Origin of the sequence: Pseudoalteromonas luteoviolacea S2607 (genome assembly GCF_001625575.1) — a bacterium.
Classification (GTDB): Bacteria; Pseudomonadota; Gammaproteobacteria; order Enterobacterales; family Alteromonadaceae; genus Pseudoalteromonas; species Pseudoalteromonas luteoviolacea_E.
In genome coordinates this window covers 1-113,654 of sequence record NZ_AUXV01000018.1, presented here as the reverse complement: position 1 = coordinate 113,654, position 113,654 = coordinate 1, and the positions used below count along the sequence as shown (strand labels likewise).

The window sequence follows — 113,654 nt, the reverse complement described above, 5'->3', positions numbered from 1 at the left end:
TTCCTAGTTATCGTTACTTTTTAAGTAATAAAACTTCTTATATTTGCTTTAGTTATCTTCTTTTGCAGCTCTTTATCATTAACATGGGTGTAGAGTTGAGTTGTTAAAATACTTTGATGCCCGAGTAGTTTTTGTACATAGCGAATATCAACTCCTGATTCTAGCAATTGACAAGCTGACGAGTGCCTATACATATGTGGCGTGATTCTCTCAATGTTTGCTTTTTCTGCAGTCTGCCGAATTAACTTTCGAATAAAGTGGGGGGATGCCTGCTTGCCTCGACTATTCACAAGTAAATACAAGTGTTCAATGTTTAACCTGTCTCTTAACGCTACATAAGTATTTAGTAACCCGACTACCTCTGCATTCGGCAAAAATACAAAGCGCTCTCTTTGACCTTTTCCTAGCACTTTTACTTTTTGTTCTTTTATCAAAATATGGTTTAGTTCTATATTTACCAATTCACTAACTCGAACACCTGTAGCAAAAAGTAGTTCAAGTGACAGGATACAGGTGACCTTATTTAAGTCTTTTGCTGAGCTCACCAACGCACTTAAGCTAGATAGGTCATAACAGGAACCTTTTACGAGCCCAAGTTCGCTCCTTGCTGTATTGAGCATTTTACGTAAATCTTTTTTAGCAATATTTCGCGGCAGTAAGGTCGGCACCTTTAGCGATGTATCCACTTTAAGCATAGGGTTGGCGTCAATAACCTCCTCTTGCTCCAACCATCTGAACATTGACTTTAAACAGGCAATCCTTCGCTTTATACTTCGAATGCTTAGTCCAGTTTGATGTAGATCGAATAAGTAACCCTTAAAGTGTTGTTTGTTCAGTTTGAGCACATTTTTTTCTTCGACTAACTCAACAAATGTGTCCAAATCCTTTTTGTAGGCTCTAAGCGTGTGTGGCGACAATTTACGAGCATATTGGCAATGTAGTAAAAAATGGCTGCAAGCTTCTTGGGTAAGCATGAAATCTCCATAAGATTTAAAAGCTTACATATTGTCTCCTGAAAAATGCATTAATAACAATAATTATCTTGAAAACACGTTCAATCCCAACTTCAATTGGTTAATTTTTAGTAGATTTGCAAGCGATATTCGGTCGTTACAATTTTAATTTTCTCAACTAAATAGTGTAAAAGTGTGCTTCAAAGCAAGCCATAGCCAGTTTGTTCAATTTTTTCATTACGTCAATTTGTACTATAAAACCTCAATATATTTCCAACAGCAGGTAAACTGATGAATACGAAACTTAAAGACGCGTTTAACTACGAGATAAAGGTCGCTAAGAAGCTATATACCAAAAAGCATTTTACTCTCTGTTTCAAGCACCTTGAGCGAGCACATATTATTGCGCAAAAATACACGATCCCTCATACATTAAGTCACTGGTGGATGTTGAAGGTGGGATTGAAGACTGCTAATAAAAAAGAAATAGCAGGTCAATGTATGCGTATTGTTGCATCGTTACTATTTTCGAGACTATGGGTACCTGTTGGGAATACAGGCGGGAGTAATGTCAGCGCTATCAAACCTATGCCAATTCCTGATGACTTAAAGCATATACTTAAAGGTTGATTATTTAGTAATTTGAGCACCTTCTATTAAAGGTGCTCAAGATAGCTATTCACTTCGGTGCTTGAATGAAAAGCTCACTTCAGGTTCAACGGCACCAGATTTATCTCTTGGTGTTGTGTAAAAACTCACATTTAGACTGTCACTGCGGTTATCTAATTCGATATGTGCAAAACCCCAAATGAAACTTTTAGCCCATACCAAGTCATATTCGCCATAGCGCTTTTCCTGCTGATGTGCAAAAGGAGAATGTGTACCACGCATTTTTGATGCCGCGCCACTGATAATTAAAGGCAATTTGGGTTTAGTATTATTGGGTAATACACGAGTACAATCGTCAGTTAATAACTCTAGATCATGCTCATGACCGGCTATATATGCATCCGCATACTGACATAATTCAGGTAGAATTAAACGCCGCAGTACATGCCCCTCATCGTATTTGGTCCCACCGATCGACCAAAGAATGTGATGTCCATACACAATTTTCCATTTGGCTTTTGAATTTTTCAGACCGTCAGCTAGCCATGCAAGTTGCTTATGATCCTCGCCATTAACTGGTGACTCATGCACTTCAATGTCTTCTACTTCCGCTTGACCACTTGCCAATGCTGATGCCAGCCCTTGCTCACTGCCATCTTCTTTGAGTGGTATTTCATAGTAATGCTGGCCTGATAGCAGCATGTTGGTATCAAGTACAAAAAATTCTACATCGTTTCCAACAGCTCCGATCGTGTAACTATAGTAACCACGCTTGTCCATGTGAAAATTGGGTTGCTTTGCCATCCATTCAGTTTGCAGCTTGACCCCTTTACGAGAAGTTTTCCAATCGTGGTTACCTAATGCAGAATAAACCACAAGGTCTTTGTTATTGCGAAACAAAGGCTTTAAAGGCCCAAGTATAAGGTCATCCATACGTTTTTGGTCGTCTTTGCCATCATTTGCATCTGCACCATCTGGGTAAATATTGTCCCCCAATTGAATACCAAATTGGCATGACTTGCTTTCACACAACTTTGCCATCGCCATCCCTACAGCAGCAGCGCCTGTATCTTCCGTCGCTATTTCTGTGCCAGGATATACAAAAATGGGGGCATGATTAAACTCTTCAATTGGTCTGTTTTCTTCTAACCACTCTGCTTTTTCGGCCGCAATAAATTGTGCTTTATTCTTGGGCTTTTTTATGTGTTTTGTTTTCGGGTAATCAGGGTGATACCCGCCATCGCCGAAAGCAAGAAAAGAAATGGTGTCATTTGCATATACGCTACCTGCGCTCCCTATTAATAGCGCGGTAAATAGTGCATGAGTGGTTTTTAATGTCATAGTTATTTGCTGCCAAGTTACCTTGGCAGCCCTGTTTTATTGCGTAGTAATAATTAGAAAGATGTAAAAGTCATGCCAAGCTCAAATGAGCGTCCATAGCTTTCATATTGATAGTTAAAGCGTTTTTCACCGTGATATACGTAAAATGGTTCATCCGTTAAGTTAACTGCATTGAAGTAAAATTGCGTCTGCTCGTTGAGGTAATATTTAAGACTTAAGTCAACTTGGTTATGCGTATCTTGATAAACACGTGCATCATTCTCAGTCATAATGTACGCCTTACTTTTAAAGCTTGTACTCAATCGTGCACTTACCTTGCTGTTTTCGTAGCCAAACATAATATTAGCGACGGTATCCGATTGATTTGGTAGATTATCGTCTGCATCTATGAAGGTTCCATTGGCCGAAAACATAAAGCCGCTGTCAAAGTTTTTGGAGTACGCAAGTTCCACACCGCTTAACTCTGCTTCACCCCCATTGACCGATTGGATAACCTCTTCAAACCCATCCCAACTACCATTCTCTTGCACTTGTCGTTTGGCGATAAAATTATCGATATTTTTATGGAAGACCCCTGCGCTGATAATCCCGATTTTTCCTGGGTAATATTCAATTGACAGGTCTACATTTGCTGACTCGTATGGGTTGAGGTCAGGGTTGCCAACTTCCCCTTTTCGCTCTACGGTAACGACATCATCTTCAACTGATGTTTCGCTTTCTAGTAACTGAAAAGCAGCTGCATCGCCAAAGCTTGGTCTGGCAATCGTTTGCGTGTATGCAAAGCGGGTGATAAGTGAATCTGAGTGGGCATAGCGTAACGTCAAATTTGGCAGGAGATGATCGTAACCTTTACTTACTTGCCAAGGGGTAATTGCAACCCTCTCACTGTCTTCAATGTCATTCTTTATAAGCTCTACTCGACTGCCCGAGGTTTCATAGTCTGTGTCTTCATAGCGTAAGCCAGTAATAATGTTTAGATTACCGATATCGATACTAAACATCCCATAAAGTGCGCTAACCGTTTCTTGAGAAGTGTAGCTTTTGCCCTTGCTTTCAATATCGCTTTCAAGTTCATTAGCATTGAAGGTCGCGTTATTTGCATCGAAAAAGCCTCGTATACCTTGGCGCGATAAACCTGGACCAAACTGCCCTAATTCAAAACTGGGTTCATTCGATGCAAATTGATTAGCTGTTACATCATCGAAACCACCGTCATAAACGACTGTTTTTACTAAATTGAGCTTTTCTCTATCGTTATACTTCAGTCCGAACTTTATTTGGGCATTATGGCCTTGAAGTATCAGATCCTTGCTTATATCTAGCTTAAAGCTAGTTGCCTCGTCTTCACTCAAATTGTTTTCCGAAACAATTTCATCCATCGCAAAATTAGTAAGGTCGTGAGCTGCATCCGAGCGAGATAAAGCGGGCGTATCGCCCAAACTTGCATAACCCAATAAGAGCTCTTCAGCTACAAAGTCTACATCTAGACGATTCGGCTCCACTTCATCTGATTTTGAGTAGCCTAAGTTGTATTCAACAAACCAACTTTGTATTACGTGCTTGCCACCAGCAACAACAGATAAAATACTTTGCTCTTCATATCGGTCTTTGGTATCTCTGTCCATTTCAGCATCGGTGAAATACGCTGTGGTATCTGTTGACTGCTCACTTAAATACTTACCTTTGTCATATTTGTACTCGTTTCTTAAACGAAATTCATCGTCCGAAAACTCGCTATAGAGTGTACGAAGGTAATATTTATTTAGACCCCCTTGGTGTAAATCGAGGTTTAATGCCGCACCAAGTCTCTCTCGTGTTACTTGGTAATGCCTTTGTTCAATCTCTTCTGCACCAAAAAATGAAACATCCTCAGTGGTATCGCCACTTTCCTGTTCTAGTGCCATCCACCCACCGTCAGTCTCCATATTGTGCGAGCCAAACTCTCTTTCAAACCAAGATACAGCGGTCGCAATGCCCAATTGGGTTTGACCTGAGATGTCGAAAATGTCGCTAAAGCTCGCAGACAGCTTGGGGCTGGTTTTATCCACTTGCTCGTTGTACGACCCCTGCGCAGTAAAACTATAACTTTGTCCTTGCCTATCAAATGCACTGAGGCTTTTAACATTTATACTACCGCCAATGGCACTCGCATCCATATCGGGAGTAACTGTTTTACTCACTTCAAGACTTTGGATAATTTCACTGGGGATAACATCCATAGCAACACTGCGTATACCAGCTTCTGGCGAAGGTACATTTGCGCCATTAATAGACACATTGTTTAGTCCAGGATCAATGCCTCGGATCCCCACAAAACGCCCCTCCCCTTGATCTCGCTGTATAAACATACCAGGCAAACGCTGTAATGCTTCCGCTGCATTTTGATCGGGTAATTGTCCGATGCTGTCAGCACTGACAATCGCCATGATCCCATTAGCATTCTTTTGTCTGTTAAATGCGCCTGCTTGCCCCGCACGCTGACCAACAACAATAATATTGTCTACTTCGCTTTCTATCGGCTTAAGTTGCACCTTAACTTGCGTAGTTTGATTGTCCCGAATTTCCACCAGTTGTTCATTGGGTTGAGCACCAATGTAGCGCACTTTTAGTGTGTAGCTTCCTGCCGGTATTTTGGTAAAGACAAAGCTACCATCGCGATTAGAGCTAGCATGCTTGTTAAGCTCCACAAGCGAAACTTGAGCCCCTTCGAAAAGCGCTTTGTTCTGTGTATCACCTATTTGCCCTTGCAATGTATTGGCTTGTACGCCCGACGCTGTCATGCCCAAAGCTAAAGTCATAGCTGTAAAGGCCTTTGAAAAAGGTAACGGTAGTGTATGTTTCATATTTATCTCGCACAGATTGTGATGGCTGATTACCCTAAAAAATCGGCAAAACCTTATCGGCAAAATATGAATTATTTATTTCAGAAAAAATCAAACCCCATGAAATAACTGGTTTTTTCGAGTTTTTCTTCATCTAATGAGCTATTTTTACCCCCTTTTAATGGCCAAAACTGCCACGCCATTACTAATTTGTTCAGATATTACGAATAAAGTTAAAAAAACTGTCAAAGTCATGAGCTAAATTGACCCTGTTAAAGAAAATTGACTGCAATAACATAGAAAAAAACCTAAACCTAATTGAACAATGAACGCTTCGAAAAATATCAAACATTCAAAGCTTTGGCTTTTGCTTACCGTCACAGTGTCCATAACCATTTCCACGGCCATCACTGTTGGCCAATGGAAGTCACAAGACCAAATAGAAATACTTGACGCCGTAGGAGAAGGCGGATTAGCCATCATGTCTTTAATTTGGCTTGTTGCGACGCTGCTTAGTCGCCCTGCGGGGAGAGTGACAACCGCGTTGTCATGCGGGTTAACACTCATGCACACTTCCCTACTGTTGGACTGCTTAGATGAGTTTTTAACTTTTGATCACATTCATCCGACCTTGAGCAGCTTAGAAGCGTTTCCCGCATTCCTAGGCATGATAGTCATGAGCTTTGCAATGTATTGGTGGTATCAAGAGCAAACCTACTTAAACTTAACCCTACTTAAAAAAGAACGTCACTTTAGGGAACATACTTTCACTGACTATGTCACGGGTTTGTACAGTGCCCGCTACATGGAAAAACAAATAAATAACGAATTTGGGATGTTAGAAAGTAAAGACAAGCCATTTTGCGTCGCCATGTTTGACCTCAATGCATACAGCCAATTTTGTTTTAAATATGGTATTGCTAAAGGTGAAGAGCTATTACGAAATACGGGTCAGCTGATAACACTGCATACTCGAGGGTGTGATCTAACGTGCAGGTACGCCGGAGATAAATTTGTCGTTCTATTTCCCGATACATCATACAAAACCGCACACACGATCACAGCGCGAGTTTGCGAAGCTGCCAAAAAGCATTATCAGTACGATGATGACCTTACAACGATTAATGCAATGACCCTAAGCACTGCTTGTATCGAAATATCCTCACGGACTACAAATTCAGGTGTATTTGAGCAGCTAATTTCTCTGTTACAACAAAACAAGCAGGCCGCATAGTGCCTTACATTGAAATAGGTCATGAAGCCCTCTCTACAAACCAGCTATTACTGCCGTTAATTGAGTTAGTAAAGCAAAGAGGAGTTCATCCTGATAAAGCCCTTAAAGGCACTAAATTGTTTTACGATGATTTAAAAAAACAAGGGCATCGCTCCAGCTTCAAGCAACTTGTTCAAGTACTACAAAATATGACCCATTACCATCTGGGACAAGATCTTAGCTTTGTACTGGGGCAGCATATGCTGCACAATATATCAGCTCAATACGCCCCCTACCTTTTTCACTGTGCAAACCTAAAATCGGTGCTCGTCACATGTAATCAATTACAAAACTGCATATTCCCCTACTTCAATGCACGTATATTTAGAAAAAAGCAGACATTGCATTTTGTGTTGAACCCAGCGATTAGCCAAATCCAACCTTTCGCAAACCAATTTTTGTTAGAAGTATGGCTGAGTATGGTGTGTGGGTTCTTAAAGTGGCGACTGCCTGATACCACAATTTCTTTTCAATTGCCTTTTCCTGAACCTGAATATGCAGAGCAGTTTCGTGCTTTTTGTCATCAACCCCTTACCTTCTCCCAGCACTTCGCTGGTTTTGTAGTACACCACTCAATGATGAACACTCAGCAACATGCCGCGATAGAAGCATTGAAGGCACCATTTTGCCAGCTGCAATCCTTGCCAAGGGCTGGCTTTTTATCCCATATCGAAAGCTACTTGATTGCTCATCCGAAAGCCTCACAAGATGATTTAGCAAATTACTTAAGCATCAGTACCGCAACACTAAAAAGAAAGTTTGCACTTCATAACTGTCAATTCGGCTGTGTTAAGGACCGGTTGTTAAGTCAAAAGGCCGTGTTTTGCATTCAACAACAAGGCTATTCCAACGCACAAGTAGCAAAATTACTGCATTTTAATGATTTACCAAACTTTCGAAGGACATTTAAGCGATGGCTTGGCATAACCCCCTCTGAGCTCAGAAAAGTTTAAAGATCTCTGCCCAATTTAGCTAACCAACAGACTTTAGAGGCTTTATGGATATGTTTGATCCTCTCGACTGTATATGTGTCATCTAAGCTGCTCAACGCGATAGAAATCCAATCAGAATACTCCTCACTGCCAAACCAAAACAAACTTGAACCACACTTTTGGCAAAATTGCCTATAGATGGCGTTTGAGGAATTGTAAGAAGCCAACAAGCCTTTACCTTCATCAATAGATAGCTGCGTTTTAGGGACACTGCCAAATACGGCAAAGGATGCACCGTGATGTTTTTGACACATGCGGCAATGACACGCCGTCACAGCCTTCGGTTCACATAAAATCGTAAATTTAATTGCCGAGCAGAGGCAACTTCCCCTTATCACTTCTTGAGACTCCTCGTTGAAAAATATAAAGCGTGACGATTAAGTTACTAATTATAAAAAGGTTAACTTACAACGTTAAAAAAACGCCAAATTTAGCACCATTAAATAGTCCATAATGGCTCAAACTGGAATGTTACTTGCTGCTCAATTGTCACACAACATCATATGAAGGATTAACAATGATTAACTCAGTAGGAATTAACAGTTACTACCAAGTGACTTCTGCTAGCCAGCAAGCAAATAAGGCGAGTCAAGCTCAATCTCATCAAAGCACGGCAGAAGTATCCAAGGCACCTTCAATGCCCGACCGACAGTTTGATTTTACAAACATGACACTTAAGGAGCAATCAGACGCCGCTCACACACTCTATGATCAGGGGGTGCTCAGCATGGGGGAAATGGCTTTTATGACAGGTAGATATGGATTAATTGAGCATGATGGGCAGCTGGGAGGCACCACACTCGCGCAGGCACAAAGTGAAAAATTTAATGTCATTACGAAAATGAAAGATGACTTGGCGACTGTTAAACAACAAGGAGTGGCGACAGATGATGTTGTCAAAAACTATGAAAGCATGATCAGAAAACTAGAGGTATACCAATATGGTTTAAATACGAGTGCCTAACAAAAAGCACTCGTATCACATTCCTTACTTAGCGAATGTATAAGCGGTCATCTTCTTTGTTATAAGGGAAGTTGATTGAGGTCGCCTGATACGTTGATGTGCCACCAGTAAAACTGGTTTGCGTGTTGTGCCAGTAATTAATGTAACCAATCAATACATTGCTTGCATTTTTGATCGGATCAGAGAGTGCTAAAGATAAAGTCGAGCCGTTGACTTGAAAACGTCGTGAAGACGGAGTCGCATAACCATACTCCACTGTAACGGCATAAAACTCACCGCCATGGTCTTCATTGGTTGAGAATGAAGATGGATTTACGTAATCCCATTGTGGATAAAGTGCTGATAAAACGCCACGGATTTCCAAATAGGTTAATTTGGGTGCTGGTGCCATCGGCACAATTTCGCCTTTGCTCTGCAATGAATCTAAATACAACTGATAGTTTTCGTGCGTACTGATAACTTCCTTTTTAAGCGCTTCTGTATATTCTACAAACGCTGGATCCTGAACCAAAGTATCCAACTTTGGTAGCTCACTTGCCATAACAGAAAACGTGCTAAAAAGAGAAAGTCCCATTAGTAATTTTTTCATTTTGTAACGTCCTTTTGTTTTAGTTAAATTAGATACTGCACGCTCATCCTATGAAAAATAATTACCCAATTACAAATAATTTATTACCCAAATAAAGAACAGAAACAATAAAAATACCATCCATGTGTATACAGTCTGTTAGAAAAAACTCACTGCGTAAATAATTCTTCAGCTTTTTCGTGAGCAAATAACTTGCTGCAAAGATTGAGTGGCCAAAAAATTATTGCAAATTTATGACTTGGATTTTTTACTATCCTAGAATTGGTCGTGACTAATGAATAAAAATCATACAAGTACAATTGTTATACTTTTGGGAAATCGAATGAAAATTGACAAAATAACAGCACTGCACACGCTTCACTCCGTGTTCGCCTTTCAGACTGAGCGCAACAATCAAAATAAGACTAAAGTATAACCCCTTTTTTACCTCTAAAAATCACTGGTTGAGCTTGATTTGCCAATCTATGCAAAATATCGATCAACGAATAGCAGTTTATTTGACAGCTAAACCGTCAATTTATGTCAGCTTCACGGCGCTTACAATAAGGAAACTGTTTAGAGAATATAATACTTTGCTTACTAGTTGATTGGGTTTTGAGGCATGCCAAGTGATTTTGCACGCACAAATCACTAAACAATACGTATCAATTTGAGGCGGGTCATAGAAACAAAAAAGCCGCGGCACACTGCACACGGCTTTAACAACCAGAATGAGTTACAGAGCTTGCTCTAGCTCAGGCAGGACATCAAATAGATCTGCCACTAAACCGTAATCAGCAACTTGGAAAATAGGTGCTTCTGGGTCCTTGTTGATTGCGACAATGACCTTTGAATCTTTCATACCCGCTAGGTGTTGAATTGCACCACTGATACCGACAGCGATATATAAGTCAGGCGCTACGATTTTGCCCGTTTGACCTACTTGCATATCATTTGGTACGAAGCCTGCGTCTACTGCAGCACGTGACGCGCCAATCGCCGCACCAAGTTTATCTGCTACGCCGTTTAGGAGTGCAAAGTTCTCGCCGTTTTGCATACCGCGACCACCAGAAATAATCACAGGTGCAGCGGTAAGTTCTGGACGCTCTGACTCAGTCTGCTCTACACCTACAAAGCTGCTCAATGTATTTGCATTATCATTCGACAGAGATTCAACTGCGACTGGCGCCTGTTCACCTGCAGCGTCGAATGCACTTGCACGTACAGTGACTATTTTTTGAGATTCGAGAGATTTAACTGTCGCTATTGCGTTACCAGCATAGATTGGGCGTTTAAAAGTATCTGCATCGATAACATCGACGATCTCTGAGATTTGCGACTTATCTAGAAGCGCAGCAACGCGAGGTAGAATATTTTTACCTGTCGTCGAAGCACTCGCAAAAATGTGACTGTAACTACCCGCAATTTCTACGATTAAATCTGCACTACTTTCTGCTAACTGATGTTCAAAGCTTACATTATCAACCAGCTTTACAACATTTACACCAGCAATGCTAGCTACCGCATCGGCAGCCCCTGCCACATTATGACCCGCAACTAAAACGTCAACTTGTGAGCCAACTTTAACCGCAGCACTAACTACTTTGGCAGTCTCTGGCTTTAAAACACCATTTTCATGTTCTGCAATTACTAATACGCTCATGAGATCACCTTCGCTTCAGTCTTAAGTTTAGTTACAAGCTCTTCAACACTTTCTACAATCACACCAGCTTCACGCTTGGCTGGCTCTTCAACTTTAACGAGCTCTACGCGAGGAGCTAAATCAACACCTAGGCTGTCTGCTGCTACCACGTCTAGAGGTTTACGTTTAGCTTTCATAATGTTAGGCAATGTTGCATAACGCGGTTCATTTAAACGCAGGTCTGTTGTAACAATCGCAGGAAGGGGTAATGAAACAGTTTGTAGACCACCATCAACTTCGCGAGTTACCACCGCATTTTCGCCTTCAATTACAAGTTTTGAAGCAAATGTACCTTGACCGCGCTTGGTTAACGCACCTAACATTTGGCCTGTTTGGTTGTTATCTGCGTCGATAGACTGTTTACCTAAGATAACCAGCTCAGGGTTTTCTTGTTCAACCAACTTCGCAAGTAATTTTGCTACGTGTAGTGACTCTAGCTTAGCGTCAGTCTCGATATGGATCGCCTTGTCGGCACCAAGAGCAAGCGCAGTACGAAGCTGTTCTTGGCATGCTTTATCGCCAATAGAGACAGCGATAACCTCTGTCGCACTGCCCGCTTCTTTTAGTCTTATAGCTTCTTCTACTGCAATTTCACAAAACGGGTTCATGGCCATTTTTACATTCGTAAGATCAACATCGCTGTTATCTGCCTTGACTCTCGCTTTGACGTTGTAGTCAATCACGCGTTTGATTGGTACAAGTACTTTCATGGTTACTCCATCATCTGGTTATTTGTGTAGCTGACGCGTACGTCAATAAAACAATTTAATGAAACCAGCCTACTTCCTGTTGACGTAAACGTCAACCTAAAATAACCTTAGCTTAACGTAAAAAAAACTTAACTCGAGTTTAAGTTAATCTACCGTCAATGTATACGAGGTAAAAATGGTCGAACGTGAAACCATGGAATTTGATGTCGTTATAGTGGGAGCAGGGCCTGCCGGCCTATCATGTGCTATTCGACTCGCCCAACAAGCACAGCAAAAAGAACAAGAATTGATGATCTGTGTAGTAGAAAAGGGCTCAGAAGTAGGCGCTCATATTTTGTCTGGCGCCGTGTTTGAAACCAAAGCATTAGACGAATTAATCCCCGATTGGGTGGAGAAAGGCGCACCAGTCACTACCAAAGTCACCCATGACGATATCTATTTATTTAAAGATGAGCAGAACGCAACAAACTTACCTCATATTGTTGTACCTAAAACATTTAAAAATGACGGTAACTACATTGTATCTATGGGTAATGTCTGCCGTTGGTTAGCCGAACAAGCTGAGCAACTGGGTGTGGAGATTTTTCCGGGGTTCAGTGCTCACTCGCTGATTATTGAAGAAAACGAAGTAAAAGGCATTATTACTGGTGACATGGGCTTAGATAAAGAAGGCCAACCAAAAGACACCTATATGCCCGGCATGGAGCTAAGAGCAAAATATACCGTTTTTGCAGAAGGTTGTAGAGGCCACCTCGGCAAGCAGCTGATTCGTGAGTTCGAATTAGACAAAGAGGCCTCACCACAGCACTATGGCATAGGCTTCAAAGAGATTTGGCAAATCGATCCTGAAAAACATAAAGAAGGTACAGTCGTACACGGTACCGGTTGGCCGCTCGACAACGAAACCCATGGCGGCTCATTCATGTATCATGCTGAAAACAATCAGGTTGTAGTGGGCCTTATAATCGACTTGAACTACAAAAACCCCTATTTAAGCCCATTTGATGAATTCCAGCGAATGAAGCACCACCCTGTTTTCAAAGCGACGTTAGAAGGTGGCGAACGTGTCGCCTATGGTGCCAGAGCCATTGCTAAAGGTGGTTTACATGCCTTACCCAAAATGCACTTCCCTGGTGGCCTGCTCATAGGGTGTGATGCTGGTACGCTAAACTTTGCAAAAATTAAAGGTAATCACACGGCAATGAAGTCAGGGATAATTGGAGCTGACACCATCATTGAAGCCCTAGCAAGTGAAGAGCCTTCAGCTTCATTAAATAGTTTTGACGAAAAATTCAAAGCTAGCTGGCTACATGAGGAGCTTCATCAATCTCGAAACTTTGGTCCAGCTATGCACAAACTAGGTCGCTATTTAGGCGGCGCATACAACATGATTGATCAAAACTTCTTCTCGGGTTCGCTGCCATTTACAATCAAAGATATCAGCAAAGACTATGAGTCACTCAGGTTGGCAAAAGATTCAACTGAAATTAACTATCCCAAACCTGATGGTAAGTTGAGTTTTGATAAGCTATCTTCGGTGTTCTTGTCCAACACTAATCATGAAGAGGTGCAGCCCTGCCACCTACAGCTCAAAGATGTGACGATCCCAATTAGTGTGAACTTAGAAAAGTTTGCAGAACCTGCTCAGCGCTACTGCCCAGCAGGTGTATACGAAGTGAATGAAAATGAAGAAGGTGAAAAACAATTTGTGATTAATGCGCAAAACTGTATTCACTGTAAGACCTGTGATATCAAAGATCCAAGTCAAAATATCACTTGGGTAACACCAGAGGGTGCTGGCGGTCCAAATTACCCCAATATGTAATAACCAACCAATTATTACTATTTCTCAAATTGCAAGGGGCGAAATGCCCCTTTTTCTCTATACTTAGACCATACTCAGCAACAATTGAGGCGTGTATGGCCAATCAATCAGAAGTCATTTTCAGATTCCTAGCAGAACCTACCGATGTTAACTTTGGCGGAAAAGTACACGGTGGCGTAGTTATGAAATGGATAGATCAAGCTGGCTACGCTTGTGCAGCTGGCTGGAGCGGCGCTTATTGTGTCACCGTGTCGGTTGCGGGTGTAAGATTCCATCGCCCTATTTTAGTCGGTCAAATTGTCGAAGTATCGGCAAAAATTGCACACACCGGCAAAACCAGTATGCAAATTTTTATTCAAGTACGATGTGGAGACCCGCAAAATCAGCATATGGTTGAAACCAATCATTGCATAATCAGTTTTATCGCAATGGACCAAGCGGGTTATCCAATACCTGTGCCCAAGTTTGTAGCAGAAAACCCTGAACAAAAAGCGCTGGAGCAATATGCGATTAAGATGAAAGATATTGCGATTCAAACTGAGTCATTATTGCAAGCTACATTAGATCAAGATGATTGACGCTCAAGCCATTATCTACCCGCTTGACCTATCTGATTAGGGCGATACTTTAAGCAGGTTATCGCCCATTTGATTGTCATCAATTGCTATTGCTTTAGTGTGTGTTCAAGTTCGGACAGCTCAGTCAAAGACTTTACTCGATAAATACTTTTCCCTTGCCCCTTTTGCTGTAAAGCGTTAAAAAAATCGTCATTCCAAAAAGCTCGGGAGCGGCCTAAAAATTTATAAGATTCAATTGTCCCTTTTAAGACAGAGCAGCCCTCGGGCCACCCTTCTGGCTTTTTATAAATGCTCTTAAATAAGCGCTTTGTCACCAACCAATAACTGATACTATACGGTAAGTCGATATAGATTAACGTGTCGGCTAACTCCAGCCTTTGATTAAATGCACTAATTGGCCCAAGCCCGTCACAGATCCAACTTTCTGAACATAGCAAGCGCGAATGCACCTGCTCAAATTGGCTTCGTCCAACAGCCAATCCGTTGGGTTGAGATGCCATCAAATCAATTTGATGTAAAGGCAACCCTAGTTTATTCGCTAGGCGCTTACTCAACGTGGATTTTCCACTCCCCGGTTTGCCGAATACCATTACTTTTTTCATGCTACCTCCTTGATTAAATACTCTCCCTAGAGGCAGAAATAAAAAAACCGCCTACTAGGGCGGGTTTGATATCTACGCACTGCATATCCCCACCATTCCTAAGGAATGATGTTGATAATTCGACGCATAAAGTTGAATCTCATTGGGTTCATTGCTCCACCTTGCCTCCAAAGCACATTGAAGTCAAGGAAAGACCTATCAGGGTTCTAAGCAAGCGACTTTTCCATAAGTATCAGCTTACTGCCCGCGTGCATTGCTTCATCAAATTGACTGTAGCCAAGCTTTGTATAAATATGGATACCGCGAGTATTTTTTTCAAATACATCAAGCCATACATGCGTACGTTTAAGATTCTCAATGCAATATGTTTCCATTAATGCAATTGCTTTTTGGCCAACCCCAGCCCCCTTGTTAGCAATAACAATGCGCCTAAATTCCACACTATTCTTTTGGTCAATTGCCAGAATCATAAAACCAGCTAATTTTTGCTCAGCATAAACGGATAAATAGATAATGTACTCATGCGACATGGCTTCTAAATGTGCTTCTTTCGTGTATGGAATTATATGTGCCAAAGTACTGCTTTCTTGTTCCATTACAACAAAAGCGTCCACCTCTTGAGGGTGGGATTGAAGTAGTTCAATCATATCGGGGTTCTCTGCTGGTCTATTGAGTTCTTACAGCCGTAACTGTCACTTCGATCAACACATCTCCTTCTAAATTCACCCCTAAGCATGCGCGTTGAGGCCAATGTTCGGGGTTAGAGCCTAACCAAGCTTTCCATATTTCGTCCATAACCGGCTTATCATTCATATTAGCAATATACACCTGCGCCGAAACAATTTGGCTTTTGTCTGAGCCAAGCTCAAGCAAATTATCTTGAATTGTATTTAAGGTATGCTGCGTTTGCTGCGCCATATCAACTTGAGTATCAAAAGAGGTAGCAACCGTCCAAACTAAATCTTTATACGCTGAAGACTTATTGCGGCCATCGTATATTCCGCGTTTTCTTTCAATCATCAGACTACTCCTTGATAATTGCGTGTCATAAAATTAATTCGCTGAATTAAAAAAGGAGCTTACGCTCCTTTTTCTAAATTAAAACTACTTGCGTACGGCAATTGCTTCAATTTCAATGTTTACGTCTTTTGGCAAGCGAGCGACTTCAACGCAAGAGCGCGCTGGATAGTTGGCAACATTATGCTCGTCAAAGAACTGTCCATATACTTCGTTCACCGTTCCAAAATCATTGAGATCTTTTACAAATACAGTCAATTTAACGATGTCGCCCACTGTTAAGCCCGATGACTCAACCACAGCTTTCACATTTTCAAGAGACTGTCGTGCTTGATCTTCAATCGCTGCAGGCACATCGCCCGTCACTGGGTTAACTGGGATTTGGCCTGAAGTCAAAACCATATTGCCCAAATCTACGCCTTGTACATATGGACCGATCGCCGCAGGTGCTGACTCTGTATGTAAAACTTTCGTCATGATAATTTCCGTTCTGGTTAATGAATAAAAGTGCGCTTATAGTCTCTGCGTTAGTAAACTTTTTCAAGTGTTTAAGACAGTTGAAGGGAATTAATTTTGGTCGTTAGTTTAGGCGAGTTTAACGACCAAATCTGATAAAGACTCTGGAGTAAAGGGTTTAGATATGTATGCGTTAACACCAAGCTGACTCATTTGCTGCACTTTTTCAGGAGATGTGTCCCCTGTTAGCATAATGATTTTAATGTGACTGTAAGCGGGCTCACGTTTCATCTTTTTTATCAACTCGACGCCGTCTACTTTTGGCATATTCCAATCAGTAACAATCAAGTCATAATGCTTATCAGACAAAGCACTTAATGCTTCCTCACCATTAGCTGCTTGTGTCAATTCTCTGAAACCACGCTCTTGCAAACTTTCACTAATAAGTTCACGCATAAAATAAGTGTCATCAACGATTAAAATCCTCATGTCCTTTCCTTTATACTGCAAGTTGTTTGCCCAACAATGATTTATGCTAGTCACACCCTGCTATAAAAGCAAAGTTCACGGATGCTTTCAGCCGCTTATGTACAGACTTTGACGCAAAAATACGATTTAACCACCTATTTTGAATGCATATATCAAGCCAAATACTCAAGTTCAAACTCCGTCAAACTTCTGAGCTTAAAGTCTGATAAATCAAATTTTTGATGATCGTACTCATTATCTTGGGGAATGGCGAGTATGCGCATATTGGCCGCTTTTGCGGCTAACACCCCAGTACCAGAGTCCTCCACAGCTAAGCAATTCGCCGGGCACACACCTAATGCTTTAGCTGTCGACAAATAAATCGCAGGATGAGGCTTGCCCTCTAGTTCATGCTCTGACGAACAACAAACAGAAAAATAAGCAGCGATTCCCAATTTGTCTAGCACAATGGGAATTAACCGTTGAGGGGCGTTGGTCGCAAGGCCAATCTTAACCTGATGTTTTTCAAGTAATGCGAGTGTGTCAGACACACCTTCAAGAGCCGAACCACGCATTGAAATTAAGTCGCCAACACGAGTCACCACCCTATTTGCTACCTCTTCAATACTCGGCCCGTGCCAAGGATAGTGGTGATACCAAAATTCAGACGCCTCAATAGTCGTCATTGATGCACTTTGTTGCGCTAGTTGTTCAGTGACGTCAACACCTAACTCGCTAAATACGGCCTTTTCTGCTTCTTTCCACATAGGCTCCGAATCGAGCAAGGTCCCATCCATATCGAAAATGACAGCTTCAATCATACATCACCTAACCGATATACTACTTCAAACTCCTCGCAGATGATTGGCATGCTTTTAGTAGGTGAAAAATCAGTGTTTGCCAATTCTCGGTGATAATAATCCCAATGGACGCGCCGCCAATAATCTAAGCTTTTATCTCCTTCACCTTCTAAGGATGCGTAAGTGGCGTCGATCTCATTAAATGGCACTATGTCTACGTTTATAGTCTTAATAATGCAACCAGCCACTCCAGCCCAGTCAGTAACAACGTTGAGATCTCCGACTTTAGGTAATTCAAACTTATTGGCTTGATACCACCAAAGTGAGGGAGAAGTGGCTTTCTTAATGCCCGCCAACACAAGCGACAAGCACTCGTTTGCGTCTTGTTCATTATCACAAAAATGCCAGCTCTCTACGTGGTGAGCTGGCTGGTTATTTCGATTAAAATAGCCTTCGCATATAGCCTTCACTGACGGGTGTCTGTGTCTATCCATTTAAGTCTCTGTTCCTATTGGAGCCATTTTGAATTAAAAAGATGATAGAATTAGTCACGACCGTAAGTAAACAGCAAAATCAATTTTTGCAGTTTAATTCAAATGCTAGGCAAGTTGTTTTGCAAGATCTCGTGCCTTTGTAAATGCAGCCTCTAAAGAAGCTTGATGCCTCAGATCAGCAAACTCTTGATATTCAGATGCTATTTCGAATACCTGCTCACACCCAAGATACTTGGATAAGGTACGTATATGTGGAGCCAAATGGTTCATGCTCTCTCTGATACCACCTGGTTCAAAGCCAAATTCCCCACATGATGTTAGGAGCACGAGCGTTTTCCCAGATAAAGTCGGTGACAATGGAAAATCACCTCGCGCTAGATCAAAACTAAAGGTTTCGTTGACCCTTATAATTTGATCAAACCAAGCTTTCAATTGAGCAGGCATGCCATAGTTATACATTGGCGTTGATATCAGCACAATTTCAGCCCCTTTTAACTCATCAATGAGGGTATCCGATACTTCTAACTGACGCCGCTGTTCTTCGGTACGCTTTTCTTTAGGTGTAAAAACCGCTCCAAGCCAATCCTGATCAGTAAATGGAGGTGGATTTGCACCAACATCTCTATAGACGTAACTTTCTATAGGTGTATTTTCTTTAAGCTGTTTAACAAAACTATGCGCTAACCTTTTGGAAATTGAGTCGTGATTTGGGTTGTCGTTTTTGCGCTTACGAATACTGGCATCTATATGAAGTAATTGAGTCATTTTAATTTTCTCATAACGTTTATGTGTAACTCATTGTGCGTTTAGCGCTCGTAACTGACAAATGAATAGACAACACTTATAAATAAGTTTTACTCATGTATACTGCAATCATTAACTAAGAAGAGGCTGAAGATGGGTAAAGTATCGTTGCAAGCGCTGAAAGTATTTGATGCAGCAGCGCGTCATTGTAGTTTTAAAATGGCAGCACAAGAGCTGAACATCAGCGCTACGGCTGTTTCACATCACATCAGTAACCTTGAGTCTCGGCTGGCTATTGAATTATTTGTGCGCAAAACACGGGAAGTCTCGTTGACTGAATCGGGGGAATTTTTGGCAAGCGCGACATTATCGGGTTTCAGTACGATTGAAAACGCAATACACGCTTTAGAGACACAAAATCACAAAGTAAAAATACAAACTACGTCGTCATTTGCAGCGCAATTTTTAATACCGCAGCTTCGTACCCTTACTAAGAGCCATCCCGAACTGGAAATAGAAATCGCCAGTGGTGAACAATTAAGCCATGATCCTCAAGCCATTTCTATTCGCTTTGGCGATACTCGAAATATTGCCCAACATGCTCGGCTTACTTTGGAGTTATTTAACGTATATGGAACATCCGAAAATTTAAGAAAGTGCGCAAACACAGAGCGCGTTAGAGTCTATATCCCCAAATGGAAGAACCCTAATTTAACGGAGCCGCCTTGGCAGCAATGGTTGCAGAATAACGAGCTTGACGTCAATGCGTTCGAGATTGTGTACTTCGACCAAGAATCCTACTGTATTCACGAGGCCATAGCTGGTTTAGGGCTGGTTTTTTGTTCAAGCACACTGGTTAAGAGCGCAATTTCAAGTCAAGTACTCACTCAATCTAACTATAGTGCGCAACCTTCACAGCTTGGTTACTATTTGGTAAGCGCAGGGGCTTCTCTGACACACAATCAAACACAGTTCATTAATTGGCTAAAAGCGCAATTCGATTAAGTAACATCAGGCAGAAGGCTTCGGCCAAACACACCTGCATGCTCGCTGGTTTTTTGATCTCAAGACTGGAAAATAAGCGACACAATGCGCACAATGGAGGGCTCAATCTACGCAGCTCTTGGTGCGCATATTTAATTAAATTAAAACGGGAATTTTATGTACGAATCATTTAACCCAACACCTCGTACCCTGATGGGGCCTGGTCCTTCAAATGTATCCCCTCGTGTATTAGGGGCCCTTGCAAGACCCACAGTCGGGCATTTAGATCCGCAGTTCATAGGCCTGATGGATGAAATAAAACAGCTTTTGCAATACGCATTTTGCACCAAGAACGAGTTTACGATTGCGTTATCGGCTCCTGGCTCTGCGGGTATGGAAGCGTGTATCGTTAACCTAATAGAGCCGCATGACAAAGTCATTGTGTGTATTAACGGCGTATTTGGAAATCGATTAAAAGAGAACGTAGAGCGAGTCGGTGCTCAACCAATTGTTGTAGAGGATAAATGGGGAGAGCCAATATCCACAGAGAAAGTCGCAGACGCCCTCGCAGCAAACCCAGATGCCAAAGCCCTTGCTTTTGTTCATGCAGAAACCTCCACTGGCGCTCGCAGTGATGCCAAGTCTCTTTGTGAATTGGCACAACAACATGATGTATTAACGATAGTAGATGCCGTGACATCATTGGGCGGCTGTGAGCTAAAGGTTGATGACTGGGGTATCGATGCAATTTATTCGGGTTCTCAAAAGTGCCTGTCCTGTGTACCCGGAATTTCTCCTGTGAGCTTTAGTGACAAAGCAGTTAACGTACTAAAACAAAGAAAAACAAAAGTACCTAGCTGGTTTTTGGATCAGTCGCTTGTTATGGATTATTGGTCCGGTGAGGGCAAGCGCAGCTATCACCACACAGCTCCAATTAACTCGCTTTATGCCCTGCATGAATCATTGTTAATGCTCAGACAAGAAGGCTTAGAAAATGCTTGGCATAGACATGCTCAAATGCATAAAGCTCTGCGTACTGGCCTTAATCGCCTTGGTATTGAATTTTTAGTAGATGAGGCGCATCGCTTGCCTCAGTTAAATTCTGTGATTATTCCTGACGGCGTTGATGATGCCCATGTGCGCGCAACCCTTTTGAATAGGTATAACCTTGAGATTGGTGCAGGACTTGGTCAACTCGCTGGAAAAACATGGCGAATAGGCTTAATGGGCACCACTGCGCAAGAACAGAACATCGCTCTGTTCCTCGCAGCCTTAGAAGATACATTAGGTTAATAGAACCTTATTTAAGGTGTGGGCAATTATCACACCTTTTTTCTTTTGTACTTTAGCAGGCTCATCGGCGCGCGTATATCACGCCTGCAAAATGAAAAGCTATCAGCCACCAAAGTATGGATATCAACTGTAAATGTACATCCAGCAACTTTGAGTAGAGCTGCCCATCACTGTTCACAACATCAGACAATTGAACGCCGAATAATTGTATCGCTACCTCAGCGTTAACTGCCATACCTAGTCCTGTCATGACCAAGCCTGAAAGTACGAGGTAAAAGCATGCATGTACAGATTGCACAAAGAACTGGTGACGTTTGCCGTGAAGAGATTGCCTAGAGAGCTTTGCAATAAAGCTCTTTTCCCAAACAAATCGCGCGAGAATTAAGACAAATACACCTAACGCCATCAATGCATGTGTTTGGATAGCATCCTGACGGTGCAAGATCTGTCCCTTGATTTGATAATTTATAGTATGAATTTGAGCGCTCATGTTCATCAATATAAACAAGATTAAACATGCGGCGAACCAATGCAATGAACGATCGACAACATAGTATTTATTAGCCATTCAATATTCCTTTATATTTTTATTGCTAAAACTATATAGTAGCGTTCAAAAATAAAGTTTCAAATTATTCTGAAAGCACAAAAAAGGCAGCTGGTTGTGCCGCCCTTGGTGCTAACTAGAATTTTGACTAGATTGAGTTGGTGCAATCGTGCAGCTTAACCCAAACTTCAGTATCTTCCTCTGGTGACGCTTGAGTCCACCATTTAGCTTGATAAATGGCATCTTTAAAAGTCACCAAGCTGTCGCTCACATAGGTTTCACCAAGTTGCCAATCAGGCGACTGACATTTAGGTGTAAGTGCACCAAAAAACCCGGTAATGCTATTGAGCTTTAAATTGGACGCTGTGCCATAGTCGACACCTTCTGCAACCGATACTGCGCCACCAAGCGCAGTTATATGCCAGTTGAATCTAATGTTTGCCGAATCAACGCTACCGTGTACTTCGATATTTGACACCAAAGTGGCATCATAAGGCCATAGCCCATAATCGCTCATTTGCCCTTGAAAACCACCTATCCAGTTGCTTACCAGTTGAGCGTTGTTGAGCATGTAACCCGCCGAGCTTGGATCTTGATATACAAAACCCAGATTAGTTGCCTTTTCCAACATACTGACTCGTTCGCCCTCGTCCAAAACATTCCAGGCACTCATATACGTAATGACATTTTGTTTTAATATTTTTACTTCGCTTTCAGTTAACGGCTGTGCGGCACTGTTTGCACTGGCAAAACTTAAACTGGTTAATAAAATTGCTGCTTGAATAGATTTCATAATGACTCCTAGTCCTTGTTGTTATCGTGTTTCCAGTCTCCTAACTACTTGGGTAAAAATATTCCACCTTGATAAAAGAGGATTTTTTTGAATTAATATCGATACCAATCAACTAATTAGCCATTGTCCATTTAACTAAATTGACAGTGCGATTAGTAAATTCGAATAAAACTAGCTAAGAGTAACTTTATTTATGTGGATTGAATTACAAAGGGAGTTTTATTTAGTTTGCTGTGTGCTGACTCTATTTTGTGCAGGTCTCATGTTTAAATATGAGCGAAGCTTTAATGAAAGCGCGCATTATCTCAGTCTCGCAAATCTAGCTCTAATGCTCATTCCACTTATTAGCTATGTGCAATTAAAGTTTTACATTAATGCACCACTCATCTCGCAAATCGCAAATTGCTGCATTTTATTATTCTGTGCATTCACTTACTTATTCTATTGCAGTTCAACCTATCCGAGGGCAAAGGATGTGCTAGTTCATTGCACCCCATTTGTATTCTTTTTAACTGTAAAAGTAATGGATTTTCATACGCAAACTGAATTGATGTACATTATCTACTTTGGTTTGATGTTTAGCTATGTAACATGCATTTGGCAATCTGCGACCAGAACCACAGAAAACTCCCTTAAATGCAGTAAATTGCTCGTACTTACAATCACCTACTTGATAGCCCTGAACGGCTCTGTTGCTATATCATTTTTAAGCCAATCGAGCTGGACTTACCCCTTATGGTCGCTCCTTAATGTCAGTATCTGCTTATACTTAATGACATTTTCTTTTTATGCTGCATATCGTATTAAACAGGGTTCAACTCAAAGCCCCCAGCCCCACCTAAAACACATTGACACTGAAGAATTAGATACCCAAGAACATAGTTTGAAGGAGTTAAAAGCCAAGCAAAGGACCATTCAGCTCAGCGATTCATTGGCACAAGATTGCATAGCAAAATTGGACCATTTACTACAAAATGAACAACTTTTCTTAGACAACCAACTTACACTAGGGCAACTTGCGACTAGGCTTGGAATAACACAACATCAAGCATCTGAGCTGCTCAATGAGCATATGCATACGAGTTTTTATAACCTACTCAACGAGCATCGTGTTCAACACGCTTGCCAACTGCTGAAACACACAAAAAACAAGGCCAGCATTACGCAAATCGCATTAGACAGTGGGTTTAACAACAAAAGTTCGTTTTACAATGAATTTAAAAAGCAGCTGGGGACTACCCCAAGCAAATGGCGTTTAGCCCGTCAGGAAGGCTGATCTCGATCAGCTCATTCATACTCCAGTCATACGCAACATATTAATATATGCACCTTGATGGAGCAGTTTTAAACACGTATGAAAAGATATCTCGTAGGAACAAGTTGTATAGTAGCTAGTGTACTCCTGTTTTCATCGCTTAACACAACTTTCATCTGTGGCCCAATACCCAAAAAAATGTTAGTTGAATCAGATATAGAGCAGCTCGGAAAGGCAATATCACTTTATGAAACTTTACTCGGTAAGCCCCTTAGTCAATTAAAAGACTTATCTTTACTCACATCCACCGACCCCCGTATTATACAAATCTTACCTAAAGACCCATGGGGAGCTCACTATCAATACACGTTTCTCGGTGGAAAAGCGGCAACCTTTATCATTTGGAGCGAGGGTTCGCTAGACACTCAAGAAGGCCTAATACTTTACTCATTTTCCAAACAAGGTGATGAATACATATCCACGCGACTTAATTCAACCCTCAACTAAAAACACACGCTTGAACGCCTTTAGGCCCGCTTTTGAAAAGCTCACCGAACGCGCATCTAAATCTCTTTGAGCCCAACCTTTTTCAAAAATATAATCTAAGACCCACTGCCCAAGGCTGCCTGCTAAATGGTTACGACGCTCACTCCAATCCAAACAAGATTTACAAACAGGACGCTTTTTGGATTGGAGTCGTGCTACATCCACACCCAGCTCTCCGAAATATAGTTTTCCCTTTTCTGTGAGCTGCGTTTGCTCACCCGCATCTATTAGCATACCTTTTGCAACTAACGCATCATAAAGCGTGACGCCCAACTCTCCTGCCAAGTGGTCATAACATACACGAGCATATTGCAGCCGTGTATCGTTAGGGCCTGTCTGCACTCTAGACTGCGCACTTGTGGTCATCACCAAAAGTTGCTCCAGTAATTCAGCTACAGCTAACCCTTTTAATTGAAAGTAACGGTGCCTGCCTTGCTTTCTAAGTTGCAATAAATCACCTTCCACCAGCTTTGATAAGTGACTGCTTGCCGTTTGCGGCGTCACATCTGCTTCTATTGCGAGCTCGGTGGCAGTCAACGCTTTCCCCCCCATTAAGGCGGTCAAGATTTTAGCTCGGGTAGGATCTGCAATTAACCCTGCCACGACTGAGATATTTGGTTCCATATATTTACCAATAGTTCGATGGCCATCGAAGCATTCTATTTTTGGCTTGGTAGACTGCCTCAAAATAATAAAGGAGGCAATCCCTATGTCTATTACATGTTTTATTGAATACGAGATTAACCCATTTAAACACACAGAGTTTGAGCAGTATGCTAAAAACTGGGGGAAAATCATTCCACAGTGTGGCGGCAACCTTATTGGTTATTTCTTACCACATGAAGGAGATAATAAACGTGCATATGGATTAATTACATTCGATAGCCTAGCCGACTATGAACGCTATAGACATAGGCTAAAAAACGATAAAGACGCCGTCGAAAACTTCCAATTTGCACAACAAACGCAAATTATACTGCATGAAAAACGCTACTTTTTAAAAGGCGTACCTGACACGCTAAAGTTCGATTCAGGAGACGTATAATGATAGCGGTTATATTTGAAGTCACCCTCAGGCCGAATGCCACGCCAAAATATTTTGATATTGCTGCTGAACTTAAAGATATTTTAGTCCAACAACGCGGATTTATATCCATTGAGCGCTACCAGAACGTCAATAACCCTGAGCACTACCTTTCCCTATCATTTTGGCAAGACAAGGAGTCCGTTATGCGCTGGCGCAATGAAATAATGCATCAAAATGCGCAGCATATCGGTAAAACCGAATTGTTCAAAGATTACCGATTGCGCGTTGCTGACGTATTCAGGGATTACACCCTGTAATTCCCTTTTCTACTAAACAGGCTGCAACGGTGCCTAACTGCCGTTTGCAGCTCACAAGGTCTTTGCTATGGAACTACTTGATTACCTATACGCCCATTTTTACTCTGAAGCGCAATTAACTAAATATTGTGACGTAACCAAACAGAGATTTACCGAGCTACAAGCGCTAGGTGTTATGCCTAAACCTAGTTACATTTTAAATGCCCATATCGGGTGTCGCTCTTTCTTTGGCAACCACGAGCAAAACGCCGATATTAATTTTTATCCTAAGACGTATAAGCAGTGGTTAAATAAGATGAAGCTCAACAAAAAACGCGAAGACGCCTTTCATTGCTTTAACACTCGCATGCAGCAAACCATACAGGCGTTATCTAATAAAGGCATATCGTCAAATTATAAAAACGGCACGAAAGAGCAAGCAAAGTTTATAGAAATACAGTGGCAACACTTTTTAGAAGGCACCTATGGGCTCTGCACCCGTACTGGCCTGCCAGAAGATATTGCCAAAAAAGAAATCACAATAGACTATATAAATATGTTGCTTGCACAGCAAAAACTAAATGACAAAGAAGAAAAACAATTAATTTGTGCGATGAATATACTGACTTCTTGCAGCCCTAAATTCGCCCCCCATGAAAGAAGTAAGTCGCAATTTCATCAATTGGCTGAAGTAATTGATTCAACCACAGCCTTGAAACAAACACAAAGCAAACATTTATAACTGTCAAAGAGACCTTCTTGGCAAGATCAGGAGCCCTTTAGCAAGACTTTTACGATACCTAAAAAAGTAATGCTGTATCATGTACCTACTTCTATTTCGCAATAAAGCAATCGGTGACACGCAACGACCAAGGTTGAGGCAAACCCAAGCTCTATTTACGCCTCAATCTGAGTCGATTCTTTTTCTTGGTTCTAAATGGTTGAACAAACATAACAACCCCCGTCACTATCATAAAAAGTAGAATAAAGGAGACTGGTAACATCAACCAAAGATTTGCGTTTTTCTCAAAAAAAGTGCCGTCATGCAAACTTTCGATGAATTCATAGTTGCGCTTGGCGACTTGCAACACTTGACCTGTATGACTATCGATTTGAATTTCGATGCTATTGTGACTGCGCACCTTTATGATCCCTTTTGCAGGTCTCACATCCAGTCTATTGATATCATCCCAACTCGATATTTTGGCAGATTCAACTGACTGGGCCACGGCTAAAACTTGCGCAAAAGTAATGGTTGGCTGTGAGGTTTGCCCTTTGGTTGAAGGAGGCTGAATAAAGTCGAATTCCTTTTTGACCAACAACAAAATACCGGAAATCAGAATTACCAACAAAGGTAACGCGATAACGATACTTGCCCACTTGTGAATGTTTCTATTCGTTCTTTTAAAACTCATTGTACCTACTACTGAATTTGCCACTGATAGTCACAAAAATTGCACCTTTGTCACTATTCAGTTCGAAGCAAACATATCGCTCACTGAATCAGGTTCACCTACTTCCTTTTATAAGCGACATATTAAAGATTAGTCTAATCTTGGATAAAGCGGTGCTTGAAAGCCAAGCACCGCTTAACCCTTAGTTTAATTAGTCATTAATGGGGCACCAACAGACCAAGGTCCGCCAGCATCAATCACTGACTGTTGAAGCTTTGGAACTTCATTTTGTTGCAGCGACTTCACTCGCTCACTTACGCTTTCAAGACGCTTGCTTGCATAGTCAAACTGCTCTTTATGTTGCTGTGTCGGGCCATATGTCGACCACGCAGCTGTCATCGCATAGAATAATCTACTCGAGATATTCGCTGGTTTCGTGCCCATACGGTCACGTGACTTAAGTCCATTGAGTTCAAAGTTTATTGCATTGATCTCAGTCTGAATCTCCGCGTAGTTTGCCTCTAATGCAGCTATGTTACCCGGGGTACGGTCAATTGCTGTTCTAAGCGTTTTCATTGACTTGTTAAGTTCAGCAATTACCGCATTTACCGCACTTGCACGTCTTTGTGCATTAGCGATTTTCTTACCAAATTCAAGTACACTCTTGGCCGAAGCCGTTTGCAGCGAATTACCAGTAATAGGCTTTAATTCGAATTCTACAGGCTCTGCGAGTTGTGACACTCTGCTTCCAACACGTTTATAAAGTGTCGCTGAGTAAGTACCCGGAATTGCCATTAGTCCATCACCAAATGGGCTCCAGCCCGACTCCTCTATACCCGTCACTGCTTTTCCGGTCGCGTAAGTCATATCCCAAGTTATACGATGAAGCCCTTTTGTAGTCTTACCCGAAACACGGTTAACAAATTCACCTTTGTCATCCGTTATTTCAAGATACACTGTTGGCTTCGGCTCTTGGTTTTCTTTTTCGACTTTGCCCCACGCAGGATATAGCGGGTAGTTTTCATTTTTAACCATCTCTTTTTCAGCTTTCTGGCGCTGCTCTTTGGCAGTCAGCAGGCTGTCTTTCAAGAAATAGGTTAACGTAGCGCCATGCTCAGGGTTCTTGGCTGCAAAGCGGTCATCTCCATCGGTATCGGTATGGTTACCATCTAAACTGAACCATTTCACAGGACGGCTAGGCGCAAACAGCATGGCTTCTTGCTCCATCGACTTTTCTGTCAATTGTCTTAGTGGTGCATAGTCATCAAGGATGTAGATACCGCGTCCAAAAGTGCCCGCAACTAAGTCATTTTCTCTACGTTGGATCTTGACGTCACGCGTAGAAATTGTTGGCATACCGCCGTTTAGTTCAACCCACTTTTTACCGCCGTCAACGGTAAAGAAAATACCGAATTCAGTACCAATAAACATCAAGTTCTTGTTTACATGATCCTGTACAATTCGCCACACCAAATGCTTTTCTGGCAGATCATCAGCAAGCGACTGCCAAGTTTTACCTAAGTCAGTAGATTTGATTAAGTAAGGTTTAAAGTCACCATATTTATGGTTGTCCAGAGCGACATATACCGTATTCGGTTCAAATAAATCGGCACGAATATCATTAACGTAAGCCATTGCAGGAATACCTTCAATGCTATTCAAGTCAATCTTATTCCAGTTTTTACCACCATCTTTCGTTACTTGGATCAGGCCATCATCGGTGCCTGCCCACAGAATTTTGTCGTCCACTGGGCTTTCGGTGAAATTCGCAATGGTATGGTACTCAGACATCGCATAAATGTCCCAGCCAGCTTCCACTGACCAAGTTCTGCCCATGACTGGCATATGCATACGGTTTTCATTTTTGGTCAAATCGTCAGAAATTGGTGTCCAACTATCACCTCTATCATCAGAGCGCCATACACGCTGAGAAGCAAAATAAAGCCTTTTTGGATCATGTGTAGAGACATTGATTGGTGCATCCCAGTTAAATCGCTCTGCTGGCTCGCCTGGACGAGGCTGTGGCTTGATATATACGCCTTCTCTGGTTTTCAGGTCATGACGAGTCAAGTTACCTTGTTGCCATTGCGAATACATAATATTGGGGTTACCTGGTTCAACAGCTGGTTGGTGACCATCTCCCCCCAGTGTTAAGAACCAATCTTTATTTTTAATCCCTTCTGCTCGGCGAGTACGTGAAGGCCCACCTTGCGTCGAGTTATCTTGTGCACCTGCATAAACCGTATAAAAAGGTTCAGCGTCATCCGGCGCAACTTTATAAAATTGCGTCAGCGGTAAGTTCGCCATAAAGCGCCAATTTGCCATGCGGTCGTGCGACATATAGATCCCGCCATCTGAACCAATCAGCACAAAATCAGGGTCTGTTGGGTGGAACGCAAAAGCATGGTCATCTACGTGTTTGCGTTTTGTGTTGATAGGTATCCAAGTCTTACCGCCATCGTCAGATACTTTACTGTAATTACTGGCAATATAAACACGGTCTAGTTGATGTTTATCTGCAAATATTTCTTGATAGTAGTGAGGGCCCGTACCACCACCAACTTCATCAGACATTCTCGTCCAGCTCGCGCCACGGTTTTCTGAACGGTAAAAACCACCTTTTCGGTTATCAGTCTCAATCGTCGCATAAACAATATCTGGGTTGACTGGCGAGATTGCCATACCAATTTTACCCATATTGCCTGTTGGTAGTCCGGTTTTAAGTTCAGTCCAAGTCTCACCACCATCATCTGAAGTATGAATTCCTGCTCCTGGGCCCGTTCCAACATATGTTGCGACGGTTCGTTGACGAGACCAAGTTGCTGCATACAGCTTTTTAGGGTTTCGTGGGTCAATCAGCAAAGAGGTTACACCCGTCCACTCATCTTGTGGTTTAAGTACTTGTTTCCAAGTTTGGCCACCATCGGTCGTTTTATACAAACCGCGTTCACCGCCACTGCTCCAAAGCGGGCCTTGTGCCGAGACCCATACAGTATTAGAGTCAGTTGGGTGTACAACAATATCAGAAATACGCTCTGACTCTTTTAATCCCATATTTTTCCATGTCTTACCACCATCCACTGACTTATAGACGCCATCACCAAAACTGATATGGCGGCCACCGTTGTTTTCACCAGTGCCAACCCAAATAATATTTGAGTTACTCGGATCGATCGTGACATCACCCGTTGAATAAACGGCTTGTTTATCAAAAATAGGTGTCCAAGTTGTGCCGGCATTGACTGTTTTCCAGACACCACCTGAGCCTACAGCAGTATACCAAGTCGATGGATTCTTTTGATCGACTTCAATATCAGCGATACGCCCTGACATGTAGGCAGGTCCGATATTACGAAGCTTCATCGCTTCAAAAGTTTGACTACTAAAGATTGATTTTTCTTCTTCTGTTCCACTAGCCAGTGCTTGAGAAGTAACCAAAGCAATTGATACTGCGATGGCTGTTTTGAGGAGAGTTTTCATTTTCACACCAAATATTATTTTATTTGCATCCCAACGTTAAACATTAACCTAACATATGATATGGGTGTGTAAATAATCGCTCATACTACAAAAAATAGGGTTAAGTGTTATAGTGTAACAAAGTATGTAATACTTAATTTTTCCACAAAAAGATAAGATATATAAATAAATTCAATTGGTTAATTTAATTTCGGTGTGATTGTACACATTAAAGGGAATGGCACCCAACACTGACGTTTATGCCATCCCCCTATTTGAGGAGTTGCTTATCGCTAAAGTACTAGTTTGGCTAAAACTTCCTCCTCTTCCTCATCAAAGCCGTACTCAACAAAACCAAAACTGGCATAAAATGACTTCGCAGTGACGTTTTTAGGATCGTAGCATATCTCAATGAATTCAATAGAATAGCTGTGCTTAATTTCATCAATCGCAAGCTGTAGTGCCTGCCGCCCTATGCCTTTATTTTGAAACTTTTCGTCCACCATAAAACGCCAAATTGAAACCTTCTCCTTTGACTCGGGTACCCACATAAAAAATCCAACAGGCTCATCGTTGAAGTAGATCCCGCGAGTCTGATAATGATCGTTGTAATGTGACTCAACCAGTGACCACATATTACACGCCACAAAATCCTGCTGTATTTTACTCACATCAAGGTCGCAAATGGCCTCATAGTTTTGTTTTGTCACTGGTTGCAAGCTAATGGTGCTTAACTGTTCCATAGATACTCCTTTACTCTGCAATAGCCAATTTTTGTTTATTGCGCCATGTAAACCCTAGCAGTGCGATAGCAATAATATTCACCGAAACTAAAACTTGCTCAAAGGCGAACGCCACACCAATTACTGAAAATGGATTCAAGCCAATGTTCCACTGCCCCCACTGCAATGTCACTATTTCTAATAAGCTTATCCAAAACAGCGGCTTAATAATAGCGCTAGGCGTCTTTACCCACCGCCAAGTGAGGTAGCTATATAGCGCCACAAAAAAGAACATATAGCCCGATTTTACAAAACTAAAAACATGGTCAAAGTTGCTTGAGTCAGAAACATACAGAACAAACGTTACCAACGAAAACAGCAACGAAACCCATAAACAAACCGAAATCGCTTTATAGCTTTTTGACGTTTTTCGTGTGGCATGTAACGAACTCATAAACCGGCCTCTCTTAACTTTATTAAGTCGCAGCCAACTATTGCATCTAAATTTTCTGTTATTTTGTCTGCAGTCCAATTCCACCAAGCAATATTTAATAGCTCATCGATAACGGGCTGCTCAAATCGCATTCGAATCACTTTTGCAGGGTTACCACCCACAACGCTGTATGGCGGTACATCTTGGGTCACAACCGATTTACTGGCCACTATCGCACCACTGCCAATTTTAACACCTGCCATGACCGTTGACTCGTAACCTATCCACACATCGTGACCAATTTCCGTATCGCCTTTAAATGGCAACTCTCCATCTTTTGGCATTGCCTTTTCCCAACCTTTACCAAAAATGTAAAATGGATAAGTGGAGAACCCGGACATTTTATGGTTGGCGCCATTCATTATAAATTTAACACCCGTGGCAATGGCGCAAAATTTACCGATTATTAATTTATCTCCGATAAAATCGAAATGATAAAGTACATTTTTCTCAAAATTTTCGGGCCCTTGCGGGTCATCGTAATAAGTATAATCCCCAACTAAAATATTGTTTGAAGTGATAAAGTTTTTCAAAAACCCAACTTGCGAAAAGCCTTCAAGCGGTGATTTATCATTCGGATTTGGTCCTTTCAAAGCGGCACCTTAATTCAAGTATCGTTATTCACAATTTTGTCCGCTGGTACATACTCCACCAGCCAAACATCGTTTTTTGTTTTATAAAATTGTGCGCCTTGTTGATGCATCAGCTCAGAATCTATGGTCAGAATTACGGCGCTGCCATAGCGACTGCCAACCATGCGGGCAGTATCTGCTGACTCGGTTAAATGAACATGATGGCGCTCTCCTTTGAGTAAGCCTTTTGCGTGTATTGACTGTAAAAACCGGCTTGCTGTCCCATGATATAAAACTTTAGGTGGCTGTATTGCGGTTAAATCTAAATCAATTTGTATTGAATGCCCTTGGTTAGCTCTAATCTTTTTTCCATCGTCGCTAATTGCAAAACGTTGTTTATCATTGCCCCTAACAAGGTCATATATTAACTCTGGCGTAAGTGTGTATTTTTTAGTATTTAGAATGAGCGTATTTATGTCAGCCCAACCGTGACTGTCTAATTCGAGGTTTATTAATTGTGGTTGATGCCTAAGAATAAGGCTCAAGTACTTTGATATTTTTTTATTTTCCATGGACCCATAATGTAGCCCATATTAATCACTATGTTAAGAAGAAAGTATCTCATCTACTTCAGCGATGTATTGCGTGACGCATATTGTCAGACAATACACGTCATAAATGCTAAAGATTGCTGAGATAGAAATAACTGATTTTAGGTGGTTCGCTAAAATATGCTTTCAGCGTTTCAAGCACGCCATTATTACTGATGAACATCATGTAATTTTGATGAGTATTAATACTTTGCCAATCTTCATCAATCAGCATCTGAGATTGGGTTTCATCAAACAGTATATTGACTCTTTCGCACCCTTCAAAACCTCTTACGTTAGGTAAGTTTTGCGCTAAAAAAGCTTTAAGGGATGGGTAGTTACTCGGCTCCAAACTACAAGTAATTTGTACTCTTACGGGCATATTGCCTCCTTCTTTGTTAGTCGGAAGTCAATTTACGCAATAACCAACAAATAACTCCGCAAAATTCCGAAAAGTACGTTTTTTAAGTCAGCTCTTTAACGCTTGTTGCTTAGGCGTTTCTCCAAATGTGCTTTTATATGCCTTAATGAAATGCGAAACATTATTGTAACCGACTTCAAGCGCAACATTCGTGATACACATTTGCCCTTGCGAAACTAATCTATTGGCATATTCCATGCGCTTTTTGATCAACCATTGCTTAGGCGACTGCGTATAAAGCTGTTTAAAATCTCTTTGAAAACCGGATAGGCTTCTGCCTGAGAGCTTTGCCAAATCGGAGACAGACAGTTTTAACACATGGTCTTGCTCTAAAAGCCGATATAGATTGCGTTTTGCCGGTAGTGCCAATTCTGACATCTGAAGTAAAGCACGCAGCTCTTCACCACATACAGCATATAATACGTGTAGCAACTCTGTTAGCTTGCAGTCGAGCATGTTATCTAGGCGAATTTCGTGATTAAGGTAACTACTTAACTGCCGAAAAAACCCCGAGACAGCTGTATGATCCACTGTCAAAAAACTACCTGTAGGTGTGTTAGGCCTATTCACACTGACTGCAATTGACAACAAAAAACGCTCGATGAGTGCTTTATCAAAAAACACTAGCCAAGCTTTGAGGTCTTGGGTGCTTTTGACAAAATCTGAATGTAAGTTCTGCCCCTGACAGAGTAATATGCCCTGGCCTTCTGTTAATTTTATCTGGTTATTCTGCCAGCCTGTAAGCGTTTCGCTTCCTTCTTCTACAAAAACTAAACACAACTGATTTGTATAAAACTCAACATCTATTAAGTCCTGTTTTAGATCTTTGAAATAGAGTGATGAGCCGTTATAACTGACAACTTTACTCACATCCGACAATGCCCCTAAAGCTTGAGGAATAACTAAAATATGTCGCTGACAATAACTTGCTATTTCCATTTTCCCTACCCTGCAAATTCGCTCTAACACAGCCATGCTTTAAAGTTTAAAAACAAGTTAGCCTAAATTAAAAGGAGATTCCAACAAACGTATTTGTTGAGCTTGACTGTCAATTTCTATCTTCACTCCCTGTGGCATAATCAATTGAGGATCTGTATGTCCAAAATCTAAGTTGCTCACAACAGTGAGCTCGTTACAGCCAAATTCATCTTTTACTACGGACAAAATTACGTCATCGAGCTCTGTTTTTTCATTGTTACTGTAATCGCGAGCCCGGCCAAACAACAATCCTGAAATCTGTTCAAAAACCCCCATAACGCCGTAGTTCCTCATCCAGTACTTAACGTAGTCAATAGACGGTTTTTCTTCAGATGTTTCGAAGAACAAAACTTTCCCCTGCCAAAAATCTGGTTTTGGCCAATACTGCGTACCTTTAAGCATTTCCAGCACTTCAATGCACCCACCAAATAGCTGCCCAGTAACACTCTTTTGCTGCGTTCTTGCTGATTGCAAAAACCTGGGACCATCATTATTTTTACCTGCATGCAAAAGCCCTACATTACTGGCTATAGCCCAATCTGGGTACCCATCGCTGTAGCACTCAAAGGTGGGCAAGGTAAAACTATGCCAAGGCTCAAATAAAAATGACTTTAAATAACGCAGGTACTCAGATTGAAAATTATGTAACTGTGAAAAGCCAGCCATGATGGAAGGACCGTTAAAGGTAACCAAACCCAGCTGATTTACAAACGCTGAAACAGCCGTAAAATCGGAAAACCCCATAAAGAGTTTCGGGTTTGCTTTAATCACGTCAGGATCTAAATACTTAAGTATCCTCGCAGAATCATTGCCGCCAATAGTTGCAATAATGCCATGTATATTGCTATCCGAAAAAGCGCGGTTTATGTCCTGTGCTCTCAGGTGCGGGTTGTTAAATACTTCATTGATATCCATACGTGCAGTAGGGAATTCAACGACATTTAACCCTAGCGCGTTTAAGTTACGAATGCCGGATTCGTAAATATGCGGAAATACAGATGGCAAGCCAGTTGACGGAGACAAAATTGCGATATTGTCTCCCGGCTTCAGTGGCTTTGGCTTTATCAACTTAAAACTCCTTTAATATTTTCTGGTTTTACACTTTAATAAATAACCTTTTCATAGTCACTAATCACAATAAAATTCAGCTAGAAGCGCCTCGTTTTAATTAGCACTTTTAGCTATTCATATAACGTTACAATGATGAAGTAAAAAACCATCTCAGCCACCTTACACCAGCGTTAAAATAACTGTATATTTAAACAAATTTATCAACCTTAAATTATCATTTAAAATTGATAAAAGCCCCAAAGTACATAAAAAAATAAAAACACACGGTTCCAAGGATGAATACCAAAAAAATATATCCTATTGCCATACTACTCTTGGTTATTGCAATGGGAGGAACACTTTACAAGTACTGGGCGAGAGGACTCACCGAGCTTGTCGTATTGTCAATTCCATACCTTTTTGTGCTTACCATGGTAATGGTAGAAAAGTCCAATGGCCAAACTCGCTATATTCGCAGTATTTACACGCCTTTAATCATTGCGTTTTGCTATGCGATCAATTTTAAATTTGAATCAATTCATCTCTATGACGCAGCAGTGCTGGTGCTCATTGCGGGCCAGCTTACTGTGATCAGTATCGGGGAACTTATGATCTTACTTGCAAAGAGGAAGAGGTAGCTTTGAGAAAAAGCCTAGTATAAAATATTAAATTCACCTTTATTCTTATAATAATCAACTGCTCACTAACACCTATCAATTGACCATATTTTTACCCAATTTGCCATTATGCAATAATCTTGTTAGCCTAAATCAGACCTGAAACAACGCATGAACTAACAAAAAAATATGGACTCGGTTGTAAAGCCGAAAAAACAACCATTTAAGGAGTTGTTATGTTTTGGATTATTAATACTTCAGGATTATTTGCATCTTGGTATTTTACAGACCTTCAGTCGCCATCGATGATTGCAGGTATTATGTGCCCTCTTCTCATTCTAATATTTACTTTAAGTATTTTAAGAAAGCTATATTTATTACTCGCAAGGAAAGATAGCGTCAAGGCAGGTGCGAAGACGCGTTCCAACAGTAGTATCTTTTTATTTGGTATCGGAGATAGCCACCATGATGGTAATAGTAGTGGCGGCAGCTTTGGAGGGGACTCTGGCGGTGGTGGAGGCGGTGAATAACGCAACAAAAAGCACACAAACTTAAAAGCCCGAAGGACATACTTCGGGCTTTGTCATAAGTCACTTAAGCTCGACTATTTTGCGGCAATTGCGGCACGTGCTGTGTGAAGCTTTTTGTAGCTTTCGATCAATTTAAGGTGTCTGTCTAGACCTTCAAGCTTAGTGCTTGTTTCGGTCAAACCATAGAATCGCACGTCACCATTGATTGACCCAATTACGTTGTCCATCACTTCTTGTCCAAACATTCTCGTTAGATTATGAATGTAATCCTCGATTTCTAACTCTTCATCTAGAGCAATTTCAAGCACTGTGTGCATAGCTTGGTAGAACATGCCGCGCTCAACAGTGTTGTCATTGTATTGAAGGAACGACTCAACTAAGTCCATTGTCTCTTCCAAATCACCCAGCGCTAAGTAAATCAACAATTTTAGCTCTAAGATCGTCAACTGTCCCCAAACTGTATTATCATCAAACTCGATACCAATCAGCGTAATGATGTCGGTATAGTTGTCTAGCTGACTCTCTTCTAATCGATTAACCAAATCAGCAAGGGCTTCATCGCTTAATCTGTGAAGGTTTAAAATATCTTCGCGATACTGCAACGCCTTATTGGTGTTATCCCAAATCAAGTCTTCTGCTGGGTAAACCTCAGAGTAACCCGGAACCAATATGCGACATGCCACACCCAAGTCAGTAAACTCAGCAATATACGCCTCTTTCCCGAGCGCTTTTAAAATACCAAATAGCTGGTCACATTCTTCTTCATTAGTCCCTGAAAAGTCCCACTCTACAAAGTCGTAATCTTTCTTAGCACTAAAGAAGCGCCAAGAAATTACACCTGTAGAATCAATGAAGTGCTCAACAAAATTTTCTGGCTCAGAAACCGCCATGCTGTTAAAGGTCGGACGTGGTACATCATTCAAGCCTTCAAAACTGCGACCTTGTAGCAACTCAGTCAAGCTGCGCTCTAATGCGACTTCAAAACTTGGATGCGCGCCAAACGAAGCAAATACTCCCCCCGTCTTAGGGTTCATAAGCGTTACGCACATTACCGGAAACTGACCACCCAATGAGGCATCTTTGACAACCACAGGGAAGCCCTGCTCTTCTAAAGCTTTGATACCATCAACAATCCCAGGGTATTTTGCCAAAACCTCTTCAGGTACGTCCGGCAGTACAATTTCTTGCTCGATAATTTGCTTTTTGACAGCTCGCTCAAAAATCTCTGATAAGCACTGAACTTTCGCTTCCGCAAGGTTATTACCTGCGCTCATTCCGTTGCTTAAAAACAAGTTCTCAATCAGGTTTGAAGGGAAGTACACTGTTTCGCCATCAGAGTGTCGCGTATAAGGTATCGAACAAATACCTCGCTCAACATTGCCTGAGTTTGTATCGATTAAATTTGACCCTTTTAACTCGCCTTCAGCATCATAAATTTCGCGCGTATTCTCGTCCAAAATCTCAGCTGGAAGTTCATCGTTTGGCCCAGGTTGGAACCACTTTTCATTTGGATAATGAACAAACTCACTGTTCGCGATTTCTTCGCCAAAAAACTGATCATTGTAAAAGAAGTTACAGTTCAAACGCTCAATAAATTCACCCAGCGCAGAACAAAGTGCACTTTCTTTAGTTGCGCCTTTACCATTGGTAAAGCACATTTGTGACGCAGCATCACGAATATGGAGTGACCAAACATTTGGTACAATATTACGCCAAGAGGCCACTTCGATTTTCATACCAAGATCTGAAAGAATCCCTGTCATATTGGCGATGGTTTGCTCTAGCGGTAAGTCTTTGCCCAAGATAAATGTGTTTGCATCTTGCTCAGGCTTTACCATAAGCATCGCTTGTGCATCATCATCCAAGCTCTCTACATCTTCAATCTGGAAGTCAGGGCCTGTCTGAATTACCTTTTTCACAGTACAACGGTCAATAGAGCGCAAAATACCTTTACGATCTTTTTCAGAAATGCTTTCTGGTAGTTCAACTTGAATTTTAAAGATTTGATTGTATCTATTTTCAGGATCGACAATGTTATTTTGAGAAATGCGGATCCCATCAGTTGAGATGTCACGAGAAACGCAGTAGACCTTAACAAAGTATGCCGCACAAAGTGCAGATGAGGCTAAGAAATAATCAAAGGGGCTAGGTGCCGAACCATCACCTTTGTATCGGATCGGTTGGTCGGCAATAACACTAAAATCATCAAACTTGGCTTCAAGTCTCAGATTATCGAGAAAATTAACTTTAATTTCCATTGAACTCTTCCACAGTTGTGCACAGCTACTCGGCCAAATCAAAGTCTCATTTGATAAAACCCAGCAGCAAAATTATCTTAACTGGGTGATTATCTTATTTTTCGTGTCATTAGTCTTGGGTTAATTGCAAATAAGCGCAAATAAAGTTGCACCTTGATTAAGTGCACTGAAAAGTGGCTAACTTTTAAACATTCCCTTTATAAACCCGTACTGGGCACTGAGTGCCTTTGACCAAATGTGTCGTCTCTTCAAAAAATGGGATATTGAGCTTCTCTATCACCGATTAAGAACGCGTATTTTCAGTCAAATGTACCGCATGAACTACGCGCAGCCCTAAATTTGCCTTGCAATAATCAATGAGCCCTTTCGCTGCCTCAAATGCATAGCCATTTCCCCAAAAAGGCACTCCTAACCAATAACCAAGTGTACCTTCGCCGTTGCCTAGTTGAGGAAAGCTCACCGCACCTATAATACGGTTGTCTCCCTGTAAGGTAATTGCGTAGACCACGGCCGATTTTTGCTCGAACGCGCTTTGATGCGTGCTGATCCACGCTATGGCCATATCGGGTTCGTATGGATGCGGTACACTTGCGGTCATGTCAGCAATAATTTTCTGGCCTGCCAACTCCGCTATACGTGGCGCATCATTATCGCAAAAAGGCCTCAAAATCAGGCGTCTAGTTTCAATGTTAGGTTGTATCATGCAATGACTCTGTTTGGGTTATAAGACAGGGTAACCAAGACGAGGTGACTGAGAGGTAAGATCACAGCCCGCTTTTGACCATTTCTTTTACTTTTTGCGCTTTTTCAAAATGGTCAAGCTGATGGGTTTGTATCCACCAAGTTGCGGCTTCCATCAACACTTCTGGGTCATCATTTTTGTTTGCAAAAAATGCGTAAAACGACAAGCCTACGCCCTCTCCTTTTTTATCGATTTTCTGCTCACACACTTTGATTATTTTTTCTCTAAGGCTCTGTCTCACCTGTACTTCCTTTTAAATATTTTAGCCAAGCTATCTTACTTGGAAAAATTAACTGGCTCAATTTTTACTATCGTTGGCGCATTGTTTTTTATAATCGGTAACGACTTCAACGCCATGAACACCCACTTCGTCACCCCCCTAGGAAAGTTTGAATATCCCACATCTGTTATGTGTAACCCATTTGGCAGTTGCGTTTTAAAATACGAGGTCAGTTGATCACGATTAATGCCCCAAGGCATTTTCGGCGTAGTGTAGTGTGGCGTTTTCTCCCAACCAGTGACTGACGTCGACTTATTTGATAGCCACACAGGAATGGTATCAAACATCAAACGCCAATTATCAAATGTTGCGGCAACATCTTTAATCAACTTAACAACTTCCTGCTCTTTGAAATACATAAATAATCCTTGTGCAGAGATAAATAACGGTTTGTCTTTCGGGACATAATCAAACCACTGCCTATCAAAAGCTGAAAACGCTAAGTGAAGATGGTTTTCATCTGGCTGAATGAACCGCTCTCTTATTTCGATAGACTCAGGTAAATCGACACTGAGCCACAGCGCCTTGTTACTGGATACCCTGAACCGCTGAGTTTCTAGCCCTTCACCCAAGTTAACGATCGTTCCTTCTGGGTATCTCTCAAGAAAAGCACTGATCTCCCGATCAAAATCTAGCGAACGAACTGCATGTGATGGCTCAGCTTTACCAAAGCTCTGCTCAAAGTGATAGTCAATGCTTTGATATATTCGTGTTGCGTGTTCATCCTGAATGATGCCGTCACTGCGCATTGCCTCTACAGCACGGTTATGAAGTGTCCAAAGCATGGTCTCTGGCACTGATGTGAGGTTGGTACTCTGTTTCATTACAAGCTCCTTCTTTAATTGTTGCACCATAACCATAACGCGAAAGCGACAAAAAAATTTAGCTTGCGGACGACGCAAAGTGAGGGCTTTAATGAAAACCCTCACTTGCTCTTAGCAGGCCTGAAATTCGGCTCGCAAATCAAATACGACTATTCAATGCACTGCCTAATTTCTGACACTTGCTCATAGCCAATGCCCCAATTGTCCGTATTAACTTCATCAATCAACACGAAGGTTGTTTTGGGCTCTTTGTTAAGCACCTCGACCACCAGTGCTGTTGCGCCTTGTATAAGAGCACGCTTTTGCTCACTTGTTACATTTTCGTCGGTTACTTTAATGTTGATATAAGGCATAAGACCTCCTTCTATCCAATATCCGCATACATTTTATTCACTATCAGCCACTTGCCCTGTTCTTTTAAAAGCCCTAAATAGTCGATGTAAACACGTCCAAGCAATGGGCAAACGAGCTTAACCACCGCCTGCTCATCTTCAATGTCAATAGACAAGATCCGATAATCAAACGGCTCCCCTTGCTCTTTTGGAGTGGGCCTTGTTGCAACAAGCGTCAACCACTGAGCTAAAGTACGTCGCAAGTTTGGGGCCTTTAATTCTAAACTTTCACAAACAATTGATTTGAGCGTATTGACGTCACCATGATATAGCCCTTCAAAATAACGATGAACAACCGATTTCACCTCATCAACCTCTCGTAAATGGGTGCGATGCATAAAACCTCCCAATATTATGTCGATGACTGTTCAGCCAATAATGCTGCTTTGAATGATTGTCTTGCCATTACGCTCTCTAGCATTTGTTGCACATTTTCAGGGATCTGAATATCAACAAAAAAGTGTGCCCCCCAGCGCGCATAAACAGCTAAAAAAATGTCGGCAGCGCCTGGCGTCCTCCCACCAAGGTATCCACCTTCATTTTCTCGTTGCGCCAATCGCAAACCCACTACTTGCCATAACTTGTTGATTTGTTTTGCAGCTTCTTCTATGAACAATTGGCGGGCCTGTTCATTGGCTATCGCATGTGTCGCGAAAAATAACCTGCCATAGGCGGGATGCATCGATGCGTTGGCAAACATTAGGTCCTCAATTGTTTGCTGTTGTAGTCCTACAGACGATGGCCACAATTCACTCGGATGTGTACGTAGCAAATGCAGCATAATCGCTGCACCTTCGGTATATACTTTGCCATTTTCCACCAGCGCTGGCACCACGTTGGCCGGGTTTACCGCGATAAAGTTCTCCGCGCTCTGCTGATTCACTAGTGTAAATGCTTGATTGAGTTCTCGCAGCATGACTTGAATTGCCAGCGAGCACGCACTCGGTATGAAATAAAGGGTATACATCGTTTTCTCCTACACATTATTAGTACTCGTAATTTCAGAAACTTAGGATTCTGAGCGTTTAACAACATCAGTGTAGAAAAAGTCTTATGTCTAATATATAGTCACAATACGAACTCACTGTTTCCCTCAAGGAAACAGTTATAAAGAGAGACAGATGGATAAATTACGTGCCATTGAGGTATTTATTAACGTTGCCGAGCTAGGCAGCTTCACACGTGTTGCAGAACTTAGGCGCACATCAAAATCAATGATAAGTAAAGAGATCACCAAACTAGAAGAAAGCTTGGGGGCACGTTTAATTCATCGTACTACGCGAAATTTGCAGCTCACTCAAGCAGGAGAAGCCTATTTAGCACACGCACAAGACATTGTTTCTCGACTCGCTCAAGCAGAATTGCAAGTTCAACAAATGCGCCACATGCCAAAAGGCGTGCTCAAAATCAACTTACCAATGGCGCTTGGCCTCACAATACTGACTGATGTTTTTAATCAATTTATGGCTGCGTTTCCAAAGATCCATTTAGATATACATTTAAGTGATGAAGACATTGATCTGGTTGAACACGGCTTTGATCTGGGATTTCGGGCTTCAAGCACACTACTAGACTCAAATTATGTTGGCCGACCACTTGCACAATTTAGCTACCGAATATGCGCTTCACCAGAATATTTAAACAACCACACGCCCATCGTTGAAGCAAAAGATTTGCAAGCTCATAACTGTTTTGAATATACCTATTTTAAAAATAAGCACCTATGGCCTGTCGAAAGTGGGGTCGCGATAAGTGGCTCATTAAAGGTAAATAGCACCCCATTTATGTTGGAAATCATAAAAGCGGGTAAAGGAATAGGTTTTTTACCCGACTTTGTATGCAACAAGGCGATACAAAACGGCGAAGTCATTGAAATACTGAGCCACACAAATAAGCCACAACTAACGCTTTATGCGCTCTACCCAGCGAGACATTTTGTACCAGAAACCGTAATACAATGCATCCAGTTTTTAGAGCAGTACTTTTCTAAGACTATTGACCGTTGTTAACTCACACAAGAACGGGCACTTGAAAAGAAAACGTCACCCCACCTGTATCTGTCATTTCAATATCTCGGATGATTTCAACCAAGTGACCGTGCGTATCTAATTGATACCCCTGAGACTCTATCACGTTAAATAACTGCTCAAGCGCTGCGATGTAAGCCGTATCTGAAACAAGGTAAACATCACAGCAAAAATAATAGCCTTCAGCTAATATTTTTGTGTATTCAGACCCACAAACTTGCCAATCCCCCATGTAAGTTTCAATATCTCGCCAGCTTTTTTCTAATTGATTTACAGGCGTCATACCCATCATACGCGTCGACTTTTCACCAAAAGTCTCAAAGATGGTGTCCCATTCTTCGCTGGCATTCGGTAATAGTTTCATGCCTCTTTGTGGATACCACACCAGCTCACAGGGCAAATCTTTTGCCAATTTGTTTTCTAGCGACCCTGACGCTGTTGGGTGTGCTAACTTGCTCATCAACTCCGCGGTTTGTCTTGGAGTACCCGTTACCCCCAACGCGCGTATCTCCTTGGCAGTGCATCCGAGGGTCTTTTTTAATGCTTTACCAAGCGCCTGAGATGACGAATAGCCACATTCGTGTGCAATATCCGTAATTTTGAATTCATCTTCTGCAAAAATATAATGCACAGCATACTGCAAACGCACTCGGCTCAAGTATTGTCCAGGTGTTTCATGAAAAAGCTCTGAAAACTGACGATGGAAGTGAAATGGCGAAATGGCACTTTGTGTGGCTATTTGCTCCCAACAAAGTCCCGCGGCCAAATCTTGGTGCATTAATGTTAGAGCTTTGATAAAACGCGCTTGAAGGTGCTCGGGTAATGGATCCAATAGTGCATATTCGGGCACCATCACATAGGGTTTTGATTTTTTTTCAGACATAAGCAAGCTAGTTGTGGCCAATGCCACAACTATCGCGCGCTACATCTCTAAAATCAAATACCAGCGTGTAAGTAATTGTAGTTAGGCAGTCTCCCCTTGCAGAAGAGAAATCTGCGGTTTAGGTTGTTTGCGACAAAATATACCGAGCAGTATCGGTATCAAAATCAGCGTGACTACAGTAGCAAATAGTTCACCAAACACGAGAGCAACCGCTGCGGGTTTCAAATATTGAGCCTGCTCTGCTTGTTCGAATAATAACGGTAGCAAGCCACAAACCGTGGTAACTGTAGTTAAAAATATCGCTCTAAACCGGCTCGTCCCTGCTTTTATTAAGGCTTCATTCAACGTCATACCACCGCGATAATACTCGTTAAACCTTGTTATCAAAACCAATGAGTCGTTAATGACAATACCGGTCATTGCCATCATCCCGAACATAGAGAGCAAACTGATTGGCAAATCCATAATGAAGTGACCAAATATGGCACCAGCAAAACCAAATGGGATCACAGCCATAATGATAAGCGGCTGCCAGTATGATTTGAGTGGAATAGCCAACAAAATATAGATAAGAATAAGCGTCATCAACATTGCTGATTTAAACCCTTTTGACACCGCAGTGATCTCTTCAAACTCCCCTCCTGCTTTTATTTTTACACTTGGGTAAGTTCGCGCTAATCGTTCTATATCGCCCTGCAGGTGTGCAAGTACTTCTTCTGGCGATTGTATATCTCTATTTTGCTTCCAGTAGAGATTTACAACCTCGGTTCTATCGCGCCTATGGATAATCTCTGGCACTTGTTCAAAGCTAAATGAGGCGACATCTTCAAGCCTAACACTTTGACCTGCTCCAAAAGTTACAAGACTTGCTTTAAGCTGCTCAATGTTTTGGCGGTCATGCTTTGCGTATCGCACCAGTACTTTTGTTTCTTGTCCTTGGTCGAGTATTCGATGCAGCTCTCTGTGCCCAAACGCCTCACCCGCCAACTTCGCAATGTTGTATTGAGTTAAACCCAATTGTTGACCATATTCATTGAGGGTGATTCGAATTTGTACTTGCCCTCCATCCGCATCATCGTAAATATCCGAAACACCAGCCTGTGCCGCTAAAGACTCGGATAATTGTGCACTAACACGCTTGGCAATCTCTTTCTCCTGTGCTGATATCGAAACAAAGGTCCCGCCAGCTGGCGCATCTGACGCTGAGAATTGCACTGAATATGCCCCTTCAATGGCTCCTGTTTTCTCTCGCCAACTGTCTGCCAACATATAACTCGAAAGCAAACTCAAAGATTCACTGGTTAATTCAGCTGTGACCTCAATGTCCCCATAACCGTCAGACCACGCAAGTAAATTTACAACAGGGTGACTCGCTAGCTGATATTGAGTTTGCAGCTGCTCTCCAACTTGATGTGCCGCATACTCTAACTGCGCCAAGGCCTTACTTTGAAGCGGTAATGGCGCGCCATCTTGCAGGGATACCTTTGCGGTTACATAACGGCCAGGGATCTCTGGAAATACGGCACTGCGAATAGAGCCTGTCGACCACATTCCATAAGCAAGCGTTATAAAGGCAACAAAAAAGAGTAAGCTCGCCACTTTATATTTTATCGCTAAAGAGAGTGTTGGTTGATACACACGAGTTTTAAAAGCATCTAACAAAGACTGGGCAACAGTTTGCACTGAACGAATCACACCACCTTTGTTAGCGCTACTGTACTCTAAAGGCGCAAGGTGTGCTGGTAGAATGAACTTACTCTCAATGAGCGAAAATAAGAGCGCAATGATCACAACCACCGAAAACCCAGCCAGCAACTTTGCTAACTCATTATTTATCCACAACATTGGAGAAAAGGCTGCAATCGTTGTCAGTGCACCAAAAATGGTCGCAACAGACACTGATTGAACCCCTTTGAAAGCAGCTAAACGACCCTGTTTATATTGGCTTCGTTTATCATGAATGGCTTCTCCTACCACCACCGCATCATCCACCAAGATTCCCAGCACAAGAATAAAACCGAATAGCGTGATATCATTTATGCTATGTTCGGTCAGCTGCAACGCCCCTAAGGTGCCAAACAGCGCAACTGGAATACCGGCTGAAACCCAAAAAGCTAACTTTAAGTCCAGAAAAAGACCCAAAAGTATGATCACTATCAACAGTCCTTGCCATGCGTTGTCGCCTAATCTAAATAGTTGCTCCTCTATATACGGAGCCATATCTGCCATCGTATTAAGTTTTACGTCCGCAGGCAGTCGCTCGCTGAGTTGTTCTAGTGTTTCTTTGATGGCTGCACTCACATGAAGCAAGTTGTCTGACCTACTTGTACTTATTAACAAAGCAATGGCATTTTGCCCATTATTACGCACAATTGAGCCACTTTGCTCAAAATCGCGATATACATTTGCAATGTCTCCTACACGTACAGTGCCCGTTGCTTTAACAATAATGGGAATATGCTTGAGCTTTGTGACACTGTCAGCGTAGCCATCTCCTTTTAATAACAAACGGCCACTGTCACTTGTCAGTTCTCCACTTCGAGTCTCTTGAGAAAACTGCTCGATAGCTGAAGACAAGTCCTCTAAAGTCAGACCTAGTTGCGCCAGCTTGACCGGCTCTGGTTCAATAACCAGTTGCGGGCTGCGACTCCCCCAATTATCTACTCTGGAGATATCAGCATGTTTCTTCAGCTCTGCCTCTACTTGCTTAGCGATTAACTGCAAGTGGCTGTCAGTTCTTGGGGCTGATACAACTACAAACGCGGCTAAGTTAGTGAATTCATCTTTGGCTACTATTGGGCGCTCTGCCAATTCAGGAAATCCAACAATTGCATTTACACGATTACGTACTTCATTGAGCAACGTATCAATGTCCGTTTCTGAAGTTTTGCGAATCATGACGGTAGATAGCCCAGCCGTTGACTGACTGACGACTTGCTTAATACCCGCTATACCACTGATAGACTCTTCGACACGCTGTGTGATGCCTTTATCTATTTGCGCAGCTGTACCACCTGGGTATGGCACAGTGATAGAAATACTGGATGGTGCAATTTGCGGAAAAGACTCGACTCTCAATTGCCCAAATGCTAAAACGCCGCTGACAATAATCGCAAACATCAATAAGTTAGCCGCAACCGAATTATCAATAAACCACTTAGTTAACCAGCTCATTGACTCTCCTCCTTACTCGCCAACCTTATTTGCGCTACAACAGGGGAGACTTTGTTGCCTACCAACATGGTTAACAGCGGGTATGACACAACTTTTCGGCTTGTTTTTAGCGCTGAATTGAACCGGATAAATGCGTGTTGATCATTTTTAGATAGCACCTCCACGTGCTCTTTGTGCAAAGTGTCCCTTTCATCAACAAGCCAAATCATGCCACCCCTTGTCAAAGCACTTTGAGGCACTTTAAATGCGTTTGACTCAGCAGCGAGCTGTATGTGTACTTGAACCGGTTGATTTGGCATGAGCGAAACAACAGAACTGTACGGGTTGGCAACTTTTAATACGATTTGTCGCTGGCGGGTGTTTACATCCACGTTGGGGGCAATATACCTAACTTCCGCAGGCCAACTCGTACCAGCGCGGTCAATCACGTGCAACGTTATTTGTTGCGATGCTAACTGTGGCGCAAGCTTTCGCCACGTCGACTCAGATACAGGCATAATTACATCTATACTTGCACTACTCGCAATCTGAAATAAGGTTTCTCCGGCGCTTAACCAGTCACCAGGGCTTACCATTCTAGATAGGATAACAGCGTCAAATGGCGCAATAATTTGTGCTTCCTGAACCAACTTACTGGTGCTCTCAAGCGCAAGTTTTGCATGAGCCAAGTCAGCCTTGGCTGCCGCGACCTGCGGCTCTTTTCTGGCGTACCGACTTTGATTTTTATTTGATAACATTCTGACAGCAACCGACTGTTCATGAAGCTGTTGCTCTAGAGCTAGCTCCGCATGACGAACTCGACTTTGTGCCTGAGCGAGTTCCGACGCAAGGTGCGTCATATCAAGTCTTGCCAAAGGCGTCGATTTTGGCACAAGCGTGCCTGGCTCAGCTTCGGTATCTAACCAACTAAGTTGCCCATTACTAGACACTCTAAGCTGCGTGACATAGCGCGCTTGTGTATTTCCCAACAAGGTTAAGTTTGGAGCATGGCGCTCGGGATGCACGATAACCACAGAAACAGGTTGGGCTTGTGGCTCGCTCTTCTGATAAGCTTGCTCTGCAACAGCCAGTTCATCAACAATCACAAGCGCAGTAAAAATGGCTAACACCCCCGCGCCAATTGCCAAGATATTTTTAAACTTCATAACTGCCTTCCTTAGTTAATTGTGTGTCATTGTCACGGTTTAATCGCTGCGTGATTTCGCTTAGTCGTGAGAGGACTTGTAGCGTTACTGGCAACATAATTGCCGTATCTACAAACTCAAGTGAGTAAGTTAAAATAGAAAACACTTCACCTGTGCTCGGACTCGGTAAAATATTCACTAACCATAAATTGCATAGAACAGATATAAATAGCAGCGCAAAAATAAAGCCGTAAACAAGGGCTTCGGTATCAGACAAGGCTATTTCATGTTTTTTCAACTTTTCGAGGTGGGCGCTAAGTGCCGCGAATGGTTTGCCACTTAGTACCTTAACTTGCTGCTCTGTTTGGTCATTCAATTTTCCATTTAAACGCTTAAAGGTGTTATGACAACAACCATAAACCAGTAACATGCCGCTGCTTGCTACTAATACGCTCAAAGCAAAATAAGTGTGGAAAGTCGCGAGAATTATCACGATAGAGACAAGCTGAATTGCAGCCGTCATCAAAGCTGGCAAGTCATTTTCTAGAAAGTCCACAAGTTCCCTAGACATTGTTAGTCGTGCGCTTTTAGAAGATACATCCGCCTCCCTTAGGTTGTGAGCAACTCTCTCAGCAAGCCTTACACGAATGCCACCATACACGCGCGTATCGTAAAATCTGCGCAAAACACTTACGGCCACCAATCCAAATAGGCTTGCCGCAAACCAAAACAATGGTGTTGTGTCATTAGCCAATACGCCGTCAATTGCGTAACCAATAAACAGTGGCAACAAAATAAGTAGAACATTTTCCAAAATAACCATTGACCAAGTTATGGCAATTTTGGCTGGGCTTAATTTCACAATAGACCACAGTGAAATTGAGGGTTGCGTGAACATATCTAACTCCTAAATACTGCTAGAGCCGAAGTATCACTAATTTCGTTTTATAAAAAGTGTCCTAGATTGCTGTTTTATTCTTTTTGGGATGTTTGAAAGGTCTACGGATACAAGTATAAAGGGTTTTATGATGGAGTGTGCCTAGTCGGTAAACTTAAACCAAGCACACAATAAAATGGGTTATGCTTTTATTTCTGACTTCGCAGTTTCGATCAAATTAAAAGAAGCGCCTTCTTTACCATGAATGTAAACTCGACAACCACGCCACTCCTTTGGAATATTCCATTGTAGTCCCTGTTGAACATCATAGACAGAATATTGGTTTGAGCACCTAACTTCTAGCGACGTTAAATCTCCCTCTATATTAGAAATTGTGAACGCATTTCGTACCAGTTCGTGCTGCCACAAATCTTTATCTGAAATCTGACCTTGTACCCAAATCTGTTTATTATCATCTTCGATAAATGCATGCACTTTATCTATATAAGGCAAGACCTGTTTCGTAACATCCTCTGCGCCCTCTATTTCTGACAAAATATCAAAATATCGAATAGCGTTTTTAAGCCTGTTATGCTTCAAGTTTAGCAGTGTTGCACGCGCCACTGATCCAACATACATTTCTTTATTAAGGTATTTTTTCCCTCTGTGAACGAGATTATCCAGCGCTTCAAGTTCGTCGAATTCGTTCCCTGCTTTTAAATGATACCTAGATACTAGCGCCCAGAAATAGCTGTCTTCGGTGAAATTGCCTAAATTCAACGCTCTTAGCTCTTCGAGCTTCGAAGGCACACCTTCTAGCTCGTTGTTTTCAACTTTAGCGACCAATGATTTATAACGGCTTAAAAATCGGCGGGATACACCTTTTGGGCCATTGTTTAATTGAAAATCCATTTGGATTTGGTTTTTGCATTGTTTGATTGGTTTGCCATTCTGTAAGGCTGGTTTAAATTGCCATTTTTTAATCGCTGATAATGCTGCCTTTTCAAACGATTGAATACCAGATGATTTTTCAACAACAGCAGACTCAACTTCGCCTTTTTCATTTACCACGTAGCTAAGTTGCACCCACCCTTCTTGGCCTCGCTCAGCAGCCCTTCGCGGAAAGGTTGCAGGAGTCCTTTCAATAGGCACCGCATTGATGATGGTTTCTCTTAAAAAGTCTTCGGTCTCAACATCTAGTGCGTTACCCGCTTGAGATGATGCCGCTGTTAAAATCAGCGCAGAAATTAGATTCATGGTCTTCCCTTATTTTAAAAATTCAACGCAATTTCGAAGCGAGTACATTTTCACTCCAAGATTGTTTTGAAGTCCCTTTAATTGCAAAGCTCTTAAATTCGCATCCTCTAAATCTTTGTAATCAAAGGATACAAAACTGACTTAAGTTATTTTCTCACAATATACCACATAAAATGAACCCATTATGACCCATTTCAGGTAAATTTTTGCACATCTCCAAAATGCCATTTAAATCCACTAAACGCCATCAAACACACAAAATAACACGACAACGATACTATTCGGTATAACCCGTTTATCAGGCAGAAGGTCAAGCCGAATAGCTCCCAAAAATGGCGAGCAAACCGACTGGTAACAGCAAACACCACTGAGGCAGCTTAATCAATGCGCGGGCTTGAAAGAAATATCCCCCCACTAACGCAAAAACTATTGTAAACAACACATAAAGTACACCGATTAACAAGGAGACGAGGTAGTATTGGCTGGCAGCGTACCAACCGACTAAGCTAAGTACAACACCGAAAAAAAAACAACATAACAGACACCATATGCCAACATGCTAGCAGCGTCGCCTTGGGGACTTCGTCTAGATTAGATCTCAAAAAAGGCCTAATTGGGTCTACTTGACCCGCTAGAATATGCACGGCAGTGGTGAACAATGCCAAAGTGCCCGCACTCAAAATCCATATATTCATAGCACGCCTTATTACTTCAAATGTTATTACGGAACTAAACCTATTTGCTCACACACACCCTGCAAGTTATTTTCATTTATCCCTGCTGGCATAGAAGCCGGCGGTAGCTTTGTCACAACTTGATTTGCGTTACTTTTTTTATTCATCACACGGTCGATCCATGCGTTAAAATACGAGAGACGAGTGTATATTTCTGTAATCCCATACCTACCAATTCCGGCTCCCTCTAACCGAGAACTAATACCGAGCAAATAAGTGTTCGTTGCGTCTTTATAATAAGCCGGCCCACCACTGTCTCCTCCACCTGATACGCCCTCTAACGGCAAAGCTTGTGCGCCTTCGTTAAACTTGAACTTTAGCAACGGGCCTATGGCCTCCAATACTGTGTTTTGAGCCTTGCGTAATGTTTGTTTATTTTGATAACTATCAATAGTTTGTCCTGTTTTACCAGTGCCAGTTCCCCCGATACCGATAAACCAAATGTTTTTACCTTGCTCATCAGATGATTTATAGCGCAGCGCCGGCTCTACAGCAGTGACAGGGTCAATTAATTCAACAAGTGCAATGTCATGACTTTTACCTGGTTGATAGCTTTTATGGATGTATGTTTGCTTTACTTTGTGTAGTTTACTTCCAATTTTTACAAAACTATTTGGCCGTACACAAAAAGTTGCATGTGCCGCAGTGACAATCCATTTGGGGTTTATCAAAGTGCCATGGGCACCGTCAAAATAAAATGTTGCCAATGGCGAAAAGTCGGTACTTTTAGCTAAGTACTGCGTAGGGTCGACGTCATGTCGAATTACAATTGCATGTGCTGATGCACTGAACACGTATAACAAAGCTATTAGCAATTTAAACATATTACCTTCTTTCCTTAGCACTACTAGATAATTGATTTAGTTATACTTACTATCATGTTGAGGATAAATTTAAAATGATTTATTCATTTTGGCTGGTTGCGCTAGAGCCACAATGACCACAGGGTTCAACTACTCTTGCACACGCCTGTTGCAAATTTTTAGACAAACTTTTTAATGCATTTAAAGCAACAGAAAAAATAAAAACACATCCAAATGTTAATTAAATGATGTTAAAGAGCGTGATTTTTATGAAATATTTAATTGGCAGACTATTACCCTAAGCGATATTGATATATCTACAATAGTATCGCTCATACTCACTCTCCGCATTTAATAAAATAGGCTGCACCTAATTTTTGCTCAAAACATCATCATTAGTTGCAATTTAAGCAACAAAAAATTCTCATGATTGCAATATTACCCCTTGCCTAATTAAATTTAATGTATATTGTATACAATTGTCACGCCGTGATTTGAGCGCATATTTATCAGCTCTTTATGCAAATAAATTCTACTTATAACTTCATAGAATGGTTTTGCATACACACTGGGTGATACAGAAATACAATAATAATTCTGTGGTAAAGAGGGGAATACCATGAGCATCAACAAAAAAACGAAGCGCAATTTAAATCGGAGCTTATTGGCTCTAGCAATCGCTTCAGCAAGCATCACATCTATCGCACATGCGAATGACGAAGATCAGGCAGAAGCACCAGAGCGCATCACCGTAACGGGATCTCGTATAATGCGTGCTAGTTTTGAGGCACCATCACCTACTGTTGTAATTTCGGCAGAAGACATAAAAATTACGGGTGCAAACAATGTCAATGACATACTCACTGGTATGCCACAATTTGCGGATGGATTTGATTCTGCATCAGGCAACTACTCTTTTGGTAACTCGGGCCTCAATATTCTTGATTTGCGTAACATGGGCGAAGAGAGAACACTCGTACTAATCAACGGTAAGCGGCCAGCATTAGTGGCTACAGACTACCAAGGTATGTTTGCTGATGTCGGCACTATTCCGGCCTCATTGATTGAGCGCGTTGAAGTCATGACTGGGGGCGCATCCGCTATTTATGGCTCTGATGCCGTTGCGGGTGTTGTAAACTTTATCTTGAAAAAGGATTTTGAGGGTACGCAAGCGAATGCACACTTTTCGGGCACAGAAGAAGGCGGGCATAGTACAAGAAGTTTTAACTTTACTCATGGCTTTTCTTTTAACGATGATGGCAATGTAACCGTTGCATTTGACTACTTATCAGAGTCAGCTCTCACACAAAATAATCGTGAAAAGTCATATAACTACCAGCGCTCTGTAACGAACCCAAATAAAGGTGAAGGTCAGCCGGATAAAATTTGGAAGACCAATGTGTCACCTATCCCTTGGGGTGTACCTCAGACTATTTTCTCAGTCTATAACAATGAAGATGGGGGCTACGACTGGTATGATTTTGATGAGGCCTCACAGGAAGTCGCGCTTCGCGCACGCTATCGCGATATGTACGACGGTTGGTTGGTCGACGCCGATAAAGGTTACGAAGGGACGGCATGGGGTCACATTGAAGACCCGTTTGAACGCATTAACCTCTTCACTTCATTGAACTATCAATTCGACAGTTTTGACGTTAATTTTGATGTGACTTTAGCACGCACAAAGTCCAATAACGTTATAGATCCACCATTTAAACGTGCTTGGATGCAAGTTAAAGAGGTAAAGGAGCTTTTTGATACACCAGCTTCAATCACCGATAACTTTGACGATGAAGACTGGATTGGCTTCCACCACACCTTTTACGAACGTGGTGGACGTAAACATACTAATACCAGGGACTACTTTTCTTCATCTTTAACTTTTTCAGGTGTTTACGCTGATGATTGGTTTTGGGACGTAAACTTCGTCACTGGTAAGTCAATGGCATCACTAGACCGACATACTGAAATGCGCCAAGACCGCTTCACCAGTAAGATGCAAGTCGCTGGAGAGTGTGTTGAAGCGGGTAACTGCCCTACTTTTTCACCGTTTGAGCGCTCATCTGACGCATTTATGGATTATGTAATTGATTCATTCACATCAACAACAGATACCGTAAACCACGCGTTTACCGCAAACCTGTCTGGCGATCTTTATGAACTTCCTGCGGGTACTATGCAAATGAGTAGCGGTGTAGAAGCGCGCTATGAAAGCATTTATTTTGACCCACATGAATTGTGGGCATCTGGTAAGTTGTCTTCGACAATGCAAATACTTGATGCCAGTCGCAACATCAAAGAGGCATATGTTGAAGTATTAATCCCAGTACTAAGCGATTTACCTTTTGTTGATCAGTTAGACATTGAAGCGGCTTACCGTATCGCGGATTACTCCACCAACGATAGCCTTTTTGAAAGTAGTAAACTCGCTGTGAACTGGATGCTGAACGATCAAGTTCGCCTGCGCTCCATATACTCTCAAGCCGTAAGAGCGCCTCAGCTATACGAGCAATTTAGAAGTGAGTCGATTGGATATGCAAACATTACAGACCCATGTGATGCTGATGAAATTGATGGCGGTCCGGCAGATGGTCGACGCAAAGCTAACTGTGCCTTGCTCGGCATTTCTCCGGGGTGGACATCAAATATCAAAACTCAGCGCGGCCAATCTAGAAGCTCAGGTAACCCTGATTTAAAACAAGAAAAAGCCGACACGCTAACAGTGGGATTAGTGCTAACACCGAAAAGTTTGGTAGAAGATTTAACTATTTCGATCGATTACTTTGACATTAAGCTTAAAGACAAAATCTCTGAGTTTAGAGGCACTGAAGTGTTAAAGAACTGTGTTGACTTGTCTCAAAACTCAATCGACAACATGTTCTGTGATTTGGCTTTCAGAAAAGACAATGGTGACGTGGAATACGTAAAACCACTGAGCCTGAACTTTGACTCCGGTCGTGTAAGGGGTGTTGATTTAGAAGCATATTACACATGGAATTCACTCTCGTTCGACTTTAAAGCTTCTCGCTTGCTTGAAGACTCTGAAACTACCCGTAACTTTGCAACAGGGCTAGATGAAACAGACAATGAAGTGGGTGAGCTAGGTACACCTAAATGGGCGTCTAACTTAGTTACCAAATATCAATTGAATGACCTGACGCTTAGCTGGACATTTAAGTTTAAAATGTCTGGTCGCTATGAAGATGATGACGCGCCCGGTTATCGTGATTCAGACACACCGTCTCATTCACGCATTCATAACCTACGTGCTGATTACCAGTTAACAGACAACGCATCTGTTTATATTGGTATCAACAATGTCACTGACAACAACGGTGGCGATCACTGGACGACGAGCCGAGGCGGATACAACGGCTGGACGATCCTTGGTCGCTCTGGCTACATTGGCATCGACTACGATTTTTAACCCCAGGAGCGCGTGTTGAATCCATGCACGCATAGCTAGTCCAATAGCCCCAAGTGATTGGGGCTATTTATATTTACACTCCAGCGCTAAACAAAATACCTATCTGCACTTTGCGCTTTAAACTCCCAAGAATCTGCACCATCAAAATAGCGAATAGACACCTCATCAAGCAGGCCTTTTTCGAACATACGCAGATTAACAGCCATGCGCTCTGATTGTGCTTTTTCTCTCGGCGTGTAGTGTGTAACGCATCCACAGTGCGCACAGTGATGAAAATCAAGATATTCATCTCCATGTTTATAACTGTCAATACGCCCAGTGTTGCTTTCTATTTTGACCTCATCAAGTTTAAAGTAACCCCATATAGCACCATAACGGTGACATATTGAACAGTTACAACTCGTCACTTGGTCAATTTTTGTCAATAGGTCGATAACGATATTGCCACAATGGCAGCTCCCTATCATATTTCGCCCCTTCCATTTTTGTTTTATTTTGTCTCGTGTTCAACGTAATGATAAACAACGGGACTGTATATTTATACAGTCTTCAATTTAAAAAAGCAAAACATCAAACAAAAGCCATAAACGTGAAGTGAGTTACCCTAAATAGCACCTATGGAATACATGTCATACAGCTTTTGGGCGAGCACACCGATTTCTTCAAGCCCTTCGACTTCTTGAGTAAAGACCTCTAAGCCATCATCACCATTATATGCGCCCCAAATTCCACCAGCCATGGCGCAAATAGTGTCTGTGTCACCACCTAATTGGCAAATACTCGATAGCATTTCTAGGAGCGGTTCATGACGGTATTTAAAAGCAAAGTAAAGCGCGGTAACCACAGAGTCCGTGCTGAGCATTCCGTTGCCAAACAAACGCTTTATTTCAGACTTAGTGAGCGCCTTATTATTCACAATCGCATGATAACAAGCTATAAGCTTCGATTTATATACGGCCAAATCGCTTTCATTACATAACGTTTGAATTACTCCTATTTTATCAACACCACCCATAGCAAGTTGCGTTGTACGCGCAATCAAGAAAGCACCTTCGATTGCTTCTGGGTGGGCATGCGTGATTTCGGCCGTTTTGATGATGTCTTGATGCAACTGTTCGCGACTTACTAAGTTACACATAGCCACCACCGACGCCCTCATAGCAGCGCCATTACCCTTTGACCCATCTTTGAATTTAGCTTTATTGAGTGCGCTATAACTTTGCCCACTTTGTATACCTTTCAATAATTTAGCAGCGCTTGGCCCATACCCTCTTGACCAGTGATAATTTTTAGCAAACTCTTCAGCGAGGTGGTTTTGATCAATCCGTTGATTCGCAAGAAATGAATTGGCCACATCAATCGACATTTGTGTGTCATCTGTAAATCTTTGCTTGCCGTCGGATGTTACGCCTAAAAACCACCAAGCAGCGCGCTCTAGTGGCCCTCCTTCATACGCAGCCCCTCGCGCATCACCAATTGCGACGGCTTTAAAACACCCTATGAATTTAGACCTTTCAATCACTTGTATCTCCTTAAACTCGTATTGCCATCGCTGCGCGAAAAATTATGACAAATCAAATTTATATACAATTTTAGCTTAATATAGAGTGAAAGCCTTGGGTGCACTGTAGTTACTCACAGCAATGTCATTATTCAAGCCTACATTTCGCTTTAAACCCCTTCGTTTGTATTACACGAAAGTTTAACGTTAACAAATTTAAACTTTATGTTAACGTAATTACCGATACAAAAAACAAACCAAACAAGGAATGAATATGAAAATAAAAGCTAAAACGCTGTCGACAATTGTCGCAGCATTGATTGGTACAGCCAGTATAAACGCGTTTAGTGCAGACAAACCTCTGTACAGAGGCTACAAGCATGGTAATCACTTTTACACCACAGATGTTGTTGAAATGCTCAATGCCAAAGCCTCTGGTGGTTATGAGTATCAAGGGGTTACCGTCACCTTGGTTGAATATGGAGACGCCGATGCGCACAAAGCATTTTATCGCTTATATAACAAAGATGCAGGCCCTGCTGGCAACCACTTTTATACCACTGACGTTGTGGAAGCACTGAACATAAAATCACTTGGTTACGTGTATGAGAAGTCTGAGGGCTACACAACCAAGTCAACAGCTAAAACTATTTACCGTGGATATCACAGCGAGCTTGATAATCACTTTTATACCACTGATGTTGTGGAAATGCTCAATGCCACCGCATCTGGCGGTTATATCTATCAAAAAGAAGAAGGCCACGGTAAATAATCCTGCCAGCATCGATACTATGTATCGATGCGCCATCAAGGAAGTTTCATGCTCAGCAACAAAATACGATACCTATTTATATTTTCTATCTTAGCTCTGATCTTAACCAATGTGCTCACGCATATTCAGGTAACAGCCCTTTCTACACGAATTAATTCACTCGAAAACATGCTACAACACGCAGAACTGTTGAGGCCTCCTGCACAAACAAACTTAAATAATGAAGTACAAGCTATACAAACCCGAGTGTCACACATCGAACACCTAGTGAAAAAACTGCAAGTTAATAACTCTGCTGCTAAACCCTCACAAGCCATAACACCTATTAATACACGTATCGAAAAACAAAATAGAGAACACCTAGCATTTTTGGCCGGTCGAACACAGTGGGAGGAAAAGTATTTCTCGACGCTTTACGAAGACGCTGATAAAAAAGCACAATTGATGGTCGACCATGTGTCGCAAAGTCATGATTTGACAAGTACACAACAACAGCGCCTGTTTTCTACGCTCAGGGATAACTTTATCGAAGTAGCGCACGTGATCACCGACCAAGAGACCTACCCGACGTTTGATGATTTAGCTAATAAAATAGCAGAACTCAACCAATTAAAGTCGAAGCAACTTAGCGAGTTTTTAACTGATGCTCAGCTTAAACAACTCAATAACGTAGATTGGGTTAACCGATTTAAACAGCACGCCTTGTAGCTGTTACAAAACCATTAAAAACACAGACTAGCTAGGGGGTTTCAAACCCCCGTCGTTTTATACTCGAAAAACAATATGAGAATCCCACTATAGCGCGACCAAAATTCAAGCTTAAACACAGAAGGGATAAACCAAACCGAATACTTTGACGTCAAAGCGGTCAGTAAACCAGCAATCAGCGCCATCTACACCGCATTGCACGTAAAAACTGTTGCTAAGCCAATATATTAGGGCTACAATGCCGGAAAATAACAACTTTGCTCAAAAGTGTAGTAAAGTTATTATGTACTGAATGAAAGATTTCAGGGGCTGATTAGGATTCGACAGGATTCATGAAGCCTGAGGTGCATGTCGAGGGGCGGTTGGCCTCGTAAAAAAGCCGCATTTAAAGTAATCGCAAACGACGATAACTACGCTCTAGCGGCATAATAGCCCGCTAGCACTCCTCCAAGAAATGCTTGTGGTTCTGGTTCTGGAGTGTCACCCCACACAAGATCGCTACGGAAACCCTGGCCGGGGTTGAAGGGTTAAATTGAAGCGGCCTCGCCTTTATCTATCGTGTTCGTCCGAGAGCTAAAGGTTAACTAATAGACGATACTAAACATGTAGGACCGAGGGTCGACGCTTTCTGGACGGGGGTTCAAATCCCCCCAGCTCCACCACATTAAGTGTTATAAAACAGCCAGTTAGAGAACTTCTTTAACTGGCTTTTTTGTGCCTGCGAAACAGTGTCCACATTCTGACCACATATTTTCAAAACCCTTCCCTCGCGGGGCGGTCACTCGCCGTGACAGGCTGTCGCTAAAACAAAAATACAAGTGGTTTGTCAGAGTGGTAATTATAACAGGGAAAGAAAGTGCAGTTGTTAGCTGCACCTTTAGGTTGGTATTGAACCCAATTTTTACCAAAGCTTTTAGAGATCCAAACTGCCCCCTTTAGCTTTCTGGAATGTTTGCCATGGCTTCGCCATACTACTTTTAAACGCTACACAAAATAAACTGTTTGAACTACCTTTTGTATCCCTAGCAACAATGCAGCACTAGCAAGAATCTTAGGTAGCCAATAATCTGAAAAGTAAGTATTTACAAATAAAAAGTTACGTACAGCCTTGGCCCTACAATAGATAAGTAGCCAAATATTTAATTCAATATGGCTTTCAATAAAAACTCCAGATCTATCAAGGTGTTGCTTTGGTTTATCAATAACCTTCCAACATAACCCTTCATTTTTACCTTTAACAAAACTATATCCTTCTATATTCTTCTCAAATAGTTTGTTTTTACCGTCACCGTATATTTGAGCAATCACAATAATTTTAGATAAAAATAGGTTGCTAATACTATTACCTTTTTCCTTACAACCGCTATAAAGTGAAAGGTTCTCATATCTAGGAAAGATGAAGTTAAAACCATCTACACAGTCTAGAACTAAAAACTTTTTCCGAGCGGCCTTATAAAGGTATTTAAGCTCATACCTTATGATATCTATGTTAAATACGAGTCTTGCACTACCTCTTTTATTTTCCTCATTATCATATTGCCAATATCTAAGTGTTACATATAAATGAATGGCAATCAGAAACATTGGTACAGACTGTGTGTTAACAATTTTTGCAGAGTTGCCTAGTATGCTAATTTTCTCCAACTCTAGTCCGAGGGATAAAAACAACACAACAGCGACAGAAGACAAAATTACGTTTCTTCGTTGCCTTTGCAGGCCATTTGAAAGCTCTCTTTCTCTGGGGGGTTTAATTTCTATCACTATTTACTACTGCCTTCACTATTGCCGGGCTCTTGAACACGAAGGTTTTTACGCAGCCTCTTGTGCTTTAAGTCATATCCAACTATCACTAAATTCAACAGCATGACTGCACCTACTATTATAATTGCAATAGGAAGTACAGTTTTAGAAACTAAATCTACTAAAGTCAAAGGTGAAGGCGAAGACATAGAAGTGGATAAGTATGCATAAAGAGAGAATAGACCAGTAAACATCGCTATAATTAAACTAAAAAGAACTACTAGTTTATCTTTATACACAACATCATTTACAAGCCTTTCATTTTTTTGTTGCTCAGATACTTCCTCCTCTCTAGCCGACTTTGACAGCTCCTTTAAAGCATTACAGTGCTGTATCTTTACTTCTGAAGAAATAAAGCTAGAGTCCATAATCTCCTTTATTAACTCTTCCGAGATACTTTTAATATCATAGAGAAGGTACGACTCTAAATTATATTTCCTTGCTGTTGCATTCCTCAATGAATCTACAACCTCAGAACTCGGCATATGCTTTTCCGAAACCTCTGGACGAAGAGCATACAAGATCTCTCTATTAGCACTTAAAATACTCTGTGCTAATAGTTTTTCATCTCGTTGAGAAAATAGATAGTTTACAATCCAATAAACTATAATCCCGCTAAGTATTCCAGTACTAATCCCTACTAACCAAGAATTATTTAATATATCCATTCTCACTCCTTGCTTTGGAGAATTAATTAGCCACATCTAAATTAGACCCTGCATTTTTAAAAAAAACAACACTGTGTGGCTGCAAATACACTAAATCAGAAATGGATTATTCTCCTAGTACTCTGATGATACCCCCTTTACTTTACATTCCACCCTAATCTCGCGCCCCTTAGATTCATCAAATATTTGCACTGCGCCTTCATCAACACACTTGGTAAAAAACTTAATGTCTGCCATTGTTTTGAATAATTCGACTCCAGCATATAGACATGTCCATAATGAAAAAAACAAAACGAGCGCCACAATGTTTCCTCTCGAAAACTCAATAGCCTTATCCATTGCTAAACTCCTTTCTGTTCTTTATTTGAACCAAAACCGAAGCCCAAATCAAACCCACCCTCTCGGTGTTCCATATTCTCTTTAGGCAAAGGCATCTTGTTGTAATCAATTGGCTTGCAAAAAGCGGTATACACAAAAGACCCTTCGAAATGCGCACCTGAGAGGGCTGTAATAGTTAACGTTGAATCCCATCATTTTTAGATCGAAAGCTGTAAAGCTCACATCACCAAAGTCAGCAAGATAAGAACCTGCCTGCCCTATATTACTCTAGTATTGTTCTGCCGATTTAAATAATAAGATGATGTAAGTGATATGCTGACACATGTAATGTTATGATAGCTTTTGTATCGTTCTAAATGCATGAGGAATCTAATGAAAAAAATAATATTTGATACAGACCCAGGTATTGACGACGCAATGGCACTTCTACTCGCACATGCCTGTCAGGATATTGAAGTAGTTGGAATTACAACAACTTTTGGCAATGCAAGTATAGAAAACACAACCCGCAATGCACTTTATTTAAAACAAAAGTTTGGTATGCTTGCTGAGGTTGCTCAGGGCGTCAATACACCGCTAGATCAAGTTAAAACAGAGCCTGCAACCCTTGTGCATGGAGATAATGGTTTGGGTAATATTGAGATACCAGACCACATAAATACAAACTTATCACCCCTCATCGCACATGATTATATTATTGAAACAGTTAAAAAACACCCGGGAGAAATCACGTTAGTTGCAGTAGGCAGGCTCACGAATTTAGCGCTGGCAATTCAGAAAGCGCCTGAAATCGGAAAGCTAGTAAAAGAGGTCATCATTATGGGTGGTGCCTTTGGACATAATGGCCATACTGGCAATCTGACACCATTTGCAGAAGCGAATGTTTACGGAGACCCTCTTGCGGCAGACATCGTTATCAATGCAGATTGGCCTGTCACCATTGTTGGGTTAGATGTTACTCAACAAACCTTGATGTCAAATGCGTATTTAGAGAAAGTTAGAACTCACAGTCCAACATACGGCCAATTTATTTATGACATTACACGTTTTTATGCAAAGTTTTACTATGATGACCTTGGCCTAGATGGATTTTACGTACATGACTCCTCGGCAATCATGTACTTAGTCACACCCGAAATTTTTACGACAAAGCAAGGACACATACGAGTCATAACTGAAGGACCCGCAAAAGGTCACACTTTATATAAAAGTTCAGAGCGAGTTTTTCCAATTGATGAATGGGCTACAAAACCAAAACAAACAATCGCAATCAACGTGAAACCTGAAGTATTCAATCAACATTACTTCGATATCATTTGTAGCAATTAGGTTTGTTTAGCCAGACCATAAAGAAGCTGGTTTTGGTTGCCAGCTTTAGTAGAGTTCATTAGTAGAGTTATGCTGCCTCAAGATAGCCCATTGGAGTTTACTCTCCTAACGCATCGTGAGGCCGTTCAAATTATAAATATCTAACCATTTATCTGTAATGTCACGAACCTGCCGAAGTGACTCAAACAGATATAAACCAATACTTGTTCTCGATAGCTGCAATTAAATCGCTCAACAAAACCGTTCTGATAAGGACTCCCTAGCTTAATAAGCTCAAGCTTTATGCTCTTTTTAGCAGCCCAAACTTCCAAAACAAAATTGAACAAAACTGTGCCTGTCCCATATATTTCCTAGTTTGCACGGTTCCCATGTAATCAAATCCGGTAAGACGTACAAAGTCACTTTCGTAAACACCAAAGGCAAAAAGAATCGCAGCGTACCAATCAGTCAATCACTATACGAAGTGATACCCAAAAAGACAGGCCGACTATTCATCGACTCTAGAAAGGCATTCGAGCGAGCTATCAACAGAGCTGGTAACCAACTACCAAATGGCCAATGCACTCATGTCATGCGACATACATTTGCAAGCCATTGTGAAGATGCAGTGATATTAAATCAGTTGACGGCATATCAATATTGATTTGTAATGAAAAAAAATATAATCCAACTAAGTTACTCATGATAGGTTTTCAGCCTTTTAATTCAGTGATTTTTTTAAAGTTTAGCGAAAAATAACAGTTATCATTTTATAAATCTCACAAGGTCTCGATAATTATCAGCTAGGTATAAGAATGATTAATGTTACGATTCGAAGAATGGATTGGTTTTTTACCCGGTATGTAGTAGAGGATAATGTAGGCCTGAACTACTCAATTAAAGATTCAATAGAAACCACACTTGAAAGAGGCAAAAAATCAATCTTTGAAGGCGATGTATTAAAAAAGACCTACTTTGAAGGTTGCGAAGTGGAAGTAAGTCGACGCTATGCACCTAAAACTTTCAAATTTAAAGATGACTCTGATATAGATTATTGTAGAGCGACAAAAACTAACGGCACTCTGACTAGAAAGATTTTATATAAAGGCAAGTTCTTAGCTGAAGTAAGTTATCGTTACAACTGGTTAAAGTTACATGACTCATGGAATATAAAAATATTCTCTGATGACAAAGAAATCGCCGACAAAGTAATGTTTTCATTCATGCACGATTATAATTTTGAAAAAATATAAACCACAATAAAACCATTTTTACAACTTAAAAATCAACAGACTAAAAATGATAAAAATAAAGGTTAGAAAAGCAAATTGGCTACTATTTCATACAAGATATAAAATCAATGATAGTGCAGGATTAGACTACTCAATAAAAAAATCACTTCAAATACAACTCAAGAGAAATAAAAAAACAATATTCTCTGGGGATGTATTTAAAAAAACCTACTACGACAACCATGAAATTGAAGTCAGTAGAATTTCAGCACCGAAATCATTCAAGTTCAAGGATGGCTCAGAAATATATTACAATAAAACTACACAAACCAGAGGGAAGCCTATTACAAACATCATATATAATGGTGATTTTTTAGCAGAAGTACATTATCACAACAACCACTTTAAATTGTCTAAATATTGCGTTATAAATATATTTTCTGATGACAAAGAGATAATTGATAGAATCATGTTTACATTTATGCATGATTATAATTTCAACCAGATTTATTTCGAAATCTAAAAATTACGTCAGAAATACTCTCACACACTTGTTCATTTTTCGATGCCCACTAGTATTAGTCAACCAACTCTAAAACGGTCGAATTAAACACAATTTCCACTGTCAGATTTAATTGATGAACGAATACAACATAAGCCTACCAACAGAGCGTAAGAGCCCATCCATTTACTTTTTTAAGTAAAGCGAAAACATCCAACTTCCAAAAAAACAGTCCCCTTTTAGACACTCGCTTGCTGTCACAAACAGCCTCACAACAAAATACACACGATTTATTACAGTAGTAAATAAAGTACAGTTACGTTTGCTGTACTTTGTTTGGTAAAGAACCGAATATGGTCATGAAATGATTTTTGGAGATATATAAAAACTAGAACAGGCACATTTATAGAAACCTAGTTAGAGTACAACTATATACATTCCCTATAACCCAACTAAATTCAAAATATTAACTCTAATGCAGCTTCCTATCAGAAGGACTTTCGAGTTAGGAATATCTTCATAATCATTAAGCATCTAAAAAATCCAAATGGAGATATATAAAAACTAGGACAGGCACATTTATAGAAACCTAGTTAGAGTACAACTATATACGTTCTCTATAACCTAACTAAATTCGAAGTATTAACTCTAATTCAGCTCTCTACCAGAAGGACTTTCGAGTTAGGAATATCCTCATAATCATTAAGCATCTAAAAAATCCAAATGGTAGAAAGCTAAGCTAAGATCAAACCTAGCCAACCCCCTTGTACCAACTCACATCATTTTTGGCTGCATGTGCTTTCAATACTGACTGAGAGCCTACAAAATTCGCATACCGTTTTGCGTAATTTTGTATCCTATCTAACCAGATTATCTCTTCAATATTGAGTAACGCAAGTATATTGGGTGTCTCTTTCGGTATATACCCTTTCTTTTTGGGATGAACATGTCGGCCCGTCCAATCAACCAGTTCAAGGTAATCTAGTAACGAAAATGGTAATGCATACTCATGCACCCTGCCACCAAATGGCTTTAGCCACTTAGATAGCGCAGTTTGGTGCTCTTCCCCATTTAGTTTTGACTCTTCCTTAACTATATCGGTATATTGAAAGTGCTTTATTCGCGCTTGAATCGACGTGAAGTCGCTGCCTTCAAGCGTGTTTGCCATCTCCGCTCGTATCGGATTTAAATCCACGTACGCCATACAACTGAGTAAACCCGTTTCATCTAATAAAGCTTGCGATTTATATCGCCCCTCCCAATATTTACCCGTGCAATTATCTTCTTTGTTGGCCTCTTTCGCGATATATTCATTGAGGTTCTTCATAAACCAACTGATGTCATAGAGCCTTGCTCGCCATTTTTCTATTAACTCAACCACTAACTCTCTACTTGCGTCGCTGAGCGGCTCTCCTCTCAAGTACCCATCTATGACAGGGCTTCCATTGTATAGCTGATACCATCGTGATATCACTTCATCACCTGACCAATCCAGTGCTTGTCGTCTATTCACCTTCACGACCAAATGATAGTGATTACTCATGATGGCATACGCAGCAATTTCTATCGCAAATACTTCACTTAGCTGTTTTATGCGTTCAACTAACCATGTACGCCTATGGTCAAGGTTTTTACCTGAGTACTTATCGTCGCCACACAAAAAAGCACGGCGTACACACCGTGCTATTAAGTGATAATAAGGTGTCGACGACAAATCTATCTGAGCTTTCCTTGCTCGTGCCATTCTTTTCTAACCCCGCCAAAAACTGGATATTTAAACAGTAGTAAAAGAGTCTAGTTTAGGCAATAAAAATGTTCCTGTCCCATATGTTTTCTGTTAAAAGCGACATCAGCACTAGTACTAAAAAATTGAAGTCAATTTCAATATTTCCAACGAAAAAAAGGAATGTGAAAGTCGAAGGGTTCAATAGAGCACTCCGACTTTCATTACCCAATTTAACTACTAAAACTTATACAAGTATGTGAACATGTAAAGGAGTGACCGTTTATCTGTCCCTTGTGTTCAAATGCCCTCATTGCGCTGAAATCTTTGATATCAACTTCTTTTAATGAAGTAAACTCCACATCAGAATCAAAATCTCCACTACTTAAAGAAGATATATATTCTTTATATTTTTCATAAAAACTCAAAAAGAATCGATCAGATTTGTTAAAGTAAACAACAATGTGAACATTCGAAAGTCTCAAGCTATTATAGTTATCAATTAGCTTATTATAATGTTCAATAATGTTATTTTTATCAACACTAGCTAGACGCAACGACTCTATAATTGAAACAGGAGAGTTATTGCTCATAACCTGTAAATCTAAACTTCCCATCCCCTTCCTTGACGACGAAAACCCAGACCTCGTTTGATCCTTTATAATATATCCTTTAAAATCCAATAAACTCCTCAAGTAATCATTATGTTCATTTTCTAGTTTACTAGCACGATTGCAACTTACCATCGAAAGGGCATGAATTAGGTCTATGTAAAACTTACTAGGTTTAAAGGCAATAACCCTAGTCTCATCCTCTGCTGAATTGGATATATTGAAATCCGACAAAAGATCCACACCATTTTCCTTTAGTTTGCTTATATCCTTCTTGTAGTCATCATTATGATTTGTAACAATATACTTCCTTGATGTAATGGGAGCATCTAGAGTTAGCTCAGTCAAAAATTCTGGCGATACACTGCCAACTGAACCCACTCTTGAATAAAGTATTTTATTTTTCTTTGTGTTTAATAGTGTTCTCCACGTCTTCAAATTTGTGTAAGCAACTACGTCATCACTAACCCTTCTCGTATACTCTGCCCAAAGCTCCTCGTTAATATCCACAATCACGTGATGTGATGAATTAATTGTATTTGGAATCAAGGTTAAGTGAAAAAACTCTGAATCAGAGAACCTTTCTTCAATTATTTTAGGGCAAAAGCAATATGAATTAAAATCAAACACTCTGTTCACCTCTAACCTTCATAATTCTTTTAACTTTAAGCTCCTGAAGTTTAATTGCATCTGAAATCTCCATATCCATAAAGTCTTGAGGCCACTCAATATCACCATACTCAGTAAAAGGCACATTCTTTATAGTGGTTTTTCCACCCCTAACCCTTTCAAAGTGATATATATTCAAATGATCTAAACTAAAATCGACCTCTTCATCAAGCATAAGTATTTGAAGTCGTTTAACTATCGTTTCGCTATGAGTTTCGATAATAAACTTTTTATTTTCCTTCATTGAGATGAAAACTAAGGCTGATGCAAGCCATGCCTGCATTTTTGGATGCAAATGTATTTCGGGCTGTTCAATTATAGTTATGGACTCTTCAGGTGATAGGTAGGCTTGAACTAAAATAGGAAGAACTTGTGATATACCAAAACCAACATCCGTTAACTCGAGAGTTACGGGCCCCTGCTTTACCGTAATCCTATGTATTATGTCATTTGTTTTAGATGTTGATACCTTTATATCAAAATCTTTTAAAAGAACATTGATTTTATCTAATATCTGTTTATTATTCTTTAATATCTCAGCCAACTGAGAACCATCATCACTACTTAATGTGGTGTGATGTGCTGACTTTTCAAGTAAATAATAACGCTGAGGAAAAGCCCTTAAGGGCGTTACATGGTTTATGTTTGTTTCAGACAGGTATGAAGCAAACATTGTTAATATTGCACTAATTTGGTCCCTAATGAATTGAGCAAAAGGATTTGGGCAGTTAATAGTAAAGTCATCATTAAACAAAGTTATATCTTTTAAATTAATACCCCTAATAATATCAAGCCTAGACCTATCAAGAACAGACTTGTCTATGATATCACTTTCCAAGTCAATCTTATTAGATTTAGATATGGATATCCCATAGATAACCTTTCCTTTGGCATTAAATATTGAAACCCCTTTTAACTCACATTCCAACCTTGTTGAGTTGTAACCTATTTTATAAACTACTTTTTTAGGTGTGGTTTCTATTAATCCTGCACCAAAAGCAAATTCAATGAACTCAGAAGCTCTTTTTGTTGACACTTGGGAAACGTCATATTTATCGCTCAGTTTTTTGTCTAACTTCAAGTATCTGTTCACTGGGGAGATAACCTTCGAAACAATTGACTTTACTGAATTCAACTCATTTCTTCTAAGTCTATCCCCATCCATTTTTGAATGAACTTCATACATTTTATCTAGAAGTTTTGCTATTTCTATATAACCTTTTCTCGCCCACTCACCACTTTCTTTTCTCTTTATATAGTTACCTCTTCTTGTGTAGTGCTCTAATTCTTGAATTAGTTCAAATATGCTATATCTCCGAACGTGGGAAGTAATAGATTTACTCGTCAGGCTAAACCCAATTTCAATCACTTCATTTTCATTCTTGTTTGGAAATATATTAATTGATTCACCTAAGCTACTTTTCCCACCGTTGAGCTTCAGGATACTATCATAAGTAGTATAAGATTCAGCAGTTTGAGACATCATTAACAGGAGATTAATTATCGAACTCTTACCGCAACTATTTGAACCTAAAAATACATTTATATTCTTTACATCAACATCAACAAAATCAAATGATTTATAATTTTTTGCACTTATTGACTCAATCATTAAAACCACCAAAAAAAACAATTAAAATAAATTTATAGAAAAATATTTGATTAACATATAAAATTAAAAGCTCACATTAAAAGCATAAAAAACCAAAACACCATCAATTAGCTGTCACTTTACAAGCTGTATGCTAAAATCAGAATACTTAACGCCCGCAGCATCTAACCTTACGCTATAAACCTTAAAACGCCCTTTCCACCTCTCCATCGCTTCTACTCTTGAGCTAACAGGCAATTTTAATATACCTCTATAATCTGCAAGCAGCATCATGGCCAATTCTTCTAAAGGAATATCCTCATCACACTTCTCATTACACGCTTTGTAAAGCACATAAATAGAGAAGAAAAGGAAGACAACAACAATCATGACTTCAAACTGCATAAGACTCTCATTCGAATAGTATCTATATTGATTATTAAAGATATTGCTATCAGTACAGCAGTGACATTAATACCAGTGGAGTATATTGGGTAAAACCAGTGAGACGGGTATCGCATTTCGAAGGCCAAATAATGCATTGTTAAATAACTCAACATATTCATTATGCTAAGTGTGTAAGCCACTTTCACCGCACCCGAGTGTCGAACCTTTAAGTTAGTGTGCAAAAAGTAGATGGCTAGTACTGTGGCTGAATCATACAAAGACCAATTCAAGTAGTATGCGTCCAAAACAAAATAGCTTACACCATCAAAATCAACACTACCTGTTGCACTGCTTAGGCCATGAGAGACAGTGAATACAGCCAAGGCTATTTGAGAAGATTTAGACGCACCAACCTTGAATGATATTAGCCAAGCTGACACAAATAAAACAAATATGTACCAGCCAATATCTAGCGATAAATCCCAATCATTAAAATGGAATACTTCGACCATAACTAATTAAGGTTTTCGGGTTTTATTAATAGGATATTCTGGAACAGCTTGTGTTTTAGGGATGACAACTAACCCCCCATCACGACCCGCTGAAACCATATTAAAATATTTGTTTTCGAGCTTTTGGATTGATTTTTTATTAGACATCGCTATAACCTCCTTATGTATGCGATGAAAACATATTAATTTTTTGTAACTTTTTGTCAACAGGATTGAATTGTATGCCTATTAAAAAAATAGATGGCGGTTACTTTTTAGACGAGAGACCATGGGGTTCCAAGGGAAAAAGGATACAAAAAAAGTTTGTGACTAAAGCAGAAGCTCAAAGATATTTAAATTACGTTGTCACTAATGGCGAGCAAAAACCTTGGACCAAACAAAAAGAAGATAAAAGACGTCTAAATGACTTGATTGACAAATGGTATGAAGTACATGGACAGACCTACACAGATCCAGAGTCGAGCAAGCGAAAATTAGATGCTATAGCCGTTGCACTCAACAACCCTATTGCATCGCAGTTAACCCCAAAAGCATACAGTGAGTACCGAGGTAAAAGGTTAGAATCAGGTGTTAAACCAAAAACAGCTAATAACGATTTAACGCTGTTGAAAGGCGTATACAACAAACTGATTAGCCTAAAAGATATCGGATACCCCAACCCAATAGCCAATGTCGAAAAGATAAAAGTACAGGAGCAAGAGCTAGCGTTCCTAACTCATGAAGACATAACAAAGCTATTCAAAGCGATTGAAGGCGCGAGACACCCTAACTTAGATATCGTCACAAAAATCTGTTTAAGCACTGGCGCGAGAATATCAGAGGTATGTGGTTTACACGGCTCTCATGTAATTAAATCAGGTAATACGTACAAAGTAACTTTCGTAAACACCAAAGGCAAAAAGAACCGCAGCGTACCAATCAGTCAATCGCTCTACGAAGAGATACCCAAAAAGACAGGCCCACTTTTCACCGACTGTAGAAAAGCATTCGAACGAGCAATTAACAGAGCCGGTATCCAACTACCAGACGGCCAATGCACTCATGTAATGAGGCACACATTTGCAAGTCACTTTATGATGAACGGCGGTAATATCTTGGTACTTCAGAAGGTCTTGGGCCACGCTAAAATCGAACAGACGATGATATATGCACACTTCGCACCAAGCCACTATGAGGATGCTGTTAGGTTGAATCCGCTGGTTTACATCTCATAGAGTATATAGACTAGACAACTAACCTTTTAAATACTCTTCCTAAACAATAACGAGTTGCTTGATTTAGATCATCAAATCAAAGCTCTCATACACACAACCACCACAGAAAGGAATTATTTAATTGTACTTAATGCGAAATTGAGAATATATTGCCATGTTAATTAGGTTAAATATAAGTAAAAGGAACATTTAAATGGCAATTAGATTAGAGAGCTTCACAGTGAAGAACTATCGCTCTATAGGTGAAGAGGCCGTAACAATTGAGCTTGACGACATTGTTATTTTGGTGGGTGGGAATAACTTCGGAAAGAGTACAATCCTAAAAGCATATAATGACGCGATTAACTCGGAAAGGTTGAAAATTGAGGACTTTCACAACTGCAATAAAGAGAATATTCCTCAAATTGAAATTACATACATATGTTCAGGTGAAGACTTGCCAGGCAAACACTTCAAGTTTGAAGTGGATTCAATAATAGATGACCAAGGTAATGAGCAAAAACAGTATAGGGTATATGAAAAATACACTTGGCTGAAACCGGGTGAGCAACCACAAAGAGTCGGAAAGAGAAACGATACAGAGGACTGGGCAACGGAAAATGACACTCCTAGAATGCCTTGGTCAAATCCAAATGTCGCTCGTAGTAAAAAGCCAAAAGGTCATTTAGTTGGAACATTTGCTGACCCAAGTGAACAATCAAATAGCATCAAACAAATCATTCTTGAGGTTTTCCTAGAAGAAAAAATAAAACATTATAAGAATGATGCTGACAATAATTTTACCAACTACGATACACTGCTGGACAGTTTGAAAACACTTAAGCAGCAATTCTCTAACAATACTAAAGACGATTTGACTGAAATAGCTAAAGACATTTCATCGTATAGTGCTGATATTATTCCAGAACATAAACTTAATATCTCTGTGAATACAGAAGAAGACACAGACCTTCCACCATTTAAGTTTTTTTCAGACAAAGAGGTTAATATCACATTTGGAAGACAAAATAGCCAATTCCCTCTTGAAAATCACGGAAGTGGAGCAAGAAGAACACTATTATGGTCTGTACTCAAAAAAATCGCTGACCTAGGCTATGAAGCTAAATCTTCCGGAAAAAAGTTCGCACCAATTAAAGGAGCCAACTCTCACGTTTTGTTACTTGATGAGCCCGAATTGAGTTTACACCCCGCTGCGAGTCGTTCAGCTAGAGATATGCTATATAGCCTTGCAGACACAAACCCTAATTGGCAAGTAATGGTTACTACACACTCACCAACTTTCATTGACTTAACTCGCAATCACACCAAAATCATTCGCGTTGAGCAAATAGGTGAAAGCATTAAAGCAACTACAATTTTTAAGCCCGAGAAAATTAATTTTTCCGATGACGAAGTCGAATCTCTAAAACTATTGAACCTATTAAACCCAGATGTTCTTGAGTTCTTCTTTGGAAATAAGGTACTACTTATTGAAGGTGATACAGAGTTTACCGCATTCGGTAAAATTATCTCCGATGCCAAAGCTAAAGGAGAAACTAAATACGATAAAATATTTCTCTTAAGGTGTAACGGCAAAACGCAAATTGTTATGTTTATGAAAATACTGAACCACTTCCAAAAAGACTATATGGTTCTGCATGACATTGATACAAAACAGATTATAAAAGGCGTTAGCAGAATGGAGACTAATGAGGAAACAAAGGAAAGAAAAAGAGTAACGAGAAAACAAATAACCAAAAATCCTGCTTGGACAGTAAATGAAAATATATTTGCAGAAAAAACTGAATTTTCTCGAGTGTATTCATCAAAAATAGATTTTGAATCAGCCTATTTTGGTGAAAGGGTTTCTAGCGGAAAACCTGAAAATGCTCATGAAAAGCTTAAAGACCCCAACATTTATCAAACAGTAAAAAATTTGCTTAATGCAATTGTTTTAGACAACGACGACAGCCTGCCGGATGGAGCAATAAGAGCGAATAATATTGAAGAGATATCAGACGCATTTGACACATATGCAGCAATACACCCTGAAGTGATACCTACAGATGAATAAAGCGTGAATAGCATTTTAGGCGGGTTTGTAACTGCAACTACATATTTCTGTTAGTCAGATAAAACTGGAAACATCCAATTTCCATCCACTTTAGCTAGTAATTGCTAGTAATAGATGGAACCGATAAGATTCTAACTTATTGAAAAATAGGTAAGTCATTGTTTCTATTATGGGTGTTCGATTATCAACGCTTTCTGGACGGGGGTTCAACCCCCCCAGCCCCACCAAATTAAGTGTTATAAAACAGCCAGTTAGAGAACTTCTTTAACTGGCTTTTTTGTGTCTGTAAAACCCTTTTTATTGCGGCACGGTCACTGGCCGTAGCTGGTTACCGTTAAAATGAAATGGCGATAATGGTAAGTTTGTTCAAAGGCAATGCCCTATTTGATTAACAAGGCCATCGTAGAACGAAAAAAGAAAGCAACAGCATATATACTTTCTTTGGTAAGACTTATCTGGGCATATACGTCAAGTGACTTTATCTGATAACGTCTTTTAATGCGGACAATAACAAGGCTATATTTTGCTCATTGGCTGTTGCACCCATCAACCCAACTCTCCAAGTGGTGCCTGCTAACTTTCCTAAACCCGCACCAATTTCCAAGTTATAGGTGTCTAGTAGGTATTTTCTGGTCTTTACATCGTCAATTCCCTGCGGAATAACCAATGAATTAAGTTGGGGCAATCGATGTGGTTCATCCACTAGAAAGTCAATTCCCAATTCCTCTATGCCACTTTTGAGGCGTTGATGTAATCTCTTATGTCGTGACCACGCATTGCGTAACCCCTCCCCTTTAAGCATGAGCAATGCTTCGTGTAATGCATATAAAGAGTTTATAGGTGCGGTATGGTGGTAGCTTCGTTTACCATCGCCAGACCAGTAACCCATAACTAAAGATTGATCTAAAAACCAACTCTGTACTTTTGACTTTCGTGTCTTGATGACCTCAACGGCGGTTTGACTAAAGCTAACTGGAGACAAACCAGGCACACATGACAGACATTTTTGCGAGCCAGAGTAAACGGCATCAATACCCCATTCATCGACCTTTAATTCGCTCCCGCCTAACGACGTTACAGCATCTACAATGGTTAATGCGCCATAGTTTTTAGCCACTTCGCACAGTGCTTTTGCATCGGAGCAAACACCGGTTGACGTTTCGGCATGCACAAAAGCAAGCGCTTTAATATTTGAGTTTGAAGAAAAGGCAGACCCGACCTTTTCTACCGAGACAGGGTCACCCCAATTGTCTTCTATAACAATCGCTTGTGCACCTACCCTCTCAATGTTTTCTTTTAATCTGCCACCAAAAACGCCGTTTATACATACAACGATCTTATCACCTGGTTCAATTAAATTGACAATACACGCTTCCATCCCTGCCGAGCCCGGAGCAGATAAAGCGATGGTAAACTCATTCTTTGTTGCAAAGGCATACTGCAATAATGTCTTTATTTCATCCATCAGTTGAATAAACTGCGGATCTAAATGGCCAATCGTAGGCTTAGCCAAAGCCCCCAGCACTCTTGGTGAAACATTTGATGGTCCGGGGCCCATTAAAACACGTGAAGTTGGGTTAAACGTGTCTAGCATCGACACTCTCCTTTATTGTATTTATTAATTTAAACTTCTAATAGTGGCGCAGTTTGTTCTATCAACTTGCTATGAATGGTCTGTGCGCAATTGTTCGCGTGCCTAACAATAATATCTAGTGCACTAGTGAATAGAAAACAGCCATGAGTAACCTCCCCAATTGCATACACTGAAGGGCTAATGACTTCATCTTTATTTAATAAAGCATAGGTTTCAGTACATACGTCTATCCCGCCAAATTTATGAGGCTTTGCAAGTCCACTATCCACCATATGACGCAGCAGTTCAGAGTCTGATAAATATATGTCTCTTGGGCTACCCACTGCATAAATTATAGAGTCCACAGAAGACGTGCCCGACAGAGATGTTACAGATAAAGTATTGTCAATACAGGTATTTATTTGCGTTTCGCCACCAATGTATTCCAGTTGGCCATTATCTAAATAGCTTTTGATTTTCAAAGCATTTTCACGAGGTATTGAAACTCGCATAGACATGGCTGCTGACATCATACTTGAGATAAATAGCTCTTTATCTTCAATTACAAGCATTTCCCATACTAATGCTAAAATTGCATTCGTATCATATAAAACGGCTTGCCAGCCTCTATTCATATCAGCTTTGCTCATTTCTTTTGATAGAAACTCACCGAGGTCTTTAATGGGGGGCGGCGGAAATACGATACTTTCTTTGCTTTCACCAGGGTTCTTTTGATGATACAAATTAATTTCTTTGTTAAATAATTCGGCCAGATCTGCGAGTGTCAAAGATGTATAACGCTCTCTTATATATTTCGCTGACAAGAATGTATTTTTATATCGCCCTTGAGTTCCACGCACAAATGGGAAAAGGTGGCTTCTAGAGTACAGGGTAATTTTTCCTGTGTGGCCACTTTCTATTAAACCGACCACAGCATCAATTGCGCTTAACCTCGCACCAATTATGGCTACGTTATCGTCTTTTTCGACCTTATTGCATAAGGTTGAAATTGGATAAGGCGTATGATGCACTTTTGAACTTATTGGTGGCGAGAATGGCGACTTAGACAGCGTACCGCAGGCGATAACCACACTATCAAATTCGTAATTTTTTTGCGTTGCCGTTTTTAATGTTACAGATAGTTGATCGGTTTTCTCTTTTAATTGAATAACTTCACTTCTTATCACTTTTACTATGATATTTTTCATGAATGCTTTTTTGACAATGCGGTCAAACGCATTGGCCATATACATACCGAATAAAGGTCGCGGTGCATATGTGTGCTCACTGATCTCTAAATTAGGATACAGAGGTTGCCAACGATATCTATACAAGTTTAACCATTCAAAAAAATCTCCGGGTTTATCTTTAAAAACGGTAATATAGCCAGCTTTGGTATTTAGTAAATTTGACTGAGCGTCACCTTGATATGCATTTCCAGGCCCCAAGTCCTTGGATTTTTCAAACACCGTTATTTTTATTAAATCCGATGAATTTGATTGATGCTTTTCAATAAATGCATCAATAAATGCAATGCTTGATGCTCCGCCGCCGATGATTGCTAGTGTAGAGTTCATGGTATCCCTGCTAAGTATTTATTGTTGTGAGTGATGAGTTGCTATAGATTGGGTATTCGATGTAGCTTTGTATATCTTGCTCACTAAATCCGTTTGCTTTTTCAACAAGCTCAAGGTGATTATTTTTAAAGGAGAAAACCGCTCTTTCTGTAATGACTAAAATCTCCTTATTGCAATACACTGGGTGTGTTAAATCTATTGTTATTTGCTGTGCTTTTTTTACAAACTTTTTTATCGTCCCTTCATTTAAAATACATAGTTGATTGTTATTTATTTCTACATTTAAAGAGCCCGTTGTAAGTGTTCCACAAAACACTAATTTCTTTGCTGATTGCGCAATATTAATGAAACCACCGACGCCATTTATTTTCTCGCCTAATAAGCTTGCATTTACACAGCCTTTAGAATCAATTTCAGCAAAACCGAGAAAAGCAATATCCACCCCGCCTCCATCGTAGAATGCAAACAAGTCAGACTGACCAATTATTGCATCTGGATCTATCGCTGCGCCAAATGACAAATCGTATTTTGGTTCGCCGTTAAAAACGCCTGATTCAACACTAATGCTGCTTTCTCTATTTATTTCATTAATATGTTTGCCGAGTAAAGCAGGGATACCAATGCCTAAATTCACACATGATTTTTGCTTTGGCAGTTCGGCTAAAGCTCTAGATACAATGCGCTCTTTTGCTTTGCTGATTGTTTTTATCTCTGGCTGTGTAGTCAACTCACCATAGCTCGAAGGATGTGTCCCTGCGTCTTCATTGAGCGTGACAAAATCAACTAAGTGAGCCGGAATTTGCACATCTCTACAGGGTAGCTTTTCGACAATTTCTTTAACTTGAACCGCAACTTTCCCGCCACTATTTTTTGCGGCCATGGCTTGTTGTAAAGCGTCGTGATAAGCCACTTCTTCACTCATGCAAATATTGCCTTTTTTATCAGCTTTGGTGCCGCGTAAAAGCGCAAAATCAATCGATAAAGCAGGGTAAAAAAGTAACTCTTGCCCCCTAAGCTCGACTTTCGAAACCAACGAATCCTTACTTTTATGAATTCCACCGCCTTCGATACACGGATCAATATAGCTGCCCAGACCTATATGGGTTGTGTGGCCAGCAGCGCCTCTTGCTATATCCCTAAAAAGGTGGCTAATGACACCCATTGGCCAATTGTGCCCTTCAATGTCGCCGGTTTTAGCTTTTTTCGCCAACGCAGGACAAAACCCCCAAAATCCGCCAATAGCCTTTTTCACTAACCCATTGGCCGATAATTTATCTAGGCCTTTACCGTTTTTATCACCTGCACCTGAAGCAAAAAATAAGGTAAGATCTCTAGGAAGAGATTCGTTTTCATATCTTCGATACAAAGCTTCAGTATATAAGTCGGGGTGCCCACAGCATCCAAACCCACCCGGTATCACCGTGCTATTACTTTCGATTAGACTTGCAACATAATTCGCCGTGACGATTTCCATGCTATGTACTCTCCGTCAACTGCTTAACCGGCTTATATCTAGAGGCTAAGATCAAACAACCATTTTCTGATGCCATGCTGTGGCAGGTTCCTGGCGCACGGACAATAAAAGAACCGGGTGTAAAAGTTTGACCATTTTCAATATAGTCACCCTGTAGTACAAGTACCGTTTCATACCCCATATGCACGTGCCCTGGTACATACGCACCAGCTTCGTATCGCAAAAATGCGCAATCTGCTCCGGTCGGGTTTGCTTTGGTTTCATCAAATAATACAGCGATATCGACCCCCTCTCTTAGCCCTCGTTGATACGGACTAAATTCAATCTCATCAGAGATTTCAATATCAGATGAAAAACCGAGTTTTACGATGCGGTCATTTGTCTCAGGTGGTGAATTAAACTTCATTTTATTCTCCTTGTTTGTTCAGCCTTGATGCTTGTGATTGTCCGTTGTATCCCCAATTAATTGCGGGTTGCTCTTCAATACTGATGTAATTGGGGAGGTTATTTACATTTATAAAAATTTCTTCAAATAAGAGCCAAGTGTGTCTGAGCCATGCTGCTTTTTGCGATTCGGAATTTGCCCCCTCTGTAATGACAATCTGTAAGTAAAATTGAAAGTCTTCGCTTGGCTTGCCATGACTGTACCAATCTCCGTTATTTTCATAGATAACGACATTGATCAACTCTGGACGTTTTTCGAGATAAGTTTGCGTCAGCGCACTCAAAGATATTGCGAGCTTTTCTTTAATCGCTGGTAATAATGTTTGATTGGTAGTAACAGTTAAAATTGGCATTTCGATTATTTCCTTATAAGAGGTTTGCTTACTGCTGCTTGCTTGAAGATCCATACCAATAAATAGGCCACTTCTTCCCAATTCCTATGTTGTTTATCAGTGAAGCAATTCCCACTAAAAACAAACTGCCAAACAAAACAGGAAAAATCAGAAAGTCAAAGTGATAACTTCCGGCAAGAATAATCACTATTGGGTTTGCACCTGCTGGTGGATGAACAACCCTAAAAAACTGCATCGCAGAAATAGCCAAACCAACTGAAACAGCCATTACCCAAGGCGCATCTCCAAATACCAAAAATGCTACAAGCCCTATTAGCGCAGAAATAAAGTGACCACCAATGACATTGCGAGGCTGTGCTAAGGGTGAGGCTGACGCAGCAAATAAAATTACACAGGTGGCGCCGAACGGTGCCATTAATAATGGGTATTGCGTTAAGCTAGAAATAAAGAAAAGCCCCCAAATTCCAACAACCCCTCCAGTAAATCCCCTTAGTAACTCAATGAACTTAACCTTGGGCGGTAAAGCTCCTCCTCCAGAAAATTTCCTCATAGCGTTTCTCCTACACCTCATGCGTCACGAGGCGTTATAGTTCATCGTTAATGTGCTATCATTAATGTACAGATCTGTACACATCACGAAAGGTACAGATCTGTACACTTTCGCGCAAGCAATTTTTTAGGATATTAGATGAAAGTAGAACAACACATTTTGGACGTAGCTGAAGACCTATTTAATCGAAATGGATACACCGCTGTGGGAGTTGATTTGATTAGAGATGAAGCAAAAGTTTCAAAAACAACGATTTACAGACATTTTGGTGATAAGAACGGCCTAGTTGAGGCAGTACTAAATAGACGACACTTAAGATTTCAAGACTCGCTTGAACTCGCCATAAGTGAGATCGAAACACGACAAGAAAAATTAAGCGCCATTCTAGATTGGCACTTCGAGTGGTTTTCAACGTCGCATTTTGAAGGGTGCATGTTTATGAACGCCCTAGCCGAGTTTAAAAATCGAGATGAAAGCATCAGCCGAATCGCTTTAGATCACAAACGTTGGTTACTCAATTTAGTGTCCCGAGCAATGGGGCAAGAGCCAGATCAAACACAAGACAAACCCGAGGTGATAATGACATTCATAGAAGGGCTTATTATTCGCGCAAAATTTGAAAACATTTTAGATAATAAAGCACTGTACAAGTCCGCACTACTTAAGCTACTGGCGTGATTACTATCTCTTAAAACCCCTGCCACGCCTTGTTACATCAATGTACAGTTAATTAATCATAAGCTGTACGTCGATGTAATTGCATCTGTGAAAACCAACACCAAACATTAATTGCAGCTTGTTTTTCTCTATTATTTTTCATAGTAAGAAAGTCCAGAGTAAAGCATACAAAACCCACATTGATGGCGAAAACACTAAAAAACGAACGCCGCTTTTCAGTGTCATGAATGGCCCAAGTGCAGCTAGTAGCTGCACTTTTTGTTTGCGACTATTTCACGTCTTGAATGCCCATCACTAATTGGTCCCAATTGCGCTGATTGTCCATGCTATTTTGCGCGCCATTATCGTCAGCATACTGAAAACGTTTTTGTGCTGGTGTTTTGCTCATTGATTGATACAACCAGTAAGCTTCTTCTTTAAATGCATCTTCAATTGGCTTGTAATGGCTTTGTATTGTTTTATGTCTAGTTCTAACTCAAATCACTCACTGCGACCCTAAATACTATCAACTTAAAAGCAACATCTTGACACAAAATTTAAACACACATAATGTGGCTTAAAAACCTAAAATAACTAAGGATCAGACAATGAAAGCCATACCTCTTGTAATATCTTCAATTTTGATCTCTGGGTGTAGCTCGATGTTTTACTCTCCAAAAGAGAACCCTGTAATTGAGGTAACTTCTGGTGGAAATATTATTAGAAATGGAGTTGGAGTTATTGCCACTACTGCTGAACGCCGAGTCGTGGTAGTTAATAAAAAAGAAAATACGTTCTGCGCAGAACCTTCCCCCGATATTGCAGAAAATATAGTGAGTAAATTAACCGCAGATCTAAATACAAACTTTGCTGTTGAGGGGCTAAATAAAGAGCAACAGCTAGATTTAGCAAAGGCAAACTTGAATGCAAAGGCAAATATCACAAAGGATGTAACAACTAACTTTGGTAAATTATTTGAACGCACACAAGGGTTGCAAATGCTTAGAGATGGTTGGTATGCCCTATGTCAGGCGCATTTGAGCAACCAACTTGATAAACAAACACTAAAAACTAAATTTGATAGCTTAGTCGACAAGTCATCTAAATTAATCCAGCAGGAACTTACCGCTAAATATAAATTAGACGAGAATAAAGTTGCGGTAAAGAAAATCGAAGCAGAAGCTGCACTTGTAAGAGCAAAAGCAGATATGTTGAAAGCCGAATCCGCTTTAATTAAAGCTAAAAAAGAATAACAGCTGTACAGGTCCTCTATTGTTTTTAGTAGTGAGACATCTAGATGTACAACATATAAATATCAACTATGACACTAATATAAAACGCCATTTTGCAATGTCGTAAATAACCCAAGTGCAGCTAGTAGCTGCACTTTTTGTTTGCCACTATTTTACGTCTTGAATGCCCATCACTAATTGGTCCCAATTGCGCTGATTGTCCATGCTATTTTGCGCGCCATTATCGTCAGCATACTGAAAACGTTTTTGTGCTGGTGTTTTGCTCATCGATTGATACAACCAGTAAGCTTCTTCTTTAAGTGCATCTTCAATTGGCGTGTCAATTGAGGCATATACAGCGCGCTTGCAGGCTTCTATTGATTCCGCAGGAAATTGACTGATTCGATTAGCCAACTCTTCTACATAAGGACCAATTTTATCCGCATCCAGTGCTTGGTTAATCGTGCCATACGCTTGCGCTTGGTCAGCATCAAAATCACGTGCACTCAAAATGATCTCCAATGCTCGCCCTAACCCTACCTGCCGAGCCATTCGGGATGCACCACCACCACATGGTAAAATTCCCATTCCGACCTCCATTTGCATAAATTTAGCTTTACCACGAGCAGCAAAACGCATGTCACAAGCAAGCATAAATTCATGACCACCTCCACGCGCAAACCCTTCCACTTTTGCAATGGTGGCTTGTGGCAAAGCACTGACTCGCTGCAAAACTTTCTGCAAATAAAGTAATTCAACCTCTTCTCTCGACACCGCCTGAGTAGACATATCTTTTAGAAAGTTTGTATCGGCATGAGCAACAAAAATTTCTGGATGGGCAGATTGAAAAACAACCACTTTTACACTTTTGTCGTTCTCGAGCGTTTCAGACAAACGATTAAGGTCATCCAACATGGGAATGCCTTGAATGTTGACTGGTGCAAAATCAAAGCTAACTGTCAGCACAGCTTGATTCTGTTTAGCCTTAAATGTCGTGTAATTTTCATAAACCATAATGATCTCCAAACATGTTACTAGGTAAAAGTAGTAAACTCTGGAATAAAGCGTAACACCCACTCATATGATTTATAATCCACCATAAAAATGATTGAGTTTATAGTTTTTGTTTATAATAAATCATGCCATTCTCGGCTGCCCAAAATACAGCAAGCACTCATTGTTAAAGCCCAGCGATTTAACTTAGCTAGTTTAAACCCATTGACCTGTCTATAACTTTATAGTTTACAGTCCCTCCAATCCTGAGGCGATACGCCTTCTTACCTCACACGACACAATCATGAGAGCAAGCTATGAATATTATTTTTCGAAAAGAATGCAATGACGACATTGCAGAGATTGAATCTGTTACTAAGCAAGCCTTTGCTAATGCTGAACATTCAAACCAATGCGAACACTTTGTTGTGAACGCGCTACGTAAAGCAGGTGCCTTAACTCTGTCGTTGGTTGCTGAACTTGATGGGCGCGTTATTGGCCATGTTGCAATATCTCCTGTTGAATTATCAAATGGAATGAGTGGCTGGTTTGGACTGGGCCCCGTTTCGGTGTTACCTGAATTTCAAGGGCAAAAGGTTGGGTCAAAGTTAATCAACCAAGCTTTAGTGCATTTGCAGTCCAACCAAGCACAAGGTTGTGTGGTACTGGGTGAACCTTCTTATTACACCCGATTTGGTTTTAAAGCGGAGTTGGGGATGGTGCTTGAAGGTGTGCCCGCTGAGTACTTTCAAATGCAAAGTTTTGGCGAGTGCATCCCAGCTTGTAATGTCACTTATCACGAGGGGTTTTATTGCGAAAGCGACGCATAAACCTCACTAAAAAGCCCCGCCAGGGGGTTACTGGCGGAGCTTGATATGGATACGGTTTTTAAATTTCTTAATATATATTAACGAGTCCAACCTAGCCTATCGGTTAGCACAGAGAATTTATCTTCACTGACTTTTAGTAAAAATTCCCGTCCACCTAGACCGTAGTAACAGCCATGACCACGCACAAATTTACCGACCACTGTGTGGTCGCCATGTTGACCCTTACAGATAAACACGTCATATCCTTCGTTACCGCCAATAACGGCGTTGTTTCTGATACGGTCCGGAAATACGCCGTGTACATAAGGGCCATGAAGGCGGCTGTCCCATACTAGGCTGCCAAATTTAGTAAGCAGTATTTTATAGTCGTGAGAACCTAGCTCATAGCCATATTTACTGACATAGCATTTGTTGTTCACTAATTTCCCTGGCAAGTTTTTATAGCTACAAACATAAACTGAAGTATTGGCGTCGTGCTTACCAGCGTAGACACCATAGCCATCGTTAAATGCAACTTTATCGTGATCTTTCCAACCAGTATCGCCCCATGAATGTGGATTAGAGTACGCGACAGCAGAGCCACATACCGCAATCGAGGCAATCATTAGGCAAATTCGGGGGAGTATGCTTTTATTCATTGTTTATTCTCGCAATTCAATTTTTAAGAACGTTTTACAGCGGGTCGTGGCACAGGCCAACGCTCCTTGAGCTGCTCGAATATTGTTAAAATATCCGAGTATTCCAGACAAGAAAAACAAAGTGAAACTGTAGTTAAATTGGGTAAATTAAGGTTAAACCTATAATTTATAACAATATAATTTAGATTCTAAAAACTCCATGGCTTAAATCGTCGCAGTACGACTCTTCGATAAACACAATAATTCATCTCGGTAGGATGTGTCATTACGCACATAAATTAAGGGGGCAAGAAATCGAATTGGGGCCAATAACTAGATGTCATTGACCCAATTTAAGTGGTTACTGGTAAATATTTCTAGGCCTTTGCGACGCATTCTTTCTATCCAATCTTCAGCTTTATTGACCCCCACACCATGATGATCAACCGCAGCTTTTTGAAGAACTCGATGCTCATTTTGAATCGTTGTGGGCATTAGTGCTGCGTCATCTGTATTTACGCATACGGTAATAGAGCCTTTTCTTAAGCCAAATCGGTTGTACTGTTGGCCTTTCTCCAATAAAGATTGATTAGGCGGATCCCATCTAAACACAGGGTGTTCATGATAGTGCTCAAAACGGCCAATATAAATATTAGAAGTTGGACACGCTTCAATGATAATGCCCTGCGCCGCGTACTTTTCCATTTGCATGTCTTGAATGGCTTCAAACAGGTTTAACTCTGCTTTTGAAACTGAGTCATAATATATGCCATCTTCGACTCGAAACGGTTCTTCCCCTTGCCTTGGCTCACAATGCACAATGACCGTTTTTTCACGCTTTTCAAAATAATGGCCTTTTACAATGTGAGCAGAGGTGTATTGTTTCCAAAGTTTAAAAGCAACTTCAGAGACAGCCGATGATGACCCTCGGTCAAAGTCGATAAGCCAATCTCGATGCAACGGGTTTAAATGCTCAATTTCAAGAGAAGACTCACTTAAAGCTTCCAGATCATGTGTCTCTGGGCAATTTCGTCTTAATTTCCACGCTTCAAAAAAGTCTCTCACGGTATAGGTGTGATCCGTGTCCTTGTATAAATGCTTTGACCAAAAGTGTATTTTGTCTTGCAGAAGTTGTAGAACACCTGCAAATTCTGGTGCATGTTGAGTTACTTCTAACGCTTTTTGATAGCACCAAACTAAGTTATCTAGATGATCTCCCAAGCTTATATACGCTGTTTTTTGTCTATCAGCCCAAGCAATTGGGTCAACGCCCAGTGCCAAGCCATGCCCCAGCCTGTCACCCATTTTAAAGTCACAAAAATACACTGCTTCATCAATTGCGCGCAGGCCACTTAGCAAATGGCTGTAGTCTTCACCTGAATGGACCGTTAAAAAAGGCCTTTCAATGCGTATGCTAAACATACTCATACTCGCGTGCTTTGCACTGCGCATCGCTCTGAGTGCAGGGGCAAAAGTTTCTATCGGTAACTCATTTTCATTACCCGCAACATCATAGCCTCGAATTGCTTTTCTCAAGTCGATGCTGTCAGTTGTGATACCACGCTGTTTAAAATCAAATGCATGCACTTCAGCATCAGAAAACTTAACAGAGCCTTTAAATTGCTTTAATGCAGCAACTTGTTGCTTTAGCTCCAATCTGACTTGCTTTTGAAACTTATCCTCACGGGCTGAGCGACCGCGCTTTATAGAGCGTGAAAAATGGATTACAAAGTGAATGTTCTCAGCCAGTGCGTGCTTTAAAGCTGCTTGCAAACCCTTTTGTAGCGCGCCGGTAGACACATCACCTTCATTATTCACCACCAAACCTGGGGCGACTCTAAATTCACGATATGTCCTAGGGTCGATATCTGTGGCAAGCGCATCTATGCGTGCATTATTTTGGTGTAAGCTGCCCCTTTGTTTACGTCCAGAAAACCCAAATGATTCTACAAACTGACCCAGCCCAGTTCCCCACACAATCATGTAGTTGCGAAGAATATTTGACACGCGCACAAAGCGCTCTACGAGCGATTGTGCTTGCTCACCAATATTCAAAATACCAACGCAGTACAATAACCAACGAATATCTGAGCGTACAGGTTTGCAATGCGATTGCAGCAGCGCCTGTTGAGATAAGGTACGCGCTTGATTCGTTGTAAGAAAGTACAAGGCATTATCACTATCGCTATCAAACGTTAAATGGTTTAGGTCGACATTTAACGATTGCTCGTCCAGCGTGAAGGCAAACTCAACTAATCGGCTCGACAATTGATAGCTCCATGCTGGCAGTTCAAGCTTGTTTAATAAACCACTTTCAAACAAGGTGTACTCGGGTCTTGTTGGCCACCGCTTGTCTTGAATCGTTTGACCATATAACGAAAAACTTAAAAGCGAAGGGCCTGTGTGACCATGTCCCCCCAAATGGGCATGGTTGTCGGCAAACCGCTTATCAGCTCGGTCATTTGCAAGCGCATGCGGACATTGCCATTGCACTATACAATTGAGAATATCTTGCGTACTCACACCGTGGTCTGCCGCCAGATCGCTATAGGCCTGTGCAATAATCCAACTCCCATCAAGTAATGATAAAAGCTCCAGCCATTGCTCTAACTTATGCGGTTTCACTTCAAAGTGACTACCTTGCCACTCTAAGTATGTGTTAGCAAGCCGAGACAACACTGAAGCAACACTTGGGCTTTGGTCATAGCCAAACGCGCTCGCTTGATACTCAATATCTTCATTTCTGAGGTTGCGAAATATATAAGGCTGAAATGCTCTAACACTTTTACAAAGTCGCTGAACCTGACCTTTGGCTAACCCCTCACGTTCTAAACGGGAGGTGTAAAGTTCCAAATCAGACGATAAAAACGCAACGTCACATAAAATACTATCGTTAACTATTAACATAGATTACTCTGTGAACAGCTCAAACAGCGCTACGATAAAGTTATTAACCCTGTCGCCCGATATTTCTTCCATTTCGATATAATCCAGCCCTTCAGGCAGAACATATTTCTCAAACAACTCTCTGGCTTTTTCTTCAAGATCAAGGTAAGTATCTAACTCGTCTTTAATGCGTTTTACCGTCGAAATTCTAGGGTCTAATATTTCTGAGTGCGCTTTAAAGAACTTCTGAATTTGCTTCTCTAATCGAGGTGACACTTTGGTATTGCCATACACCACTTGTTTTGGTCTGCGGCGTGAGCTGGCACCTAAACGGATCCTTGGCTCAATGAGCGTATCGCTTTCTAACTGCGATTGAATCATCGTAAAGAGCGGGTGAGACTCGAGCGCCTTTACAAATAGCGTGGTTATGCTGTCTTTGTTCGTTTGTTGTTCTGCAAAGATTTTGCGGTTTCTGCTCAATACACGGTCATATCGATTAAACTGAATATGACTTCTCAGTGTTTCTAAATTACTTGTAATAGCAACACTTGCTTGCACCGCCGTTCCTTCAATCATTGCAGTATATGCAGCGTTAACCATCATGTACTCAAAACGCTTGATAAAATCGGTTAAATGCTCGTCTGCCCCACTGCTCTGCTTAACAAAGTTTTCAAACTTAAACACATGAAAAGCAGTAAATACTTTATTAAAAATATACGAGAATATCGGGATTAACTGCTCACCACTCAAACTTTCAAAAAGCGCTTTGTGCTCAACTTTCCAGTCTTGAATTTGTGCATTTAGCAAGTTTGCCGTGTATAGCTTACTCTCCTGCAATTCAGCTTCAAACGACTCGTCTTCATCATCCTCTCTGTCACCTGTGATCATCTTAGTCGGTGCCATATTAAAGATGCTATAAAAAGGACGGCGATGTAGAATCTTGGCCAGTGTTTCGGTTGTTTTATTTTCGCTATCGTACTTGGTAAACGAATATAAAATAATTTCAAAAGCGCGACTTAAACACACAAACTGGTAATTATTTCCAAGCTTTGAATACATATCGCCATAGGCATAAATATCCAGTAACACCGCATTTAAGTTGTACGGCGTAATAGTTTCTTTGCCATTTGAGTTTGATATTTTTTCAATATAAGCGGCTGGTTCTTCTTCACCTTCTCTCATCGCAGCCGCTTTCTCTGCTAGCGATATAGAACAGCTATGGTGGAAAAACTCGAGCGGCGGCATGCTCTTAAGTGTGTTGTCCGCTTTATCAAATGCGGCTTCAAGCAAAGCTTTATTTTCAACTTGCCACTGCCCTCCCTCACCCAGCGATTTCAATTGCGATGCTAAAAATCGCTTTTCTTCCCACACTAAGTGCTCTTTTCGTATTTGCAGCTTAGGGTTAAAGCTCGGCAGGTCCATGATGTTGAAGGAATCGTCTTCATCAATATTGTGCAAAGTCAGCAGCGAATCCGCATTGGTATACGCGACACCACTTTGTTTTTGCTCAGCCCAATTTATAAAGTTTTTCCATAGTTCATAACTGGTTGCACGGTCACCCTGCAACGCATACTCCACCTCATGGGGTGCAATAGCACGAATGAACTGAGTAAACTCTCTCGCAAACTCTGGCTCAGGCCACTTGTATAGTGCTTCCTCGTTCAAACATAATGGGTAGAATTGCGCAAAAATATTGCGCTTGTGTTCACGATATGAGTAGTACTCAACAAGACTTTCTTGTTTACTAACACGGATCTGCAACGATGGTGAGATATAACTAATTGGTAACAGCGATATACGCATATGATTGGGAAAGACCTTAGCCAAGTAGGCTTTGGTCAGCTCTTTTGCATACTCATCCTGATCAACACGACATGCAGCGTTACGATAGACTTTTTCGTCAAAGTGAATATTGGTCATTTTCTCATACAAATTGTAATCGCCACTTACAATTGGGATGATGTATGGGCAGCCAAGCAATCGTCTTACTTCGTCAACAACTTCATAAGCCCGTTCAAGCGCCATATCTACGTCATCAATTGGCAGTGCTAAAGCATTACAGCCCAATATTTGAATCGCAGATTCTACAAATTGATGAAAGTACTTCTCAATATTAATGCCCGATTTATATTGCAAAATTTTGTCGACACCCGTGCACCCTTCAAACTCTTCTTTTTTGCCAAGGGCATCTGCCAATATCTTTAATCGTTTATAAAAGTCGCCTTTTTGGGCTTCGCTCTTTTGATTGCCATTGCAGCAGTTACTACTGTTAAACTTTGACTCAACTTCACTATAAATTTGCGCGATAATCACATTCGCAAAATTGTCGTTGTCCACAAGCATGGTCGGATCAATGGCGTCGAGAAAGAAAATCTCATTTGCGTGAACATCATCTCTTTCTTGCATCGCTGCACGCCACATGCTTTTCACGTTTCTTAAAAAGACCGTTTTACCCGTGCCGCGTTGACCCGTTACTAATATCGCATTGTGCGACAGCCAGGTTTTATTTTTGTCTTCACTTCGAGACTGCCTATATTGTTTCGCATCATTCAAAAATGACGCAAGGTTGTTTACAAGCTTTTCCCTCGCTTCAAACTGCCAAAATTCTCTGTACTTTACTGGCTGAGATTTGTCCGCGCCGACAAAGTCATCGCGGTACTCTTCTTTTGTCAGATCTAATATATATTTGATTGCCATTTATTTTTTTAATCCTTTTACTAAATCAAAGGCACTGTTGTGGACCTTGTAGTGGTCGCCTAAAATTTCTCTGTCTCTACGGTCGATCATGTCATCTACCATTGCAAACAATTGCTTAAATGTCTCAGCTCTCACACGATCGACTTCAAACTTCCCAGCGTTATGACGTGCCACCTCATATTCGCGCTTAAGGCGCTCCAAACGAAATACCATGGTTTGATTTCTAATTGAGCTAGAGGTAAAACCGAACAATCGATTACTCATGTAAGTCAACAAAAAACCAGCAGCGCTGGTTATACCCAATAAACAAATAAGCGGTTTGGTAAATGCAAATAATAAAGTCACTAAAAAAACGAGGTTAAATGAGGCAAGTACAAGTGATTGCTTTATGCGCCATATGTATTCATCTTCACCGACAAATATATTATCGCTATGTTTGAAGGGGTAATTTCTGAAACTTACACACACCGCTAAAATAAATGAGGGTAATGCAGCTAGCGCCACCCAGTTAAAGTCGAATCCATCCCAAATAACGCTTTGTGTAAACACCTGAAGATTTGGAATAAACTCTGCAACACCAAAAACGCCCAAGAAAGTGAACGCCCAGATAGAAAACAAAACAGACAAGGTTCTTGTCGCCTTGCTGCTTTTATCTGCTCGCTTGTGAGCGGGCATATATACGGTATCTATAAACCAGTTAATCTCGCTAATTACTGGATCGTCACTATCAACGTGCTTTATATATCCTTGGTACCTTTGGCTACCCATCAACCCCTCACTGCATTTAATAACTCTGAAAGGCAACGAATACATTTCAGAATGAAGTTTTTTATAAAGTTGCGTACAAAATAATGTAAATTTCACGTGTAAGCAATGGGTTAACCAGATATTAAAGCGCGCGTAGCTATCTACGCGGCGCGCGCCTTTCTCATTAATGAATAACATAATCGCGGTTAATAAAGGCTAAGCTATAAGAGCACGTCAAAACGACCGAATAATCACCTCGACTCAGTACTAACTTAACTGACTGTGTTTATCTCGCTGCTTTTGTACAAAAGTTTTTGCTGTCATACCAAAGTGTTTTTTAAAGCAAGCACTAAAATAAGAACCAGAATTAAACCCAACGTCGTCGGCAACTTGTGCAACACTTTGACCATGAAGTAATGGTGTAATGGATTTATATAGTCTGTACGTCCTTAAATACTCATTTGCTCCCATTGAGATCAATGCAGTTAATTTACGGTGCAGTTGGCGTTCACTCAGCGCCATTTCTTTGGCTAATTCACTGACAGATGTCTGAGTATTGCGATAATACTGCTCGACGACTCTGTCGAGTTTATCCAAAAAGTCATAGATATGAGGTTGGTCCTTAAACTGCAGCTTGGGCAATGCGGGTAAGGCCAAGGCATCCTGAGTGGGTTGAGGCGTAATTCGGCTGCGCCACTTTTGCAGTGTGGCCTCCTGATGCTTAAATATATTGCGTACTTTAAGTTCAAGGGCCTGTAAATTGAAGGGTTTTGTGATGTAGTCATCAGCCCGCAGAGTTAAGCCTTCAATTTGCCTTTGCTCGTTTAAATTGGCAGTGAGTAAAATCACCGGAATATGCGCCGTCAGCGAGTGCTGCTTAATCGCAGACAGCATCCCAAACCCGTCTAACTTTGGCATCATCACATCTGAAATAATCAAATCTGGGATCAGTGATTTTGCCAGTTCTAGCCCCTCTTCACCATCACGTGCAACGGCTACCGAATAAGCAGTGCCAAAAACGCTCTTTAAAAACGTCAGCATATCGGGCGTGTCGTCAACAATCAGAATACTACGGGGCTCTTTACTCTCTGAGCTTGAAACAATAGCCTCTTCAATATTTACTGTATTGTCTCGCACGGCTGTTGACTGATTAGTAGACTCACATTCAACAGTGTTAAATTTAAGTGTAAAAGTACTGCCTTGGCCTTCAACAGAAGATACCTCGACAGCGCCACCCAAAGCATCAACGGTAGACTTCACAACGCTTAACCCAATGCCAAGCCCTACGTTGTGTTTACTTCCCTGCTCTGTTCGATATTCTGGCTCAAATATCTGGCTTTGTTCACCTGCTGGAATACCAATACCCTGATCGCAAACGCTTAGTGTGCATACAGACGACTCTTTTCCGCTTTGCTTACTTAAAGTGAGTAAAATGCGCTGCCCGTTGGGGCTATACTTTATCGCGTTACTAAGCAGATTACTCACACATTGCTCAAGCTGATCTTGCTTAGCCTTAACCATAACACGAGGCGCAACATCAACTTCTAGTCGCAATTCATGCTGCGCTAGCAAAGGCGCAAATACACTGGCCTGTTCGTTACAAATTTTTGAGAGATCATAAAGCTGCAAAGACTGTTCGGTTGTTTGAACCTCTCCACTACGATGCTCAGAAACCTGCATTAGCTGCTCTATCAACACTTTTAAGCGCTTGGCATTACTCACTACAATACTTGCCATTGTATTGCGTTCTTGTGCGTGCTCGACCTTCATCAACTGCTCCGCAGGGCCCTGAATTAAGGATACGGGCGTCATTAATTCATGAGAAAGCGTTTTCAAGAGTAAAGTTCTTTGCGCCTCAGCACTTGCCAAAGCAGATGATTTTTCTAATAGCTGCTTGTTTTGCTCGGTTATGGCCTTCGTTTGCAGTGCCACTTCTTTTTCTAATTGTTTCTGAATATTTTTAAGCGCTTTAACCCGCAAATGATAAATCACAAATAAACAGAGCATAAAAGTAAGCACATACGCAATATAGGCCCATATGGTGGCATACCAAGGCGTTTTGATTGAAAACACAAACTGGCCTGTCGTTGTAGACCAGTTACCGTTACTGTCTGTGCTTTGCACCTGTAAATTGTATTGACCGTGGGCGAGCTTTGGGATCATCAGTACTCGACTGTTACCTAACTCTACCCATGCCTCAGACACGCCCTCGAGCTTGTAACGAAATTGCTGCTTTGATGCACTGGCAAAGTTGGTGTTGGTCAAACTAAAACGAATACTGGCGTGCTGGTACGGTAATTCGTCCAATGACAGCTTATTAAAATAGGTCTGAGTACTGCCATCAGCCAATGTGATTTCAAATTCGCTGACTTTAGGGCTTGCGTCAAAATAAGCGAGTTTTTTAGGCGCAAATAAAGTCAGTCCATCGGCTGATGCAAAAACTAGTTTGCCATCGGCGTTGGTAGCTGCGCTGCCAATATAACCTTGGTGGTAAAGTCCATCACCTTTGTCGTAATAATGAATACTGCCACTTGAGCTACTCGATTCCCAGCCAAAAATGCCCAAACCATTTGCAAACCATGCCCGTCCGTCATCACCAAAGGCAATACTGGCGTTCGTCATATTGGCGATTTGACTCGCCAGTGCCAGCCAATCTTTTTTATGGGTATCATAAGCCTTGATACCTGCATCTGACTGCAAATACAGAATGCCTGATGGGCTCAAAAACAAATCATAAATCGCTTCTGAAAGGTCAAACACGGGCGCATCTGGTTGTACAAAGTCGCCCGTGGTTAAGTCAAGTGATTGCAACCCTGCTGATGTTGCCACCCAAAGCATGCTTTGATGTTGCACTATACTGTGCACTTGATCGTTATGTAATTTTGAATTTGAACGCGTGTACCTTTTGACTTGCCTTGTTTTGGGGTTTAACTGAGTTAAGCCATCAAAACTATGGGACAACCAAATAGAGGTGTCATTTTCAATAACCATTGCATAGATTGAATCTGGGATACCCATCTCTGCAAAACTAAACTTGTCTATAACTTGCATCGACTCTGCATCAAGATGCACTAACTCTTGATACATACTCACCCAAAGTGTGCTGCCCTTGCCTTTCGCTATTGCTTGTGCTGACAGGTCGTACGCTTTTAAACACCCATCAAACGAGCCATTCATTCGATACCGGCAAAGTCCAGCTAATTGGTCAGCAACCCAAATATGTTGCTCTAAGACCAACACATCGTTTATTTCAAACTGGTGTGTTTCGCTTGGATGCGTAAAGTCAAAGTTATGTGCAGCATTCAGGTTAGCATGTTCAATTACCGCACCTTCTGTGTAGCTTCCCAGTGCGAGCAATTGCTGGTCACTATAAATAGAAAGTAGCGGCGGCGAGTCTCCAACTGGGGTGACTTGCTCACTCAACTGCAAAAGCCCTGCATTTAAAGAGGCCGCAAGCAACTTGTTGTCACTCACTTTCAAATCAAACACGTAGCCTACCGTATCAAATTGATTTTCATCTACATATTTAACTATGGCTTGCTTGTCATCAGGGAGGTACTGGGCAATCCCCACCCCTTGTATACTCAGCCAAATCTGACCGTCATCAAGGCGCCACACCTTATCTGCAAATAAAGGCGCTCCGTGTTCATTTTTAATAAACTGGGCTTGCTGCTTGGTGATATCAAATAACAGTACCCCAGGGTCCGTTGCCAGTAATAAGGTAGACGCATCGACTTGAGTGATCGATAACACACGGTCGTTAAATGGAGAGGGCTCTGCTTGCTGGTCAAGGTTGACGATATTAATAGGCACAAAGTTAAGTGCGCCATTGTCAATTTTGTACAGCCCCGCTCTCTCTCCAACCCAGATCTCACCTTGCCTAGACTCAAAAAGGCTGTAAATATTGAGTGGATCTGCGCCTTGCCCGGCTAGTACCGGTTCAAATGACTCAGCTTGCGGATTAAGCACTTCTAGACCCTGTTTGCCAGCTGCCCATAGCCTATGCTGCGAGTCAAATAACACATCTCTAACCCACAAAGCGTTGCTTAACTCAGGTGTTTGATGTTTTGAAAAGCGCTTTACCTTTGTTCCATCAAATCTTGCAATGCCCTGCTCCGTAGCAAGCCACATAAAACCACGGTGATCTCGCGCGATATCAAATACGCGATTGCTCGGCAGACCGTCGCCCACACTGAGCGTCTTACCCGCATTTGCATCTGCCTTTGGGCAAAACCCAAGCAAAATAAAAATTACAAAAAAACACCTTACAAAAAAGGTCGCTAATAGGTCTTTAAACATAGAGTAAATTGTTGTTATGTTTGCTTATATTTTAATAATTAGTTTTAATACGCACAGCTTGTTTGACATAATAGCAACAATTAGATAATTATCAAATGTCCCATTTCGGGCACCAAAATGTCAGATAATTGCGTATTAATGTCTGTTTTGTGTTACCGCCCTCATTGACGCACCCAATATAATTTTGACATACCCGAGTAGATGCATTGCCTCCTCTTGCACACGCATAGACATTAATGGGTTTGACTAACAGGTACAAACAGCAGTAAACACAAGCAGTACATCGAGAGCCTGCAATATAAATAAGGAATTACCATGTTTAATTCACCAATAAAAACGCTTAGCCTCGCCCTATTTTGCTCGGCCGTTATCAGTGGCTGTGGCTCAAAAGGCGGCTCTAAATCTCCAAGCATTGAATTGGACAGCAATAAAAAAGTAACCACGGAAGAAAACAGGTACGCTCGCAGAGGACGAGTTATCGACGGATATGTACAAGGCGCAACGGTTTGGCTTGATCTCAACAACAACAAAACAAAAGATGCCGACGAACCCTTTGTAGTCTCTACCGACAAAGGGAGCTATATTCTTGAGCTAACCGAACAACAGGCAAAATGCGCGTCATATGTACCCACGTATGTAGATGTGCCAGTCGGTGCGATTGACGAGGACCTAGGTGAAGTCACCAAACCTTATCAAATGGTGTTGCCACCCACGCTTGAGTCACTCAACGACGAAGCACTACAACACATCACGCCACTGACGACCGTGCTTTGGCAGTCTTTGGTCGAGACACCAGAATTTAAAGACGCCACGTGTGAGCAACTTATTCAAAGCAATGAACAAAGAGAAGCGCTATTAATTGTTTTAGAAGAGACGACCAAACAAGTTATCGAGCACTACAACATTTCTGAAGAGCAGTTATTTAGCGACTATATTGAAAACGGTGATGAAGCACTGCAAAAACTCGCTGAGGATATTGTAAAAGGCTTACAAGCAAGCGTTGAAAAATACATAGAACTTGCCAAAAAATACCTAAATGCTCGGGAAATTCGTGTACTTCATTACAAAGGTACACCACCAAATCAGCCCGAAAGCGATGAAAGGGTCTGGTATCGCAGAATTTATATTTATTCAAATGAAGGTGACACGCTCGTCGATGAGACTGCACGCGTTGATGACTCGCTGAAAAACGTCTTATTTATACATTACGACCGTAAAATAAAAAGCATACAACTCAGCGGTGGCCATTCATACACACAAACTGTTGACGTGGTCATTAATGACCCAGAAGATATTGGCGCGTGTGTGCATCAAGAAAAGTTAACGCTGAATATTAATGATATTCAATACGAAATCGATAACTGGAAGTTAGTACAAAGAGAATCGAAAGACCAAACCTGTGACTTTGACGTCGATTTTAGTGGCGCACCTAATCGCGATTTTTCAGTCAGTTATAATAAAAATGGCGTCCATTACCTAGCTGTATTTAGCCAAGATACACAAAGTAATACGAAAGAAGGTCTAACCGATTGGTATAATATGAAAGACAAGCTTAGCTTGTTAGAATTAGCGGTAATTGCCTACTACCTAGACCAATCAGGCTTCGAGCTCAATGAAGATGTGACTATACCCGTCTCTTCTTGGTACAAACGTGTAACTGATGATTCGGGTGAAAACCGCGTTATCACATCTCGCTTCCATGATGGTAGATGGACAAAGCAATCATATAAATCTGACGGCACCTACGTATTAGAGTGCAGTACAGACGGTGAAAATTGGACAACAGAGTGTAATTAGCCTCAACGGTTCCAAAAATTACAAAAAATCCCACACAATATAGCCGCAAGTAAACTCATACTTGCGGCTGTATTTTTTTAAAAGTGCTTAATACGCAATCTACGAGTAAAACATGTAAACGAGCATTTATTTTTGAGTTTTTACTCTTTGACTTTTGAGTTTGCCATATTTTGTCGCCAATATATCACTATTAAATAAAACACATGAGTAATAAAGGTTACAGTGCGTTCTAAAAGTAACCAGCTTGACGAAAGTCCCGAAATTCAAGACCTGTAAAAATTAACAGATTTAGCAAAAAAATTAAAAGTTGCGTTATTTTAAACAAAAAAATAAAACTAAAACCATATAAATAAAGCAATAAACTTAACTTTCAATCGGATAACTGCACGTAACAACGCGTGGAAAGTTATTTTTATTTATAAAAAACGCACCAATACTATAGTATTAAATTACCTTGACACATTCTTTTACTATAAATTTGAAAAAATTCCGCTTTTAAAGGTTTCAATATTGAATCTTAGTTGTTAATATCGCATTCAGATAATGAAATATTTAATAAAAACTAGGTATAGTATATAGAAATTAGATAAAACACCTCCTCAACAACATTATTATATTAATATTTCCGAATATTAACGGTATTTCCTTGCCTAAAATGCAGGTTTAGTGATAACTTTTGTTAAATTTTGTTATCAGAAGGTAATGTTGGAAAGTTATGAAACTGAGAATTCGACAACTAGGATTGTTTAATGGCTTATGGGGAGAAGCAGCCAAGTCGATACGTTCGATGCGTAAGGATGCTGGACTGACACAAAGTCAACTGGGAAAAAAGTTAATACCCGTCGTAGATCAAGCAACGATTTCAAACTGGGAAACAGGGAAAACCCCTGTACCACTCACCAGTTATTTTTTAATTTGCTTTATTTGCGGCTTTAGCCCAGAAGAAAAAACCAAGCAACTGCTTGAAAGTCAGCAACCAGAAAACAAACGGAATTAAGGAAGTATCTGATGTTTAGTTATGAAAACTTTAAAGGGTTATATGATCTAATAACTTATATGGCTCTACCTATATACATATTATCTATATTAATAGGATGGAGAAATGTTAACTTTAGATATTTATGCTTTTTATTAATAGCTATAGAAGTAATAGACACATTTACAAATGACATAGCTATGAATTGGGGCAATGGTTACTATATTTGGGGGATGTTTATTTGTCTTCTTTTTATCGTTCCAGTACTAGGTAGACGTCTGATTACAAAGAGATTGAAGTACTTCAGCTTCTTTCGCTCTGCTCATGAAAGTTATCATTTCACAAAGCAAGAAGGAGGACTTTTAGCTGTCTTCTTTATATCATTCGCAATTCACTTGATAACTTTCATCGAAGTCAGCCTGTTTACTTTTTACATAATAGACTCTTATCCCATAAGAAATAACATTTACGGACCAGCCCAGACTATTCTGCATGTTTCAGCTATGTCTCTTATTTTAATTAATTCATTTAAAAATAGAAATCAGATGCAATTTGAGTCAAAGAGTACTACAACTTAAAATACCATAAGGAGAACATTATGAAAAAAGTCACATTAAAGTTATTGTCAGTAGTTAAAGGCGGCACTTCAGGTTCAACTGGTAGCCCTCTTCCAAGTAGACATGCCGCAGGAATGTCGCTAACAGAACCTAAAAAAGATGAGAAAAAGGGCTAACATTAGGTAAATCCAATAAAAGTCCTAGGTACTTTGGGATGGAGGCACAACCTAAGAAATGATTTTGCTTATATTTTTAATGGATTTAGAATGATCTTAAACAATTTCAGTTTTTATCATCAGATCTGATTAGCTAAATTTATTTAAACTTAAGATATATGAAAAACCATACTGCAAAGGTTAAGAATGCTTCTTGATAGAAACCAATATTATTATCAATGGACTCTTTAATAATGGAAAATATGAAAATGAATAAAGCAAATACTCTTCAGAAAAATTTGGCTATTGAAATTAATAAAACCTGCACGCTTATAGATAATAAAAAGACACTTAGAATAATATGCGGTGGCGGCGGAGGTGGGCCAGGATACCCTCCAATGGAAAGAAAGCAAAACTAGCTTATGATTATACTTAGTCGTAAATAGCTTCGCCTTGGTGCTTGTGCATAGACTGTTGGCAGCACCAAGAACTCGACATTACTTTTGCAATTTTGTGTTTGAGTATTAAACAATTACTAATTTCAATTCACACATACCTTAAATTTCATTTTATGAGCAATGTGTCTTTTCAATTAAAATTAAGGTATAAATTCTTTGTTCGAAAGCATATCTCTTAAAGCCATTTACTATGTTATAGGCTACATGAGCTTACCACTATTTTTTCTGGCTTTAGTAGTTGGCTGGAGAAGCATCAATGCACGCTGCCTCATCTCTTTATTGATAATTGTAGAGTTGGTTGATACTGCTATGATCGACACCGTGTATGGATGGGGGAATAACTACTATCTTTGGATATTTATTTATGCTTTCATTTATCTATATGTAGTATTAGCTCGACGGCTTATTGTCAAAAAACTTCGCAATATTAGCGTTTTTTGTAATGATGTTTATGAAAACTATTATTTTTCAAAACAGGAAGGCGCTCTAATACTCATATATGTGGGCTACATATTAGCTATTTTCATAGCGTTGTGTGAAGTTAAGATGTTCGAATATGATATCGTTGACTCATTCCCCTACCTTAAACATATATTTAGCCCGATCCTCACAATACTCTGTTTGATTGAAACTCTGCTTGTTCTTAAGCTCGCATCTCGTACTGTACCAATTGACGAGCATGTTTTGGCATTAAAACGCCGGAGAAAATTTGAGAGAAAAAGACTCACGAACATGTCTGAGAAAAAAGATAGGTAATCTGATAGAAACTTATCTTCACACCTTGAATTTACAAATCACTCTGTGCGAAACTTAATCCTCACTACATTATAATTAAGGAAAATTAAAATGATTATTGATAAAGAATTATTAAAGTTCATTCTTGGCGGCTTACATAGCACTCCTGGAGGCCCGCTACCAGAAGAGCCTAAAAAATAAACCAAAAGACGCTAACATTACTAATAATCAAATAAAAAATTGAATAATTACACTCTATTTATGATTATTACCCAGCATAGGGCGATGCTCAGCTTCCAGACAGGAAGGATAGATAAGCATTTGACAACACGCCATTAATTAATGAAGCATGCCAGCTATAACACTCCTCAAACTTGAGGAGTGTTTGATTATTTTCGTATATTACGGTCTTGGATCTGTCGGCTTATAAACACCGCTAGCACCGCTTACCTTTTCACATAACTCTCGGCTTAAAACTTTATTAAGTGTTTTCATTTTTTAATTCCTTTAAATTTTATTGGTATTTGTCACCTGTGTGACAGTTTCTATAACACACTACATGCGCAAATTAATCAATGGGTTGCTGGGTGTTTTAGTAAAAAGTCAGATAAAAGTAAGAGGCTTTATATTTTTTTATTTATTTGATGCGAGTAAGGTGCTTGTTTTGACTATTTAAGGTGATAAAGCTGGTGATAGTCAGCAATTATTTGCTTAATGGCGTCACTATTTTTGATAATAGCGAGATTAAACTTCTGGAGTTGTTTTTCGGTTAAGCTCCCCGGTCTTACCATATAGTGAACAGGATTTTCATACACACTAACGGATGTCGGCTTGATATGCTGAGCAAAGTTTTCGTGTTGAATTAGGTATGCGCCTGTCAGGTTGTCTTCTACCGCGTATTCGACTCGCCCTCGCTTGACCAAGTTAAATCGCTCTCGAGCCAAGTTTGTTTCGATAACACAATCAGGGCAGTTGTTACGGTAATTTGCAAAATACTGCCCATATACACTCCCACGACTCACCGCAACAATGTTGCTACGCAAGTTAGCATAGAGCAGCGAGCCTCTTAACTGAGGGTCGTCTAGAAACGGCAATGTGTTTTTTGTATGAGTAAAAAGCAGCATCACTTCTTGACGGTATGGCAGGCTAAACTCGGCATATTTTCTTCTCTTTTGTGTAAAACTTGCAGCCGGAATAATGTCTACCTTGCCCTCTTGGAGCTGCTTAAATGTACGACTTGACGAAGGCAGCACCACATACTGCCAACAAAACCCCGCATCTTTAAGCACTAACTCTATAAGCTGTATTTCAAGCCCAAGGTAGTTGTTACCATGTTTTGAAGAGTATGGCGGCCAATCGCTACTCACACTCACTTTAAGAGTTTTATCGCAAGCAAATACAGAGGTGCAAAAAACCGCTGAAATCATCATTAAAAAAACACAATAAAAAACGTGATTACCTTGCTTTTTTGCAACAATTTTATTCAATGCTCACTCACCTCAGGCCTAATAAAATGGCGTAAATAAAAAGAGTTAAGGCACCTCTTTGCTAATTGTCATAACAACTCGGTTGCCGAGGACATGCGGTACCCCGTGTACATATTACCCTAACATCATTGTTAATGCCGCGTTCAATCCAATTAATATTCAGTATTTTGGCAACGCTCATCAGTTGCTTTTTAAGATGCCAAGGTACCACACTTGCCCCGCCCTGCTTAATGCATAAATCTTGCAATTCTTGCACTAAGTCTTGCGCACTATTACCTTGCGCATCTATCGCAGGATTCAAATCTATGCCTGCGCACAGCACATGTGCGTTTTCAACTAAATCGTTAACTTTTAATGACTCACAGCAGTACAAATGCGGTTTACCATTGACATTGAGTATAGACAATTGCGCGCTTGAGCTGTTGCTTTGTGCCAAAAACTTCCTAAATACAGCCCAATGTTGACATGGATCTTCCACACTACGCATATTGCCCCACGGGAGCGGTATACCATTGCCGCGATAAACCGCTTTGAGCTTACCGGGTAAGTAGGCGTCAAAGTAATGCCAATTAGGGTAAGGTGATACCACGGTCATTCTGCGCATGGCAACTGAGGGGGATATATTCAAGTGTTGATGTATGTCGACTTCATAGCCGTATGAGTCGAGCAGTTGACGATAAGCGACTTTGGGGCAAAGTAAAGCGCCGGCAAAAAAACTAGACTCGAAATCGTGCCATGCGGTTAATATATCTTGTGCATTGGGCGTTGTGTCTGTGGTTGGCAATACAGCGCTATTAAAGCCGCCAGTTCTAAGCACACAACGCAGGCCCTTTAACTCATGCAGCACACTGTGACCAATGTGTACGGCTAAATCATATTTCAGCCGCGCTGGGTTTTGCTTTAACCGCTTATTAATGTGCACGACATTTGGCTCGGCAAAGTATGAGGTAATAAGGTGGTTAAACACATGGCCGCTATCGTCCATCACTTCGCTCGGTGTTTCGTCATACCAGCGAATGGTCAAACCTTGCTTTTTCAATAACTGAGTTAGGTCATCGACATTTAAGTAGAGGTTTTTGCCACCTATTTCATCGGCGGCGCGCTCTAGATCCGGAAAATGATTTTGATGGTGTTCTTGGTGTGCACGAATTAAAAGGTGGGCAAATTGGCGGCCACTAATACCGGTTTGAGAAAGCATTTCGGGAATGGCTATTTGCAAAATGTCATTTGAGAACAAAAAGTTTGGCTCAAGTGCCATACCTTCAATACCACCTGAGCGGCCTTTTTGGGGCGTAATTGCGTCTGCCTCTGGTTCGGTATCTAAAAACCATGACAATGGCTTTTGAAACACTTCTGCAAAGTTTTCTAGCATGCCACTACTTGGGGTGCGCTTGCCTCGTTCAATCATGGATAAATACGACACTGAAGGCGCAGACTGGGGATCTACCCGAATACACCTCGCAGAGAGGTCCTCTAAAGTAAGGTGATTGCGCTTACGCAAGTTTCGTATCTTGGTACCGAGAAAATGTGACTTACGCATTAACTCTGAACTCGTTTTCATTGTGCCCCCAAATATGTCAGTAACTATCAAGCGTCTTATAAGAATTTAAAAACCACAGCCTCATACTATTCGCAACAAGAGGTCAGACCAGATTTTGTAAAATTTACACTGTAAAATTCTTTTTGTGAAATTTATTGATAATTTTTCATACACTGAAATTGTAGTCATTAATCAGCGAACACGTTATTCAGACAACCATAACGTAGCTCAACTTAAAATTTCGGTAACTGGGGATACATCAATGAAAGCACAACTTCAAACAAACGAATCATCGCAGCCGCTTAGCGAAGAATGCCAAAAACTTATCATCGCTAAACAGTTTTTAGATCAGCACTGCCCACTCGAGTTTGGCTCGCACACGCAAGTCAGTGCGTACGTTGTGTACTATAACCATTTAATGGTATTTTTTGCCGATGGCCAGCATTGTGGGCTTAAAAACACAAAACAGTTCGTCGCATTATGCGGTCATAAAGAAGCACCCTCTACTATCTTGCTGCAAAAAGATGACGGCTTACATATTGAGTTAAGCTTTAATGTAGCGGGTGAGACCGGTAAGTATGACAAAGCCCACATCAATGATGTGCAGTACGAAACACCATTTAGTGCAATCGATACGCAAAACAGCAAACACACCAAACTTTGGATGAGCTTTATTGACGGCGTACAACATACGCTAGTAGAGGAATCGCGTTGCAAATGCTATCGCAGCAAAAACGGTGAGGATTACGAAGTTTAAAATATTTTCAAAAATTCATGCCCGCCTGCGAACATGAATGAATATTTTGGCCACACGTTGTTTCGTGGCCAAATGTGAATACTTACTCGCGTTAAAGCTATAAACTTTCAAAGCATTCTTTTCTCTCATCATTTTACATTTCATGCATTCAGATTAATTTCAGCTAACCTCAATATAATCGCGCGACATTTCACTTGTGACTGGCATATATGAATAAAGTATTCGATTGGTTAAAAAATATGAATTGGATGCTGTGGGCTTTGATCCTCGGCATTGCAACTGGGCTCATTTTTGGCGAACGCGTTGCCTTTTTGAAACCGATTGGCGAAGGGTTTGTCAGTTTAATGCAAATTACTATTTTCCCTTACATTGTTGTCAGTCTGGTGGTGGGTTTAGGTAAGTTTAGCCCTGACCAAGTTAAAACCGTGCTCGCCAAAGCCGCCATTACTATGCTGGCTTTATGGATCATTGGCTTAGCGGCTATTTGGTGTTTTACACTGACTTTACCTTCACACGATGCGGGCACTTTCTTCTCGCCAGCTTTAGTGGCTCAAGCCCCAGATGTGGACTTTGTAAAACAATACATCCCTGCCAATCCGTTTGCGTCCATGGCAGAAGGTAATGTACCTGCACTGGTTATATTTTGTATTGCACTTGGCCTTGCGCTTATTTCTAATGGCCGAAAAAACCAGCTATTAGACGTACTAGAAGTCGTTGGGCAAGGCCTTACCGTCATGTCGAAAAAGGTCATTAAGTTCTTTCCGATTGGTATTTTTTCGATGACGGCGAGCACCGCTGGCACAATTGGTAGTGAAGAGCTGAGTAACTTGCAAATCTACCTTGTACTGGTGATTTGTCTTGGCTTTTATTTAATGTTTGCACTGCTCCCCATGCTGGTAGCTGCCCTGACGCCAGTAAAATATCGCGATTTAATCAAAGTTATGCGCAATGCTTGGATCACCGCCTTTAGTACAGGTAATGTGTTCATTGTATTGCCCGTCATCACCGAAGGCATTAAAGCGCATTTGGCGAAAATAAAACGCAGTGATGAAGAGTCAGATCACATTGCCGAGGTACTGGTGCCTATTGCGTACACCTTTCCAAGCTTAGGTAAATTGACCACCTTAATGTTTGTCACTTTTGCAGCTTGGCTTACAGGTAACCCAATCACGCTTGAGCAAATTCCAAATGTCACGCTTTCGGCGATGTTAAGTTACTTTGCCAATGTGCATATTGCCATTCCATATATGCTAGATAGCTTAAAAATACCCGCAGACAGCTATCAGCTTTACTTGTCAATGTCGGTGCTCACCGCAAAAGTCGTGTCACCAACAACCGTCGTGTATATTTTTGCAGTTACGCTGCTGTGTATTTTCTATAACAAGCAACAGCTACATTTAAAGCGTATTCGCTCCGTTTACTATCTGACTTTATTGTCTGTATTGCTGCCAGCGTTTATGGTGATCAGCTTTGTCACGAATAATCACTTGGCACAAAGCACCAAAGGCGCAGATGATGTCATTGCCAATATGGTGGTGTCTGATCAGGTACCAAGCGACGTGCTTAATCATGTACCCAAGGCCTATCAAAGTGGCGAGCTATCTCTTACTAATATTGAAATCATCAAAAAGAGAAACCTGCTAAGAATTGGTTACTTGGTCGACAACGTGCCCTTTAGCTACTTCAACCAAAAAGGTGAGCTAGTCGGTTTTGATATTGGCCTAGCGCATAAGTTAGCGGCCGATTTACAGGTCAAAGTTGAGTTTATTCCATTTAAAAAGCATCAATTGGCGGAGTATTTAAATAAAGGCTACTTTGATATTGCTATGTCAGGTCTTGAAATGAGTGTTGGCGATCTACGCTCGGTGCGCTTTAGTAACCCCGTTTTAGAGCTGCAATTGGCGCTGGTTGCCAAAGATCACCGACTCAAAGAGTTTGCAACACGTGACCTGGTGCTTTCTAAGCATGAGCTGAATTTAGCGCATGTTGAATATCAACCACTAATGCGCGATGTTGCGAGCAAACATCAACAGATAAAAGTGAGTCAGCTCAACAACCATCAGCAGTTTTTTGAAAAACAAAGTGATTTCGACGCTTTGGTGATTAGTGCCGAAGCAGGGTTTGCATGGAGTATGTTTTACCCAGAATATGGTGTGGTGGTACCAAAAGGCGCCGAGCTTAAGTACCCAGTTGGTTTTGCCGTGGCAAAGCGTAATGTGGATATTCTCAGTTATTTAAATACTTGGCTTGCCATTCAACAGAGCAAAGGCACCATTGAGCAGTCATATAATTATTGGATTTTGGGCAATGGCACACAAACTAAAGAACATCGCTGGTCTTTGCTTGACGAGCTCTCTGAGCAAGCAGCCAATTAACCTCATAATTTTTTAAGTCTATTGGGCTCCGACTTGTGTCGGAGCTGTTCTCTTAAATATACACCTGAACAAACCAAGCTGTACTCAACAGCACCTGTATACTGATAGCCAGTAATAGTTTCAATTGAAACGACACCTTATTGGTTTTATGGTGAGTGATATACATCACCAAATGTGTTGAACAATGTAACGCCAGTGCTGAGAATAACACGAGTGTTCTTTCTGAAACCCGCTCTTTATTTTGTTTAGCGTAGGCTTTGTCTTTATAAAAAACAATTAGCATCAATAGATTAGAAAATATCAGCCCGCCAAGTACTGCACCAAGCACACTGATGTCTTGCGCTATCAAGGGTAAAATGAGCACCCCAAGTGTGCATAAAGACACAATCACGCCGCATTTGGCCAAAAACATGATAAAAGACTTAACTATCAAATTGATTCTCTCCTTTGAGCTGTGCCGTAAAATACGCTTGGTATCTCATCAATTGTTCTCTATGCGCTTTTGGTTTATTAAATTAAATAGCACCGCAGTGGCCGCAGCGTCATTGTACGCTCTGTGATGGCCTGTCAGTGGAATAGATAAATCATGGCAAATCTTACCCAGTGAATAAGAAGCATGTCCTGGTAGCCACTTTCTACCAAGTTGCACAGTACAAAGTTTGGCGCGGCGAAATGGACGCTCTAAACGCCCAAACTCGGCTTTTATAAAGCCAAAATCAAAATTTACATTGTGCGCAACGAAAATGGCATCTCGAGTAAAGGTATCTATGTCGTCAATCACTTCGCTAAAAATGGGCGCGTCTGCAACCATGTCGTTGTCGATACCGGTTAACTCAGTTATGTATTTGGGAACCCGACGCTGAGGGTTTATCAGACTTTGCCATTGATCGATGACTTGCCCATTTTGTATCTTAATCATCGCAATTTCGGTAATTTTGTCGTGCTCTTTTTTACCGCCCGTGGTTTCTATGTCGACAACCACATAGGGCTGCTCTGGCGAAACGCGCCACTCTACAGACTGCACGTCCACGTTAAAACCGCTGTGTATCAACTTTTGAATCGTGATCAGTTGGTTGCGCCTTAGGCTATCGCCCGGTGCTTTCACCTCGACAAACTTAACCCCCTTTTCAAACACCATTAAGTCTGGGTAACCATCTTTGAGATTATTAAAATCTTTACTCATTGCTCTCAGGTGAGTGCACACTGCGTTTATTGGGGCGTGTTTAGCAAACTCAAACAAATAAGTGAGTATATCTGGCTGCCACGGCATCATCCGACAATGTGTGCCAAAGTGCTCAGATGCTTGTTTCACTAGCCAATTAAGTAACGCTTCATTGCTATTAAACGTACTCAAGCGCTGTTCAATTTCTGCCTCAAATACACGATAAAACGTATTATTTTTGATGCACTTAGGCGTGCTTTCAAATTCATTTGAGAATGCATTTCGACTGTCTTCAAATAGCTCATGCCAAAAGCTTAAACAAAATAGCGCGCGCCAAAGCATATTTTCGCAATGAAATGCGTTCACCCCCTGCCTTGCATACTGATTGATTAGCCCCTGTTCCACATCGCCTTTGTATGCTTCATCTAAAAACAATTTAGGGCCGCTTTCACGCAGCATGTCAGTCAAAGCTGACGTGCGTTTTTTAGTAAACTTAAGCCGATAAAAGTCTTCTGCAAAAAACAGCAGCTTTTCATCACTGGGCGATGCGATCACTTTTTCTATTTGTTGTACGCAGCGTTCGTGTTCGCCTTGGCTGTAGAGTAACCGAATATACTTTTCCTGCGCGCTTGGGTGCCCACTTAACACCAACAATGACTCACTTAAATGCACGTTTTTGTCAGCCACCAAGTTGGCAAGTTTATAGCATAGATGGTCAAATTTAGTCTGAGCGAGCTGACCTACTACCGGAACAGCAAGCTCGCTTATTAATGTATTTGCCGTCTCCATTGCAGCCTGCTCGGTCATTGTTTTCAAATCACTGTACAAACGGCTGTAGTAAAAAGCACTTTGCGCCTCTTGTAGGTCGTCAAAGTGAGCATTGGTTTGGGCTCGATCGCCACGGGTATCCATCACCCCGAGGTCACGCATTGAAAACTGGGCGAATACGCCCGTGGCCTTACCAAAAAACAAAAACAACAGGTACTCAAAATCGTTGTTGAATTCTGACGTGAAATATCTGCCAAATAACTCACTTTGAGATACGTCCAAGCTATCAAAATGCGCCGTGACAAACTCAAGCCAAATCGCTTTTTTAGCGGACTTTACAGGGGGAGAAGGTAAATCTTGTTCAGCGACAAGAGCCTGCAGTTGCGGTTTGCTTAGCTCATGAAGTAATAACGAGGGCAGCTGAAAATGCTTTGCAAAAGTGAGCCAACCCGCGTCATACAGCGCCTTAAAAGCAGCGTTATAGTCTGTAATTTCACTGTATTCTAAGTCGGCATGGCATACAAACAAACGCTTGCGGTTAATAACGCGCACCAATAAACATTGGGACTGCTCATCAAGTGCCCTAAATGCATCTAACTTTGCTCTTTGTTCGTGATTGAGTAAATGAAGACTCGTTTGCTCAATATAACGTAACAGCTCAAAGAAATGAGTAAGATAGTATTTTTCTGGCAATGTTTTCACGGCAAAAACCTGTATATTTGAACAGTACTAATATGCCAAATTCGCCGTCAATTAGCCATTTATTTTTTACTTACTCTTGAGTGACGTCTGATTTAACAACTTTGTGTGCTAAATAGTCTTTTAAGCAATTAAGCAACGTTGCTGGCTGTATCGGTTTGGTAAGATAGTCATCCATCCCCGCATCTCGGCACTTTTTCTCGTCGCCACTCATGGCATTGGCCGTCAACGCAATCACGGTAATGTGCTTGTTTTCTTCACCTGCTTGACCATTTCTAATGGACTGTGTTGCGATATACCCATCCATTTCTGGCATTTGGCAATCCATTAAAACTAAACAATATGGAGAAGAGTGCTGGCAATGTCTGAGTGTTGTGAGTGCTTCTCGGCCATTGGCAACCACATCAACAAAATCAATACCAAGCTTTTTCAGCATACTGGTGGTGACAATCTGGTTTACATGATTATCTTCCGCGAGCAAAATGCGTGGCTGTGGATCCCACACAATGTCGTCAGCAGACTCTGACTCTTTGAATGATTTTAAGTAATGTGACGTAACAATCGGCTTAGCATTTGCGAGTGCTTCTCCACCCTCACCGACAACAGACAGTGCATTGTGTAAATCAGAGGTCGTGGCTGGCTTTGGAAAATAACCCGAGAACCCGCGTTTGGCAAAAAATGCGGCATCACCTTGGTGCCCCATCGATGTCATCATAATGAGTTTGATGCTCTTTAATCTCGCATCCTTTTGCATCTCGCTGCCAAGTTTCGCGCCATCCATCACTGGCATTTGCATGTCGAGCAAAGCAATATCAAACAGTTTTTTAGTGGGGTGTTTAAGGCGCGCTTCACACTGTGAAAGGGCCTCGATTGCCGAGGCAGCCTCAGTAACTTTGGCGCCCCATAACTGCAGTTGCTCACGCAACACCGTGCGGTTTGTTTGGTTATCATCGACAATCAACAGTTCGAGTTTGCTGATATCGAAATTAGGCAAGTGCTGGTTATTTTGTTCACCCACGTCGAGCGCAATATTGAAGTAAAACTCGCTGCCCCTACCCTCGTCGCTTCGTACGCCGATACTTCCCCCCATCAGCTCACAGAGCTTTTTAACGATAGACAACCCAAGGCCTGTACCGCCGTATTTTCTTGTTGTAGATGAGTCAACCTGAGAAAATGTTTCGAATAGTTTGTGTTGTTTAGACAGCGGAATACCTATACCTGAGTCTATTACAGAGCAATCAAGCCTGAGTTTATCGTCGTACTTGGTCAGCTCTGCCTTGATAATGATCTCACCTTCTTCGGTAAATTTAATCGCATTACCGACTAGATTAGACAATACCTGCCGCAACCGACTTGGATCGCCTTTAACTACGGAGCTTTCGACTTTTACGATATCCAGAACTAACTCGATGCCTTTACGCTGAGCTTGAAGCGCCGCAGACTCAGAGAAATCACCAAATAATTCTCTTAGATCAAAATCAAGTAGCTCCAATTCCATTTTGCCAGCGTCAACCTTAGAAAAGTCCAGAATGTCGTTAATGAGGTTAAGCAACGAATTAGCGCTGTTCATTGCGAGCTGTGCTCTGTGCTTTTGTTCATCATCAAGCGGGCTATTTAACATTAGGTTTAGCATCCCTAACACCCCATTCATTGGCGTCCTGATTTCATGGCTCATAGACGCTAAAAATGCGCTTTTTGCTTCACTTGCCTGTTCTGCTTCAACTTTTGCATCTGCCAACGCTTTTTGTTGGCGGATCTGCTCGGTGATGTCCTGAAGAATCCCCACATAGGCTATCAAGCGTTTATGCTCATCAAGCACTGGGCCTATATGCATGTTGTTCCAAAACGTCTCGCCATTTTTGCGATAATTTAGGATTTTCTCGCGGTGCGGTTTTTGATTTTGTATCGCATCTCTTATCGATTCAAGCGCTGCGCTCGACGTCTGTTCGCCTTGCAAGAATCGGCAATTTCTACCAAGTACACTGTCGTCATAACCTGTAATGCGCTTAAACGCAGAGTTAATAAAGCTAAGTGGCATATCTTTTTTATGGGCATCGGTTATCACAATACCCACATCACATGACTCAATGGCATAGGCCAGCAGATCATTGTGCTCTTTCGCTTGTTTCAACGCTTCGTGATACATTTTTTGATCTGTGATGTCAGTCAACGACCCCGACATACGAATTGCTTTGTTGTCACTATTTCGAAGAGCTAAGCCTTTAGAACGATAAAATCGAAAGTCGCCGCTTTCGTTTCTCATTCTAAATTCAACATCAAACACAGCTCCGGTATCTAAATGCGTATTTAAAGCACCAAAAGTATTGGATTTATCTTCTGGGTGGACGTGCTTTTCGAGACTTTCGAACGCATCTGGAAACCCAACTAAATCATCTCCTTTGTAACCCAGTAGTTCTCTAAATCTAGGAGAATAAAACATACCGCCGCGTTCAATGTCCCAATCCCAGATCCCATCGTTACTGCCTTTAATGGCCAATTTAAAACGCTCTTCGCTTTTTTCGATGGCTTTTTGTGAAAGCTGTAGTTGTTTAAATGGGTTAAGCAGTAACTGCCGACCAAAAAAGAATAACAGTAAAAACGATAACAACAGGCTTATTACCACCGCTTTGGCAATCGCCAAGATAAAGGTGTTAACGCTGTTTTCAATGATTTGCTGATCTATATAAAACTTAATGGCTATGTCTGTGTCGACTAAGGTGCTTTTGTACAGCTCAAAATAGGTCAGATTTTCATCCGCATTACTGTATTTAACCCACTGACCAGACAAATCAACGACGAGTTCTGTTTGTCCCATATCGATAGCAATTAAAGACGTCAAATCCGTTTTAAACTCTGAGATTAAGACTCCTTCGGTAAAGCCGTTGTACTCAATGGGCACTGCAATCACAAATACAAACTGCTCGCCGTCATATTTCAGCGCAACAGCCTGTCCCAGCTCCCCCAAAAGCAATTGATCCAACCAAGGTTCGTTATTGAAATTTTGATTTTCAAGAGGTGAATTAGTAAATACCTGCTCTGAAAGGATATTGTATAGATGCAACGGGGCATGAGAGCCCAGCACTTTATACTCTTTTAAAAAGTCAGATAACGAAGCTCTAGAAATGTCACTGCCCATGACGGCATTGGAGAGCATAGGAATTTTTGCTAAGTCTTTAAGAAGAATAAGGCGGGTGGAAATAAACTGCCCTAGGTTACTGACTGCAAGCTTCGCCTCAGTTTGCCGAGCTTGGACTTGCAACTCTTTTACAGAGCTATTTGCACGCGTGCCAACCAGTGCCAAACTGATAACGATCGACAATACTAAACTGCACAGCAAAAAGGCATAAAAAGCTTTGTCTGACGACATGCTAAAGACCTTTTTCAGCCAACCTCTCATGAATTATCCACCAGCACTTTAGTGCTTCCATTTGACTGGAAATAAGCCATACAAAGATCTTTTAATCCTAGAGCTTCATGTGCATCAGGATCGTTTGAACTCCATTTAGAAAATGGCTTTTTATACGTTTTAATCAAACCAGTGACTGGTGTAGTTAAGTTTTCGAGAGAGTCTTTAAAAGCGATACGATCCCTTTCCATATCGCCGGTCAATTTTATCTGCGCCATCGCAGCCAAAGACACTTTGCCTAAGTCGTAACCATGGATGAAACCGGTTGGGGCAAACAAAAAGTCTCGCTCCGCGAATTCGTCTGGAAACAGTGTTTTAGCCCGTTGCCACACTTGTTGGGCGTAATCAGACATTGGCCGATGCTGAAACGAAAAACAGCTTTGGATAAAATGTAAGTCGATACCGGATGCGAGATCTACTTTTGCTTTAGAGAAGAAGTCACCACCGGTGATCCCCCAGTGGCTAATTATGGGTAATCGTTGATCATTTGGGTAGTCAGCCATTGCGCTGATGAGCTGCTTGCCTTCTATGGAGTTGCCGACAAATAACAAGCAGTCACTGTCTTTTGCCAGCATTTCTCGAATGTGTATTTTTGCGCTGCTCGCCTTCATGCCCCAATCAAACCAAATCACGTCAGGCTGTTCGTTATTCATCGCCTTACCAATGGACTTATAATTTGATTTACCCCATGGAGTGCGCTCCAAAAATAGGTGGGGTTTTTTACATGATCGGGCTGTTGCAAACTCAACCAGCTTCGGGCCAGCTTTCGTATCATCAACGGACAGTCGATATACCCAGTTTTCACCTTGGTCATACCGAGTGATCGGGCCGCCAGCTGCCCAAGGCACCAATAAGGGTATCTCATTTTTATTAATAAACGCTCGATATTTAATGTAAGGAGGTGAATGTAAACCGCCTAACACAAACAAAGCTGAAGGGTCTTTTAAAAACCGTTTGAAATGCAAAAAGCTGCGATTACTATTGCCACGATGATCCTTCGACAGTAATTTTATTTCGAATCCTTGAACTTGCTTATCAACTTCGCTCAGTGCCGTTAAAAAGCCCATTTTAATCGCGACTGCAGACGCTTTGTGCGTGCTGTAATCAGAGTCATGATACACATGAATCGTGGGTAAGTTTTTACTCTCACCGAGCGCGTACGCCGAAAAACACAACCAAAGCACAACCAAGCAGTATTTAGCCATAAGTACTAATCGTTAAATTCAGATTTACTTAAATTTAGCCTATCTTGCCAAACATTGCTCGGTAATTGCAATTCAATCAAAGTATTAAATGCCTACTAGTTGCTCTACGGCCTGCCAAGTTTGCGCACTGTTAATGATCCGGCCATGGCCCTGCCCTAAAGTCGTTGATAGGCTTGCGTGTTGGTGCAATTCTACCTGCTTTTGAGTGTGGCTATATGGTGCATATTTATCGTCTTGATCATGAACAACCAACAACTGCCCTTGTTTTTCCATATGCAATTCAGGTTGTAAATCTTTGAATACCATTTCATGTTCGGTTTCTACTTCATTCAACAGTTTTTCAAACAGTTTGCTGGTAAGCCCCGTAGATAAAATTCGATGCTGAAATGAATTGTAAAAATCAAATGTCGGGGCGATTAGAACATGACGTGCACCTTGGGTTGCATTTAGCGCACCAATAGTGCCCATAGAGTGACTTACTATGCCTTTAACATCACGGTGTTCATAAGCTGCGAGTACTGTTTTAAGGCCTTTGATGAACAAAGGAAGGTTAGCAAAACGCCCTGCACTTTTGCCATGCCCATAATGATCAAAACCCACAACTGAAAACCCTCGTTCCACCACTTTTTGCATCAGTGGATAAAACTGAGTGACGCTCCCAGACCAACCATGGGTAAAAATGACGGTCGGCCCTTCTCCAGCTTCAACAACATTCAGTGCACCATATTGTGAATCGACCTGAGTCACTCGCATAGATTCAGGTAATGGCACGGCTTTACGATTAGCTTGAGGAGTCAAAAGCAGCTTTCGCGTCGCTTTCATACTGGTGTTAGGTGCGACTTTTGCCATTAAAGACGAAACACCGCGTGTTAGCAGGTAGCTCATAGACTTCTTGCTATTACTGTCTGAAAAATAGATTTTGCTACTCATTAGTTGCTAACTCCATACTTTGCTAAAAGTGAATTAAAACCAGATTTAAAACGACTGCGGCTGTCGTCTTCAAGACTCAGCCAACGTAAACTCTGACTCCCTAAGTAGAGTGAGTAGAGCTCAAATACAAATTGCTGCGGGCTGGTGTCTGGCTGAAGTTCACCATCTGCAATTGCTTGAGAAACAATATGCTGCAAATAGCTCAGCCAATTAGTGAGTGTTGATTCAATATGATCTCTAATCGCGCCGGGTTGATCATCAAACTCAATCGACGCATTCATAAATATGCAAGTAACGGCATCTGGTTGGTACCAGTTCAGCCAGTTTTGCGTGAGCTGGTTCAACTTGGTGATACCGCGAATATCTTTGTCACAGGCAAGTACCACATGCTCGCGAAATCGTTCTGCTGCATACTCAAGCACCTCTAATTGCAAGGTTTCTTTTGAGTTGAAATGCCCAAACAGCCCAGACTTTGACATGCCCGTTGCCGTGGCGAGCACGCCGATTGTTAAATCATTCAAGCCAGTTTCAGACGCGAGCTCAAGGCCCTTCGCTAAAATCTGCTGCTTTGTTTGTTTACCTTTACCCATACCGCCTCAAAAAAAGAACGAACGTTCGGTTTATAATAGCGCAATACATTTTGCGGTCAAGTATAAGGTGCAAAATCATGGCCGAAGGACGTAACTTTGGCGCAAGGTGAATTAAGTGCGAAATCATGGCCGAAGGGCGTAACTTTGGCGCAAGGTGAATTAAGTGCGAAATCATGGCCGAAGGGCGTGACTTTTGCGCAAGGTGAAATAAGCCATTTTAAAAGTCGCAGACCTCTTCACCCTAACCTCTT

Annotated in this window: 107 protein-coding genes and 1 other RNA gene; 36 read left to right on the top strand and 72 right to left on the bottom strand. The window is 41.0% G+C overall.

Annotation, left to right across the window (positions count from 1 at the left end):
• Positions 1-20 precede the first annotated feature (20 nt).
• Positions 21-974 (bottom strand): tyrosine-type recombinase/integrase, encoded by a 954-nt coding sequence (locus N480_RS11230; RefSeq protein WP_063372597.1) that lies wholly within the window; start codon positions 972-974, stop codon positions 21-23.
• 270 nt (positions 975-1,244) lie between these two features.
• Here N480_RS11230 and N480_RS11225 point away from each other — a divergent pair, with 270 nt between their 5' ends.
• Positions 1,245-1,583, top strand: a complete 339-nt coding sequence (locus N480_RS11225) for a DUF3703 domain-containing protein (RefSeq protein WP_063372596.1) — start codon at positions 1,245-1,247, stop codon at positions 1,581-1,583.
• A gap of 45 nt (positions 1,584-1,628) precedes the next feature.
• On the opposite strand, the gene N480_RS11220 is transcribed toward N480_RS11225, so the two are convergent.
• Together N480_RS11220 and N480_RS11215 are read right to left on the bottom strand one after the other, a co-directional pair.
• Positions 1,629-2,903: a metallophosphoesterase gene (locus N480_RS11220; RefSeq protein ID WP_063372595.1), complete on the bottom strand. Its 1,275-nt coding sequence runs from the start codon at positions 2,901-2,903 to the stop codon at positions 1,629-1,631.
• Between the two features lie 53 nt (positions 2,904-2,956).
• Positions 2,957-5,746, bottom strand: coding sequence for a TonB-dependent receptor (locus tag N480_RS11215; protein ID WP_063372594.1), 2,790 nt, complete (start codon positions 5,744-5,746; stop codon positions 2,957-2,959).
• A 304-nt stretch (positions 5,747-6,050) separates the two neighbouring features.
• Between N480_RS11215 and N480_RS11210 the strand changes: the two genes are divergently transcribed.
• Complete coding sequence (locus N480_RS11210; protein ID WP_063372593.1) at positions 6,051-6,959, top strand: GGDEF domain-containing protein; 909 nt, start codon at positions 6,051-6,053, stop codon at positions 6,957-6,959.
• Positions 6,959-7,951, top strand: coding sequence for an AraC family transcriptional regulator (locus tag N480_RS11205; protein WP_063372592.1), 993 nt, complete (start codon positions 6,959-6,961; stop codon positions 7,949-7,951). Before N480_RS11210 ends, N480_RS11205 begins: the two co-directional genes overlap by 1 nt.
• On the opposite strand, the gene N480_RS11200 is transcribed toward N480_RS11205, so the two are convergent.
• Positions 7,948-8,265, bottom strand: coding sequence for a GFA family protein (locus N480_RS11200; RefSeq protein WP_269200983.1), 318 nt, complete (start codon positions 8,263-8,265; stop codon positions 7,948-7,950). The genes N480_RS11205 and N480_RS11200 overlap by 4 nt on opposite strands.
• A 242-nt stretch (positions 8,266-8,507) precedes the next feature.
• On the opposite strand from N480_RS11200, the gene N480_RS11195 reads away from it, so the two are divergent.
• Positions 8,508-8,954: a hypothetical protein gene (locus tag N480_RS11195; protein WP_063372590.1), complete on the top strand. Its 447-nt coding sequence runs from the start codon at positions 8,508-8,510 to the stop codon at positions 8,952-8,954.
• A 28-nt stretch (positions 8,955-8,982) separates the two neighbouring features.
• Here the strand turns inward: N480_RS11195 and N480_RS11190 are convergent, their stop codons facing one another.
• The 3 genes from N480_RS11190 to N480_RS11180 form a co-directional block, all read right to left on the bottom strand.
• On the bottom strand, positions 8,983-9,543 hold the full coding sequence (locus N480_RS11190) for a DUF4879 domain-containing protein (RefSeq protein WP_063372589.1): 561 nt from the start codon (positions 9,541-9,543) through the stop codon (positions 8,983-8,985).
• A gap of 715 nt (positions 9,544-10,258) precedes the next feature.
• Positions 10,259-11,185, bottom strand: coding sequence for an electron transfer flavoprotein subunit alpha/FixB family protein (locus N480_RS11185; protein WP_063372588.1), 927 nt, complete (start codon positions 11,183-11,185; stop codon positions 10,259-10,261).
• Positions 11,182-11,934 carry an electron transfer flavoprotein subunit beta/FixA family protein gene (locus N480_RS11180; RefSeq protein ID WP_063372587.1) on the bottom strand — a complete coding sequence of 251 codons (753 nt, stop codon included), beginning with the start codon at positions 11,932-11,934 and terminating at the stop codon, positions 11,182-11,184. Before N480_RS11180 ends, N480_RS11185 begins: the two co-directional genes overlap by 4 nt.
• A gap of 175 nt (positions 11,935-12,109) precedes the next feature.
• Between N480_RS11180 and N480_RS11175 the strand changes: the two genes are divergently transcribed.
• Entirely contained in the window at positions 12,110-13,759 is a 1,650-nt protein-coding gene (locus N480_RS11175) for an electron transfer flavoprotein-ubiquinone oxidoreductase (protein ID WP_063372586.1), read from the top strand.
• Between the two features lie 95 nt (positions 13,760-13,854).
• Positions 13,855-14,337, top strand: coding sequence for an acyl-CoA thioesterase (locus N480_RS11170; protein ID WP_063372585.1), 483 nt, complete (start codon positions 13,855-13,857; stop codon positions 14,335-14,337).
• Positions 14,338-14,423: 86 nt separating this feature from the next.
• Here the strand turns inward: N480_RS11170 and N480_RS11165 are convergent, their stop codons facing one another.
• The 8 genes from N480_RS11165 to N480_RS11130 form a co-directional block, all read right to left on the bottom strand.
• Complete coding sequence (locus tag N480_RS11165; RefSeq protein ID WP_063372584.1) at positions 14,424-14,939, bottom strand: AAA family ATPase; 516 nt, start codon at positions 14,937-14,939, stop codon at positions 14,424-14,426.
• 206 nt (positions 14,940-15,145) lie between these two features.
• Positions 15,146-15,586, bottom strand: coding sequence for a GNAT family N-acetyltransferase (locus tag N480_RS11160; protein WP_063372583.1), 441 nt, complete (start codon positions 15,584-15,586; stop codon positions 15,146-15,148).
• A gap of 19 nt (positions 15,587-15,605) precedes the next feature.
• Positions 15,606-15,959 (bottom strand): RidA family protein, encoded by a 354-nt coding sequence (locus N480_RS11155; RefSeq protein WP_063372582.1) that lies wholly within the window; start codon positions 15,957-15,959, stop codon positions 15,606-15,608.
• Between the two features lie 84 nt (positions 15,960-16,043).
• A complete protein-coding gene (locus tag N480_RS11150; protein ID WP_063372581.1) occupies positions 16,044-16,433 on the bottom strand; it encodes a Rid family detoxifying hydrolase in 390 nt (129 codons plus the stop codon).
• Between the two features lie 108 nt (positions 16,434-16,541).
• Complete coding sequence (locus N480_RS11145) at positions 16,542-16,901, bottom strand: response regulator (RefSeq protein ID WP_063372580.1); 360 nt, start codon at positions 16,899-16,901, stop codon at positions 16,542-16,544.
• A gap of 152 nt (positions 16,902-17,053) precedes the next feature.
• Positions 17,054-17,701, bottom strand: coding sequence for a hexitol phosphatase HxpB (gene hxpB, locus N480_RS11140; RefSeq protein WP_063372579.1), 648 nt, complete (start codon positions 17,699-17,701; stop codon positions 17,054-17,056).
• Entirely contained in the window at positions 17,698-18,174 is a 477-nt protein-coding gene (locus N480_RS11135) for an ASCH domain-containing protein (RefSeq protein ID WP_063372578.1), read from the bottom strand. Before N480_RS11135 ends, hxpB begins: the two co-directional genes overlap by 4 nt.
• A gap of 105 nt (positions 18,175-18,279) precedes the next feature.
• Positions 18,280-18,939 carry an FMN-dependent NADH-azoreductase gene (locus N480_RS11130; protein WP_063372577.1) on the bottom strand — a complete coding sequence of 220 codons (660 nt, stop codon included), beginning with the start codon at positions 18,937-18,939 and terminating at the stop codon, positions 18,280-18,282.
• A gap of 132 nt (positions 18,940-19,071) precedes the next feature.
• Here N480_RS11130 and N480_RS11125 point away from each other — a divergent pair, with 132 nt between their 5' ends.
• Together N480_RS11125 and N480_RS11120 are read left to right on the top strand one after the other, a co-directional pair.
• A complete protein-coding gene (locus N480_RS11125; protein WP_063372576.1) occupies positions 19,072-19,923 on the top strand; it encodes a LysR family transcriptional regulator in 852 nt (283 codons plus the stop codon).
• A gap of 156 nt (positions 19,924-20,079) precedes the next feature.
• On the top strand, positions 20,080-21,195 hold the full coding sequence (locus tag N480_RS11120; RefSeq protein WP_063372575.1) for a pyridoxal-phosphate-dependent aminotransferase family protein: 1,116 nt from the start codon (positions 20,080-20,082) through the stop codon (positions 21,193-21,195).
• 61 nt (positions 21,196-21,256) lie between these two features.
• Here N480_RS11120 and N480_RS11115 read toward each other — a convergent pair whose 3' ends face one another.
• Both N480_RS11115 and N480_RS11110 read right to left on the bottom strand, forming a co-directional pair.
• On the bottom strand, positions 21,257-21,763 hold the full coding sequence (locus tag N480_RS11115) for a cytochrome b/b6 domain-containing protein (protein ID WP_063372574.1): 507 nt from the start codon (positions 21,761-21,763) through the stop codon (positions 21,257-21,259).
• 127 nt (positions 21,764-21,890) lie between these two features.
• The gene (locus tag N480_RS11110; RefSeq protein WP_063372573.1) at positions 21,891-22,535 is read right to left on the bottom strand and encodes a hypothetical protein; all 645 of its coding nucleotides are present in this window, start codon (positions 22,533-22,535) and stop codon (positions 21,891-21,893) included.
• A gap of 262 nt (positions 22,536-22,797) precedes the next feature.
• On the opposite strand from N480_RS11110, the gene N480_RS11105 reads away from it, so the two are divergent.
• Both N480_RS11105 and N480_RS11100 read left to right on the top strand, forming a co-directional pair.
• Positions 22,798-23,811, top strand: coding sequence for a helix-turn-helix domain-containing protein (locus N480_RS11105; protein WP_196761483.1), 1,014 nt, complete (start codon positions 22,798-22,800; stop codon positions 23,809-23,811).
• 177 nt (positions 23,812-23,988) lie between these two features.
• Positions 23,989-24,297 (top strand): type II secretion system protein GspG, encoded by a 309-nt coding sequence (locus N480_RS11100; protein ID WP_196761482.1) that lies wholly within the window; start codon positions 23,989-23,991, stop codon positions 24,295-24,297.
• Here the strand turns inward: N480_RS11100 and N480_RS11095 are convergent.
• Entirely contained in the window at positions 24,283-24,960 is a 678-nt protein-coding gene (locus N480_RS11095) for an ArsR/SmtB family transcription factor (RefSeq protein WP_063372570.1), read from the bottom strand. The two genes, N480_RS11100 and N480_RS11095, sit on opposite strands and share 15 nt — an antisense overlap.
• 85 nt (positions 24,961-25,045) lie before the next feature.
• Between N480_RS11095 and N480_RS11090 the strand changes: the two genes are divergently transcribed.
• The 3 genes from N480_RS11090 (at position 25,046) to N480_RS11080 (ending at position 26,401) form a co-directional block, all read left to right on the top strand.
• Positions 25,046-25,381: an NIPSNAP family protein gene (locus N480_RS11090; RefSeq protein WP_063372569.1), complete on the top strand. Its 336-nt coding sequence runs from the start codon at positions 25,046-25,048 to the stop codon at positions 25,379-25,381.
• Positions 25,381-25,680, top strand: coding sequence for an antibiotic biosynthesis monooxygenase family protein (locus N480_RS11085; RefSeq protein ID WP_063372568.1), 300 nt, complete (start codon positions 25,381-25,383; stop codon positions 25,678-25,680). Before N480_RS11090 ends, N480_RS11085 begins: the two co-directional genes overlap by 1 nt.
• A gap of 67 nt (positions 25,681-25,747) precedes the next feature.
• Positions 25,748-26,401: a DUF6058 family natural product biosynthesis protein gene (locus N480_RS11080; RefSeq protein ID WP_063372567.1), complete on the top strand. Its 654-nt coding sequence runs from the start codon at positions 25,748-25,750 to the stop codon at positions 26,399-26,401.
• A 151-nt stretch (positions 26,402-26,552) separates the two neighbouring features.
• Here N480_RS11080 and N480_RS11075 read toward each other — a convergent pair whose 3' ends face one another.
• The 9 genes from N480_RS11075 to N480_RS11035 form a co-directional block, all read right to left on the bottom strand.
• Positions 26,553-27,074, bottom strand: a complete 522-nt coding sequence (locus N480_RS11075) for a PepSY-associated TM helix domain-containing protein (protein WP_063372566.1) — start codon at positions 27,072-27,074, stop codon at positions 26,553-26,555.
• A 186-nt stretch (positions 27,075-27,260) separates the two neighbouring features.
• Positions 27,261-30,533 (bottom strand): WD40/YVTN/BNR-like repeat-containing protein, encoded by a 3,273-nt coding sequence (locus N480_RS11070; protein ID WP_063372565.1) that lies wholly within the window; start codon positions 30,531-30,533, stop codon positions 27,261-27,263.
• A gap of 272 nt (positions 30,534-30,805) precedes the next feature.
• Complete coding sequence (locus tag N480_RS11065; protein WP_063372564.1) at positions 30,806-31,255, bottom strand: GNAT family N-acetyltransferase; 450 nt, start codon at positions 31,253-31,255, stop codon at positions 30,806-30,808.
• A gap of 10 nt (positions 31,256-31,265) precedes the next feature.
• Entirely contained in the window at positions 31,266-31,688 is a 423-nt protein-coding gene (locus tag N480_RS11060) for a hypothetical protein (protein WP_063372563.1), read from the bottom strand.
• Positions 31,685-32,320 (bottom strand): Vat family streptogramin A O-acetyltransferase, encoded by a 636-nt coding sequence (locus tag N480_RS11055; protein ID WP_063372562.1) that lies wholly within the window; start codon positions 32,318-32,320, stop codon positions 31,685-31,687. Before N480_RS11055 ends, N480_RS11060 begins: the two co-directional genes overlap by 4 nt.
• Before the next feature lie 14 nt (positions 32,321-32,334).
• On the bottom strand, positions 32,335-32,871 hold the full coding sequence (locus tag N480_RS11050) for an RNA 2'-phosphotransferase (RefSeq protein ID WP_063372561.1): 537 nt from the start codon (positions 32,869-32,871) through the stop codon (positions 32,335-32,337).
• A gap of 109 nt (positions 32,872-32,980) precedes the next feature.
• Positions 32,981-33,271, bottom strand: coding sequence for a hypothetical protein (locus N480_RS11045; RefSeq protein ID WP_063372560.1), 291 nt, complete (start codon positions 33,269-33,271; stop codon positions 32,981-32,983).
• A gap of 87 nt (positions 33,272-33,358) precedes the next feature.
• Positions 33,359-34,249 (bottom strand): helix-turn-helix domain-containing protein, encoded by an 891-nt coding sequence (locus N480_RS11040; RefSeq protein ID WP_196761481.1) that lies wholly within the window; start codon positions 34,247-34,249, stop codon positions 33,359-33,361.
• 57 nt (positions 34,250-34,306) lie between these two features.
• Positions 34,307-35,356 carry a S66 family peptidase gene (locus N480_RS11035; protein ID WP_063372558.1) on the bottom strand — a complete coding sequence of 350 codons (1,050 nt, stop codon included), beginning with the start codon at positions 35,354-35,356 and terminating at the stop codon, positions 34,307-34,309.
• Between the two features lie 278 nt (positions 35,357-35,634).
• Here N480_RS11035 and N480_RS11030 point away from each other — a divergent pair, with 278 nt between their 5' ends.
• The gene (locus N480_RS11030; RefSeq protein WP_063372557.1) at positions 35,635-35,976 is read left to right on the top strand and encodes a hypothetical protein; all 342 of its coding nucleotides are present in this window, start codon (positions 35,635-35,637) and stop codon (positions 35,974-35,976) included.
• A gap of 215 nt (positions 35,977-36,191) precedes the next feature.
• A complete protein-coding gene (locus N480_RS11025) occupies positions 36,192-36,485 on the top strand; it encodes a hypothetical protein (protein WP_063372556.1) in 294 nt (97 codons plus the stop codon).
• Positions 36,486-36,559: 74 nt separating this feature from the next.
• Here the strand turns inward: N480_RS11025 and N480_RS11020 are convergent, their stop codons facing one another.
• The 7 genes from N480_RS11020 to N480_RS10990 all read right to left on the bottom strand — a co-directional run bounded on the left by N480_RS11020 (position 36,560) and on the right by N480_RS10990 (position 41,948).
• Positions 36,560-38,743 (bottom strand): OsmC domain/YcaO domain-containing protein, encoded by a 2,184-nt coding sequence (locus tag N480_RS11020; RefSeq protein ID WP_063372555.1) that lies wholly within the window; start codon positions 38,741-38,743, stop codon positions 36,560-36,562.
• 283 nt (positions 38,744-39,026) lie between these two features.
• On the bottom strand, positions 39,027-39,446 hold the full coding sequence (locus tag N480_RS11015; protein ID WP_196761480.1) for a GNAT family N-acetyltransferase: 420 nt from the start codon (positions 39,444-39,446) through the stop codon (positions 39,027-39,029).
• Between the two features lie 61 nt (positions 39,447-39,507).
• Positions 39,508-39,726, bottom strand: coding sequence for a DUF6500 family protein (locus N480_RS11010; RefSeq protein WP_063372554.1), 219 nt, complete (start codon positions 39,724-39,726; stop codon positions 39,508-39,510).
• 35 nt (positions 39,727-39,761) lie between these two features.
• Complete coding sequence (locus tag N480_RS11005) at positions 39,762-40,589, bottom strand: class I SAM-dependent methyltransferase (protein WP_063372553.1); 828 nt, start codon at positions 40,587-40,589, stop codon at positions 39,762-39,764.
• Positions 40,590-40,738: 149 nt separating this feature from the next.
• Positions 40,739-40,942 (bottom strand): 2-hydroxymuconate tautomerase family protein, encoded by a 204-nt coding sequence (locus N480_RS11000; RefSeq protein ID WP_063372552.1) that lies wholly within the window; start codon positions 40,940-40,942, stop codon positions 40,739-40,741.
• A gap of 11 nt (positions 40,943-40,953) precedes the next feature.
• Positions 40,954-41,319: a nuclear transport factor 2 family protein gene (locus N480_RS10995; RefSeq protein ID WP_063372551.1), complete on the bottom strand. Its 366-nt coding sequence runs from the start codon at positions 41,317-41,319 to the stop codon at positions 40,954-40,956.
• 14 nt (positions 41,320-41,333) lie between these two features.
• A complete protein-coding gene (locus tag N480_RS10990; RefSeq protein WP_063372550.1) occupies positions 41,334-41,948 on the bottom strand; it encodes a glutathione S-transferase family protein in 615 nt (204 codons plus the stop codon).
• 154 nt (positions 41,949-42,102) lie between these two features.
• Between N480_RS10990 and N480_RS10985 the strand changes: the two genes are divergently transcribed.
• The gene (locus N480_RS10985; protein WP_063372549.1) at positions 42,103-42,990 is read left to right on the top strand and encodes a LysR family transcriptional regulator; all 888 of its coding nucleotides are present in this window, start codon (positions 42,103-42,105) and stop codon (positions 42,988-42,990) included.
• 1 nt (position 42,991) lies between these two features.
• Here N480_RS10985 and N480_RS10980 read toward each other — a convergent pair whose 3' ends face one another.
• The 7 genes from N480_RS10980 to N480_RS10955 all read right to left on the bottom strand — a co-directional run bounded on the left by N480_RS10980 (position 42,992) and on the right by N480_RS10955 (position 51,881).
• Positions 42,992-43,891: a helix-turn-helix transcriptional regulator gene (locus N480_RS10980; RefSeq protein ID WP_063372601.1), complete on the bottom strand. Its 900-nt coding sequence runs from the start codon at positions 43,889-43,891 to the stop codon at positions 42,992-42,994.
• A gap of 81 nt (positions 43,892-43,972) precedes the next feature.
• A complete protein-coding gene (locus tag N480_RS10975; RefSeq protein ID WP_063372548.1) occupies positions 43,973-47,065 on the bottom strand; it encodes an efflux RND transporter permease subunit in 3,093 nt (1,030 codons plus the stop codon).
• Positions 47,062-48,210, bottom strand: a complete 1,149-nt coding sequence (locus tag N480_RS10970) for an efflux RND transporter periplasmic adaptor subunit (RefSeq protein WP_063372547.1) — start codon at positions 48,208-48,210, stop codon at positions 47,062-47,064. The genes N480_RS10975 and N480_RS10970 overlap by 4 nt, the downstream gene beginning before the upstream one ends.
• Complete coding sequence (locus N480_RS10965) at positions 48,200-49,087, bottom strand: ABC transporter six-transmembrane domain-containing protein (RefSeq protein ID WP_063372546.1); 888 nt, start codon at positions 49,085-49,087, stop codon at positions 48,200-48,202. The genes N480_RS10970 and N480_RS10965 overlap by 11 nt, the downstream gene beginning before the upstream one ends.
• A gap of 180 nt (positions 49,088-49,267) precedes the next feature.
• On the bottom strand, positions 49,268-50,323 hold the full coding sequence (locus N480_RS10960; protein ID WP_063372545.1) for an energy transducer TonB: 1,056 nt from the start codon (positions 50,321-50,323) through the stop codon (positions 49,268-49,270).
• A gap of 506 nt (positions 50,324-50,829) precedes the next feature.
• On the bottom strand, positions 50,830-51,018 hold the full coding sequence (locus N480_RS25615) for a hypothetical protein (protein ID WP_196761479.1): 189 nt from the start codon (positions 51,016-51,018) through the stop codon (positions 50,830-50,832).
• Positions 51,019-51,044: 26 nt separating this feature from the next.
• On the bottom strand, positions 51,045-51,881 hold the full coding sequence (locus N480_RS10955; protein ID WP_063372544.1) for a trypsin-like serine protease: 837 nt from the start codon (positions 51,879-51,881) through the stop codon (positions 51,045-51,047).
• Positions 51,882-52,479: 598 nt separating this feature from the next.
• Between N480_RS10955 and N480_RS10950 the strand changes: the two genes are divergently transcribed.
• Positions 52,480-55,287, top strand: coding sequence for a TonB-dependent receptor plug domain-containing protein (locus tag N480_RS10950; protein WP_063372543.1), 2,808 nt, complete (start codon positions 52,480-52,482; stop codon positions 55,285-55,287).
• Positions 55,288-55,373: 86 nt separating this feature from the next.
• Here the strand turns inward: N480_RS10950 and N480_RS10945 are convergent, their stop codons facing one another.
• Together N480_RS10945 and N480_RS10940 are read right to left on the bottom strand one after the other, a co-directional pair.
• A complete protein-coding gene (locus N480_RS10945; protein ID WP_063372542.1) occupies positions 55,374-55,754 on the bottom strand; it encodes a GFA family protein in 381 nt (126 codons plus the stop codon).
• A 137-nt stretch (positions 55,755-55,891) separates the two neighbouring features.
• Complete coding sequence (locus N480_RS10940; protein ID WP_063372541.1) at positions 55,892-56,809, bottom strand: ADP-ribosylglycohydrolase family protein; 918 nt, start codon at positions 56,807-56,809, stop codon at positions 55,892-55,894.
• 253 nt (positions 56,810-57,062) lie between these two features.
• Between N480_RS10940 and N480_RS10935 the strand changes: the two genes are divergently transcribed.
• The 3 genes from N480_RS10935 to ssrA all read left to right on the top strand — a co-directional run bounded on the left by N480_RS10935 (position 57,063) and on the right by ssrA (position 58,930).
• Complete coding sequence (locus tag N480_RS10935) at positions 57,063-57,560, top strand: hypothetical protein (RefSeq protein WP_063372540.1); 498 nt, start codon at positions 57,063-57,065, stop codon at positions 57,558-57,560.
• 48 nt (positions 57,561-57,608) lie between these two features.
• Positions 57,609-58,268, top strand: a complete 660-nt coding sequence (locus N480_RS10930) for a hypothetical protein (protein ID WP_063372539.1) — start codon at positions 57,609-57,611, stop codon at positions 58,266-58,268.
• Positions 58,269-58,573: 305 nt separating this feature from the next.
• Positions 58,574-58,930: a transfer-messenger RNA gene (gene ssrA, locus N480_RS10925) on the top strand.
• Between the two features lie 322 nt (positions 58,931-59,252).
• Here ssrA and N480_RS10920 read toward each other — a convergent pair.
• From N480_RS10920 to N480_RS10910, 3 genes are all read right to left on the bottom strand, one after another.
• Positions 59,253-60,029, bottom strand: coding sequence for a hypothetical protein (locus N480_RS10920; RefSeq protein WP_063372538.1), 777 nt, complete (start codon positions 60,027-60,029; stop codon positions 59,253-59,255).
• Positions 60,029-60,736 (bottom strand): hypothetical protein, encoded by a 708-nt coding sequence (locus tag N480_RS10915; RefSeq protein WP_063372537.1) that lies wholly within the window; start codon positions 60,734-60,736, stop codon positions 60,029-60,031. The genes N480_RS10920 and N480_RS10915 overlap by 1 nt, the downstream gene beginning before the upstream one ends.
• Before the next feature lie 114 nt (positions 60,737-60,850).
• A complete protein-coding gene (locus N480_RS10910) occupies positions 60,851-61,075 on the bottom strand; it encodes a hypothetical protein (protein ID WP_063372536.1) in 225 nt (74 codons plus the stop codon).
• Positions 61,076-61,447: 372 nt separating this feature from the next.
• Between N480_RS10910 and N480_RS10905 the strand changes: the two genes are divergently transcribed.
• The gene (locus tag N480_RS10905; RefSeq protein ID WP_081231831.1) at positions 61,448-62,404 is read left to right on the top strand and encodes a nucleoside hydrolase; all 957 of its coding nucleotides are present in this window, start codon (positions 61,448-61,450) and stop codon (positions 62,402-62,404) included.
• Between the two features lie 140 nt (positions 62,405-62,544).
• Here the strand turns inward: N480_RS10905 and N480_RS25990 are convergent, their stop codons facing one another.
• Positions 62,545-62,715: an integrase core domain-containing protein gene (locus N480_RS25990; protein WP_419554940.1), complete on the bottom strand. Its 171-nt coding sequence runs from the start codon at positions 62,713-62,715 to the stop codon at positions 62,545-62,547.
• A gap of 44 nt (positions 62,716-62,759) precedes the next feature.
• Here N480_RS25990 and N480_RS24995 point away from each other — a divergent pair, with 44 nt between their 5' ends.
• The 3 genes from N480_RS24995 to N480_RS10895 all read left to right on the top strand — a co-directional run bounded on the left by N480_RS24995 (position 62,760) and on the right by N480_RS10895 (position 64,138).
• Entirely contained in the window at positions 62,760-63,047 is a 288-nt protein-coding gene (locus tag N480_RS24995) for a hypothetical protein (protein WP_196761477.1), read from the top strand.
• Between the two features lie 151 nt (positions 63,048-63,198).
• Positions 63,199-63,636 (top strand): hypothetical protein, encoded by a 438-nt coding sequence (locus tag N480_RS10900; protein ID WP_063372534.1) that lies wholly within the window; start codon positions 63,199-63,201, stop codon positions 63,634-63,636.
• 46 nt (positions 63,637-63,682) lie between these two features.
• Positions 63,683-64,138, top strand: a complete 456-nt coding sequence (locus N480_RS10895) for a hypothetical protein (RefSeq protein ID WP_063372533.1) — start codon at positions 63,683-63,685, stop codon at positions 64,136-64,138.
• A 730-nt stretch (positions 64,139-64,868) separates the two neighbouring features.
• Here N480_RS10895 and N480_RS10890 read toward each other — a convergent pair.
• The 5 genes from N480_RS10890 to N480_RS25325 all read right to left on the bottom strand — a co-directional run bounded on the left by N480_RS10890 (position 64,869) and on the right by N480_RS25325 (position 69,757).
• Positions 64,869-65,861: a transposase gene (locus N480_RS10890; protein WP_196761476.1), complete on the bottom strand. Its 993-nt coding sequence runs from the start codon at positions 65,859-65,861 to the stop codon at positions 64,869-64,871.
• A gap of 212 nt (positions 65,862-66,073) precedes the next feature.
• Entirely contained in the window at positions 66,074-67,081 is a 1,008-nt protein-coding gene (locus tag N480_RS10885; RefSeq protein WP_063372532.1) for a hypothetical protein, read from the bottom strand.
• The gene (locus tag N480_RS10880; protein WP_063372531.1) at positions 67,074-68,732 is read right to left on the bottom strand and encodes an AAA family ATPase; all 1,659 of its coding nucleotides are present in this window, start codon (positions 68,730-68,732) and stop codon (positions 67,074-67,076) included. The genes N480_RS10885 and N480_RS10880 overlap by 8 nt, the downstream gene beginning before the upstream one ends.
• A 114-nt stretch (positions 68,733-68,846) precedes the next feature.
• The gene (locus N480_RS10875) at positions 68,847-69,116 is read right to left on the bottom strand and encodes a hypothetical protein (RefSeq protein ID WP_063372530.1); all 270 of its coding nucleotides are present in this window, start codon (positions 69,114-69,116) and stop codon (positions 68,847-68,849) included.
• Between the two features lie 500 nt (positions 69,117-69,616).
• The gene (locus N480_RS25325) at positions 69,617-69,757 is read right to left on the bottom strand and encodes a hypothetical protein (protein ID WP_155732822.1); all 141 of its coding nucleotides are present in this window, start codon (positions 69,755-69,757) and stop codon (positions 69,617-69,619) included.
• Between the two features lie 74 nt (positions 69,758-69,831).
• Between N480_RS25325 and N480_RS10865 the strand changes: the two genes are divergently transcribed.
• Both N480_RS10865 and N480_RS10860 read left to right on the top strand, forming a co-directional pair.
• Positions 69,832-70,824 (top strand): tyrosine-type recombinase/integrase, encoded by a 993-nt coding sequence (locus tag N480_RS10865; RefSeq protein WP_063372528.1) that lies wholly within the window; start codon positions 69,832-69,834, stop codon positions 70,822-70,824.
• A 193-nt stretch (positions 70,825-71,017) separates the two neighbouring features.
• Positions 71,018-72,877, top strand: a complete 1,860-nt coding sequence (locus tag N480_RS10860) for an ATP-dependent nuclease (protein ID WP_063372527.1) — start codon at positions 71,018-71,020, stop codon at positions 72,875-72,877.
• Positions 72,878-73,355: 478 nt separating this feature from the next.
• Here N480_RS10860 and N480_RS10855 read toward each other — a convergent pair whose 3' ends face one another.
• From N480_RS10855 to N480_RS10830, 6 genes are read right to left on the bottom strand one after another with little or no spacing between them, the layout of a single operon-like run.
• Positions 73,356-74,471, bottom strand: coding sequence for a pyridoxal-phosphate-dependent aminotransferase family protein (locus N480_RS10855; protein WP_063372526.1), 1,116 nt, complete (start codon positions 74,469-74,471; stop codon positions 73,356-73,358).
• Positions 74,472-74,500: 29 nt separating this feature from the next.
• A complete protein-coding gene (locus N480_RS10850) occupies positions 74,501-76,027 on the bottom strand; it encodes an FAD/NAD(P)-binding protein (RefSeq protein WP_063372525.1) in 1,527 nt (508 codons plus the stop codon).
• Positions 76,028-76,037: 10 nt separating this feature from the next.
• Positions 76,038-77,501 carry a malonate decarboxylase subunit alpha gene (locus tag N480_RS10845; RefSeq protein WP_063372524.1) on the bottom strand — a complete coding sequence of 488 codons (1,464 nt, stop codon included), beginning with the start codon at positions 77,499-77,501 and terminating at the stop codon, positions 76,038-76,040.
• Between the two features lies 1 nt (position 77,502).
• Positions 77,503-77,907 (bottom strand): cupin domain-containing protein, encoded by a 405-nt coding sequence (locus N480_RS10840; RefSeq protein ID WP_081225432.1) that lies wholly within the window; start codon positions 77,905-77,907, stop codon positions 77,503-77,505.
• A gap of 1 nt (position 77,908) precedes the next feature.
• Positions 77,909-78,298, bottom strand: a complete 390-nt coding sequence (locus N480_RS10835) for a tautomerase family protein (RefSeq protein ID WP_155732821.1) — start codon at positions 78,296-78,298, stop codon at positions 77,909-77,911.
• A gap of 28 nt (positions 78,299-78,326) precedes the next feature.
• Positions 78,327-78,848: an HPP family protein gene (locus N480_RS10830; RefSeq protein ID WP_063372522.1), complete on the bottom strand. Its 522-nt coding sequence runs from the start codon at positions 78,846-78,848 to the stop codon at positions 78,327-78,329.
• A gap of 138 nt (positions 78,849-78,986) precedes the next feature.
• Here N480_RS10830 and N480_RS10825 point away from each other — a divergent pair, with 138 nt between their 5' ends.
• Together N480_RS10825 and N480_RS10820 are read left to right on the top strand one after the other, a co-directional pair.
• Positions 78,987-79,526 (top strand): TetR/AcrR family transcriptional regulator, encoded by a 540-nt coding sequence (locus tag N480_RS10825; RefSeq protein ID WP_063372521.1) that lies wholly within the window; start codon positions 78,987-78,989, stop codon positions 79,524-79,526.
• 587 nt (positions 79,527-80,113) lie between these two features.
• Positions 80,114-80,758: a hypothetical protein gene (locus N480_RS10820; RefSeq protein ID WP_063372520.1), complete on the top strand. Its 645-nt coding sequence runs from the start codon at positions 80,114-80,116 to the stop codon at positions 80,756-80,758.
• A 147-nt stretch (positions 80,759-80,905) separates the two neighbouring features.
• Here the strand turns inward: N480_RS10820 and N480_RS10815 are convergent, their stop codons facing one another.
• A complete protein-coding gene (locus N480_RS10815; protein WP_063372519.1) occupies positions 80,906-81,751 on the bottom strand; it encodes an enoyl-CoA hydratase/isomerase family protein in 846 nt (281 codons plus the stop codon).
• A 296-nt stretch (positions 81,752-82,047) separates the two neighbouring features.
• Between N480_RS10815 and N480_RS10810 the strand changes: the two genes are divergently transcribed.
• Positions 82,048-82,560, top strand: coding sequence for a GNAT family N-acetyltransferase (locus N480_RS10810; protein WP_063372518.1), 513 nt, complete (start codon positions 82,048-82,050; stop codon positions 82,558-82,560).
• A gap of 77 nt (positions 82,561-82,637) precedes the next feature.
• On the opposite strand, the gene N480_RS10805 is transcribed toward N480_RS10810, so the two are convergent.
• From N480_RS10805 to N480_RS10785, 5 genes are all read right to left on the bottom strand, one after another.
• The gene (locus tag N480_RS10805; protein ID WP_081225433.1) at positions 82,638-83,198 is read right to left on the bottom strand and encodes a DM9 repeat-containing protein; all 561 of its coding nucleotides are present in this window, start codon (positions 83,196-83,198) and stop codon (positions 82,638-82,640) included.
• 312 nt (positions 83,199-83,510) lie between these two features.
• The gene (gene rdrB, locus N480_RS10800) at positions 83,511-86,084 is read right to left on the bottom strand and encodes an antiviral RADAR system adenosine deaminase RdrB (protein ID WP_063372516.1); all 2,574 of its coding nucleotides are present in this window, start codon (positions 86,082-86,084) and stop codon (positions 83,511-83,513) included.
• A gap of 3 nt (positions 86,085-86,087) precedes the next feature.
• On the bottom strand, positions 86,088-88,760 hold the full coding sequence (gene rdrA / locus N480_RS10795; RefSeq protein ID WP_063372515.1) for an antiviral RADAR system adenosine triphosphatase RdrA: 2,673 nt from the start codon (positions 88,758-88,760) through the stop codon (positions 86,088-86,090).
• Entirely contained in the window at positions 88,761-89,528 is a 768-nt protein-coding gene (locus N480_RS10790) for a hypothetical protein (protein WP_063380873.1), read from the bottom strand.
• Between the two features lie 246 nt (positions 89,529-89,774).
• Positions 89,775-93,749 carry a response regulator gene (locus N480_RS10785; protein WP_196761475.1) on the bottom strand — a complete coding sequence of 1,325 codons (3,975 nt, stop codon included), beginning with the start codon at positions 93,747-93,749 and terminating at the stop codon, positions 89,775-89,777.
• A gap of 372 nt (positions 93,750-94,121) precedes the next feature.
• Between N480_RS10785 and N480_RS10780 the strand changes: the two genes are divergently transcribed.
• The 5 genes from N480_RS10780 (at position 94,122) to N480_RS10765 (ending at position 97,710) form a co-directional block, all read left to right on the top strand.
• Entirely contained in the window at positions 94,122-95,603 is a 1,482-nt protein-coding gene (locus N480_RS10780; protein WP_063372512.1) for a hypothetical protein, read from the top strand.
• Between the two features lie 715 nt (positions 95,604-96,318).
• Positions 96,319-96,600, top strand: a complete 282-nt coding sequence (locus N480_RS10775) for a helix-turn-helix domain-containing protein (RefSeq protein WP_063372511.1) — start codon at positions 96,319-96,321, stop codon at positions 96,598-96,600.
• A gap of 11 nt (positions 96,601-96,611) precedes the next feature.
• Positions 96,612-97,157, top strand: a complete 546-nt coding sequence (locus N480_RS10770; protein WP_063372510.1) for a hypothetical protein — start codon at positions 96,612-96,614, stop codon at positions 97,155-97,157.
• A gap of 20 nt (positions 97,158-97,177) precedes the next feature.
• On the top strand, positions 97,178-97,312 hold the full coding sequence (locus N480_RS25915) for a hypothetical protein (RefSeq protein ID WP_269200981.1): 135 nt from the start codon (positions 97,178-97,180) through the stop codon (positions 97,310-97,312).
• Positions 97,313-97,545: 233 nt separating this feature from the next.
• Complete coding sequence (locus tag N480_RS10765; protein ID WP_155732820.1) at positions 97,546-97,710, top strand: hypothetical protein; 165 nt, start codon at positions 97,546-97,548, stop codon at positions 97,708-97,710.
• A 1,442-nt stretch (positions 97,711-99,152) separates the two neighbouring features.
• Here N480_RS10765 and N480_RS10755 read toward each other — a convergent pair.
• Positions 99,153-99,971 (bottom strand): substrate-binding periplasmic protein, encoded by an 819-nt coding sequence (locus tag N480_RS10755; RefSeq protein ID WP_063372507.1) that lies wholly within the window; start codon positions 99,969-99,971, stop codon positions 99,153-99,155.
• 61 nt (positions 99,972-100,032) lie between these two features.
• Positions 100,033-101,532, bottom strand: a complete 1,500-nt coding sequence (locus N480_RS10750) for a DUF3612 domain-containing protein (protein ID WP_063372506.1) — start codon at positions 101,530-101,532, stop codon at positions 100,033-100,035.
• A 241-nt stretch (positions 101,533-101,773) separates the two neighbouring features.
• Here N480_RS10750 and N480_RS10745 point away from each other — a divergent pair, with 241 nt between their 5' ends.
• Entirely contained in the window at positions 101,774-102,268 is a 495-nt protein-coding gene (locus N480_RS10745) for a malate synthase (RefSeq protein ID WP_063372505.1), read from the top strand.
• A gap of 209 nt (positions 102,269-102,477) precedes the next feature.
• The gene (locus N480_RS10740; RefSeq protein ID WP_063372504.1) at positions 102,478-104,643 is read left to right on the top strand and encodes a cation:dicarboxylate symporter family transporter; all 2,166 of its coding nucleotides are present in this window, start codon (positions 102,478-102,480) and stop codon (positions 104,641-104,643) included.
• Between the two features lie 52 nt (positions 104,644-104,695).
• Here the strand turns inward: N480_RS10740 and N480_RS10735 are convergent, their stop codons facing one another.
• The 6 genes from N480_RS10735 to N480_RS10710 all read right to left on the bottom strand — a co-directional run bounded on the left by N480_RS10735 (position 104,696) and on the right by N480_RS10710 (position 113,403).
• Positions 104,696-105,076 (bottom strand): DUF1294 domain-containing protein, encoded by a 381-nt coding sequence (locus N480_RS10735; protein ID WP_155732819.1) that lies wholly within the window; start codon positions 105,074-105,076, stop codon positions 104,696-104,698.
• Between the two features lie 48 nt (positions 105,077-105,124).
• Positions 105,125-107,275, bottom strand: coding sequence for an exonuclease domain-containing protein (locus N480_RS10730; protein ID WP_063372502.1), 2,151 nt, complete (start codon positions 107,273-107,275; stop codon positions 105,125-105,127).
• 70 nt (positions 107,276-107,345) lie between these two features.
• Positions 107,346-110,639, bottom strand: coding sequence for a response regulator (locus N480_RS10725; protein ID WP_231102254.1), 3,294 nt, complete (start codon positions 110,637-110,639; stop codon positions 107,346-107,348).
• A 26-nt stretch (positions 110,640-110,665) separates the two neighbouring features.
• Entirely contained in the window at positions 110,666-111,883 is a 1,218-nt protein-coding gene (locus N480_RS10720) for an ABC transporter substrate-binding protein (RefSeq protein ID WP_063372501.1), read from the bottom strand.
• Between the two features lie 84 nt (positions 111,884-111,967).
• Complete coding sequence (locus tag N480_RS10715; RefSeq protein WP_063372500.1) at positions 111,968-112,813, bottom strand: alpha/beta hydrolase family protein; 846 nt, start codon at positions 112,811-112,813, stop codon at positions 111,968-111,970.
• Positions 112,813-113,403, bottom strand: coding sequence for a TetR/AcrR family transcriptional regulator (locus N480_RS10710; protein WP_063372499.1), 591 nt, complete (start codon positions 113,401-113,403; stop codon positions 112,813-112,815). Before N480_RS10710 ends, N480_RS10715 begins: the two co-directional genes overlap by 1 nt.
• Positions 113,404-113,654: the final 251 nt, after the last annotated feature.

Bases quoted from the DNA above. Each gene is read 5' to 3' on its own strand.
- N480_RS10805 (WP_081225433.1), bottom strand. From the start codon at position 83,198: ATGAATAAAAGCATACTCCCCCGAATTTGCCTAATGATTGCCTCGATT.
- N480_RS10720 (WP_063372501.1), bottom strand. From the start codon at position 111,883: ATGGCTAAATACTGCTTGGTTGTGCTTTGGTTGTGTTTTTCGGCGTAC.
- N480_RS11215 (WP_063372594.1), bottom strand. From the start codon at position 5,746: ATGAAACATACACTACCGTTACCTTTTTCAAAGGCCTTTACAGCTATG.
- N480_RS11075 (WP_063372566.1), bottom strand. From the start codon at position 27,074: ATGAGTTTTAAAAGAACGAATAGAAACATTCACAAGTGGGCAAGTATC.
- N480_RS11180 (WP_063372587.1), bottom strand. From the start codon at position 11,934: ATGAAAGTACTTGTACCAATCAAACGCGTGATTGACTACAACGTCAAA.
- N480_RS10845 (WP_063372524.1), bottom strand. From the start codon at position 77,501: ATGGAAATCGTCACGGCGAATTATGTTGCAAGTCTAATCGAAAGTAAT.
- N480_RS10815 (WP_063372519.1), bottom strand. From the start codon at position 81,751: ATGGTTTATGAAAATTACACGACATTTAAGGCTAAACAGAATCAAGCT.
- N480_RS25915 (WP_269200981.1), top strand. From the start codon at position 97,178: ATGAAAAAAGTCACATTAAAGTTATTGTCAGTAGTTAAAGGCGGCACT.
- N480_RS10900 (WP_063372534.1), top strand. From the start codon at position 63,199: ATGATTAATGTTACGATTCGAAGAATGGATTGGTTTTTTACCCGGTAT.
- N480_RS11210 (WP_063372593.1), top strand. From the start codon at position 6,051: ATGAACGCTTCGAAAAATATCAAACATTCAAAGCTTTGGCTTTTGCTT.
- N480_RS10875 (WP_063372530.1), bottom strand. From the start codon at position 69,116: ATGCAGTTTGAAGTCATGATTGTTGTTGTCTTCCTTTTCTTCTCTATT.
- N480_RS10835 (WP_155732821.1), bottom strand. From the start codon at position 78,298: ATGCCAATTTTAACTGTTACTACCAATCAAACATTATTACCAGCGATT.
- N480_RS10965 (WP_063372546.1), bottom strand. From the start codon at position 49,087: ATGTTCACGCAACCCTCAATTTCACTGTGGTCTATTGTGAAATTAAGC.
- N480_RS11145 (WP_063372580.1), bottom strand. From the start codon at position 16,901: ATGAGGATTTTAATCGTTGATGACACTTATTTTATGCGTGAACTTATT.
- N480_RS11015 (WP_196761480.1), bottom strand. From the start codon at position 39,446: ATGATACAACCTAACATTGAAACTAGACGCCTGATTTTGAGGCCTTTT.
- N480_RS11030 (WP_063372557.1), top strand. From the start codon at position 35,635: ATGAATACCAAAAAAATATATCCTATTGCCATACTACTCTTGGTTATT.
- N480_RS10840 (WP_081225432.1), bottom strand. From the start codon at position 77,907: ATGAAGTTTAATTCACCACCTGAGACAAATGACCGCATCGTAAAACTC.
- N480_RS10765 (WP_155732820.1), top strand. From the start codon at position 97,546: ATGGAAAATATGAAAATGAATAAAGCAAATACTCTTCAGAAAAATTTG.
- N480_RS10915 (WP_063372537.1), bottom strand. From the start codon at position 60,736: ATGGATATATTAAATAATTCTTGGTTAGTAGGGATTAGTACTGGAATA.
- N480_RS11050 (WP_063372561.1), bottom strand. From the start codon at position 32,871: ATGGAAAATAAAAAAATATCAAAGTACTTGAGCCTTATTCTTAGGCAT.
- N480_RS11150 (WP_063372581.1), bottom strand. From the start codon at position 16,433: ATGACGAAAGTTTTACATACAGAGTCAGCACCTGCGGCGATCGGTCCA.
- N480_RS10780 (WP_063372512.1), top strand. From the start codon at position 94,122: ATGTTTAATTCACCAATAAAAACGCTTAGCCTCGCCCTATTTTGCTCG.
- N480_RS11005 (WP_063372553.1), bottom strand. From the start codon at position 40,589: ATGAAACAGAGTACCAACCTCACATCAGTGCCAGAGACCATGCTTTGG.
- N480_RS10825 (WP_063372521.1), top strand. From the start codon at position 78,987: ATGAAAGTAGAACAACACATTTTGGACGTAGCTGAAGACCTATTTAAT.
- N480_RS10710 (WP_063372499.1), bottom strand. From the start codon at position 113,403: ATGGGTAAAGGTAAACAAACAAAGCAGCAGATTTTAGCGAAGGGCCTT.
- N480_RS10855 (WP_063372526.1), bottom strand. From the start codon at position 74,471: ATGCTAGACACGTTTAACCCAACTTCACGTGTTTTAATGGGCCCCGGA.
- N480_RS11220 (WP_063372595.1), bottom strand. From the start codon at position 2,903: ATGACATTAAAAACCACTCATGCACTATTTACCGCGCTATTAATAGGG.
- N480_RS11135 (WP_063372578.1), bottom strand. From the start codon at position 18,174: ATGGATAGACACAGACACCCGTCAGTGAAGGCTATATGCGAAGGCTAT.
- N480_RS11190 (WP_063372589.1), bottom strand. From the start codon at position 9,543: ATGAAAAAATTACTAATGGGACTTTCTCTTTTTAGCACGTTTTCTGTT.
- N480_RS10895 (WP_063372533.1), top strand. From the start codon at position 63,683: ATGATAAAAATAAAGGTTAGAAAAGCAAATTGGCTACTATTTCATACA.
- hxpB (WP_063372579.1), bottom strand. From the start codon at position 17,701: ATGATTGAAGCTGTCATTTTCGATATGGATGGGACCTTGCTCGATTCG.
- N480_RS11115 (WP_063372574.1), bottom strand. From the start codon at position 21,763: ATGGCTAATAAATACTATGTTGTCGATCGTTCATTGCATTGGTTCGCC.
- N480_RS10905 (WP_081231831.1), top strand. From the start codon at position 61,448: ATGAAAAAAATAATATTTGATACAGACCCAGGTATTGACGACGCAATG.
- N480_RS11060 (WP_063372563.1), bottom strand. From the start codon at position 31,688: ATGAGTTCGTTACATGCCACACGAAAAACGTCAAAAAGCTATAAAGCG.
- N480_RS11000 (WP_063372552.1), bottom strand. From the start codon at position 40,942: ATGCCTTATATCAACATTAAAGTAACCGACGAAAATGTAACAAGTGAG.
- N480_RS11090 (WP_063372569.1), top strand. From the start codon at position 25,046: ATGTCTATTACATGTTTTATTGAATACGAGATTAACCCATTTAAACAC.
- N480_RS11160 (WP_063372583.1), bottom strand. From the start codon at position 15,586: ATGATTGAACTACTTCAATCCCACCCTCAAGAGGTGGACGCTTTTGTT.
- N480_RS11070 (WP_063372565.1), bottom strand. From the start codon at position 30,533: ATGAAAACTCTCCTCAAAACAGCCATCGCAGTATCAATTGCTTTGGTT.
- N480_RS10960 (WP_063372545.1), bottom strand. From the start codon at position 50,323: ATGAATCTAATTTCTGCGCTGATTTTAACAGCGGCATCATCTCAAGCG.
- N480_RS10950 (WP_063372543.1), top strand. From the start codon at position 52,480: ATGAGCATCAACAAAAAAACGAAGCGCAATTTAAATCGGAGCTTATTG.
- N480_RS10810 (WP_063372518.1), top strand. From the start codon at position 82,048: ATGAATATTATTTTTCGAAAAGAATGCAATGACGACATTGCAGAGATT.
- N480_RS10890 (WP_196761476.1), bottom strand. From the start codon at position 65,861: ATGGCACGAGCAAGGAAAGCTCAGATAGATTTGTCGTCGACACCTTAT.
- N480_RS10745 (WP_063372505.1), top strand. From the start codon at position 101,774: ATGAAAGCACAACTTCAAACAAACGAATCATCGCAGCCGCTTAGCGAA.
- N480_RS10740 (WP_063372504.1), top strand. From the start codon at position 102,478: ATGAATAAAGTATTCGATTGGTTAAAAAATATGAATTGGATGCTGTGG.
- N480_RS11025 (WP_063372556.1), top strand. From the start codon at position 36,192: ATGTTTTGGATTATTAATACTTCAGGATTATTTGCATCTTGGTATTTT.
- N480_RS10980 (WP_063372601.1), bottom strand. From the start codon at position 43,891: ATGTCTGAAAAAAAATCAAAACCCTATGTGATGGTGCCCGAATATGCA.
- N480_RS10975 (WP_063372548.1), bottom strand. From the start codon at position 47,065: ATGAGCTGGTTAACTAAGTGGTTTATTGATAATTCGGTTGCGGCTAAC.
- N480_RS11095 (WP_063372570.1), bottom strand. From the start codon at position 24,960: ATGGAACCAAATATCTCAGTCGTGGCAGGGTTAATTGCAGATCCTACC.
- N480_RS10725 (WP_231102254.1), bottom strand. From the start codon at position 110,639: ATGTCGTCAGACAAAGCTTTTTATGCCTTTTTGCTGTGCAGTTTAGTA.
- rdrA (WP_063372515.1), bottom strand. From the start codon at position 88,760: ATGGCAATCAAATATATATTAGATCTGACAAAAGAAGAGTACCGCGAT.
- N480_RS10880 (WP_063372531.1), bottom strand. From the start codon at position 68,732: ATGATTGAGTCAATAAGTGCAAAAAATTATAAATCATTTGATTTTGTT.
- N480_RS25615 (WP_196761479.1), bottom strand. From the start codon at position 51,018: ATGAATATATGGATTTTGAGTGCGGGCACTTTGGCATTGTTCACCACT.
- N480_RS10970 (WP_063372547.1), bottom strand. From the start codon at position 48,210: ATGAAGTTTAAAAATATCTTGGCAATTGGCGCGGGGGTGTTAGCCATT.
- N480_RS10985 (WP_063372549.1), top strand. From the start codon at position 42,103: ATGGATAAATTACGTGCCATTGAGGTATTTATTAACGTTGCCGAGCTA.
- N480_RS10955 (WP_063372544.1), bottom strand. From the start codon at position 51,881: ATGTTTAAATTGCTAATAGCTTTGTTATACGTGTTCAGTGCATCAGCA.
- N480_RS10850 (WP_063372525.1), bottom strand. From the start codon at position 76,027: ATGAACTCTACACTAGCAATCATCGGCGGCGGAGCATCAAGCATTGCA.
- N480_RS10865 (WP_063372528.1), top strand. From the start codon at position 69,832: ATGCCTATTAAAAAAATAGATGGCGGTTACTTTTTAGACGAGAGACCA.
- N480_RS10830 (WP_063372522.1), bottom strand. From the start codon at position 78,848: ATGAGGAAATTTTCTGGAGGAGGAGCTTTACCGCCCAAGGTTAAGTTC.
- N480_RS11100 (WP_196761482.1), top strand. From the start codon at position 23,989: ATGTTAGTTGAATCAGATATAGAGCAGCTCGGAAAGGCAATATCACTT.
- N480_RS11110 (WP_063372573.1), bottom strand. From the start codon at position 22,535: ATGAAATCTATTCAAGCAGCAATTTTATTAACCAGTTTAAGTTTTGCC.
- N480_RS11065 (WP_063372564.1), bottom strand. From the start codon at position 31,255: ATGGAACAGTTAAGCACCATTAGCTTGCAACCAGTGACAAAACAAAAC.
- N480_RS25325 (WP_155732822.1), bottom strand. From the start codon at position 69,757: ATGTCTAATAAAAAATCAATCCAAAAGCTCGAAAACAAATATTTTAAT.
- N480_RS11230 (WP_063372597.1), bottom strand. From the start codon at position 974: ATGCTTACCCAAGAAGCTTGCAGCCATTTTTTACTACATTGCCAATAT.
- N480_RS11175 (WP_063372586.1), top strand. From the start codon at position 12,110: ATGGTCGAACGTGAAACCATGGAATTTGATGTCGTTATAGTGGGAGCA.
- N480_RS11125 (WP_063372576.1), top strand. From the start codon at position 19,072: ATGGGTAAAGTATCGTTGCAAGCGCTGAAAGTATTTGATGCAGCAGCG.
- N480_RS10820 (WP_063372520.1), top strand. From the start codon at position 80,114: ATGAAAGCCATACCTCTTGTAATATCTTCAATTTTGATCTCTGGGTGT.
- N480_RS10770 (WP_063372510.1), top strand. From the start codon at position 96,612: ATGTTTAGTTATGAAAACTTTAAAGGGTTATATGATCTAATAACTTAT.
- N480_RS10995 (WP_063372551.1), bottom strand. From the start codon at position 41,319: ATGCATCGCACCCATTTACGAGAGGTTGATGAGGTGAAATCGGTTGTT.
- N480_RS10935 (WP_063372540.1), top strand. From the start codon at position 57,063: ATGAAAATAAAAGCTAAAACGCTGTCGACAATTGTCGCAGCATTGATT.
- N480_RS11105 (WP_196761483.1), top strand. From the start codon at position 22,798: ATGTTTAAATATGAGCGAAGCTTTAATGAAAGCGCGCATTATCTCAGT.
- N480_RS10750 (WP_063372506.1), bottom strand. From the start codon at position 101,532: ATGAAAACGAGTTCAGAGTTAATGCGTAAGTCACATTTTCTCGGTACC.
- N480_RS11195 (WP_063372590.1), top strand. From the start codon at position 8,508: ATGATTAACTCAGTAGGAATTAACAGTTACTACCAAGTGACTTCTGCT.
- N480_RS11085 (WP_063372568.1), top strand. From the start codon at position 25,381: ATGATAGCGGTTATATTTGAAGTCACCCTCAGGCCGAATGCCACGCCA.
- N480_RS11165 (WP_063372584.1), bottom strand. From the start codon at position 14,939: ATGAAAAAAGTAATGGTATTCGGCAAACCGGGGAGTGGAAAATCCACG.
- N480_RS11020 (WP_063372555.1), bottom strand. From the start codon at position 38,743: ATGGAAATTAAAGTTAATTTTCTCGATAATCTGAGACTTGAAGCCAAG.
- N480_RS11225 (WP_063372596.1), top strand. From the start codon at position 1,245: ATGAATACGAAACTTAAAGACGCGTTTAACTACGAGATAAAGGTCGCT.
- N480_RS10860 (WP_063372527.1), top strand. From the start codon at position 71,018: ATGGCAATTAGATTAGAGAGCTTCACAGTGAAGAACTATCGCTCTATA.
- N480_RS10930 (WP_063372539.1), top strand. From the start codon at position 57,609: ATGCTCAGCAACAAAATACGATACCTATTTATATTTTCTATCTTAGCT.
- N480_RS10775 (WP_063372511.1), top strand. From the start codon at position 96,319: ATGAAACTGAGAATTCGACAACTAGGATTGTTTAATGGCTTATGGGGA.
- N480_RS11120 (WP_063372575.1), top strand. From the start codon at position 20,080: ATGTACGAATCATTTAACCCAACACCTCGTACCCTGATGGGGCCTGGT.
- N480_RS10945 (WP_063372542.1), bottom strand. From the start codon at position 55,754: ATGATAGGGAGCTGCCATTGTGGCAATATCGTTATCGACCTATTGACA.
- N480_RS10715 (WP_063372500.1), bottom strand. From the start codon at position 112,813: ATGAGTAGCAAAATCTATTTTTCAGACAGTAATAGCAAGAAGTCTATG.
- N480_RS10910 (WP_063372536.1), bottom strand. From the start codon at position 61,075: ATGGATAAGGCTATTGAGTTTTCGAGAGGAAACATTGTGGCGCTCGTT.
- N480_RS11040 (WP_196761481.1), bottom strand. From the start codon at position 34,249: ATGGAAATAGCAAGTTATTGTCAGCGACATATTTTAGTTATTCCTCAA.
- N480_RS10790 (WP_063380873.1), bottom strand. From the start codon at position 89,528: ATGGGTAGCCAAAGGTACCAAGGATATATAAAGCACGTTGATAGTGAC.
- N480_RS11045 (WP_063372560.1), bottom strand. From the start codon at position 33,271: ATGCCCGTAAGAGTACAAATTACTTGTAGTTTGGAGCCGAGTAACTAC.
- N480_RS11130 (WP_063372577.1), bottom strand. From the start codon at position 18,939: ATGACTCAATTACTTCATATAGATGCCAGTATTCGTAAGCGCAAAAAC.
- N480_RS11080 (WP_063372567.1), top strand. From the start codon at position 25,748: ATGGAACTACTTGATTACCTATACGCCCATTTTTACTCTGAAGCGCAA.
- N480_RS11155 (WP_063372582.1), bottom strand. From the start codon at position 15,959: ATGATTGAAAGAAAACGCGGAATATACGATGGCCGCAATAAGTCTTCA.
- N480_RS11170 (WP_063372585.1), top strand. From the start codon at position 13,855: ATGGCCAATCAATCAGAAGTCATTTTCAGATTCCTAGCAGAACCTACC.
- N480_RS10990 (WP_063372550.1), bottom strand. From the start codon at position 41,948: ATGTATACCCTTTATTTCATACCGAGTGCGTGCTCGCTGGCAATTCAA.
- N480_RS11185 (WP_063372588.1), bottom strand. From the start codon at position 11,185: ATGAGCGTATTAGTAATTGCAGAACATGAAAATGGTGTTTTAAAGCCA.
- rdrB (WP_063372516.1), bottom strand. From the start codon at position 86,084: ATGTTAATAGTTAACGATAGTATTTTATGTGACGTTGCGTTTTTATCG.